This is a genomic window from Paenibacillus piscarius (assembly GCF_022234545.1).
Taxonomy (GTDB): domain Bacteria; phylum Bacillota; class Bacilli; order Paenibacillales; family Paenibacillaceae; genus Paenibacillus_AQ; species Paenibacillus_AQ piscarius.
In genome coordinates this window covers 1-115,343 of sequence record NZ_JAIEUI010000008.1, presented here as the reverse complement: position 1 = coordinate 115,343, position 115,343 = coordinate 1, and the positions used below count along the sequence as shown (strand labels likewise).

Below are 115,343 nucleotides of genomic sequence, written 5' to 3'. Positions count from 1 at the left end.
GCTGCATTAGTGTATAGCTTTTGTTGTGTTCGTCTGCTCTGGCAAAATGGGTGAACATCCCTTCAAGCTCCGCCTGCGCGATGCTCTGCGCTTCAGCGATGAATGCAGGTGCATCCTCCGGCGATAATCCCAGCCGTCCCATTCCGCTGTCAATCTTGATGTGCACCTTAAGCCGGTGCTCCGGGTGAACAGGAAGCGCTCGGACGGCCTCCAGTACCTCCGGTGTGAACAAGGTTACGGTGATGTTGTTCTCCCAGGCAGCGGCTATGCCTTCCGGTGAAGTATAGCCAAGCACCAGTACAGGAAGTAGTATTCCCGCCTGACGCAGCTCCAATGCCTCATCCAGAAAAGCAACGCTGACATAATCCGCTCCCAGCCGTTCCAGCTCCCGCGTGACTTCCACCGCTCCATGTCCGTACGCATTGGCTTTGACGCAGCCCATGAATCTCGTCTCCTGCGGCAATACCGAGCGGAAAGCCTCGTAATTGGCCCGCAGGTCATCCAGATGAATCTCGGCTGCGGTCGGGCGATAACTTGCTTGCACTTCAGGTCACCTTCTTACATTGTAGTAAAACATCTCTGCCTTATTTGTCGCACAGATCAGAAGTCTTACTGCAATGGTAATGCTCGCGAAGGCCGCTGTCAATGCGGGCAAAAGAGCAGAAAACGGACACTGCGGGTAGAGGAAAAAAATTCCTACCTTGCGCAGTATCCGCCCGCTGATTTCTATTTACCCGATTGTTCCTCCATAGAAGCGGCTATTTGCATCATTTCCGTAACTGGCAGATTCGAGCTTGTAATCCGGTACTCTACACCATCGCTCATCCAGGTCAGCGTCTGCTGTTCATCCCCGCTGAGCAGGCCGGCTGTGAATCCGAGATCAATCACTGTTCCGGGAGCCAGCGACACCGCATGGTCGAGCGGTCGGGACTCCATAATCGTGTACTGGTAGAGGCCGTCATACCGGATCAGCACGGCATGATCCTTGCTGCCTTCAATCTTGTTGGTATCCTTCAGCTTCACGCCGGCCGGGATGTAATCCGGCTCGATGATCCCGAAGTCACCCTGGTCAGCCGCTACCGGCTCGCCGGCCTGTTCGCCGCCCGCGGACACCACCGGGTTGCCGTTCTCATCCACTTCCGCCATGGTGTTCTCGGAAGGGCTGCCGGCGGCCATATTCTTCTGCATATCAAACGCATCGGCGGCAAATTCCGGATCGAATTGGAAGCTGTCAAAGGTTACATTCACGACCACCTTGGCTTCGGAATCCGATACCTGAACCTGCTTCGGTTCATAAGTCTTTTTGGCCAGCCAGATCTTCTGGCGGACCAGTGCGCTGCTCTGATAATTCGCAGCGACCTCGAACACATAATTATCCCCGTCCTCGACGAACTGCCGGTTATTATCGGAGACAATGCCCCTCAGCAGCGTCTGGTAGAGGTACACCTGCCCCTGGCTGTCCGGCCAGTCGCTCTGGAAGCGGAAGCTTTTGCCAAGGCTTGGGGTTAGTACGAATACGCCCTCATCATTGCGCAGTACAATCTGCTTCAGATCCTTCTGCACATTCGACAGACTGATCCGGTAATACGAAGGATTCTTGTACCATACCTCCACCTTGTATTCCTGCGGCTGCTCCCCGGTGTACAAGGTCATCGTGCCTGAGCCCTGATAAGCCCCCTGCTTGCTCTCCAGCTTGTCAGACACTTGATTCAGATCCTTGACCACAGAGGCGGCATCCTTCTTCCCGCACCCCGCCAATACTAAGGCCACGCTCATAATGATCGCGAGTACCCATGTTATCCGGCGCATGACATCATCCCCTTAACCTGTTTTGAATGCATTGATTAGTACATGTCTATGAGGGACTTGGCCTCAATATGCAGACGGGCATGACAAGCCGGAAGAAGAAGTATTAGACAGCCGGACCTCAGGTGATTATATAGACCAAGTGGAAACGGTTATGCCGTCCTTTTTAAGGATGGCACCCGTTTCAGCGAGAAATATAAGGATAAGTTATCGTGTGCAACATATAAATTCTTATATTTGCAGTAAAAAGCGCCAGCCGCTTCCCTCCGGGGCTGCGGTCTGACGCGTTCATGTTTATTTTACCAGTTGATCGACTCTGCGATCTTCAGAACCTCAGCCCGGTCAAGACCGCGGGTGCTGAGGCTGTACATCACGCCGTTTACTTCCCAGTCCAGACTTCTGTCACCAACCAGAACCGCATCCGTCCCCTTGAGCTTCACCCGCTCAACCTTGTCGTCCGTTGACATGGCATAAGCATTCTCTTCATTAGCCTGACGCAGCTGCATCCAGATCCGCTTGTCCTTATCCTTGCTTCCAAAGAACAGCTCCACAATCTGCCCGTTAATGTCTTTCCCATCTTTATAGAATTGTCCATGGTCAAAGGCAAACCCCTCCGGCAGGTACTCCGGCAGCTTCACCTTGAAGGCGGCATATTGATTAAGTTTGGCAGGCTCATTAACGGTGAAGATCTGCGCTGCCGCTTCTTTGTCGCGCTGCTCCTGCTCGCTCAGGGTAACCAGCTTATCCCCGTCCAAATTGACGATCGCCTCTCCGGCTTCATTGAAGATGGCCTTTGGCATGTGGTCAAAGGAAGTAACCGGGTTCCCCTCCTGATCAAAGATCCGGCCCTTCCACGCCTCCGGGAACACAGGTGGTACGCTTGAGTCGGTCTGGGCAACCTCAATGTGTCCCAGATTGACCGAATTCAGTATACGCTCCACCATCTCCTGTGCGAACGAGGGTCTGACAAAAGATACGCTTACCACCGCTGCCACCAGCAGGGATGCTGCAATCATCACCGGACGTCTGATCCGTTGTTTGTTCTTCATTCGATATGCCTCCTGTGTCTTCTGAATGGAGCGGCTTCTTGCCTTGCGGAGAACAGCCGCCGGATCGGACTGCCTGGAGAAGTCCTGGCGGCCAAGGTAGGCTCCCAGCTCCTGCAGCTCCTGCTCCTTAAAATCCGGCTGCATCACATTCTTCTTACTGTTCATAGCTCTTCCACACTCCCTATTTCAGATTTCAATTTTCTCATGCTGCGATAGAGAATGACTCCGACATTGCTCTCCGATATTCCGGTAATCTGGGCAATTTCGGTATTCTTCAGGTCCGCCCCATATTTCAGGGCGATCAGGTTGCGCTCCTTCGCGCTAAGTGTATCCAGCGCCTGCTGCAGCCTGCCGCTGCGCTCGATGTCCAGCATCCTGGCCTCCGGCTCTTTCCGTCCGGAGACCAGCTCCCGGAAGCTGTCCAGCGAGAAGAAGCGCTGCCTTGCCCGGCTGCGGTAATAATCATTCACTACATTGCGGGCAATGGAGAACAGCCATACTTCAAGCGGCGCCTTCCCTGGGGAGTAACTAGGAAGCCTGGACAGTGCCTTCTCGAACACCTGACTGGCTAAGTCCTCAGCGGTGTAACGGCAGTCCACCCGGTATGCGATATAGTTGAATATCCTTTTGTAATAAGCCTCAAAAACCGGAGCAAATTCCAGCTCTGTCTCTATATCCGGAGCGGTCTGATCATGAATCAAAGGCAGCAATGCGCGCTCTTGCATCCTTGTGGCCCTCCTTTCCAGGAAGAATATACTTGGCCAAGTATTGTTACGTGAGTTAATACGCTCTATGTATCGATTCCATTACATCGGCAGACGAAAAAAAGACAGAGAATATTACTTCTCTGTCATGAAATACACCAGCGTCAGCACCGGAAGCGCCAGCCCGATCAGGGTCGCCAGGCTCCAGCCGCCATACGCATAGGCCCAGCCGCCCAGTGAAGAGCCGACAGCACCGCCTACAAAAAAGATCGCCATAAACAGCCCGTTCAGCCGTCCCCGGGTCTCGTTGCCCAGTGAATAAATCGCCCGCTGCCCCAGCACCAGATTGCCGGACACGCTCATGTCGAGCAGAATGGCCGTGAGCACCAGCAGGCCCAGTGTAAGATTGGAGGAATCCCGCAGCAGATAGGCCAGGATGAATGAAACTGCCGCAAGAGCAATCCCTATTCCCGTTAATAGGCGGGTCCAGCCCTTGTCGGCCAGTCTTCCCGCAATCGGCGCGGCTACCGCTCCGCCCACGCCAGCGAGGGCAAACAGGGCGATCCCTTGCTGGGACAGATGGTACTCGCTGGACAAATGCAGAGGAACTGTCGTCCAGAACAAGCTGAATGCGCCGAATAGGCTGGCCTGATAGAGAGCCCGGCGCCGCAGCACCGGTGTATGCATAAGCAGTGTGCCCAGCGAGCGGATTAATTGTCCATAATTCAAGCCCGGGGCCGGCTGGCGGGCCGGCAGGATACGGGACAGGAGCACCGTCAGCAGCGCAGTTACGACAGCCGAGACGATGAAGATGGACTTCCAGCCCCAGAGTCCGGCCATGAAGCTGGCGACGGGACGGGCGAACATAATGCCCAGCAGCAGCCCGCTCATGACATTGCCGACGACACGGCCGCGTTCTTCTTCAGTAGCCAGATAGGAGGCATATGGCACCAGAACCTGCGCCGCTACTGAGCCCAGCCCGATCAGCAAGGAGGCGGTCAGGAACAGCGGTGCATTCGGTACCAGGACGGACAGCGCCAGGGCGGCCACTACCAGCATCAGCGACATCACTGTCAGCCGGCGGTTCTCGATAATATCACTGAGCGGGACGATGAACAGCAGCCCGGCGACATACCCGATTTGCGTCAGGGTAACGATCAGCCCCGTCGCTCCGGCCGACAGATGAATCGCCTGCCCGATGGGGCCGATCAGCGTCTGGGTATAATAGAGATTCGCTACGATCAGTCCGCAGGATACGGCCAGCAGGAATGTGATCCAGCCGGGGACAGCCTTTTGGGGAACAGAGGATTCGGTTTGTTGTTGCGTATGAATTCCAGCTTTCATTTGAAGCGCCACCTTCCACTTTTTAAATACTGAACGTTCAGTTCATTAATTGTCATGAGCAAATAATATACTAAACGTTCAGTATTGTAAATAGGCAGTTTTATGATATACTCCATTATAGTTGAGTTCGTTCTTATAGGAGGAATCATTATGGAGAGAAAAAGGGGACGTCCGCGTAATACCGAGGCCAAGAATGCCATTCTGAAGGCTTCATATGATCTATTGCTGGAGATGGGATTCGCTGCTGTTACGGTCGAGAAGATTGCCGAGCAGGCACAGGTCAGCAAAGCTACGATCTATAAATGGTGGCCGAATAAGGCCGCTGTCGTCATGGACGGCTATCTGTACGCCGCGAACGCCCGGCTGCCGGTCCCGGATACCGGGTCTGCCAAGGAGGATATTCTGATCCATGCGGGTACGCTCGCGCAGTTCCTCTCCAGCCGGGAAGGCAAAGTGATTACGGAGCTGATCGGTGAAGGACAATCGGATGCAGGACTGGCTGAGGCGTACCGGAGCAGATATTTCGGCCCGCGCCGCCAGGAAGCGTGGAAGCTTTTTGAGCAGGGAATCGACAAGGGGGAGCTGAAGCAGGAGCTGGATATCGGAAGCTGTATCGATCTCGTCTACGGCCCCATCTTCTACCGGCTGCTGCTGACCGGGGGTGAGCTGGGAGAGGAATCTGTCCGGGCGCTGGTGCTGCTGGCGTTTGAGGGGATTGAGGCTTAGAGAGAAACCGGTTGCCGCACACCTGTAACAGGCTTGACTTATCTTTGTTAACAGAACGTGACCCGCTGGCGGGGTTTTTCATTTATAATACAAGGGATTGGAATTTCCAGACTCCGGAGGTTATCTTATGAAAAAATTCATCGCCGCAACTGCCCTTGCCCTGCTCCTCGCTGGCGCTGCCGCGGCCTCACCTATAGATACAGCTCATTCTGCTTCTGCACCGCTATCTCTTGTGGTCGATGGACAAGCCGTTCTGTCCTATGCTGCGCCCTTTCATGCCGGCGGCATTCTTTATGTTCCGGCCCGCACGCTGCTGGAGTTCTACCCGATGCAATTACAATGGAACAACACCCTCAAGCAGCTTACGCTGTTCACGAGTTGGGACAAGACCATTCTTACACCCGGCAGCGCTTCCATGAAGGTCAGCTATACCCAGACAGACGGAGACTATAATGAGACGCTGGACGCGCCCGTACTGCTGAAGGCGGGGCGTGTATATATCGCAGCAGCTACGCTGGATTCCCTTACGGGAGCTGTCACGGAGCTCAAGCCTGGCGGAAGCCGGGTCACTGTTACTCCAGGCGATCTGAGCACCACCGTCAGAGTCCCGACAGAGCCTCTTGCCGTTGCGGGCAATAACAGCAAGGTGAAGCTGTACGCCGCGCTGAAGGACGGCAATAGCTACAAAGGCTTTATCCTTGAGGCTAACGGCAAGAAGCAGCGCTTCAACTGGACCGTACCCAGAGACTACTCGCACCCGCCTCAGCTATTCTATGCCGATGTAGACGGGGATGGTAAACCGGAGGCTACGGTTGTATTCACCGTGGGAACCGGAACTTCGCTGGTCGCGCAGGAGGTTCATGTGGTGAAGCCGGAGCAGGGGAAGGAGATCTCCGTCCCTGCTGCGGATGAGGCTGCCCGCGCAGCAGTCTCATCCAGTATTGTACTGGATCAGAAGGATGTGCTGCTGAAGCTGGAGCTTCAGGGACCCGTCCCCTCCAAGGTAACGCTGAGAATCCCGGACCGTGCTGAGGACGGCCTGACGTATTTCGGCAGCAAAGCGGCAATTGGCGCAGTGACCTACTACACCGTAGAGAATAACAAGCTGCTTGCGGACACCAGCCTGATGGTCGGCATGACCGAGAGCGTAGGAACCTTGAAGCTGGAATATAAGGCAGGCAAGACGGGGATGGAGCTGGGGGCTATTGCTTTTGAGCCGGAGGATACCGGTGAAGTCATCGTGGAGAAATAATCCGCTGCCGGAAGGAGAGCTCGCAGAATGATTGATGCCCATATTCATCTCGATCAATATGAAGACAAGGTGCTGGCGGGGCTGGAGGATCAGGGCATTGAGGGCCTGATCGCCGTATCCATGAACCTCGCCTCCAGCAAGCGTACCCGGGAGCTCGCAGCCGGATATCCCGGCCTGGTGAAGCCCGCTTACGGCTTCCATCCCGAGCAGCCGCTGCCTGCTGAGGAAGAGCTGGACGCGCTGCTGGAGTGGATTACCGTCCATGCGGAGAACATGGCAGCCGTCGGCGAGATCGGGCTGCCTTACTATGCCCGGGCGGAGGCAGCAGCGCGGGGCGAAGCCTGGAACCAGGAGCCTTACCTCCGGCTGCTGGACAGGCTGCTTGGCCTGGCGGCCCGGCTGGACAAACCGGTCGTACTGCATGCTGTCTATGACGATGCCTGGACCGTCTGCGATCTGCTGGAGCAGCACCGGATTACCCGCGCCCATTTTCATTGGTTCAAGGGGCCGGAGGCTGCCATTGAGCGGATGATCCGCCAAGGGTATTACATCTCCTTCACGCCCGACATCCTGTATGAGCCGGAGATTCAGGACCTGGCGCGCCGCTACCCGCCGGAGCTGGTTATGGCCGAAACTGACGGCCCCTGGCCGTTCGAGGGGCCTTTTGAGGGACGCCCCACTCATCCGGCGATGGTGCATGATGTTGCCGCCGCCTGGGCGGCGCTGCATGGCTATACGCTGGCTGATGCGAAGGCGAAGCTGACGGCGAATACGGTGCGATTTTATGGGTTATAGGGTTAGCCGTTCCAATACAACTATCCCTGAATGTTCGTTTCGAACCGAGCCTTTGAAGATGTTTCTATTGCAGAGCAAGAAGATGCTGTTAGACGCGGCCCATTTGTTGATGGATCATCGTTATTGATTATCCGTTTGCGGCCAGCTGATTACGATAAACTAAAGAGGCAGCCGATCTCGCGAGATCGGCTGCCTCTTTTCATTATACTGAACTATCTCTCCCCACTTATACCGGGGTCCCCTCGAAATCAATGCTTGATCGATTCGTCAGGATCGCGCTTGCGATAATACTAAAGAGATGGTTAGCTTTTGACGCGGACGACGGCTGGTTGCTGAGCCACGCAAGTGCAGCCGCCAGCGAGTACAAGTCATCACCATCCATATCCGGGCGAACCAGCCCCTCCGCTTGAGCACGAATGAGCAGTCTTGTCCCTGCCATACGCATCGTGACGCATGAAGCATGGAGCGCAGACTCCGGGTCTTCCTTGGCAACCATCATTACGTCCACAACCCCTTGATAGGTACCCGTAAAGTCAACGACTTCCCGTAACCATGAGACTAGTGCTTCATCCGCAGCACTCGCATTTTCAAGCATTTCTGCCTTTTTTGTAGATTCGTCGAAGCTTTCGCGGAGCAAAGCCTCAAGCAACGCCTCTCTCGTCGGAAAATGACGATAAAGCGTCCCAAGCCCAACATCAGCTTTGCGTGCGATGTCGCGCAGCGATGCATCCACGCCGTGCTCGGCTATAACGACTTTTGCGACTGCAAGTATGTGTTCATAGTTTTTCATTGCATCAGCCCGCATAATTCCCCTCCTTGACAAACGGAACACTGCTCCATATAATAATAAACGGAACGACGCTCCACTTAATCGGAGCACTGCTCTGGTAATTATAACTCATCTGCATGAAAGGAGAAAGTATAATGTCAGCATATACAATGAAGGCCATTCGCCAGCATGAGTTCGGCGGCCCTGAGGTACTACATTACGAGGAGGCTCCGATTCCTGAGCTGAAGACGGGTGAGGTGCTTGTCCGTGTTCATGCAGTCGGCATCAATCCACCTGACTGGTACCTGCGTGAGGGCTACAAGGATCTTCCTCCAGATTGGCAGCCAGTAGTGGAATTCCCCTTAATTTTAGGGTCGGATGTGTCTGGTGTAGTCGAGGCAGTAGCCGAAGATGTGCTAGGCTTTTCTATTGGGGATGAAGTATTCGGTATGGTCCGCTTTCCCAGCACGGGTGAAAGCATGGGTTATGCAGAGTACGTGGCTGCCCCGGCGTCCGATCTGGCTCTTAAACCGGCTGGCATAGATCATGTTCACGCAGCTGCCGTTCCCATGGCCGGTCTCACTGGATGGCAGTTCCTTATTGAACTGGGCCATACAGAAGCCAATCCTTTTCAGCCGGAAGCTCACCGCCCTGTTCCCTTACAAGGTAAGACGGTTCTAATCAATGGTGCAGCGGGTGGTGTAGGCCATATAGCGTTGCAGCTGGCCAAATGGCAAGGAGCGCATGTGATAGCGGTAGCATCAGGCAAACATGAATCGTTCCTGCGCATGCTCGGTGCTGACGAATTCATTGATTATACCAAGAATACTCCAGAGGATATCGTCAGTAACGTTGATCTTGTCCTCGATGCTGTAGGAGGTCCGGCTACCGGTCGTTTCTTACGTACACTCAAGCAAGGCGGTGCTTTGTTCCCGTTGTTCATGGGCTTCGCCGATGCCGATGAGGCCGCAAATTTAGGGATTTACGTCTCCAGTGCCCAAGTACGCTCCAATGGTCTCCAACTAGCTGAAATAGGCCGTTTGTTAGATGCCGGAACAGTTCGCGTTGCTATTGATAGCACATTCCCGCTGGCTGATGCCCGTATGGCACATGAAAGGTCCGCAGACGGTCACATTCAGGGTAAAATTGTGCTCAAGGTCGTATAAATGCAAACTTAATAGCAAAGGGCAGCCAACCACATTGGTCGGCTGCCCTTTAGCATATTTTCGTTAATTCCTTCTCTAAGTTAGGCTCTCCGTCACGATCTTAATATACTCACACTTACCACCTCGAACTCTACTTAGCTTAAATAGGCATCCGCCGGACCGATAATTCATCTTCTTTGAACTCCATGACATAGATATCCGGCTTGGTCGTCTGTAGTAAGAAGTCCAGACCGTAGCCCGGGACAAAATAGCCCATCATCAAGGACATCACCATACCGTGGGTGCCGATGGCCACTTTTTTCCCTTCATGGGTCCGCAGAATATCCTGCAGCGCCTTCACTGCCCGCGTCTGGCACTCCCGGTTTGATTCCCCGCCCGGCAGAGCGTAATCCGGATCGGTGTACATCTTCTGGAGTTCAAGGTACAGGTCTTCGTCGGAGAGTTGCTGTTCGCCCTCCATCCACACCTTTTCTCTCAGATCATCCACTAGAATGATTTCCTGCTCCAGCTTATCCGCCAAGTCCGCAATTGTATTGACTGCCCGGATATAGGGGCTGCTGTACATCACATCTATCCCTTCATCCTTCAGGCATTCGGTGACCCTCAGGGCATCCTCTTCCCCCTTGGGCGACAGGCCGCGCGTCCATTCATCCACCCCGGTCCGCAGCGAATCCCCGTGTCTCACCATATAGATATAAGTTGTCATAAGTCCTCCTATTCGTCTACTATTGCACCGCGCCCTGGACGGCGCTCTCTGCGGTCTTCCTTGCCGCCGGCCAGAGCTGGCGCTGAAGCAGCAGCCCCGCAGCCCCCAGAATCAACAGCAGCAAGCCGATGTTGACAAAAATCCGGGCCGGACCCGCATACTGCACCAGCACACCGCCCAGCAGAGGCGCTACAATCATTACCGCGCTGAGTACGGTATTCTGAATGCCGAAGATGCGGCCGGTCATGTGCGGCGGGGTCTCTTTTTGCAGGCAATAATTGAACGTAACCATAAACATGCCGTTGCCGGTCCCCAGCACAAACCCGAAGAGCAGCACCCACAGCATCGACGCCCCCGGCTGAAGCAGACCCAGCGCCGCAATCGACCCGCCAATCAGCACGTATCCCAAGCCCAGCTTCCAGCCGTAACCGCCTTCGGATTTCAGCTTGTTCAGAATCAGAATGATTATCACAGCCCCTGCTCCCGTGGCGGCCACCATCCAGCCCAGCAGTGACTCGCGCTCGGGGGCGAAGATCCGGAACAGACTGGTGAATTGAAAATCGACCACCTGAATCACCAGTGCTCCGGCCAGTCCGAAGAACATCGCCGTCAGCAGCAGCCGGCTGCGCAACAGGAAGCCCCAGCCTTCCCGCCACATTGTGAGCAGCGTCAGCTTGCCTGCCGGCGCTTCGGCTTCGGGCTGCCCGCTGTCTGCTTCACCTGTGCGGATATGCTTAATAGACAATAACAGCAGATAAGAGCAGCCGCGCAGCAAGGCATTCAGCAGGATACACCACTGTGGCGTAAGGAACGCGAGCGCCAGGCCACCAAGCAAGGGACCGGCGATCTTGGAGCCCTGATTGACCAGTCCGTTCAGTGACGAGGCCTGCATCAGCTGGTCCTCCCGGACCAGACTGCGGGTCAGGGACTGCTGGGCCGGCATATTCAGCGTGGACAGCGCGGAGCGAAGCGCCAGCAGCGGCAATAGCCAGAGCATATTCGGCGCGAACAGCACCAGCAGGGTCAGCAGCGCGGTCAGTAAGTCGCAGGTACGCATCAGCTTCAGCTTGTTCATCCGGTCGGCGGCTGCGCCGGCAACCGAGCCGAGCAGAATGCTTGGCAGTGCCAGCGCTACGGGTATGAGTGCCAGCATCAGCGGACTGGCATGCCAGCGGTAGCCGACCAGCACCTGAATGGCCAGTGCGTCGAACCAGTCGCCGAAGCTGGCGGTGGCGAACGCAGTGTAGACCCGCATGTACGTCTTGTTATGAAGCAGGCTTGTTCCCTGCTTGGTTGAATTCTCCATCTGACATTCCTCCAGGTTACCTGTAATCTTAGATGATCCATCTATGATTCATCTATGATCCTAAGATAACGGAGGATTGTCAGAGAAATATCAGGGGGCTTCCGGCAGTCCCAGCAGCAGATCCTCAAGCGTCTGCTCCAGCCGGGGCAGGCCGCAGGCTTCAAGCCCTGTAGTGAACAGCTCCTCGTATTTGCGGTCCAAGGTGCTTCCTGCCAGGAACATGCGGCAGAAATGATGAATCCGGTAGATCGAGTAGAGCCGCAGCGGAATGAAACCGGACATCTCCATCACCTGCAGTCCCTCCTGGAGCAGCTTGTCCCCATCCGCCCATTGTTCGCGCCGCAGCGCCCAGAGTCCTTTTACCACCTTATAACTGCCAATCTCGCGCAAAAACGGCTTATCCCGCAGGATCTTGCTGACCGCTTCATCCAGCCGTTCCAGCTCTTCATCTCCTGCACCCGCGGTAAGATGGATGAACAGCTCCGTAATCATCGTGACGGGTATGAAGTTCTCGAACCCGGGTCCGGCGATAACCTGATAGGTGCGCTTCAGGCGTTCCAGTGCTAGCTCCGGCTGCCCGGCAAGGGTGTATAAGTCCAGCATGGTCAGAATCTCCAGCTCCAGCTGATCTGTCGGATTCAGCAGCTTCCGCTCTATGAGACGCTCAGCGTACTCCACCTTCTTCTTGGGATTGCCAGTGAAGAAGTAGAACAGATTGAGGTAGAAGAGCCGCTCCTGCAGCGGAATCTCGTCCGTATGAATCAGCCACTCCAAATCTCCCTGCACGAAATGAACAACCATCGCATAATGCGGGTCCAGCTCATAGCCCAGGATGTCCTGCTGGCGGGCCAGCGTCAGTATCGACTTGCCCTGGCCGTACACATGGAATTTCGAGAAAACCTCGCGCATGGTCTCCCGCAGCTCAGAGTCATGCGTTGCCGGATTCACCGCCACGCCCGCAAGGCTGCCGGGAATCGTCAGACTGTAGCCGAAGCCGCGGATCGTCTTAATATCGATGCCGCCTAATGGCCGCAGCTTCTTGCGCAGCCGGTAGATGTGATCGTCCACCGTCCGCTCCACCGGATACTCCATCGGCCAGACTTTATCCAGCAGCTGCTCGCGGCTGAAGGTCCGCCCCCGGTTGCGGTACAGAAACTGCAGCAGCGCATACTCCTTGGGCAGCAGCTCCACCGTTAATCCTCCGGCGGATACCTTATATTCACTTCCGTTCAACTCCAGATGCATGGCGGTGCCTCTTTTCTTCTTCTGCTAAGATATCCATAAGTCAATTATATCAGCTAGAACTTACTTGCACGATAGCAGGCGGAGGATGTAACAACCTATACAGCCCGTCTACCGAAAAATCCCCCTGCAGTTGCCGCTGCAAGGGGACGCATGGGTACTCGCTCTAGGATGCTTTGAGCTGCTCTGAGCTGATTACCCGGCCATATTATTAAAAGAATCCTGTTCAGAAAATACAGAGATATGATTCACAGTGCCGGTGGATGTAGGAATGATGAACTTGAGCTGATACTGCTTGTCGGCCTGGTATATATAGATGTTGTCTTCACCGTTCACCGCGGTGGCATCCGGCTTGCCGAGTACCGCTTCAATCTGCTTCAGCGTAAGACTCTGCAGCTCCGGGGCGCTGGAGCGCACATCAAAAATCTTCATACCCTTGTTAAAACCAAATACCACATTCTTCTTCGAGTAGGTAGAATAGACTCCCTTGCCGGCCGACTCCTTCAGATCCGGTTCTCCCCAGGCAGCTTCCACCTCGTCGATCATCCCGCTATGCGCAGCATATTCCACACCGGGCACCTTACCCTGCTTGGCCAGCGCAAGCAGCTCATTCAGAAGCTTGCTGCGCTCTTCCGGCGTGACGGCGGCCACGGTATCCTCTGAAGCTCCGGCATCTCCTGTGACTGTAGTGGCTCCGTCTGCGGCTCCGCCATCGGTAGTGACCGGCTCTGCATTGGCCGCAGCGCCTTCATCACCGCCGCTCACATTGCCGGCCGCCGGCGCTTCCGTTGCAGCCGCCGGGGTTGAAGTGCTGTCAGCAGCAGCATCCGGCTTCTCCGAGCTGCAGGCGGTAAGGCTGAGCAGCACGCTTAATAACAATAGACTGGTTAATTTTTTGAATGATGCGATCATGATGCCATCTCCTTCGTATATGGGGAACGTCCTCCTGAAATTGTACCCCTATAACGCAGGGAACGACGCAAAGGTTGCACCCTGAAGGACGGGATCAAGCCCCTTGGCGTTCTGTCCGGCAGCTTAGGTCCACTACATAGGTATGACAAAAGGCAGGGCGATCAGCAGCAGCGCCGTCACGCTTAATCCCCGCGTCCATCCCGGGTTCAGCTTCAGGTTCTGCTCTGATCTGTACCAGCCTTTGAACTGCAAATGGTTCCGGTACATCACCGCGAACAACAGCACATTCCCCGGCACAGCCGTATAAAGAAACCCTTCCCGTCCATACAACATAGTGAACAGCCACTGCTCTGTGGCTCCCAGCAGAAGTAACGTAAGCACTAGCAACACAACCATACGCACCATCTCGATCAAAAAAACCGCCATTCTCCCCATACCTTCCCTCCGTTCTATTCTTTCATCTTCTTCCCGTTCCCCTGCGCCGCATAACTGGTGACATGCCGCAGGATCTCCCGGTTGTGGCGTACGATGATCCGCTTGGCGCGGTAAGGCTCTGTCAGCTCCAGAATCTCAGGAATGCTCTCCTTGCGGAAGCCGCGGTTCCATTCAAACAGCATCTTGCGCAGCCCCTTGAACGTCTGCTTATAGTTCCCCTGCTCCAGCCCAAGCCTGGTTCTGACGAACCTGCGGATAACCCGGGCATCCTGTATGTAAGCATTCGGGAGAATCAGAAAAATCAGATCCGCTTCCCGGAAGCTCTCCATGCCCCATTTGTGATGAACGCCTTCAATAATCCATGACTCCGACGCCACGGTCCGTGCGAGCTGTGCGTCCCTGGTCTCCGGGGTGTTGCGGATATTGTCTCCGCTCCGGTCCCAGACGAAGTTATCCGTCTCATAATACGGTATCCCGTATGTTCCAGCCAGTAACTTGGCGATATACGTCTTCCCGCTTCCGCAGCCGCCTATAATGCGTATACGAATATGCAAGTCCCTCCTATGTGCCGTTTGATTCTTATCATAACAAATTCTCCGCACATCCGGTTCATCCTGTCCTATGCTGCTAAAAGAAAAGGCCGGCGGGTCCATGACCCGCCGGCTACAGAATTGCCGTCTACAGCTTCACCGCTCCATCCTTCGCGTTCCAGGTGAACGGAACGCCGAGCACCGGCGTCAAGCTGCCGAGCGGGATATAGATTCGGCCGTCTACACGCTTGGAGGCGAGCATCTTGACGGCTTTGCCGTTCACTTGGGCCGACTCACTGAGCGGCTTATGAACGGCTCTATATTTGCCTACGGTGATGATCAGCGCTCCCGTTCCGGCCTCCTGCTCCAGGCTTCCACCCAGCACAGCCACTGTCTCCTTCAGCGGGATGTAGACCCGTGAATCCTCCAGCAGGAAGGAGTCCTTCACCTTGGTCTTCTCCCCGTTCTTAATGAACGAGCCGGCGATCATCTTGGACCCTAGCTGATAGCCGTTCTTCTCGGCGATGCTGGCCATGTCCAGCCCGGAGGTTGTGATGATGACCCGGGTATTCTTGGCGATCTTCGGATACAGCCAGTGGATATCGTCATTGTGCATCCGGATGCATCCGGCGCTGACATATTTTCCGATAGAGGATTCATTATTATTGCCGTGTATAGCGTAGGTTGTACCGTAGGTGCCGTTCACCTCAAGCCCCAGCCAGCGGTCGCCCAGCGGATTGGCCGGATCGCCTCCGGGAATCTTCTCTTTGTAGTAGGGCCGGTTCTTGATTTTGACGACGATCTTGAAGCTGCCTTCAGGGGTCAGGCTCTTCGTCTTGCCGGTACCTACCGGGAAGGTCTTCACCAGCTTGCCGTCACTGTAGTAGGCGAGTTTGTTCGTTTTTTTGTTGACGATGATCAGGTCTGAGGATGCTGACGCTGCTGCAGCGGATCCTGCAAAGCCTGCGGTCAGCAGCATCACGAACACTAGGGTGAGTGCGATACTTCTCGGCCAATACCTCCTTAGCCAGCTTGATTGTTCATGCAGATTCATGGTTGCCCACCTCCGGATTATGGGTGTTTCTGGAAAGTTCTTTTTACATAGACGTAAATGAGCCGCAATAGTTGCACAGCAGCCTGTACCTATTCCTATCAACCTGTCCCGCCGCCTTGAAGCAGGTGTTGCAGAATTGTAACCGTTCCGGCGGGACGCCTCCCCTGCAGACACGGAGCATGAATATTCGTTAACCCGATCAGAGATAATAAGCCCGCATGACCATAACACCCATATCAAGGAGGCAAAATACGTTGAATACCAACCCATCCGCACAGATCAGAGAATGCGAGCAAATCGTACAGCAGCTGATCGCACAGACCCAGCAGGGAACACAGAATTATCAGCAGCTGCTTCAGCAGGAGCAGCAGGACGCGGCCAAGCTGCAGGAGCTTAGCCAGCATAACAGCAAATCCATTCAGATGATCCAGCAGGCGCTGCAGGGACATCAGACAGCAATGCAGCAGCTGCAGCAGATCTCCCAATCTGTCAGATCGCTGGAGCAGTTCCCGCAGACCTCCGGCTTCAATACCGGTGATATTCATAGAATGAATCCCGAGCATCAGAGCTTCGGCACAGGCATTCAGGGCTTCAACTCCATGGGCCAGAATCACAGTATGGGGGGAATGAGCTCAGGCATGGGGTTCAACTCTTCGTTCAGCCCGTCCTTCTCGTCCGGCAGCCAGCCGGTGAACTCGCTGCACAGTCCGATTAACAGCGCGATCAACCATCAGCCGGTGCATTCACCAATGTCTACGGGTTCATCCTTCGGGTCCATGAACATGAACCAGGGACGCAGCTTCCAGTAACACCAGCAGGCAGCAGGCTCCTCTCCGGCTGAACGGCCTGAGCCTTTGCACCTTACACTGGCAAGGGGTTCCCGCAGAGCCGCATCGCATGTGCGGACATTACCGGGAACCCCTTGTCTGTATATCCGCTGCTCCGCAGTGCCTGCCGGTGCATGACTTAGACCACTAACCTTCCCCGCTTCTCCGCCAGACCCACCGTTGCCTCCACACCGGAATTGAATTCCAGATAGTCACTCTCCACACCATCACTGAAAATCACGCCATCCTCCGGCATCTGCGAGATGATCCGCAGCGGCTGTCTGCTGTTAATCCGCCCGAACACCAGCTCCGCCGAGGTCGTCCGGCTCGGAAACGGCTCCCGCACGGTGAAATACAGCTCCGGGTGATCCCAGGCCAGTGCCCTGCCGGCATTCACCAGACCGGTCTCGCGCTGGGCGGCAGCTGTCTGGCCAGCTTCCGTGTTCTGCAATTGCGCAGCCCGGCTGACAATACCAGCCGCTCCGGCGAGCACACTCTTCAGCCAGCCGGTGGAGCCCAGCCCGGTGGAGACAATGATGCCGCTGGAGGACTGCTGCTCCTGCTGCCCCTCCAGCTCCAGCTGGTAACGCGCGGAGACATGTGTCCGCCGGCCGATGAACAGGTCGTTCACGCCGTACAGGCTCTGTCCGTCATTCAGCTGCACCTTGGCCAGACTGACCTCGCGGACCTGGCGCTGTCCGCGCAGCACCTCTGTCACCAGCGTCCGCAGCTCCTTGACCCTGAAGGGCAGCAGCACACCATCCCAGCGCAGCGGATCGGGATTGACACCAATCAGCGGCTGCTCGTTCAGATACTTCAGCGTGTTAGCCACCAGGCCATCCTGCCCCAGGACCACTACCGTATCCTCAGGGCCAAAAATAAAGTTCGGCACATGATGCCGCTCCAGCACCTGCAGCCGGCCAACCGCGCTCAGCTCGGTGACTGCGGTCTCCACCGCCTTGCGGTACTGGAAATCCTCGCTCAGGTAATCGCTGAAGTCGGCGCCCAGCCGCTCAATATAGAACTGGGCCTGCTGGACGGTATTGTAGCGGACCACCAGCTCTTCCAGGCGTGTCTTGCGTTTGACCAGAATAATCTTGTTCTCCGAACCCCGGCTGCTCATCGTTCATTGCCCCCTTTGACTGCACCTGCACCGCTGCCTGACGAGCCGTTCATGATTCCCTGCAGAAGATCAGGCGTAATATTCAGCTGGCCAATCTTGCCGGCATTCTCCGCCAGCTCCTGGAACGCGATCGCGATCAGCTTATCCGGCTTCATGCCTACATTGGTCAGCGCCTGCAGCACATTAGGCGATACATCCTGCAGCGAATTCATCACAGCCGACAGCTCGTAAGCTTTGGCATCCGCTTCGGCCCGCTTGTTCGCTATGGCCAGTTCGATCAGCGCCTGCTTCTTCTCCTCCAGCTCGGTATCGAAGGCCAGCTGCTCTTCCTTCATCTCATTCTGCTTCTGCTTCGCTGCGCGGTCCGAGTCCAGCAGCGCCTCACGCATCTGCCGCTTCTTCGTCTGAACGGCAATCTCTGTATTCAGCTCATTCTCCTTCACCCGCCGCTCCTGCTCGATAGAAGCGTTACGCCGTTCATAGAGCGCATCATCAGCGCTGCGGAGAATCTCCTCTCTGGCTGTCGCCTCCAGAGCGCGCAGTGTCTCCTTATTAGGAACAATCGCCAGAATGGACAGGCCCATCAGTTCAATGCCCAGCTTCTCAATCTCTGTACTCTGTCCGATGTCCTGGGTAATCGCCTTGGCCAGACGTTCACTCGACTTAATGGCCTCCTTCAGCGGCAGCTGCCCGAGCTGCTTCTTGGTCAGCACCTTGGCGACATTGATTACCCGCTGGGACAGCTTGTGGGGGTCGTCGGAGAGATAGGTGTTCTTCTTGAGATTATAGGTGTAGTTCAGAATCTGTGTTGTCTTGCGGTAATCTGCGATCCGGTAGGTCAGCTGTCCCTGCACCGTCACCGTCTGGTAGTCTGCCGTAATCTCCTCGAACATGAACGGCACATCAATCGAGGAGACCGGCACGACCACCACCGATGTCGTCGGCGCATAATAACGAAAGGACAGGCCCACCCCTTCACGTACAACCTTGCCATTCTTCACCTTCATCACATACTCACTGGGTTGAAATTTCACAAACCGGAATCCGAACATGGTTATTACCTCCTGTAATTTGATTTTCATTCTTCATAGCTGGTTGTTATGAATTAAGTGTTATTATTAATTTGTTATTAACAACATCATAGCAGACCTTCGTGATATTATCAATATGTTATTAACAAATACCACAAAAATTTTCCGTTCTCTTTAGCTCCAGTTGCCCATTCCTTCCGGTTTAGCAATGAAAGTCACCATGTTCTATTACAAGCAGCAATGACCGGAAGCAACACTAGACCTGCGCCCAGGATTTTTCCCGCCTTTTGGAGAGTGTGTTATCCGGATGAAGCTTCTATACTGAAGAAGTTGAAATTTGGAAATCGGGAAAGGAATGGCCTGAATGATCAAACAAAGTATACAGGCATGGAAAATTCTCATGCTCTCCCTGCCCAAAGGCATCATTGCCTTCGTGATTGCCGTTACAGGACTGTGTGCCAGCCTGCCGCTGATTATCGTATGGGTGGGACTGCCCCTGCTGGCTCTGACCCTGGCCTGGTGCCGCAGCCTGCTGTCCAGTGAAGAGAGGATCGTGACAGCCTGGTCAGAAGGCCCCCGGGGAAACGCACAGTCCGCTGACATGGTGCATTCTCCTGCCTTCCGCTGGGAAGGGCTGCGGACCTTAGGGCAGCTGCTCCGCGATGGAGCGTCGTACCGGGGAATTCTGTACAGCCTCCTGCAGCTGCCTGCAGGGATTGCGGGCTTCACCCTGGCGCTTGTCCTGCCCTTAACAGCCTTCAGCGCTCTTCTGTCGCCGCTCGCCCAGGGCATCAGTTCATCGGTCTTCTCCTATGATCTGAACCTGCTGGACCCGGAGTTTTTCTTCTTCCTGTCCGGTGTCTCCCCGGATGAACGCGCCTGGATACTGTGCGGACTGGGCTTTGTACTGCTGCTGATATTGCCGTTGCTGCTTGTGGGCATTGGACGTGTATATGCGGCATGGATCAGCAAGGTCGCTGGAACACATCTGCATTCCGCCAGCGCCCCGCTAGAAGTCGTACATACTTAAGCCGCTACGCTAAGGACGACATCAACCTGCGGGTGAACGTAACATACTTACATTTGGCCTGCGCGCCGCTCCCGGCTCCGATGTGGTCGGTTTTTCGATTACATTTGGCCTGCGCGCTGTTTCCGGCTCCAATGTAGTCGGTTTTTCGATTACATTTGGCCTGCGCGCCGCTCCCGGCTCCAATGTAGTCGGTTTTTCGATTACATTTGGCCTGCGCGCCGCTCCCGGCTCCGATGTAGTCGGATTTTCTGTAAATGGACGACTCTACGCTGCTCATTATCATGCTAGTGTTTGCCGCAGAGTCTCTAGTTTTCTGATAAGCCCCAAAAAAAAGACTGTACCCGCCAGAAAAGGGGACAGCCTGCTATTAATCCAATGTATTTGTTGATCTACACCCTGCATATCTATTAAACAGTTCACTAGCCATGCTAAGGAGGCGGTTTCAGTGCTTATGATCCTGGTGTACGTGTTCGGTGTACTCGGTGTCTCATGCCTGCTGTCGGCTGCGGTGCTTCAGTACAGACTCTCCCGTTCCGGGAAGGCAGGCGGCGGCGAGGCTGCCCTTGCCCTCTCTGCCTTCAGCCTCAAGTTCCCCCAGCGGTTCATCACTCCTGACAAGTCCCATCTGATCGCTCTGGATGAAGACGGCCAGACGCTGGCGATCGGCCAGCTGCATCCCGGCCAGCCGGAACCGGCAACAGCTGCGGTGTACAGGTTCGATACGATCCTCGGCGCTGAGCTTGTCGAGAATGCCTTAACCCTCAGCAAAGTCAGCAAGACCAGCCGGATTATCACCAGCCCGCCAAGAATGCGCCAGAATACAGGCATGGCCCCTGCTTCCGCAGACGTTGTTCCGGTGAACGCAAACGCGGAGGAGGTCAGCGAGCTAACCCTCAAAATCTACCTTAACAGTGAAGAGACACCGGTTGTCTCCATTCCCTTCCTGCCCCGGGTACAGCCGGCCCGCAGGACGGATCTGCATTACTCCGCAGCGCTTATGGAGGCGCATCAGGTGCAAGAGCGAATCCGCAGTATCGTCTCGGCGTAAGCGTAAGGGATGACGGTGTGGCAGACTTCCTTTTACAGGACAGCACCGGCTGCAGGCGTGAAATCCTCCAGAGTCTGCCCCTGTCTCAGCTTGGCGATGATGGTCAGCAGGAAGCTCTCGGCGAGGCTGCCCTTGAGAATGGCCTCCTCGGCCTCATCCAGAGTGAACCAGGCGGCATGATCCAGTTCGTCACTTATCCCGCTAAGATCCTCTGTATCCGCCACACTGATGAAATTGAGCATAAGCGTATTGGACGGGGCAAAATATTCGCTGCGCATATATTCATAGGCAATAACCGCAAGCCCCGCTTCTTCCTTCACTTCACGGATAAGCGCAGCTTCGGCATTCTCCCCCTGATTCACATAACCGGCGAGCAGAATGTAATTCTTGCGTCCGTACTGCTGGATCAGCAGAATCCTGTCCAGTTCCCGGTTCAGCACTGCCGTACTCATCGCTGTACTGAACACGGGGAACCGGAAGGCGCCGCATGGTTCACAGTACGGTACATCCCCTTCCCCGCTGCATTCCTTAAGCACCAGCCGGCTTCCGCATTCCAGACAAAATTTCAATTCTATCGCATCCTTCTATATGTAATATGATTAATGTCTATTCTAAGCGATTGCTGCCTTGCACACCATGTTCAGGTCCCGGTACAGCCGGACCCGCCTCGGTTCCAGGACATGGTTTCTTGCAGGCATGTGGAATATACTATAGGAGGCCCGTCCATCACGGGCAGCAGCACATCACAGAGACGGAGGGAACGACTCTACATGAACATCATTAATTTTGCGCACCGCGGCGCATCCGCAGCCGCCCCGGAGAACACGATGGCGGCATTCCGCAAGGGCCTTGAGCTGGGGGCAACCGGCATTGAGACCGACGTACAGATGACGAGTGACGGAGCAGTGGTTGTCATACATGACGAGAGTCTGGACCGCACCACTACCGGCAGCGGTTACGTGAAGGATAAGACGCTTCGTGAGATTCTGGAGGTGGACGCCGGCTCCTGGTTCAGCCCTGAGTTCGCCGGAGAACGGATTCCAACGCTGGAGGAGCTGCTGGATCTGCTTCAGGGCCGCGACACCGTTCTGAATATCGAGCTGAAGAACGGGACCTTCTTCTACCCGGGTATGGAAGAGAAGGTGATCGCCGCTGTCCGGGAGCAGGGCATGAGCGAGCGGGTCGTCATCTCCAGCTTCAATCACTATTCCCTGGCCCACTGCAAGAAGCTCGCTCCAGAGATCCGTACAGGGATTCTATACGGGGAGGGCTTGTACCGCCCGTGGGATTATGCCGCCAGTCTGCAGGCGGAGGCGCTTCACGCTCATCACTCCTCGGCTCTGCCGGAGTTCGTGAGCGCAGCGGCAGCGCAGGGGGTTGTCTACCACCCCTGGACCGTGAATGATTCCTCGCGGATGCAGGAGCTGATCGAAGCCGGAGTCGCAGGCATCATTACCGATTATCCCGATGTCCTGGCCGGACTTCTATCCGCCAGAGGCCTCTAAGGACAGCAAGTGGAAACGGCTATGTCGTCCTTTTTAAGGACGGCACCCGGGTCAGCGAGAAATATAAGGATAAGTTATCGTGTGGAACATATAAATTATATATTTAAATAGAAACGGCGTTGCCATCCTTGATGAAGGAGGCAACGCCGTTTATGTATTTCTTATTGCGCCTTGGAGCTGCTAATCAGCCTTACGGGCGGTTTATAGCCCTCCTCTTTGTAGACGGCATACCGCCCGCTTCCAAGCTGCTTCGCCGTGTACATAGCGGAATCTGCCTCCTGGATCAGCCGCTTCGGGTCAATTCTGCCCTGGCTGATGGTGACCCCGATACTGGCTGAGACGAACAAGTCATGGCTCTCCAGCCTGTAGTTTCGGTTCAGACGCTCCAGCATGTTCAAGGCCAGCTGCTCTGCTTCCTTGCGGCTGCAGCGTTTGGCGATAATGACAAATTCATCCCCGCCTACCCGGTAAATATGCCGCTTGCCTTTGCGGGTAAACTGCTGCAGGCAGGTGCCCACAGCCTGAAGCAGCAGATCCCCGGTATGATGGCCAAGCGTATCATTGATCGATTTGAAGCGGTTCAGATCCAGATAGAAGACCGCCAGCGGCTCACTTGATTTGCAATGTCCCCAGAAATGATCCATCCCGTTCTTGTTCATCAGTCCGGTCAGCGTATCCCGGTAGGCCAGCTCCTTCAGCTGCTCGCGTTCGCCCAGCAGCAGGCGCACCCGCAGGAACAGATACAGGATCACCGCCATGGTCAGCATGTAGAGTGCCAGAGGAATCAGCTGGCTGCCCCGATCGTGTGCGAAGCCGGACTGTAATGTACTGGTACTGCCCAACAGATGCATTCCGCCAAGTCCGCTAAGGACCACCAGCCCCACCAGACTGGAGCGGACTGCACGGTTCTTCGGGGATTGTCTGGAGAAGCTCCGGGTCAGCCGGAGCATTGTGTATACCGTCAGGAATCCTATACCTAAGGATAGAATCGTCAATATATAATTACGGGCCTCTTCCATTATGCCTGTACCCTCCTGTGGCCTGTCATCTATTCATCGCGTTCAAGCGCTACTGTACATGTCCGGACTGAACATATTCTGAACAAAAGCTTATTTTATCATGTTAAACCTATAACTTCTAATAGCGTTAAACATATTATCGGCAGAAGCAGACTAATCGTGAGCTGGGATGTTCAGGAGAGTACTCATCCCATTGACGATTCATAACGCTAATTATATGATGGAACCTTGAGTTCCGCATTCTGGAGTCCATTCCAGATTCACCCTACACCGCAGTCATACTGCTATATTGCTAAAGGAGATTATGTGTATTATGAAAAAAGTGTTCACCCTCTTCACCGCCTTCTGCCTGCTGGCTGTACTGCTTCCCGCTCTGCACTCCAGCGCCGCTGCGGCGTCCAAGCCCAAGCTTGCCGTATACGTGGACAAGCAGAATCATTCCTTCATCCCGCTCCGGTTCCTGAACGGATTCGCCGGCATCCAGTCGGTGCTCTCCCCTTCCGGGGATCAGATCCAGATTACACGCGATGGGCAATCCGTTACATTCACTCCGGGCACTGCCGGGGCATCCGTCAACGGCAAGCCTGTGGCCACCAGTCTCCGGCCGTTCAGCGACAACGGGACCACCTATGTTCCATTATCGCTCGTAAGCCAGACGCTCGGAATACAGCTCCAGTGGAACAAAGAAGCCGGATCGCTGACGCTGACAGGCGGTGCAGATACAGCCACCCCGTATACAGCCACCCTGCCTGTGCAGAACGGCAGCCTGATCCAGAGCGGCTCGCCCGCTGTCGTCAGCGGCAAGCATACCTACAAGGTTGGCGGACGTTCTTTCAGTGTACAGACGGTTACAGTCTCGCTGCTCCATCCGTCCGTGAAGCTGGATGCCGTACTGGCAGGCAATACCGTCGGCCGGACGGAAGCGCTCGCCAGCATTGCCAAGCGCAGTAATGCGGTGGCCGCCATTAACGGCACGTTCTTCGCCGCCTATACGGACGGTGCCTTCAAGGCGCCCTACGGCTACATCATCAGCGGCGGCAAAATGCTGAAGAACAGCCCCGGAGACAACCGGGCCGTCTTCGCCTACGACCGCAACATGCTGGCCGAGCTGATCCCCGGCAGTGAATTCAAGTCCCGCTTCGATATCGGTACTATCGAAGGTGCCCTTCAGGCGGGCCCGCGGCTGCTGGTCAACGGGAAGGTCTCGCTGAATGTGGCGGCCGAAGGCTTCCGGGATCCCAAAATCCTGACCGGCGGAGGTGCCCGCAGCGCGCTGGGCCTCACCCGGGACCATAAGCTGATCCTGCTGACCACCGGCGGGGCAACCATCCCGCAGCTTGCCGAGATTATGAAGCAAGCAGGAGCGTATCAGGCCATGAACCTGGACGGTGGGGCCTCCAGCGGCCTGTACTATAACGGCAAATACCTGACCACTCCAGGACGCCTGATCAGCAACGCGCTGGTCGTTCAGACCCGTTAAGACCTTACAATGATCAAGCATTTCTCCTCAAGCTGACAGGCGGGAGAAATGCTTTTTTTTGCGGCTTCAGGCAGAATAAGGAATCCCTCTGCGGGGGATAATACATCCACAACATCCAGATTTCTGCAGAAAGGGGCCTTGATCATGCCTCATAACCGTAAGACGCGCCGCCAACCCTCCCAAGACCCCGTAGCAGCCTCCGTACCCGTATCCTTCCCGCTGCAGCCCTCGCTGGCGGCCAATCTGGAAGAGATCCGCCGCCGGGTCGGCGATAGCCCGGATATCGTTATCCGCCATCTGCGCAATGCATCCTCAGATTCTTCTGCTCTTGCCTTCATCTATATCGATGGCCTGGTCAACAGCGACATGGTCAACCAGACGGTACTTCAGCCGCTGATGGAGATGGAACTGCCGGACGGGGACGGACGTACCGCTGAAACAGTCTTCCGTCTGGCTAAGGATCACCTGCTCCCGGTCGGGAGCGTCAAGCAAAGTCCAACGCTGGAAGTCCTGCTGGCCCTGCTCTTCGACGGCTATACACTGATTCTGTTCGAAGGCCTTCAGGACGCTCTTGCCGCCGACACCTCCGGGTGGGAGAAACGGAGCATCAACGAGCCAACCTCCCAGGGCGTGATCCGCGGCCCCAAGGAAGGCTTCACGGAGAACCTCCGTACAGGCACCGCCATGCTGCGCCGCCGGCTCAAAACTCCTGACCTGCGGATGGAGGAATACCGGATCGGGCAGCGTACCGGGACCGGGATTGCCCTCATCTATCTGCAGGGCCTGGCCAGTGAGCAGGTGCTGGCGGAAATCCGCCGCCGGCTGGAGGCTATCAACACGGACGCTATTCTGGAGAGCAATTATATTGAAGAATTCATCCAGGACGGGGGACTCACCCCCTTTCCCACTATTCAGAATACCGAGCGGCCCGACGCGCTGGCCGGAGGCATCCTGGAGGGTCAAATCGGTATTATTATTGACGGTACGCCCTTTGCCCTGCTGGCTCCGTCAACCTTCTTCAATTTCTTTCAATCCAGCGAGGATTATTACCAGCGGTTCGATATCTCCTCTTTCCTGCGGCTGATCCGTTACAGCGCTTTTTTCGTATCCATGCTGCTGCCTGCCCTCTATATTGCCGTTACGACCTTCCATCAGGAGATGCTGCCGACCACGCTGCTGATCAGCCTGGCCGCCCAGCGTGAAGGGGTGCCGCTGCCTGCCTTCGCGGAGGCGCTGCTGATGGAGCTGACCTTCGATGTGCTGCGGGAAGCGGGCGTGCGGATGCCCCGCACCATTGGGCCGGCGATCTCCATTGTCGGCGCACTGGTGCTGGGGCAGGCGGCCGTATCGGCCGGGCTGGTCTCCGCGGCGATGGTCATCGTGGTCTCTTTTACCGCCATCTCGAACTTTGTCATTCCGTCGCTGGCCATCGCCAACTCGATCCGGCTGATCCGCTTCGTCATGATGATTATCGCGGCAACGCTTGGACTATTCGGCATCATGTCCTTCCTGATGGTACTGCTGATTCATATGGCGGGCCTGCGCTCCTTCGGGGTTCCCTATCTGACTCCGGTTGCGCCGATGGTCCCGCGTTATCTGAAGGACATCTTCATCCGCGTTCCGCTATGGAACATGAATATGCGGCCCAAGACGTATCTGGGCAAGGAGACCCGCAGACAATCACCGGACCAGAGGCCGCAGCCGTCGGAAGGAACAGACAGACCTTCACCGGCACAGCCTCAGCCGCAGGGGGAGGGCTCTGCTTGAACGGTAAAATCGGCACCACCCAAGCAGCCATGCTCGTCGTCAACACCATTTTGCCGACAGCCACAGTTGTGCTGCCTATTATTATAAGCACCTATGCTGAGCAAGATGCTCCGCTGGCGATTCTCCTGTCCACCGCCGCCGGCCTGCTCATTGCATGGATTATAGGGACTGTCATTCAGGAGAGCAACGGCGCACCTTTTCTGGAGTGGGTCGGGAAACGGAGCTCTCCTGCAGCCGCCTGCATCCTTGGTCTGCTGATGCTCCAATTCTATCTCGATACCTCAGCCACGATTCTGCGGGAATTCGTCAATTTCATCAAGGATAATGTGCTGATCAAGACTCCGGTCACCGTGCTGGTCATCCTGATTCTGCTCATTACGATCTATATGGTCAGACAAGGGATCGAAGCGATGGCCAGGGTCAACAGCCTCGTTATTCTGCTGTTCCTGTTCTTCATTCCGCTGTATCTCTTCGGACTGTACCCTGATCTGAATGTGCATCAGCTCTTGCCCATGTTCGACCATAATCTGTCCGAAATCACACTGGCCAGCCTGACACCAACCGCCTGGATGTCCGAAGTAGCAGTGCTGCTGTTCCTCGCTCCGTATCTGCAATATCCCAAGCGGGCGCGAATTATCGGCTGGACGGGACTGTTATTCGTAGCTGTGCTGATGATGTTCTCCCTGGTTACTGCCCTGATGGCTTTTGGCCCGGAATTCATCAAGATTAGCGCCTATCCAGGGTTCGCTACTGTCGGAATCCTCCGGATCGGGAAATTCATTGAGAAGCTGGATATCCTCTTCATCTCCTACTGGGTGCTGTCGATCTATCTGAAATTCGGAATCTTCCTGTTCGCAACCGTGGAATGCTTCAAGCAGACGTTCCGGGTAAGCAGCAGCCCCTTCACCGGCGCGCTTGGCCTGGTCATTGCCCTGGAATGCCTCTTCTCCTGGCAGAGCATGGACAGACTGAACAACTATAACCAGGAAGCACGGTTCGTCGTCTTCTTCCTGTTCAATGTACTGGTTCCGCTGGGGGCGCTCCTGCTGAACCGGGTACACCAGTCAAGAAGGAAACGGAAGGAGTGGGAGACATGAATAGAACGGGTCTGCTTCGCCTGATGCTCTGTCTTCCGCTGCTCACGCTTCTGCTCTCCGGCTGCTGGGATGACCGCGAGCTGAACGAGCTGGGCATTACCTCCGGCTCAGCTTATGACTGGGAGGATAACCAGTGGAAGGCAACCTACCAGGTGATCAATCCGTCCTCCGGCTCCAGCGGGATGGGCGGCAGCGGGGGCGGCAGCACCAGCTCTCCGCCCTTCCTCACCTTCACCGTCAAAGGCAAGACGATCATGGAGGCGGTTGAACGGACCAATCTGACCAGCACGCGCGAGATGTTCTTCTCCCACTCCAGAATCACCGTGATTGGCCGGAGCCTGGCCGAGCAGGGGATCAGTCAGCTCATTGATATGTTCCTGCGCAAGCAGGATGCGAGAGAGACGGTCTTTGTCTTTCTGTCCGAAGGGGATGCCGGGGAGATTCTGGATCAGCTGATGCAGATGACCAAGAATCAGGGCGCCGGCATCCAGCTGATGATTGAGCAGGAATCGAAGCTCTTGTCTTATTACCCGGGAATCCGCCTGTATCAGCTGGCGATGGCCCTCTCCTCGGAGTCAGGGAGCGCGGTATTGCCGGAGATTCTGCTGACCGGGCCCCAGACGATGGATGAGATCAGCGAGACCGGCGTGACCGATCTGCCTTCGCGCCTCGCGCTGGGCAGGCTGGGGGTCATTAAAGGGGATACATTTGCGGGGTGGCTCAGCCAGCAGCAGGCTTTTGGGCTGTCTTTTCTGACCGGTACGGTTGACTCTGCCACCATCGCCTTCGCCTCCCGCCCCTCCGTAAGCGATAAGCTGGATGCATCGTTCATCCTGCAGAATTCTGCGACCACGGTCCGGCCGGTCTGGGCCAAGGATCATTATGTGATGGATGTTAATGTCAAGGGTGCAGGCGTGCTTACCGAGCTGGGGAGCGTTATCGATCTTAATGACCGTAAGGCCATCCGGGAAATGGAAGAATCGCTGGAGCAGCGTGTGCTGGAGCTGATGAAGAATTCATGGGCAGAGGTGCAAAGGCTGGGCGCTGACATCACCGGATTCGCTGTGAGAATCCACCGGAGTGACCCGAAGCGCTGGAAGCAGATCAAGCAGGAGAAGAGCTGGGACCGGGTCTTCCAGGAGCTGGAGATCCGCCCCCGGGTCTCGCTGAAGATTGAGCGGACGGGCCTCAGCAACAAATCCTTCAAGTCTGTCCAGCAGGAGTAAAGGAGCTTACCTGTGAAAATAGCGATCATCCTTGTACTCTATGTCCTTGCTTATCTTTGGGGTTGTACCCGGCTGCGCGGGGAAGGCCGCGGACTGCACCGGCTGTGGCTGGGTGGTATCCTGGCCTATGCCGCCTATCTTCATCTCTGCGGCATTACAGAGACCCCGCATCTCTCGCTGGGCACCCTGTACACGGCGGTCTTCCAGCCTGCCGGCAGAGCGATAATCTATTGGTTAGGAGGCTGAGCAGCAGGATGCCAAGCAAAGAACAGGTCTCTTCCCTGCAGATTGCGTTCATGATTATGCTATTTGAAATCGGCAGCACGCCGCTCTTCCTGCTCGGTGGCACAGCGCAGCAGGATTCCTGGCTGGCGATGTGTGCAGGCTCAGCCGCCGGCTTCGTGCTGCTCCTGCTGCTGCTGTGGATTCAGCACCGCTCGGCAGGCACCGATCTGGTCGGGATGCTCAGGCTGCATTTCGGCAGGGTGCCCGGCGCCTTGATCGGCGGGGTCTACAGCCTGTATTTTGCCTATCAGTCCATGCGCAATGTCCGCGATCTCGGCGAACTGACAGCGATGACCATGCTGCCCCGGACCCCAATCTCGGTCACGATGCTGATCTTCGTGCTATTGGCCTTGTACGCCATCTGGAAGGGGGCCGAGGTCGTCTTCCGGCTGCCCGAGGTGCTGCTGCCGTTCATGCTGTTCTTCTATGCGCTGCTTGTTCTGATGCTGGCCATAATGGGTGCCATCGACTTCAGCCGTCTGCTCCCGGTCATGGAACAAGGACCGTTGCCGGTCCTTGAAGCTGCCCTGCCGGAGATCGTCTCATTCCCCTTCGGGCAGATGGTAGTATTCCTGATGCTGTGGACGTTATGGGAGAAGCCCGGTGTGCCTGTAAAAGCAACAGTGAACGCTTATCTGCTAATCAGCGCGTTCCTGATCTTCATGAACGCGCTCAACGTGGCGGTGCTCGGCCCGGTGATTGCGGGGATCAGCCAGCTGCCTTTTCTCAAAACGGTCCGGGTCCTGTCCAACCTCAAATTCGTGGAGCGGCTGGATATCCTGGTCACCATCCAGCTCTTCCTGGGGCTGCTGATCAAGATGATGCTCTTCTATTTCTGCTCGGTCAAAGCTATGGCAGAGCTGACGGGCAAGCCGGCCAAGTGGTGGGTATTTCCTGTCGGGGCGGTGATCTACGGTGCATCTTTCATTGAACGGGATTATACCCAGCATATTGCTATCGGCCTGGGGCCCAGCCTGAAGCTGGACCCGCTCTTCCAGGTTGCTGTTCCGCTGCTGCTGGCCTTATCGATATGGGTACGGGGCCGGCGTTCGGCATGAAGCTTAGTCCGCCGCCTGCTGGTTGAACTTCAGATTCTGCGGCTCCTCCGGCAGAAGCTCTGCCGCCTGTCCGCCGGTCTCCGGAACATCCTTGCCCACTTCCTCGAATTCACATTCCCCCAGCCATACCTGTCCGTTTCCGCTTAAGAGAATGCCGATATTGATCACATTGGCTTCAGGCGGAATATCGAGTACACAGGCATAATGGTTCCATTCCGTGGTCCCCCGGATGCTCCGGTTCTGCATGTTATCGAACGCCAGCAGATTCTCGCTTTTGTCATCAACCCTCATCCACAGTCCGCTCCAGCCGGCGACCTCCTCCGCTCTTATAAATCCGGAGAAGCGCATCCGTTTGCCCACATACCGGCTTGCCTGAAACTGCTGCATTAAGGTTCCGAATACACTCTCGTCCGGACCTGTGTCCTCAATGGACTGAAGATGCATCGAGGGGCTTGTCTTATAGCAGACCCGGGGATCGATCTCCACCTTGTACTTCTCGGGATGGGTCCCGGTTATTTTCCAGCCTGTAATCTCTGTCATTGTGTATACCTCTCTTTCCTGAATGAGTTGTCTCACCTGCGCTCTGTACTGGGCAGGCGGCAAAGCGTAGATTTCTTTGAAGGCTCTGGTGAAGGCCTCCTGGCTCTCGAAGCCGTATTGCAGGGCAATGTCCAATATCCGCTCCTCGGAATACAGCAGGAGATTGGCGGCTTGGCTGAGACGGCGGGCCCGGATATATTCGTGGACGTTCTTGTTCACGTATTTGCGGAACACCCGGTGAAAATGATATTTGGACAACCCCGCCGCCTTAGCCACCTTCTCAAGGTCCAATTCCTCTTCCAAATGCTGCTCAATGTACTCGATGCTCTTGTGGATCAGTTGGTAGTGCAATGTTCTCTCACCCCCCGGCAATTCAAAGTATATAACAGGCTCCGTGAACCCTTTTGATCAATCTTGCTGTCTTTTTGTTTCCCTAAGGAAACTTTATTGTTGCAAGGACAAATTCATTCTCTTATACTAATATTGTGGTAACCCGCAATAATCTGTGCCAGGCACAATTTACGGTACAAGTGCATATTTCATACTTAAGGATAATTATATAAGAACATTCAGATTTAACGAAAAGCGAAACGATATGAAAGCAGGTGATCTTATGGCTGGAGCCGTTATTCCATTATCCGAAGCTGCGAATGGCAGCACGCTGCGCATCAGCGGCATCGAGGTACAGGGTGTGCTGCGGAGAAGGCTGCTGGATCTCGGATTTGTCGCCGGGAACCGTGTAGAAGTGCTGCGGCGCAGTCCGCTTGGAGACCCTACCGCTTACCGGATCAGCAATACAACCATTGCCCTGCGCCGGGAAGAGAGTTCCCTGATCTATGGAGAGATCGTTGGAGGTGATGAAGGATGAGCCAGTATACTGTCGCTTTCGCAGGCAATCCCAATACCGGCAAAAGCACGCTGTTCAATCTGCTCACCGGCCTGCGCCAGCATACCGGCAACTGGGCGGGCAAGACCGTGGTCACCGCCGAGGGACGATTCACCCATAAAGAGCATACTTATGTGGCCGTTGACCTTCCCGGCACCTACTCACTCTATTCGAATTCCGCTGATGAAGAGGCTGCGCGGGACTACATTATCTTCGAGCAGCCGGATGTTACGCTGGTGGTTCTGGATGCAACGTCGCTGGAGCGCAATCTCAATCTTGCCCTGCAGGTGCTGGAGATTACCGGACGGGCCGTCGTCTGTATCAACCTGATTGATGAAGCCCGGCGGCTCGGCATTGATATTAATCTGAAAAGAATTGCGAAGCGGCTCGGGGTTCCGGTCACGGCCATCTCTGCCCGTAACCGGACCGGCATCGATGAGCTGCTCGACCAGATTGAGCGCGTCGCTACGGGAGCCTTCCAGGCTGAGCCGCTGAAGATTACCTACAGTAAGGAGATTGAGCAGGGCATCGCCGAGCTGATCCCGATGGTGGAGCAGACCATCGGCTCCCGTTACCCGGCGCGCTGGATCGCCCTGCGGCTGCTGGACGGCGACCACAGTCTGCTCAGTTCACTCAAATCCAGAATATCCCGCAAGGATATTCCCGTAAGCGGGGAGGTGGCCGGCCATGGAGTCACCGCATGCCATTAACGGCCACGACCGGATCGACTCCCTGTTCGCTGCCGCGAAGAAGCTGGCCGACCGGGGAGGGGTGCGCGACGAGATTGTCAGCGGAATCTACGGCGTGTCCGCCGGCATCTGCAGCGAGGCCGTCACCTATCAGGACAAGAAGAAGCTCAGCAGTACCTATAAGCTGGACAGTATCGTCACCTCCAGGCTGTGGGGGTTCCCGATTATGTTCGCCGGTCTCGGGCTGGTTTTCTGGATCACCATCGCCGGAGCGAACTATCCGTCAGGCTGGCTGGCCTCCCTCTTCAGCTGGATCGAAGGATATCTGACGGCCGGGTTCACGGCGCTCCATGCACCAGACTGGCTGCACGGCGTCCTGGTCCTCGGGCTCTACCGGGGCACCTCTTGGGTCATCAGCGTCATGCTGCCGCCTATGATGATTTTTTTCCCGGTGTTCGCGCTGCTGGAGAATTTCGGGTATCTGCCCCGGGTGGCTTTTAATATGGACCGCTTGTTCAAGAAGTCCGGCGGCCACGGCAAGCAGGCGCTCACGATGTCGATGGGCTTCGGGTGCAACGCCGCCGCCATTCTGTCCACCCGCATTATCGAATCGCCGCGCGAGCGGATGCTGGCTATTCTGACCAATAATTTCGTGCCCTGCAACGGACGCTGGCCGACACTGATACTGCTCTCCTCCATGTTCATGGTCGGGGCGGCCACGACCGGGGCACTGCGCACCTTCTCCACCGCGCTGGTCCTGATGGGCATTGTGCTGATCGGAATTATCGTTACGCTGAGCGTATCCTGGGTCATGTCCAGAACCGCGCTGCGCGGGGTGCCTACACACTACACGCTGGAGCTTCCGCCCTACCGGCGCCCGCAGATCTGGAAGACTATAGTACGCTCGTCCAAGGAAAAGTCGCTGAATGTCCTGACCCGGGCCATCATTGTGGCCGCTCCGGCGGGCATCATCACCTGGGTGCTCGGCAACATTATGGTCGGCGGGGAAAGTGTGCTGAACCATATGGCCGCCTTCTTCGATCCGTTCGCCCAGCTGCTCGGCCTCGACGGCTTCATCATCATGGCCTTCATCCTCGGGCTGCCGGCCAATGAAATCGTGCTGCCCATCCTGCTCATGGGCTATATGTCCTCCGGTGCCATGGTGGATATCGAAGGCCTCGGCAGCATCAAGGATATCTTCCTGAGCCACGGCTGGACCTGGCTGACCGCGCTGAACATGATGCTGTTCTCGCTGCTTCATTATCCCTGCGGCACCACGCTGGTGAACATCTACAAGGAGACCAAGAGCATGAAGTGGGCCGTACTCTCGGCCGTCATTCCGCTCGCCATCGCCATATCCGTAACCTTCGCAGTGGCAACGCTGGCCCGGCTGTTCGGCTGGGTGTGAGCGGGGCGGGACAGGATAACAGTAGGAGCACAGGCTTTAGGCAGACCGTTTTTCGCTCTAATGGGCGATTAACGGTCTGCTTTGCGCTGGGGCATTGTGATCTGTTTTTCGATTACATTCCGCCAACGCGCCTCCACCACGACAAATGTGATCGGTTTTTCGATTACATTTGGCCCACGCACCTCTACCATGCTCAATGTAGTCGGTTTTTCGATTACATTCCGCCCACGCACCTCTACCACGACAAATATGATCGGTTTTTCGATTACATTGGGTCCGCAGACCCCCGTGGTTACAGGAGTTAACGGGCAAATAGGGACACCTGTTCCTCTCTTATTTGACTCTCCCTCACCCTACATGTTAGGGTGATTTGGAAGCTATTATTTTCCGGGAGGGATTGTTCATGACAGCAGTGAAGCTCAGTATTGATTACGATGCATTTGAGGAAGGCAAACGGATGGAGACGGAGATTGAACGCTTAAGCAGCAGCCCAGAAGCGGCTACCCTGACCAGCCTGACGATTGGCGACTGGGGACAAGCTTACGAGCAGAGTTCGGAGGTTGCCGTCGAGGCTCTGGTGAAGCATAAAGCAAGCTTCCCGGCGCTGCGCAAGCTGTTCATCGGGGACATGAGCTATGAGGAATGTGAAATCTCGTGGATTAACCAGACCGATCTCTCGCCGCTGCTGCCCGCTTATCCTGAGCTGCAATCCCTGACTGCACAAGGCGGTACCGATCTGCGTCTGAGCCAGCTGCAGCATGACAAGCTCGAAGAGCTCATTATTATTACCGGCGGACTCAGCAAGGCCGTGCTGGCGGACATTGCCGCCTCCCGCCTGCCGAATCTGCGCAAGCTGGAACTATACCTAGGTGTGGACAATTACGGCTTCGACGGCGGGCTGGAGGATATTCTGCCGCTGATCGAGCCCGGGAAGTTCCCTAAGCTTACCTATCTCGGACTCAAAAACAGTGAAATCCAGGATGAGATCGCCGCTGCTCTGGCGGACGCTCCAATTCTCGATCAGCTCGATACGCTCGATATGTCGCTCGGGACGCTCAGTGATGAAGGCGCGGAGGCGATTCTGGCCAGTGAACGGGTGAAGGGCCTGAAGCATATTAACCTGAGCTATCACTATATGTCGGACGAAATGATGGACCGCCTGAAGAACAGCGGACTGCCGGTCGATGTCAGCGACCAGCAGGACAGCGCTGACGATGATGACTGGCGGTACCCGTCCATCACCGAATAATGCGGTCCGCAGCACCGCTGATTGTGTTCTGCCAGCCCGGCGACCGGCGCTCGGCGGGCATCCAGCAGGCTAGGGAGCGCCTGGGTCTGCCCCCGGCGCTCCTGATTCCCTACGCCGCGCTGCTGCAAGGCCAGCCGCTGGCTGAGCTGCTGTCCCCCGCCTTGCAGGCCGGGGGCCAGGCGCCGCAGCTGCGCCTGGAATCCCCGGGCGGCAGCTTCGCGCTGGAGCGGGCGCTGATCGCGCTCGGTGCGCCGGACGCGCCGGACGCCGACGACTCGCTGCACCCGTTCGGGCAGCAGCCGGACCTGCGGCCGCTAAGCTCCAAAGCGGCCGCCGCCCTGCAGGAGCTGCCAGGCGTGCTGCATCATCCGTCCCAGTGGTTCCGGGGCTACTGCCGCCTGCTGGCGCGGCTCCGGCGGGAGGCCGGGCAGCTCCTGCCCGGCTCGCGCTGGACCAATGATCCGGCGGAGATTGCCGCTATGACCGACAAGCGCCGCACCCAGCAGATCCTCGCAGAGGCTGGCGTTCCGGTGCCCCGGCCGCTATGCAGCAGCAGCGGGCAATCCCCCATGGACTATGCGTCCCTGCGCGAGCTGATGCATGAGCAGCGGATGCACCGCGTGTTCATCAAGCTGGCCAGCGGGTCCGCTGCCTCCGGGGTGATCGCGTATCAGCTCAATCCGGCGACCGGAGCCGAGCTGGCGGTGACCACCATCGGGGTTGAGAACTATATTACCCGGCCTCCGGTGTATTATAATTCCGGCAGGCTGCAGCGTTACACCGACTCCACCCGCCTGGCCGGAATCATCAACTGGCTGTACCGCCACGGCGCTTATGCCGAGCAGTGGATTCCCAAGCCCGGTAAGGACGGGCAGTCCTTCGACATCCGCCAGCTGGTGGTGGCCGGGGAAGCCTGCCATGCCGTAGCCCGGGTCAGTACGACGCCGATCACGAATCTGCATCTGCGCAGCCGCCGGATGTCTCCGGAGGAGGCCGGGCTGACGGAGGCGCAGGAGGCGGAGGTACGGCGGACAGCGGAGGCTTCGCTGGCCGCTTTTCCGCGCTGTTCTATCGCGGGGATTGATGTGCTGGTGGGCAGTGCGGGACGGATGTATACGGCGGATGTGAATCCTTTTGGCGACTTATTATATGATGTTGAATACCAGGGCTGCAGCACCTACGAATGGGAAATGAAGCAGCTCTCCGGGAGGAATCCGGCCCCATGACCGATATGAATGCCATCGTTGGCACCCACGATATCTTAATGATCACACTCGATACCTTGCGCTATGATGCAGCTGTGCTGGAGGAGGCGAACTGTCCGAATCTGTGCGGCAGCGGCTCCTGGGAGAAGCGGCATACCCCCGGGAGCTTCACGTATGCGGCCCATCACGCCTTCTTTGGCGGCTTCCTGCCCACTCCGGCTAACACAAATAAGGCTGAGCATGTGCGGCTGTTCCATTCGCGGAATACCGGACTGAAGACCCATCCTCACACTTGGCTGTTCGATACGCCCGATATGGTGTCGGGGCTGGCGGCGGCGGGGTATCAGACGGTGTGTATCGGGGGCGTCATCTTTTTCACCAAAAAAGTGCCCCTCGCCCGCGTCCTCCCCGGCTACTTCCAGCACAGCTACTGGCGGATGACCTTCGGGGTGACGAATCCGCGCTCCACCGAGCATCAGGTGAATCACGCGCTTAAGCTGCTCGGCAACACACCGCTGGACCAGCGGCTGTTCCTGTTCCTGAATGTCTCGGCGATCCACGGCCCGAACCATATGTTCCTGCCGGGGGCCCGCAAGGATTCAGTGGACAGCCAGCGCGCTGCGCTGCGTTATGCTGACGGGGAGCTGGGGCGTCTGTTCGATGCGTTCCGCGAGCGAGGTAACCCGGTCTTCTGCCTGGCCTTCTCCGACCACGGCACGGCGTACGGCGAAGACGGCTACCAGGGCCACCGGCTGGCTCATGAGACGGTCTGGAATGTGCCTTACCGCGAATTTTTCTTATAATCTATCACCTGCAAAAGAAAGGAGAACGTATGACGTCCATCCGGCAACCGCATCACACGAACCAAGACGGACCGCCTCCCTTCTCTTCAGGGGAGCTTCAGCAGTGGACGGAGCAGATTACGGCCCATCCTTACCGCAATTATCTCTATTCTTATCCGCACAAAACCGCTTACCGCAAGCTCGATCCGCCTCTTTCGCTCGAAGAGCTGTGGCGGGATGAGCCTGCGGAGAGCTTTTTTCTGTATATGCATATTCCCTTCTGCGGCGCACGCTGCGGCTTCTGCAACCTGTTCACGCTGCCCGACAAAAGAGCGAATGTCCACGCCGAATACGTGGATGCGCTGGAACGGCAGGCCCGGCAGTGGGCGGCCTTCACCGGACACAAGCCTTACGCGCGCTTCGCGGTCGGCGGCGGAACGCCAAGTCTGCTCGCGCCTGAGCAGCTTAGACGGTTATTCAGCATCGCTACGGACATTATGGGCGTGGACCTCAGCACGGTCTCCATTTCCGTCGAGACCTCACCGGAGACGCTGACCGAAGAAAAGCTGTCGATTCTGAAGGAGCATACCGTGGACCGGGTCAGCATGGGCATCCAGAGCTTCGTGGCCGCCGAGTCGGCCGCCATCTACCGGCCGCAGGACCCGGAGGTGGTGTACCGTGCGCTGGAGCTGCTGGGCAAGTATGATTTTCCCATTCTGAATCTGGATCTGATCTACGGGCTTCCCGGGCAGACGGTGGACTCCTGGCTTTATTCACTGAAGCAGGCGCTGGCGCATGATCCTGAGGAGATCTTCCTCTATCCGCTCTACACCCGGGAGCACACGATTGTGAAGCCGGGCGATCTGGCGGACCAGCTCGATATCCGTCATGAATGTTACGAAGCGGCACGTGAAGTGCTGGCACAGCATGGCTACCGCCAATACTCGATGCGCCGATTCGCCAAGGCGGATGCGGGCAGCGGTAAAGCCATTCTGGATTACAGCTGCCAGGAGGAAGGGATGGTCGGCCTCGGCTGCGGCGCACGCTCCTACACCCGGAATGTGCATTATGCCTCCCGCTACGGTGTCAGCCGCCGGGCGACGGAGAGCATTATCGCGGATTATGTGGCAGCGGAGCGTTATGACACCGCCGACTATGGCATTGTACTGAGCCTGGCAGAGCAGAAACGGCGGTTCATCCTCAAGGCTATCCTGCACAGTGAAGGACTGGCGATTTCAGACTACAACGAGCGGTTCGGGACTTCGCTGTGGGCGGATCATCCCGAGCTGGGCCTGCTGGTGCAGAGCGGCTTCGCCACGGATGATGAGGGCATCCTGCGGCTGAGCGCGGACGGTCTCGGCTACTCCGATTCCATCGGCGACTGGTTCATCTCCGGCGAGATCCGGGAGCAGATGAAGGAATTCGTCCTGCCATGAAGGCGGTTCTCTACTACCGCGGCTCCCTCTCTTCCTGCAATTATGACTGTCCTTACTGCCCTTTCGGCAAAACCAAAGACAGCGCCGCCACCCTCGCCAAGGACCGCGAACAGCTTGCCGCCTTCGTGGAGTGGGTCAAGGCGCAGGGGGAGGCAGGGCACCGGCTGTCCATTTTCTTCAACCCCTACGGTGAAGGGTTGATTCACCGCTGGTACCGGGAGACGATGGTCACCCTCTCCCATCTGGACCATGTGGACAAGGTCGCCATCCAGACCAATCTGTCGGCCCGTTTGGACTTCACCAGCAAGCTGAACCCGGCCAAAGCCGCCTTCTGGGCGACCTATCACCCGGGCCAGGTCAGCGAAGAGCGGTTTCTGGCCCAGTGTATGGAGGTGTACCGGCGAGGAATTCCTTTTAGCGTGGGGAGTGTGGGGATTCGCAGTGCTTTCCCGGCTATTGGCTCGCTGCGCGCGGCCTTGCCGGAGGAGGTCTACCTGTGGGTGAACGCCTTCAAGGACAGGCCGGATTATTACACTGCTGAAGATATCACCTTCCTTAGCGGCATTGATCCGCACTTCCAGATTAATGCGGTAGACTACGACAGTCTCGGCGCGCGCTGTAATGCCGGGAGCAGCGTCTTCTACGTGCAGGGCCCCGGCCTGGTGAAGCGCTGCTATAAGGACCGGGCGGTGATCGGCAACCTGTACCGCGACGGGCTGGAGGGCCTGGCCGCTGAGCGGAGCTGCCGCATGAAGGTCTGCGACTGCTACATCGGCTACATCCATATGCCGGAGCTGGGTCTGGAGCAGGTCTACGGCTCCGGTCTGCTGGAGCGGATACCTTATGGTGCGGGGAGGACAGCGCTATGAATGATCAGGTACAGGCACGTAACACCTCTGCCGGGTTAACGATATGGCTCACCGGTCTGTCCGGGGCGGGCAAATCCACGCTTGCCGCCTTACTTACGGACCGGCTCCGGGAGCAGGGGCAGGCGGTGGAATGGCTGGACGGCGATGTGCTGCGGCGCAATCTGGGCCGGGGACTCGGCTTCAGCCGCGAGGACCGGTTCGAGAACATCCGCCGGGCGGTCTACCTTGCCGGGATGCTGAACCGGCATGGCGTGATCACTATAGTCTCGGTGATCAGTCCTTATGCTGAGATGCGCAGCTATGCCCGGCAGGCGCTGCCGGGCTTCGTGGAGGTCTATGTCGACTGCCCGCTCCCCGTCTGCGAAGCGCGGGATGTCAAAGGGCTGTACGCCAAGGCCCGCTCCAGGGAGATTCCGGCCTTCACCGGAATCTCCGATCCCTATGAAGCTCCGGCTGACCCGGAGCTGACGCTTTATACGGCGGAACAGACACCGGAGGAATGCATAGAAGAGCTGATAAGCTGGCTGACGGAGCATCGGCTGTATCCGATGTGACAGTTTATCGCTCAGCGCGGGGGATTCCTCGCGAATGCGGCGTGGATGCGAGGCGAATACAATGTGAATGCGGTAGACAATTAGGAAGGGGGAGTTATAGCTGATCGCTATAACTCCCCCTTTTTTGATGCCGTGCGGCTCGCATGTGGAGGTCTGTTGGTTAGAAGCTGCCTATTAGCGCTGCACACGTATGCTGCATGTATTGGATTGGTTAGTTCTTTGTTTACATGGTGGCGAGATACAGTGGCTGATGCTCCCCACCGGACTGTAATGCGCTTATTCGGCTAAAAACCACCTTTTTCTCTCCTTTGCGGACTGGGAAGCCCTTATTCTCAGCCAAATCGGCCTCAGCAGCGGCTGAATCGGAACATAAGGTCCTGTGTGTCCGCGAGTGTCCAATAATCAGGTTATTTGGTCGAAATAAGCGCCCTGTAGTCCGGATAGACTTGCGATGGCGCCAATCCGCAACAATCAGCGCCAGCCGACCTCCGCCCGCCATCTCCGCATTATCTCCGCGAGCCGTTCGACCGCCGGCGCAGGAGAATCAGTGCGGCGGCTCCAAGAACTATGATTCCGGCTCCAGCTCCAGCGTATAGCAGCCAAGGTGCAGATGCGGTTTCAGGCTCGGTTGTTGGATTATTATCTGAGTCTGCCCCGTGATCATCCGCAGGGGCTGCCGTCCTATTGTCGCCGGCGATTCCGGGCGGCTCTGTGGGCGAGCCCACGGACATCCCGGCCCCCAGCTCATTCAGGTCTTCCTGTGCATTAGAGTACAAGGTCGTCCGGCTGCACAGGCTGACTGTGAGCTTAGCCTTTCCATCTGCCCCTTTTGTCCCCTCTGTGCCCCCTGCTCCGCCATCCGCTCCACCTGTTCCATTCGCTCCTTCTGCTCCGCCCCGGGCATAGACCAGGTAACGTTCCCCCTCGGTGAACTCAAAGCCGCAGCTTGCCGATGACTGCGCTGTACTCACCGTGATCTGCTCCCCCACTTCACCCTTCCAGTGCGCCCCCGTCAGAAAGGTGACATACACCGGGTCCCCGCTGGATTGCACAAGTTTAGACGACTTCTCCATTGAAGTTACTGTACCTTCAAACACCGCTGTACTCTTCTCCATTGCCTCAACCGGCGATGAAGGTACTGCACAGGAACAAGCGTAGGTTACCTGTGGGCGTACCGTCAGCAGAGTCATGAACACCACCAGCACACTGAGCATCAGAAGCAGCCCGCTTCGGACATTTTTTCTCTCAAGCATTGCAATCCCCTCCTTACACTCCAGACGGGATTGACAAAGAAAGGTTGCTCTGCCAGTGTTCAAACTAAGACCTTTCAGCAAACCATCCACGGATAACCTGCACACGCTAAGGTGAGCCAGCAAAATAATGCCTTACCTCTATCCACTCTAGCTGCCCTAGCATCCTCCAACAAATTACCCTCCCATTCTTCCGCTCCATCCCTCCGCCTCAATCTCCCTGGCAATGGTAATCATCCGCTGCATCCCCTCGCGCAGCAGCGCTTCACTCGCGAAGGAATAGCTGAGGCGCAGCCAGGACTTCATCGTCCCCTGCGGATCACAGAGTTCACCGGGGACGAAGGAGACCGACTGCTCCATGCAGCGGGCGAACAGTGTATCTACCGGGATACTGTCCGGCAGCTTCACCCACAGATTGAGCCCGCCCTGCGGCGTTGTCCACTCCCAGCCGGTAGCGGCAAGCGCCTCCTCCATCAGCTCTTTGTGTACCTGCAGGGCAATCCGCAGCTTGCCGAGATGCTGCTGCAGGCGCGGCGAGGTGTAGTAGTGCAGGAAGATCTTCTGATTCAGCAGCGGCGTCCCGTTGTCCGCCAGGGATTTGGCGGCGATCAGCCGGTCCATGAACGGATGCCGGCAGGCCACCGCACAGATCCGCAGGCCGGGTGCGACATATTTGCTGAAGCTGCTGATATAGATGACCCAGCCCTCTGTATCATAGCTGAAGATCGGCGGGGGCGGCTCCGCCCCGAAATACATGTCCCGGAACGGGTCATCCTCGACCAGCAGACAACGGTAGCGCTCCGCCAGCTCGACCAGCAGCTTGCGCTGCTCCACAGGCACCGTATATCCGGTCGGATTATGATTCGTAGGATTCAGATAGAACATCCTCGGCTTAACCTTACGCATCAGCTCCTCCACCGCCGCCAGATCATACCCCTGCGGGGTGATCTCTACCGCAACCAGCCGCGCACCAGCCCGGCGAAAAATATCCAGCGCCACACTATACGTAGGCCGCTCCACCAGCACTGCATCCATCGGTCCCAGCATGATCCCGGCAATGAGGTTGATGGCCTGCTGGGCACCCGAAGTAATCAGCAGCTCATGCGCAGATAACTGAAGCTGATATTTACCTTGGAAATGGCGGCTCAGCGTGCTGCGCAGCTCCTCATCCCCCTGAACGGTGGAATACGTACCCATGACCTTCGGGTAAAGGTCGAATACTTTTTTGACATAATCGGACAGAAACAGGTTCGGCAGCAGCCCCGGATCAATCAACGCCTGTGAGAACTGATACGTGACGGGCATCCGCTGGATGTCAGACATTGGGCTGGAGACCCTGTAACCTGGCACAGCCGCTTCTTCTTCATCCGTCTGCTCCAGCCTGCTGCCGGGCGCTACATAATAACCGGATTTGTCTCTGACATACAGCTTGCCGTTCTCGGTCAGTGCCCGGTACGCCTTGAACACCGTTAACCGGTGGACCCCCAGCTCCTCTGCCAGCCCCCGGACCGAAGGAAGCTTGTCGTGTGCCTTCCATTCACCGCGCGCCATCCGGTTCAGCATGAACTCACAGATCTGACGGAACAAAGGATTGCTTTGCCCGCTTCCGGCTATTTTACTCATCTATTCTACCCGCCTCTCCAGCTTCCCGAGCTAATCTGTTATGCAGCTATTGTACCGCATTCCGCCCGGTAACTGTTCTATGATCTGCAATCTGTTCTGTGCCTATGCAGCTATGATTAACAGACTACTTGTAAGGCAAACGCCACACAACTACCGCAAAGGGGAAACCAACCATGATTATGCTCGCTTATTCACTGGTCTGTCTGATCTTCGGCACCACCTTCCTGGCCATCAAAATCGGCGTAGACGCCGGAGCGCCGCCGTTCTTCTCTGCGGGCTTACGTTTTTTCCTGGCTGGAGCTGTCCTGTTCCTGTTCATGGTTCTGCGGGGCAAAGCCCGCTTCTCCCTGCTGCTGCGCAAGGAAATGCTGCTCACGGGAGCCGCGCTGACCTTCGGCACCTTCTCTGCGCTCTACTGGGCCGAACAATATGTATCCTCCGGGCTCGCCGCCGTCCTGTCCGCTACCGGGCCGATGATGATTTTGCTGATGCAGATGGCCTTCCTGCGGCAAAAAGCGCCCGCCTCCTCGCTGCTCGGCTGTATCATCGGCTTCACCGGCGTGCTTCTTCTGCTGCTGCCCAGCCTTACGGCTGCTGTTACTCCCCTCTGGCTGATCGGCTGCATCGTCGTACTGCTTGGAGAGCTATGTTATGCGGCCGGGGCGATCTATTCCAAAAAAGTAACCACCGCCTTCACCGGGGTCTCCCCCATTGCGTTGAATGCGGCCCAGATGATGTACGGCGGCGCGCTGCTGTTCCTGCTGTCCCTATTCTCGGAGCCGCTGCATCCTTCTTATCTGATGTCCTTCCAGGCCGCCGGCTCTCTGCTCTATCTGACCGTCATCGGGTCCATGGTGGGGCACACTCTGTTCTACTGGCTTGTTGCCAAGACGAACCCGGTCTTCCCGTCCACCTGGCTGTATATCTCTCCGCCGATTGCTGTCGGGGTAGGCTTCCTGTTCTATAACGAAGCCGTCACCTGGATGACCCTGCTTGGCGTAATCACGATTATCACGGGAACGGTTCTTGTGAATGCGAAGGCGTTGAAGCAGCTAATACGCAGGCCCAAACCGGCCATCCCCGTTCTGCAAAAAGCAAACATAGAAGCTCTGCCGCAGGAGTAACGGTCTCTGCGTCACACACAAAAACAGCCGGAAACCCGCATACGGGGGGTTCCGGCTGTTTTTATCGTATACACTATTAATTCTGCCCGCTGCATCAGGGGCTGCTCAACATTTCATTGCTAACTGCGGGCTATCTGCTTACCGCCCCTGCCGTCCCCGCATATCCTCAAGTCTGGCCGCGTTGCGGCGGCGTTCCTGCTCTTCCTCCGCATCGGTGAGCCTGCGGTCCGCGTTATGGTCCGGCACCCGGTCCATGCCGTGCCGCGAGCCGGAGTACACATCTCCGGTCATCCCCGGACGGTTCATATCCTCCGCCGCTCTCCGGTCCGGCAGATCATGCTCGGTAGCTGAATTCATCGTATCCAGCCCTGTATCATGTCGGCCTTCAAGACCCGAGCCGTTGAACGCGGCATCTACAGCGTCTGTGACCGGATTGCGGGGAGCCTCCGTAGTGTTATCCGCCGGCATAGAATCACTCATATAGCGGTCGGCATTTGCCGAGTTATGGTTGCGGAATACCGTGTACACATCATCTGCCCGCTTGTTATCTGCATCGACCATGACCAGAATACGGCCTTCGTCTACATAGTTGTCGTAACTCGCTGCCTCATCCTCCGGGATACCCAGCCCGATCAGACCGCCGACCAGACCGCCGGTTCCGGCCCCAACTGCAACGCCTGTTAAGGTGGCCGCAATCGGTCCCGCTGCGATAATCGGCCCGATGCCCGGAATCGCCAGTGCACCGATGCCTGCCAGCAGTCCGGTCACCCCTCCAAGAATCCCGCCGGTTGCCGCTCCTGAGGCCAGTCCTTCAGGTGCCTTCGTTCCTGTCTCCTCGGTAAGCGCTTCGGTATCCTGTCTATTTCTCGCTATCACTGAGATATCCTCTGTCAGAAACCCGCGTGCCTTCAAGTCTTCAATAGCCTGAGAGGCTTCATGCTCGGTATAGAATACACCTACAATTTTCTTGTTCATAACGATTCCCTCCTGGTAGCTGTTTTGTAGTTACGCTTTAACTTTCACACCCCTTACTTAACCACACAGCCCTCTGCGAAACTGCCTAATCCCCAACTTTATCGCGGTTCCGCAAATTAATTTCTGAAACAGGAAATTTGCGGTACAGACACATTTTGCTCACATTCAGAGATTGAAGGGCAGGTTAAATGACGCAGAATTCCCCGCGTGACGGCAGTTATTAAGCCTTTGGGAACAATGCGCCAGCCGCATTACCGCGCCGCCCAAAAGGAGCTATACTCCTCGTAAGACTGGTACACCATTCTAATTCAAATCAGGGGGAACCGCGATGAATATGCGTCTGAAGGTACTGAAGAAGCATCTGCTCTTCTGCTGCAGCGAGCACTGCAATAACCAGGAGGTAGAGGAGGTCATGCAGGAATTCAAGGAACAGATGGTCGAGCAGGGCATCAACAAGACAGTCAAAATCAACAAAACCAGCTGTCTCGGCTTATGCGGCAACGGGCCTTTTGTCATCGTGTATCCTGACGGGATCTGGTATTACAATGTAACAGTGGACGATGTAGCACGGATTGTGGAGGAGCATCTGGTGAACGGGCAGCCGGTAGAAGAGCTTGTGATGCTCAAAATGGAGGCCTGACCCTGACCCTAGGAATCCTTATCCGGCTTGCATTCAGCCTGCATACTCCTGGTCCCTCCCCTCCCCGGGCTGGGACTATTTGCGGTTAACCGGCCTTGCCCCTTCTGCGGTATAATGGAAGTATGTGCGTTCATTACGGAGTACCCTTATCCTTCAGGAAATGAGGCTGCAAGCATGACTGTATTCAAATACAACGCCCACCGCCCCCACCGGGCCAATCCTGACTTGTATCTGCATTACTGGGGCAAGGAGCAGTGTGTACCAGGCCATTCGTTCGGACCCGGGGTGCGAAGCCTGTACAAAATCCACTTCATTCATGCCGGAACCGGCCGGGTAACCGTCGGGGAAGCCACCCATACACTGGGCGCCGGACAAGCCTTCCTCACTTACCCTCATGTGGTGACACATTATGCCGCAGACCAGGATGACCCTTGGCTGTATTCCTGGATTGCTTTTACCGGGGAGGAGGCGGCCTATCTGTTATCACGGACTTCGCTTACCCCGGAGCAGCCGGTGTTCCCGATGGATCAGGAGCTGATGCCCTCGCTGTCTGCCAGGTTATCTGAAACGGGGAGCAGCGGGGAGCGGCTGGATCTGCCGCTGAAGGTGATGCTCTATGAGTTCTTCTCCCTCCTGCTGCACACGGTCCCGGCTGCCGGCAGCCCGGCTCCGCGCAGCAGAAGCGTCTATGTTGAGCAGTGCCTGCATTATCTTCAAGCCCATTACGCCGAGAATGTGACGATGGAGAGCCTGTCCGCATCCTTGAAGCTGGACCGCAAATATATGTCGGCGCTGTTCAAGCGGACGGTCGGTATGCCTCCGCAGCAATATCTGCTCCAATTCCGAATGTCCAAGGCCTGCGAGCTGCTGACCGAGACGGGCTGCACCATAGGGGAGATCTCGCAATCGGTGGGGTATCAGGATGCGCTGCTCTTTTCCCGGATGTTCAAGAAGGTGAAGGGCTGCTCCCCCAAAGAATACCGGCTACGCCATGCAGATACGGACATTGTGCTATAAAATTCATCCATGCTGACATACGATTGAAAGCGTTTATCCGCTACAATTAGGGAGGATTAAGTCTGCATAACTCAAACTTAGGAGGAATCCAGAATGTATATCGCTAACCCTGAACGCTATGACTCGATGAAATATAACCGCACCGGACGCAGCGGACTGCTGCTCCCGGCCATCTCCCTTGGGCTGTGGCATAACTTCGGCGGCAATGATGTGTATGAGAACGGCCGCGCCATGGTGCGCCGGGCCTTTGACCTGGGGATTACCCACTTCGACCTGGCCAATAACTACGGCCCGCCGGCAGGCTCTGCGGAAGAGAGCTTCGGCCGGATGCTGAAGACGGACCTCGCGCCTTACCGTGATGAGCTGATCATCTCCAGCAAGGCCGGATATTATATGTGGCCAGGACCTTACGGCGAATGGGGCTCCAGGAAGTATCTGGTCTCCAGTCTGGACCAGAGCCTGAAGCGGATGGGGCTGGATTATGTCGATATCTTCTACCATCACCGCCCGGACCCGAACACACCGCTGGAAGAGACGATGTCCGCCCTTGATTTCCTGGTCCGCCAGGGCAAGGCGCTGTATGTCGGCCTCTCGAACTACAAGCCGGAGGAAGCGCGTGAAGCAGCGCAGATTCTCCGCCGCCTGGGCACGCCATGCCTGATCCACCAGCCGAACTATTCGATGATGTCGCGCTGGATCGAGGACGGGCTGCAGGATGTGCTTGAAGAGGAAGGTATCGGCACCATTGCCTTCTCCCCGCTGCAGAAGGGTATCCTCACCGACCGTTACCTGAACGGCATCGCCTCCGATTCCCGTGCAGCCGGACCCAGCGTGTTCCTCTCCGAGAAGGAGCTTACGCCTGAGGTGCTGGCCAAGGTCGGCAAGCTGAACGAGATCGCGGCTGCGCGCGGTCAGAAGATGTCGCAGCTCGCCTTGTCCTGGGTGCTGCGCGGCGGCAAGGTCACCTCTGCCCTGATCGGCGCAAGCAAAGTCAGCCAGATCGAGGATGCGGTGGCTTCGCTGAATGCACCGGAGCTGAGCACCGAAGAGCTGGAGCAGATTGAGAGCATTCTGCGCGGCTAAATAGCCTAGTCCGGTCAGAGACCGACTCGACGATGACAGCAATTCTGCCCATCCCTTCTCAACTTGGAGGGTGGGCAGGATTGCTGTTTTTGCGTCCAGAGAGTCGGACTCTTCCGCTGCAAAGTGCCTCCGGACCAGCCGAATGCTATAATAGACACACTATTGTCACGAGAGGAGATTATCCGATGAAGACCAACCGTTTGGGATCATCCGATTTACATGTAAGTGCCATGGGCCTCGGCTGCATGTCGCTGGGAACCGAGGAAGCGCGGGCTGCTGCCATTATTCATGAGGCGCTGGAGCAGGGAATTAACTTCCTGGACACCGCCGATCTCTACGATGAAGGGCGTAATGAGGAGATCATCGGCAAGGCCATCCGGGACCGCCGGTCAGAGGTTATTCTGGCCACCAAGGTGGGCAACCGCAGAGTTCCCGGCCGGGAGGGCTGGGTGTGGGATGCGTCCAAGGCCTACATCCGCTCGGCGGTGAAGGAGAGTCTGCGCAGGCTGCAGACCGATTATATCGATCTGTATCAGCTGCACGGAGGAACACTGGAGGACAATATCGATGAGACCATAGAGGCCTTCGAGGAGCTGAAGCAGGAGGGGGTCATCCGGTATTACGGCATCTCTTCCATCCGGCCGAATGTAATCCGCGAATATGTACAGCGCTCCGGCATCGTCAGCGTGATGAGCCAGTATAGCATTCTAGACCGGCGCCCGGAGGAGACTGTACTTCCGCTGCTGGCCCGCGAAGGGATCAGCCTGATTGCCCGGGGGCCGCTGGCCAGCGGCATTCTGACCGATCATGGCCGCAGCAAGGCTCAGCGGGCTTCTTATCTGGACTATACGGAGGCCGAGCTCATGGCGCTCCATGAGCAGCTGATGAGCCAGCCCCCCCTCACCCGGACACTGACGCAGACGGCGCTGCAATATCCGCTGGCTGATCCGGCCGTTGCTGCCGTGATTCCGGGGGCGAGCAGCCTGGAGCAGTTGCGGCAGAATATAGCGGCAGCCGGCTCGCCGCCGCTCTCTGCGCAAGAGGCTGCCGCGGTACGGGCGAACAGCAAGGCCAACCGGTATACCCTGCACGTGTAGAGCCGCCTTACGGTTAACAGAAGAAGCTGTCTGGAAACTGTAGGCGTTACAGTCTCTGGACAGCTTCTTATTTTTGGCTTAGCTTCTTATGTTCTACCTGTGAGTGCGTTTCCTTGCTTTAACTACCCACGTAATCAATGCAGCCACAAATACCACTGCCGTAATGAACCAGGTCAGCAGGAACGCCATGCCCAGGCCGATATTGGCATCCAGCGCTTCCCTCTGGCTCTCCAGAATCAGCATCACCGCAAGCGGCGCTGAGCTTGCGATGAAGAGAACCGTCATGCTGTAGCGGGCGAAGGCCGTCCGCTTATGAATAGCAGCGTACAAGCAGAGGTATGAAGCAATTAATAAGACGAAGGATAATACAGCTTGCCATTCGAGTCTAACCATCCTGTCACCACTCCTTATCCTTATGGGGTCCATCCCACACCACACTATCCAATTATCCAAAAAACAATGTAATATACACCATCGCCAGCAGCCCGAAGATGAACGAATACGTCGAAGGCCGTTCATAGCCGTGTCCATGGCTCTCCGGGATCAGCTCCTTATACACAATGAAGAGCATCGCTCCGGCAGCGAAAGCCAGTCCGTATCCGACCACATTCTGCACATAGCTGGCGGTGAAATACCCGATGACGGCCGATACCATCTCCATCAGGCCGGTCAGGGCCGCGATGATCAGAGCTTTGCGCCGGGTGGCGCGGGCATTCATCAGGAAGACGGCCAGAATTAATCCCTCCGGCATATTCTGCGCGCCGATGGCAATCGCCACCATGGGGCCGAGGCTTGTCTGCTCACTGGCATAGCTGAAGCCTGTGCTGAGCCCTTCCGGTATGTTGTGGATGAACAGCGCAATCATGACAAGCAGCGCCTTGGAATCCAGATTGCTGAGGCCGGGCTTGTTCTCGACATCAATATGCGGAATATGGCTCTCAATCAGATCCAGCAGCAACACGCCGGTAACGAGCCCAAGGGTCAGCGCTATCATGCCCGACTCCCTGAGCGCCTGCGGCATCAGCCCGAAGGTACTGGCCGAGACCATGATTCCGGCGGTAAAAGCCACCAGTACATCCTTCCACAGCTCGGACAGCCGCTTGACGAACAGAATCGGAATTACACCCAGCACGGTGGCCATTGCAGAACAAAAACTGCCTAGAAGTGCAGCTGCCAAATCTTCAACCCCTTTTGTAGACAGGACTATAGATCAAGCATATGCACCCGGCAGCCTTAAATATGACCAAGCTTGTGTGGGTTCTACTCTCCAGCTCCGCGCTCAAGCCGCCGCAGATACCGTCCCAGCCCGCTGCGCTCAAGCTCACCCTCGGGGATAAACTGCAATGCAGCAGAATTAATCAGATGGTAGGGCTTCGCTTGGTCCGGGCCGTCATAGCTTACATACCCCAGATAGGCTCCGCTTAATCTGCTGCGCAGCACGGTGCGCACCTGCCCGCCGCCATAATCGGCCTCCCGCCGGACCAGCCCTTCCTCCACGGGCCGGGTGAAGCTGGGCCAGCCTGTACCGGAGTCGAACTTGTCCGCCGAGCTGAACAGCGGATCTCCGCTGATGATATCCGTGTAAATCCCAGCTTCGTAGTGGTCCCAATACGCATTCTGGAATGGAGGCTCCATGCCTTTGTTCTGAGTGACCTCATACTGCAGCTCCGTGAGCTGCTCCCGCAGCCGTTGCTGGTCCTTACGGCTGTTCCAGTGGAGCGCCGTGAAATCGTCCCGGCCCGAGCCTTTCTGGTACAGCTTGTAATCCAGCGGATGCGTCCGGTAATAGTGCTGATGCTCCGTCTCCGCCGGGTAGAACAGTGCTGCCGGCAGAATCTCGGTCACAATCGGCGCTTTGAACCGTTTGCTGGCCTTCAGCTTCTCCTTCGACTGCTCGGCCTCTCTCCGCTGCCCATCATTATGAACATAAATCGCCGGCGAGTAAGAATGCCCCCGGTCCATGAATTGCCCGCCGTTATCGGTTGGATCAATGAGCTGCCAATAGATGTCGAGCAGCCGCTCATAGGGGAACAGCTCCGGGTTATAGACGATCTGCACTGCCTCGCGGTGCCCGGTGGTTTCCGTCCCTACCTCGGCATAGGTCGGATGCTCTGTATGTCCGCCTGTATACCCCGAAACCACGGATTCAATGCCGGGCAGCTCATCGAACGGCTTCACCATACACCAGAAGCAGCCCCCGGCGAAGGTCGCCAGCGCAAGCTTTGATTCTTCAGCCAACTTTTAGCCGCCTCCCCGCACACTTTTATCCTATTATATATGAAGTTCTGCATTCTCCAAAATCACGAGCGCAGCGCTCACACAGGCGGCAATCCAGACGGCAGGGATCAGCACCGCCCGCACATAGTCCCCCGCACCCGACAGGAGAATTACCTGTGAATGCTCTACATAGAGCCCTGAGAAGGTGAGAATCTGCGTCATCAGAGAATGCCCGGAGATGGTGCGCAGGAGCGCAGAAGAGGAATCCTTGAGATAGCCGGAGAGCAGCAGGTTGCCGAATATGAAGAAAAAGGCGGCTACCGCCGCCGCAAACGGCTTGCGGAGCAGGAACCCCAGCATCATCACAGCCGCACAGTAAGCGGCAAGATAGAGCAGATTCAAGCCAAGTGCGGTCATGCCGGCCGCCAGATCGGCGCCGAAGCTGCCAGGACCTGCCGGCGCTCCGGTAACCAGCGCTGCCCCAAGATAGAACAGCCAGAACAATCCATAGAACTCCAGCAGCCAGACCAGAACGGTAAGCAGCTCAAGTACATATTTTCCGGTGAAATATTGCTTCCGGCTGAGGCCGGCAGCAATGATATTCTGCACCGACCCCTGCTCGAATCCCTCCACGGCGAAGAAGCAGGCATGAAGCGGAACCACCAGATAGAACAGGATGGAGAACGTAGCGGCTGACTTCAGCGGCCCGGCGTAGCTGCTAATATCATAGCTACCTCCGCCGCTCCCGATGATAAGGACAAGCACGAGACTGGCGAGCGCGAACACGGCTGTGACACTCCAGAACGCCCGGTCTTTGCGCAAGAAATAGATCTCCGCCTGCATAAAGCTCTTCATCTTCCTCTGCCCCCGATCAGCTTCATATAATATTGCTCCAGATTGGGTGCAGTCAGATTCAAGCCTTCCACCGGGATTCCCCGCTGGACCAGCAGCTTCATCAGCTGCTCCAGGTTCACTGCATCCCGCGGAAGCTCGATCTCTCCGGCTCCATTGATGCGGATATCCCCGCAGTGCAGCTCCTGCTTCAGCATTTCCGCTGCCGCTGCCGGATCAGATGTCTTAATACAGATTGCAGTCCGCGCAGACTGCTGCAGCTCAGCAGCCGTAATCTCTTGAATCAGCCTACCTTGATGGAGGAAGCCGTATTTCCCGGCCAATAATTGCAGTTCACTTAGAATATGGCTGGAGATGAGCATCGTTACCCCCTGCTCCTGAGCCAGATGCTCCAGGATGCGCCTGATCTCGACAATTCCCGTCGGGTCCAGCCCGTTCACCGGCTCGTCCAGCACCAGGAAATCGGGCCGGTTCAGCAGAGCGACGGCTATCCCCAGCCGCTGCCTCATGCCGAGTGAATATTGCTCGATCTTCTTGGGTCCGGCATCCTCAAGTCCTACGATCCGCAGAACTTCAGCCTCCCTGCCCTGCTTCCTGATCCCGAAGACCCGGCTGTAGAAGCCCAGGTTCTCCATTGCATTCATATGCGGGTAGAGGGAAGGCCGTTCAATCAGGAAGCCGATCCGGCGTCTGGCTGCAATCCATCCCTCCCTGTGCTGCGCTCCGAATAATTCCATGATCCCGGCGGTCGGATGCACGACGCCTCCGATGATTCGCATCAGCGTTGTTTTGCCTGCCCCGTTCTCCCCTACGAACCCGTATACATCCCCTGCTTCAATCCTCATACTGAGCCGGTCCAGGGCATACCCTGAAGAGTACTTCTTGGTTAATCCCTGAGCTTCAAATACCGTTGCCGTCAACCTAAGCACACTCCTTCTTTTGTTCAAATCCGTCCTGACGGCCTAACGGTAACACACCTTGCCGCAGCCGCTGCCGCAGATGTCATAATTACGGGAGATTATGTCGTTTTCAGGATAGCCCCTGTATAATATAGGGATAACTGCAAAACTGGAGGAAGCGATGATTCGTATTGCTGTATGCGAGGATGAACCCCGTACAGCCGGGGAGGCAGAAAGCCTTCTTCTGGAAACGGGAAAACACTTAAACGAGCCTGTAGATGTCTCGCTCTATTATTCGGGAGAACGCTTCGCCCGCGCCCTTCAGGACGGAGAGCGCTTCGATATTATTCTGATGGATATTGAGCTGGGCGGTCTGGACGGCATTGCAGCAGGGCATCTGCTGCGGGCGGATGACGCCAACGATCCGGCACAGCTGATCTTCATATCCAGTCACGAGGAATACCATCTGCAGCTGTTCGATCTGCGTCCGTCCGGGTTCATCAAGAAGCCTGTAGCTCCGGAGGACTTCACGCGGAAGTTAACGGGAGCAATTCATAAGACGATCCGCACCAGACAGCAGGGGCAGACCGGCTTTCTTCCGGTGCAGCTGAAGAGCGGAGAACTGCGGATTTCCTACCGGGACATCCATTACTTGGAGAGCAGCATCCGGCGGATCACACTGGTGACGCGGGAAGAACGGCTGCAATATTACGGGAAGCTGGCTGAGGAGGCGCGGAAGCTGCCGGACAGCCATTTTGTAAGGATTCATCAGTCCTATATTGTAAACTTCTATTCCATCAGAGCCATCAGCGCCAAAAGGATTCTCCTCATCACCGGCTGTGAGCTGCCCGTCAGCGCCAAGTATAGCCAGGCTGTCCGTCAGGCGTATCTGCGCTTCAGGGGGGAGCTGGCGTGAATCCTGTACTTCTGGATGAGATCATCTATCTGGCCGCACTTCCGCTGCTGCCTGTTATCCTGCATCTGTGCTTCGGCTGCTTCTTCTGCTTCCGCACAGACTCCCGGCTGGAGCTGATGACGCTCTATCTTCTGTATATGGCCTCCCAGGTCCTGCTGCATTACAGCTCATTGCCCGGACTGGTCCTGATGGCCGGCAATGTCGGGCTGATCCTGGGACTGTCACTGTTCTACCACGGCAGTCTGAAGTGGCGGCTATATACGGCCTTGTTCATCTCAACAGTGATTGTCCTGAGTGATGCCGCAATTCCGCTGCGCTACACAGAGACCGGGTACAGGCTCGGTCTGGTGCTCTCCAAAATGCTGATGCTTTTACTGGTCCTTTTGCTGCGCCGGATCGCCAAGGGAGAGGGCCGCGGGCAGCTCAGCGGATGGCTGTGGCCGGTGCTCTTCCTCTGTCCTGTTCTCAGCATTGCTGTGCTGCTTGAGTTATCCGGCCATCTCTTCTTTCAGCACTATCCGCAGCTGTTCCCTGTCGTCCCTGCTCTCCTGCTGGCCATTAATGTGCTGGTCCTGCTTCTCATGGACCGGGCAATGAGCGCCAAGGCTGAACGCAGCCAGCGGCTGCTGCTGGAGCAGCAGAACAGCTATTATATGAACCAGTATCACCGGAACCGGGAATTTCAGGAGGAGGCTCTCCGGTTCCGTCATGATTTCAACCATATCCTGCTTGGTCTGCGTGCCCGGATCCTCAGCGGAGAAGAAGCGGCCTCCGCCGCAGAGCTGGACGCTCTGCTGAACTGGAGCGGGCCCTCCAGAGCTTACTGCAATACCGGAAATCCGGTGATCGATACCATCCTGGATTACAAGCAGCGGGAAGCGGCTGCCGCAGGAATTGCCATGCGCCTTACGCTGAAGCTTCCGCCCGGACTGAGGCTGGATACGGCTGTCATCAGCGTAGTTCTGGGCAATGCTCTGGATAATGCGCTGGAAGCCGTAAGCCGGCGGCCGGAGGAGGGAGAAGCGGAACGGTACATTGCGGTACATATGCATTACCTGAATGACAGCTTGTTCATTCGGATTCAGAACCCTTACTCCGGGCCCCTTCATCAAGGCCGGCGCGGCGGGCTACTAACCACCAAGGACGATAAGCGTAACCACGGTATCGGACTGCAGAATATCCGCCAGACTATTCAGCGCGCGGGCGGATTGTTTGATTTTTCATACAGCGGCGGTCTGTTTGAGCTGGAGCTGGTGCTTTTTCATGTAGACAGAGATTACGGGGTGTTGCTGCCGGGCGGCTGATGTTACGGGGATACAGGGACGGCGGCCTGTTCAGGCTATTCGAGCTTCTCCCGCTCTGTCTTGGGCTTGCTCCTCCGGTTGGCATCCCATAATTCCTTGTGCATCCAGCCCGCGCACACCAGCACCACAAGCGTCAGCACCAGGACATATTCACGCAGAATATTGGACAAGCTCCCTTCGGTATTGTAGCCGAGGACGATATTCAGCCTGCCCCATAACAGATTGAGGCACAGCAGCGCAACAGCGCCGTAGGTCACCCACACGCTCCGTAGGTACAGATTATAGGTGCGCAGGGGGCCACGGCCCATGAAATACTTGGCATAACGGATCACATACGCGGTAAAAGCAATCAGGGCAATCAGCTCCAGTGTGATCAGAACCAGATCAATAATGTCCATGCAGATCATCTCCCCTTCTACCTAAACCGGTGCGGTGCAGATCAATAAGTTTCTCAAGATCATTGGATTCATACGCTTCCTGAATCTTGCCCAAGGTCTCTATTTCCCGTTTGACCCGGCTGGGCTTCAGCTCGTGTTTTCGGAAGATATCGAGGAGCTTCACTTGTTGACGACCTCCTCATCATTTGGTTTTCTGTCCGCCGTACCTCTCTCGATCAGCAGCTTCACGAGCGTACGATTATATTCGCTAAGCTGCTTCTCATTCTCCTCATCCCGTTTCTGGTAATTCTGAATGACCTTCTCCTTATTCGCGATTTGCTTGACACTCCATATTAAGGCAGTAGATAACAGAACATTCAGCACGACTGAACCGTTATTGTCAACGAAGAGGCCAGTCAATGCACTGAAATCCATCTGTATCCCCCCATTTCATCATGTAATCGGAACGGTTCCACGCCTTCACCCCTGTCCACATTTTGGGTACCTCTGCTCCACCCTTCAGAAGCACCCTCATGCTAATCTACTCTAGCAATTGGAATTCTGATTGGGTAGCGCAGCAAAAAACCCCGGAAGACCCGTAATCCGGGTCTCCTGGGGTAGCTGAAGCAGAGATTAATTAACTTTAAATCTAATGAAAATTCAATTCAGCTCACTAAACCTTTCGAGCATCGTGGCAACCTCCGCTCGGGTTGCAAGACCAGAAGGATTTATAGTCAAATCCGTGTTGCCCTTCATGATGCCCTTAGACACAGCCCAAGTAATGGACTCTTTGGCATAGCCTGAAATTCGATTTGCATCTTTGAAGCTCAGGCTTGCATTTTTAGCTTGGAGGCCATACCCTTTAAGCTTTGCGTATCGATGCAGCATAACAGCAATTTGCTCACGGGTGATGGCATCATTGGGAGCAAATCTCCCCTTATCATACCCGTTAACAATGCTCTTTTGATTGGCCCACATCACCGGATCTGAATACCAGCGGCCACTTTGAACATCTGAGAATGCACTCACAAATGTAACCTTCGGTTTATTCTCCATGCGATAGAGTACAGTGGCCAGCATGGCACGGCTCATTTTCCCGGAGGGTGAGAATTCCGTCTCAGAGGTTCCCGTGAACAGTCCCTTGTTGTACACATACCTTACAGAAGAATAGAACCAATCGGCATGGGCTATATCTGTAAAAGGAGGTTTTGTCGCAAAGGTAACCACCACGATGGTGTCACGGCTAACCTCTGGAATGGTGTAAATGTCATGGCCTATAAATTTCTCACCGTTGACAAAGATATATTCGGTTTCATACCCTTCATCCGCAATCATTCGGATGGTGGCAGAGGTTGTGGCGCGAATGGTCTGAGCCTCAAAGCCCTCGGCAATTTTGCCATTTCCGCCTTTCACAGAAGCTTTAACGGAATAATATAGATCCACTGCAGCCTTATCGGCTGTGCTGTCTCCAGCCTGGGCAGCCCAACGTTTCGGACCGGTAATTTTGGAGTTCCCGAAATCGGAAACGCCAATGCTAAGCTTTTCGATGGCTTCAGAGATTTCAGCAGCCAGCGCATCTTTTTTATCAAAAACAGCCTCAGCCTCAGCAATCACAGCTCTCAATTTTTGCGCGGACTTTGCCTCATACCAATAATCCGGATAATAGATATTTTGGGGATTATCCGCAATAGTAACTGAAGCTAGTAGAGCTTTTGCAGCAACAATGTTTTCATATAACAGAGATTTCGAGGCATCCTTTACTCCATCGCCCACAATGATTTGCACAGCTTCAACCGGTTCAATATACCGGTGTGTCGCATCTTTGTTCGTTAGAATGAAGCTGCTTGAGGAAATGCTGAACGTGCCGCTGTTTTTAGCCTGAAATACAGCCGTTCCAATATTGTTCAGTATGGAATCCGCTGTTCCCTTGGCGGTCATATCCAGATAGACATAGTTGATGGCACCATCGGAATACTTCATTGAAATATCCTTTTCCATATTCACACCGGTATTTTCCAGGACATAAGAATCAAACAGCAGCTTTCCTTGAAAGCCATATACCGGTGCCCTTCCGGCACCCGTATAGGCAAGACTAAGCTTAACAAATATTTTTTCTCCTACCTTAAAGGACGATTTCAAGGTACCCGAGCTGTCCGTTACGGTGATACCTACACGATAACTAAGGTCTGCAGCATCATTTGCGCCGTAGGCATAGGATGGCAGAACAGCCCCTAGAAGCATGATGCACAAAATGACTTTTACGTATTTGATCATCTTTTCAGTGCCTCCATTAGGGTGAGCTGCGCATCTACAATGTCAACCACGCCGTCGCCGTTTGTATCTGCTCTCATCCAATTTTCTACAGAACCAAAACCGTTGTAAACATTGTCTAAAATAGCCTTCAAGGTTGCCAAAACATCGACTTTATCAATAGCACCACTGCCATCGGTGTCTCCCCGCAGAAGAACAGGAGATTTCACCGTTGGTTCAAAACCAAGCTTGGCTGTCAATTGCTCACCTGTGACAAGCTCCTTTGAAGCACCGATATAGGCTTTCTTGAGATTGTCATATAACAGAGTTTGCTTGTTGCCTCCAATTACAACCGTTGTCTTGCCCATGCTCATTTCAGTATATATGGTGTACAACGAGAACCCTTGGGTCTGACGAATTTCATAACGGTAACCATAATCTTTTACCTTAATTTTGATAACGTCTGACAGCTCTTTATAGACCGTCTTCCCGTTCTGGCCTTCAAAAGCAGACAGTCTGTAGCTAACCTTGATGGCCGTTTCGCCTGGAGCCAATGCTTCAATGGTCCCGTCTTGTGAAAGTCTGATGATGTTCTGATTATACAGAACGTCCCACACAACGTCTTCTGCTTTTAGAACGGTGCCGTTAACTGTGCGGAGAGCTTTCACAGACAGCGCCGTTGTCCCGCCTATGCCAAGCTCGATCGAATCAGGCTGATCCTCGGAGCCTTCCAGGTCAGAGATGAGTTTGATGCTTTCAAACTCCGACAGAACGCGATTCACCAGATACACTGGAACCACCGTTTCGTTACCGGCATCATCAACCGCTTTAAGCATCAGAGTCTGGTTTGGCTCCTCACTTGAGGCCTTCCGATTGACCACGAAGGTTCCGTCAGAATTGATAACAATTCCGTCTGAACTGCCGTCTAACGTTAAGGCTGCGGATGGTTCTGTTAGGCCATGGAAGCTGTAACTTAGGTCCGCGCCCACAAAAACAACCTGATTGCTGACCGTGTTATCCACGTTTTCCTTATCCAGACTGGTTTTAACCTCTTCATCAAGGAGTAATACAGGCGCTTTTGTATCCACAGTAAATCCTAGGGCTCCTGATGAGCGGCTGCCTTGGAGGGTGTCACGGTTCTCGGCAACCGCTGTAAAGTCAGCCAGGTGCTGGCCGTCTTCAAGCTTTTCTTCAAAGGACCACACCTTCTTAAATTCCTGAGGCGTGTTTTTATCCTCGGTGTTAAGGTTTAAGGTCATTTTAACAGGTCTGTCGAAGGTGTACGTCGCCTTGAATTGGTCAGTGTTTAAGTAATAGAGCTCCTTTGATCTGTCAATGTTTGTCTCAAGGCTTACAAGCTTAGGCTTATCCGTTGCAGGCATAACAAAGCTTGGCGATGAGGCAAATTCGGTTGAACGATAATATTCCGCCTGTTTAAGGGCAGACTCCACAATTCTAACCGCCTGCACTTTAACCGAATAAGTCTTGCCTTCCTGTAATAGAGGCCGGTTGGTCTGGTTTTCTAACGGTTTGAGAATGATGTCACTGCCCACTTTAAATTGACCAAAGGAATTCTCGACCTCATCCCCATCTTCGTCTTGGATCGCCACAAAATAATGTGTTGCAGTATCGTCGCTGCCCGTTATGCCAACCTTCACATAGCCGTCACCGCTGTAGGCCGCAGACACAGATTTCGGGTTCTGAGGGAGCAATGGATTGGTGAAAGTAAATGTTGAAGCCGTGATTTTCTTGCTCATTCCGCCTTGATGGTTCACAAGCATTGCCACCACATGATATTTCCCTTCAGGGAAGGACTCAGGAAGCGTGAATCCATGAGAACCTGATTTAATTTCATCTAACTCCAGGTTGCCAATACTAATTAGTGATGAAGTATCTTGAATGTTAGAGGATTCAATGGTTTTCATGACGGACGGGTCCTTCGTAACATAGACATTAAGTGCACCCGAATATTTGCCCTGCTTGTCCGTTGTCCAGGAAACGTTAATATCACGGCTTGTATTTGAGCTGGTAGAAGCACTGATTCCTGTAAGCTCTGGCATATAGTCAACACTGTTTACTGCAAAGTCGTCTATATAAACGTCAGGTGTTGAAACTGAAACGGACCAGTTCCCCCCAACAATCAGAGAGGGATCAGTGACTGAAATGTACAAATAATTGGTGCCGTCTAAAGATTGAACAAGATAGTTTCCGTTGCCCTTGTTGTCGTCTTCAACCATGGTCAATTTTTTTCCATTTGGATTGGTGACAATGATGTCTGATGCAGAAGGCTTGATTAAACCGCGAAGCGGAATTTCAAAGAGAAGGGCATCCTTTGATGCCGGGTTAATCTCTTTGGTAACCCCATTGCCGGCCCTTGTCTTAGCGACGGCCTCCGTACTCAGTCTTCTCATATTCGTTCCATAGATCATGGTGGTTGGCACAAGGTTGCCGCTCTCGTCCAGCGCTTCCGACTTCACATAATGCACGGCGTTTCCTCTTGAAGATAAGTCGATGGACCCGCCAAAGCTGAGATCCCCGTTCCAATAATAGATGAAGCCAAGCTTAATCCCAATGACTTTAAAGTTTGCGCCAACAAAGTCAGAGGAGACGGCTGCCTCAACTCCTTGCAGCTCCTTGCCCCCCACTAGCGGGATGGAGTCTGGAATGAACAGCCCTGCGTACACATAACCATAGAAATAATCTTCCGTGATTTTTATCGTGATCCCGCCGCGAATGGCTCCGGCATGAATACTGATGTTGCCGAAGGCATTAAGCTGAAACGGCGAGATCCATTGAACATTCATCCCCGCCCCAATATTAAGCAGCCTTCCCTCTTCGTCTTTCTCCAGGTGGCCGCTGCCTTCTATGGCAAGACCGGATAGCTTCGCATCCAGCTTAAAATCACCCACAATAATGGCATTAATCAATAGCCTCGTCTGAAGATGGATGGTAAGGGGCGGAAGCTCGCCTGCCGGTTCTCCGGCAACGGTGTCTGCAAGGTTCGAAATGCCTCCGCCAAGGCCTGTGATAAATACATAAGGTGCAACCACAGGAACCTTCATTGTGGATGGCGCTAAAAAGAAGGTGAGCTTGTCCAGCATCATCTTGGGAACGGAGTTAATAGGAACCTTTTTGAGGGCCAATGACCCTTCTACTTCGAGCATGGTAACAGATACACCGGCATCAATACTATAAATATCTTCAATGGTGTTAATGGTGATATCCGCTTTAACACCGGCTTCGTTTCCTACTAACGGGCCTAATATATCTTTGGGCAGAGCTACTGAGAGTGTTGTGTTAATGCCAACAAAACCAATCTCGCTGTCTTTACTTCCATAGAGAACATCTTGAACGTCCGCTGTGAGCGAGCCTTTATAATCATAATGCTCCTCACCCTTGGATGAGTCAGCAGCTTTTAAAGGCATTGAAATTCTTCCGCCAAAGCTAATTCCGAAATCATCGTCGTCCCGGGTCATAACACCGTATTTAATATTGATCAAAAAACCTGCAATATTTTGCAGCATATAACCGGCATCGCCGAGCTGAAGTTCAAAGGCCTCAGCATTCTTCCCGGCAACAGCCTCCCGGTTTAGCGTATATTTGGTTCCATTGCTGGCTTCAAAATGCCACTTATTATGCCAAATATTAATCGAGTTGATCACTTTGACGGTACCGTCGCCTTCCAGCCTGGCCCCCTTGCTGTCAACGGTCATCTTCAAGGCTTCGGTGCTGTCATAGGTCAAGATGCTGTTGATGGTAATGTCGCCGTCGGCCGGGCTGGCAGAGTAATATTTTTCTGTCCCCGTATCCATAAGTCTGATTTTTCCGCGAAGGGTCAACAGAATTTCTGTTTCGTCTTCTTTAAAGGCAATTCCTTTGTGAAGAATGCCGTCTTTGCCCACACCGCCGGCTATGAATTTCTTCATGACATCTTCGTTTGTAAAACTGATATAGTCATATAACTGTCTGTGGTTCGCAGCGTCTGTGAACCGGACTAGCGAAACAATACCGTAGCTTGCACTTTTATCTGCTAAATTATCGGTAACGTCCACTGAAGCTGCTGCTTTAATTTTGGTACCGAAGGCGTCGATCAGCTGTTGATTGGTAAATCTGAATTCAATGTCATACTTCCCGACGGCCAACGTCTGATTCGTTGAGAACGCAAGTGTTTGGCCTTCATCAATAAAGCTTATTTTTCTTTTGTCAATCAGAGCAGCCTCGCCGCTTGTTGATGAAACAAGGTACAGACTCCATCCGTCACTTCCCGAGAGGGCCCCTGACAACACCTTCATATCGCCGGAAACGGTAAGGTTTTTGTCGCCTTCATAATAAACGGCCGCCGGGAAAACATGCTTCATTGAAACCTCCGGGAGCTTTCCTTCCACTGCAGGAATCAAAATGTTTGTGTTGGCACTGTAGTCAACCACTTTATTGGTATTAGCATCAATAATTTCTGTGGCGTTTAGTGAAACGACCAGCCGTTTTGACGTAATCATAGACTGTGTCTCGGCAATAATGTCAACATCCGGAATATTGAATACCGTTCCAATGTTAAGGCCGCCCGAAATCTTCACCGTGTATTCCCGTGTCTTCGTGGCTGCAAACACAAGCCCCTCTTCGAGGCTAAGCTTCACAATGGGTTCTATAAGTTCTCTTGCTCCTGAGACACTGTTGTCAATGGTGACATTTGCTTTAAATACACCGTTGTTTTCATACCCTTTTTTGTCGTTAGCCAGTACTACATTTTCGGTTTGGATTCCTATGGACACATGCTCCTTTTGGGTTTGTTCAGCAAAGCTGCCGATCCCATAGAGCATTTCAGAAATTCTGACTTGACCCGGCTCAATGGGTTTTTCATTCCAATAGTAGGCCGTTGCCGTGTCAGGAACCAAGTATTGGTTGGAATAATTAGTAAAGTCAACACTAGGGTTTGGCGTATACTCGTATCTGGTGTTTGCAAGATTAATCCAGTGTCCGACAATCACCTTGTCAACGTTCACATCCTTGTTGCCGCTCCAGCCGGACAAGAGGGCATAAGCCGTCTTGCTCGAAGCGGATAGAGAATCAACATATCTGATTTGCTGCGGAAGATTGTCACCGCTATATTCGGTTTCAACGATGGTCGGCTGCGACGGGTCAACCAGCACATAAGGTGCGTCAATCTCTGAACCCAGCGCGTTGTCCAGAAGAAGCCGAATCCCCACCGTTCCGGCTGTGGCATTGTTATTTTTCACATCATATGAAATACCAATGTTGCCAGTCCTTGAATTGTTAGGGTCGATCGAGATGGACACCTTTTGTGTGATGGTATAGCCCTTAATGTCCCATGCAATGGTTAACAGCCTGTTTTGCTCTGAAACGACAGGTTCATGAAGCTTGGTATCCATTCCAAACCAGCCATAGTCCTGACCGAAGATAAAATCCTTTCCGTCGATACGAATGGTAGTGAACGATGTTCCGTTGCTCCTTGCCGCATCTTCCTTATACAGAAGCGGAAGGTTGTTATCAAACGCTTTTTGCGGATGACCGTCAATGGTTTCTATAGAGAAACCTCCCGTTTTTGAATTGATTGAATATTTCATATATTCGTTCGCAATGGAATAATCCGCACTACTGGCGTCAGCATGAACAGGGAAACTTGCAAAGGTGAAAAGCATGGATAGAATAATAGCTGCAGCTATGCTGCGTTTCATTGTTCTATAGAACGTCATTGCCTATTTCCCTCCTTGATTCGAGACATATACATGAATGTTGAAATAGTCGCGTTTATCCGTCTGGATGTATACGGTGTACCAACCGCTCGTAACATTATCGAGGGTATACACACCGCTTTTCTCCCGAAGGACCGTTCCTTTGGTTTTCATCTGACCTTGGGTTAAGATACCTTTTTCATAACGTGCATACGAGATCCCGGAGAAGTTCTTCAATGAAATTTCAACCTTGTTTCCAAGAACGGACGCAGCATTTGAACTGTCTGGCATCACGCCGTTCACAAGGGCTATGGTGTCATAAAGACCCACAAGGCGAACGGTCCGGCGAATGGTGGTCTGATTCCCTGCATCATCTCTTACGGTATAGTCGATATAGTACGGGTTCGAGCGGACAAATTCATTGGCTGAGATGTTGTCCGGGTTAAACACCCGCCCGCCGGCCCCATAGCTTATAGTGACCCGGTTCGTCAGGTCAATCTTTTTACCCGCAACCATATCCCATGCCTCGAAGTCCAGAAGCTTGGACTTGTCATAGGCAATGGAGGCATCTTTTTTCGGCGTCATGCCTTCGATGAAGATGAGCTCCTCACCATTTTTAAGTTTTAGCACAGGGGGTGTTTTGTCGATCAGACCAATGTCAACACCATACGAGGTATAGGTCCCTGTTCTTCCTTCCAGATTGAAATTGTAAAGTCCATTTTCTCTATAGTTCATTGACTTCTCTTGTTCCCAAGGATCGTTTCCGCCCACGAGCTTAGCATCCTTATCCGTGATTACCGTGACATTCACATTCTGGTTCGTTGCCGGGTTCTTGTCGATCCCCACAACATATCCTTCTTCTTTTCCAGAGGTGTCAACACCAACCACAATCTTGTTTTGGTGATCCTTTTCCACCCACTCGCCGCTTTGGTTCTTTTCGAGATATTTGTATGTCCAGCGAACCTCTTTTACCCTTGGGCCGCCCACTTCAATGCCTTCAACCGTTACAAGTATTTTTTGCGTGATGCCTGTTTGGTCCCTAACTTGAAAGACGTGCTCTCCGTTCGTTTTAACGTTGATCACTGCCTCTTTATAGGACAGAACATCGCCGGCTTCGTCCTTCACTTCAGTCAGAAGTGCATGTTCATAGCCGCGATAAGAAACGGTAAGGTCTGTCAGTTTTCTAAGAATATCCAGCGGAACGCCGTCACTGTCACGGATCTGGTCAAAGGTCACATTTACGCTCAGCTTATCTTCAGCTAATGTGGCAGTGGCTTTGATTTGCGGCGGTGTGGACACGATATTGGATACGGTAATCACTTCCTGGCCTTCATTGCCATAGTCGTCAACAAAGAACATGGACACTGTACCATTTTTTCTAAAGCGGACAGCTTTTGTGCCGGGGATATGGACAATATCGCCCGCAGTTAGGCTTCCGGCAGGCTCTACACCGGTGACTGTAATCGTCTTGAGCTCCTTGCTGAACTGTGTCAGCTCCACATTCACGCTTTGCGCAGTAATGGTGGCGGGAGGCGTGCTGTACGTTTTTGCAATTGCAGTTGGCACTACTTTGTTAATGTTTGAGACGGTGATCGGTGTCGTCCAACGGTTTCCGGCGTAGTCATAGGCTGTCACATTGTAAATTCCTGAGCTGTCCAGTTCAACGACATATTCATTCTCAAGCGGCTCCCCTTTGAAGGGATAGACCACATCGCCCTTCTTCACCTCTGCAAATGCAATTTCACCTGAATCATCTGTTAAAGTGATCGTTGCAAAGACATTTTGGTTGGTCTTGGCCGTATTGGATAACACATAGGAGGTTTGTCCAATGGTGTTGTCAAACTGGTTATAGCTAACCGTTTGAGAACCTGTGTTGCCTGATTGATCCCTAAACTCAAACGTGAATGTGTGATTATCCTCCGTTAGAGTCCTTGAGAAGGCTGCGTTGTTGTTGGTCATAGCAAGAGTTTTTCCGCCTCCGGTAAACTTGAGCGTGGCCATAACCCTTCTATAGGCTTTTCCTTCTTGGATTGGAACCCAGTTCCCAAGATAGTTCTCATAGCTGTATTCCACCGTGTAGTGCTTGTCTTGTGTAATTGGCGTTTTATCAATATTCGAGACTGTGACCGGCAGTACCGTTGCTATTCCGGCTTTGTTTGTCACTTTGAAGTATACCGTCGCATTCTGCTCGAAGGTTTCGATATGCGAAACAACAGAGTCAATCGGGCTGAAGCTTATGCCGTCATACGAACGTTCAAGTTTTAGAATTCCGCTTTCCGGGTCATATACAGAAAGTGTTGCGGTAACATTTTGGTTGGTTGGCTCCGTGGTCGAATAGTTCACCTTTGCAGCTGGTGCAGTTTCGTCAACCGATGCAATGGCAACATATTCCGCTTCCATCCGGTCAGCTTCCATACCTTCTGCCGTATAGGTCTCAAAATAAGCTGATTTTGTTGTTTTGCCGTCTCTTAGCGCTTCAAATACAAGCTTAGAATAAGCTGTTCTTCCTTCAACTTCTGTAAACGAAGGGTCAGGGACACTTAGCTCTGTACTCAGTTCTAATCCGGATAACACGGCATTTTCAACAAAGAAATATTGTCCGGAATACTTTGGATTCGGAACCACAATATAATACAGCTTGTCGCCCTGGTTATAGGATATGAACCCGCCGTTTTGGATCGTTTGACCATTTCTCTCTACATGACCGGAAATATCATATCCTGTAACGAAATTAACATCAGGCGTGAATTCCAGAACGCTATCTCTTCCAACCTCGTCCTGAACATAGAGGCTGATTTTATTATTGTTTTGAATAACGACCTCATAGTCCATTACATAGTTAGCGGAGGTTGTTAAAAGTCCTGTATACAGAAGGTTCGACCTGGCCATATCACCCACAACATCACCCTCTACAGGTGCGTTTGGCATTACGGTTACTGGAACGTTAAAATAAACGCTAACCGTTGCGGTGGTTTTTGTGGTAGCAGGGTTTGCGCTGACCCTTACAATGGATGCCTCCGCGTCAACCAGGTCCAGTTTTGCGTCAAAGAACACTTTTTCAGTCACATTTCCTGCGGTGTCGACGGCTTTGACCCCGATGGCATAGCTTCCGCTAAGCCCCTTCAAGTCAATGGTGTAGGTTCTCTGTTTGTTGCCTTCGCCATTAATGATGACCGGACTGCTCTGCATTTCCACGGATGGGCTTGATTGAAACAACGCATAGTCCGCTTCGGTTAGAATATGGTTTGCTGCCGGGTCTTGAATAAGGGCGAATGAGACGGTTGTGTCATTCTTGTCTGAGACATCAACGGTAATCACACCATCCTGTCTTGCTCCTGAGGTCACGATGTCACTTGAAGCAAGCGCAGATGGAGCTGCCCGGTCAATGTTAGATACGGAAATAGGAACCAGAACACGATTTCCAAGCTCGTCAGAGAGGATCAGTTTTGTGGTTATATTCTCGCTTACCGTTACTGTGAACGCACCGTCTGTATATGGAGAAACCGTGATTTTGTCAGCGTCCTCGGGTGCAACGGTCAGCTTGCTGATCCCTGTGCCGGCATCATTTGCGACGATTGTTGCGGTCACGGATGCGTTGGTTGGCTGAATGGTGTTATAGTCCGGCAATTCAAAGGTTGGTGCCTGGCTGTCATACAGAATGGTGAGCGGTCTTGATTCTGTTAAAAACTCAGGTTTGTCGTCAGCAGGAGCATTGATGAGTCCAAACTGGAGATATATGGTATTGACCCCTTCTTGAAGCGGAACCGGTGTGTCGAGTGTAAATGCGTATTCCCCGCCCGAATAGTTGCTCGCCGTAAACTCAGGAACTAAAGCGCCGTTATCTGTTGGCATACCGTCCGTTGTTGCATAATATACCGGGTTTTGATATTTCGTTGGGCTGTCAGAAGTCCATGAGGCATGGCGCTCCCTCAAAACAGCATAGACACCATAGGTTCCATCCGTTGTTGTACTCATTTCGTTTAAAATTTTGGACCCGGTAAAGTTTAAGCTTTCAATTACCGCAGGCTCTGACCTCATCCCAAAGTATGGGGAAACCTTTTTGCTTTCTCGGCCATGCAGGTCTTGTGCCACAACAACAATGCTGTACGCACCTGATGGAAGTCCGGTCAGGGTCAAGGTTTGATTAACCTGCGCTATGTTCTCACTGTCAAGTGTCAGTATCAGCGGATAGTTCGGCATATCTTCGGTTCTGATCTCTGAGTCCGGCTGGGATATATAGTAATATGCACTTGCAATTCCACTGCGGTCTGTCACTTTCACGTTAAACTGATGGGATGATTTGAAATAATCGTGCTGACTTAATGCGGTAAATTTAATCTCCGGAGGATTGGCGTCATACGTGTATACTTGTGAGAATTCGGCAGTGTTACCAGACTGTTTATTTTTCACACGATATTCAAGGATATATTTTCCGTCCATCAGCACCTTGGTTCCGCTAAGATTCGTTTTTTCAGCTGCACCAACAGCATCGCTTGATTCGTACACTTTATATTTTTGTGTAAAGCTTTGGTCATTGCCAGGATCAGAAATCCACCGGTAACTCGTTTCCAGGTTTGGATTGCTGACGTCAAAGCTAATGTCAAAATGCGGCTTGGGAAGACTGGAATCCTCCGTAATCAGTGTGTCAGCAACATTTCCATTGAAAATACTCACAGGTTTTTTATAGTATCTGGAGGCTTGCTCGTTTCTAGAATCATTGCCAAGTGAGTCTACTGTGAAATAATAGAGCGTTCCTTCAAAGTTGTCCCCTTTGGGAATGGATAGAATGGCAGTTGTGCTGTCACCTTCTGAGTCTACAAATGCCCACACCCCTTGAGTTGAAGCAATTTCTGCAGAGGCAGGTTTAATTTGATTGATTGGCGTGTCAGGCGGCGCCGTAATTCCGCTAATAAAGGTATAATAAGTCCTTGACCAGCCGTTATTGCTTTGCTGAAGGTCATTCATTTCAAAGCTATAGTCATTTCTTTTGCGATGTTGTGCATCTTGCGGATGTACCGTCTCGTTTACGGTCACCCGCGGAGCCTGATTATCGATTTGAATATTTTCAATTTCTGCATATCCGGCATCTCCGCCAAGCGGATTGTCGGCTTGATCCCATCCGTACAGCCGAAGCTTAAATTCACCTTCAGTAGGGTCGATTGGACTTAGTTTGATGCTAACGCCATTGATAACCTGCGTGTTAATAGGTGCGGTAACTCTTGTTCTGTTTCCTGTACCGTCAAAGTTTGTGATTCGGGTCATGGCCGGTTCATAGGAATCACCGGTTTTCTTGTACAGCTCATAATTAAAATAGTTTTGATTCGACTCGTTGTGGGCGACATTTCCGTCTGGATAGAGTGTTTCGCTGGCAACCATATAAAATTCATGCAGCTTTTTGATGTTGCCTTGAATGGAATTTGCCCCCGCCAGGTCATTACCATTCTGGTCGGTCACTCTTACCGTTGGGGTTTTGGTGTCCACTTTATGAGTTGAGAAATAAAAGCTTTGTGATGCCGGTGATTCTGGAGTTGGATTCTCTAAATAATAGGCCTGAGCCCGGCCTTTCTTCGTCAGATGGGTAGATACGTTGTCAAGCTGAAGCCTTATGCCCTCGCTTTCTACTGCGCTAACATCCAGCGGGACTTGTCCAGTGAACTGAAGCTTGCCGTTTGGTTTGCCGTCATTGCCCGCAAGTTTGGTCATGGTCAGGTTGGCAAGCGGTGTTGTCGTGTTGTTCCCAATATATAACGAAGGCGTGGCTTTGAAGTTGGTAATCAGCTCCGTTTTAATTTCTTGCGTCATGTTTTTTTTGTGAATGGACACCGCTTCAACCGTGATATTAACATCTGTGAATTTACGGTTGAGATACAGATTGTCCCGGCTCGGTGAATAGGTAACCGTGTGAGTGATATCGGGGTTGCCGAGGTTATAGATGCTACGATAGAACGTATACGTTACATCTTTATAATAGTAATCCGCTTGCCCTATCTTTGTTGTTAGATAGGTTTTCACTTCCGGATCTCCTGAGCTTGTATGGGCAAAGGTTCCCCCGAGGCTCTCAGGATTGGTAGACTGGGCAAGGAGCGCCACTCTATAGGTTAGAGAAATCTCTGCTTTGTCCTTGGCAACCATCTGATCGTGAAGCTTTTTGCGGTCAATATCCAGTTGGAAGGCTTGCGTGGCTGTGGGTTCCTGAAAGTTCAACCAATCATTGCCTACGGCGTCGTCCGAAACGGTATAGCTGAACACAGGAGCATCCTCATATTTCATAATGTCATAGTAACCGTATTGATCTCTGACGTATTTGTTCCACTCTGCATGTTCAGAGCCTGATGAATTCGCATCCAGATAGAACTCTCCGCCGAGCTCATCAACATAACCTATATCGGTGAATTTTCTTTTGGTTACATCCGAAATGTCACGATACAGTCTGCCCTGGTCTTTTGTCCATGAATCGATTCTAATAGTCTTTACCTTAGTCGGATTGGTATTCCCCTCAAGATAGGGAAGATACAAATCCACATATTCACCGTACCAGTCATCACTGCCCACCAGCCAAAAAACAAGCTCGTTCATTCTCCACGGTGGAATATTTTCCATTTTAAATGTATGTTGTGTATTAGACCAAGCGGGAGCACCGCCAAAATTTGCCACATGATCAGAGTTTATTCCAGATTCATAGGTGCTTACTCCCATATGAATATCATCACCTGTTCCGCCGTTCTCGTTGCCTCCTGTTTTCACACCAAACACATAAGTGTACTCTGTTGCTACATTCGCATACACAGGCGCTACTGATAGTAAGAGCGAAATTACCAGCATCAAACTTATAATCTTCTTCATAACATGCCTCCTCGTTAGAAAATAGTTTCTATATACTTTGCGCTTAGACCGATAGCTTGCAGTTCTTCTTTCATTTCATGTGTGCGTGCGATTTTTCTGCTAGGGACATATAAAGCCACGCCGTTGCGATTTTTGTAACCTGCTGAATTTCTTACTTCAAAGGCAAGTGCTTGGGCGGCGGCAGTGACTTCTGATGATTGGCCCATAAGCTCTATCAGATCATATTGATCGAATATCCCGTCGTTTTTGCCTAATAGCTCTGAGCGGTTTGCAAGGTCGGTCAGGGAGCGATCAAACTCTGCCTGTTCTATGGCCTTAACCAGTGATTCCGCCTGAGACAGCTTCATCATGGACATGGTTGTTTGCATTTGAGATTCAATCCCCGAATGAAGGGTAAAGGAATCTAAAATTAAACGCCCTATCCTTTCAGTGCTAATCTGCGGGTTTCGCTCGATCGCACCTATCCATGTGGTATAGTACAAGCCTGCTGCGGGGGTTGAATCTTCAGAGGCTATGAGATATTTGCCTTGATCTCTAAGCGCATAGGCAGTTTCAACGGTGCCCATAAGACAGGCATCAAAGACGATTAAGTCGAAATACATACCTGATGAATCGATTGCTTTGGAAAGCTCCGAGACCTTCATCGTTTTTCGTTCGTTCAGCTCGTCTGCACCAAATCCGCCCATTGTACCGTACCCATGGTCCCACAGAACCAGGATATAACGCTCACTTGGTGCAACGGTTTTGCCCCATACAAGAAAATCCCTTAGTGTTTCAGGGTCTGATGCGGCGGTTTGGATACGGCTATCGTGCTTTTGCAGTTGTCCATTGCTGACTTCAAAGCGTTCGGATGCTCCATCGGTCATATATTTGTTGTGATACTTGAGCGTTCCGCCTGTTTGCAGCAGGATTTTCGTATTCTGGTTTGGCTGACCGCGCAAAATTTCTTCCAGGTCATCGGTTAGCCGGCCTTGCTGTGATTCAAGGTCAGAACCCACTGCATAGATTAAAATCGTCGTTCCATTCAGCTTTTTATCCTGCTCCCAAAGTGACCTTGCCTCGTTTAAAGCTTGCGTGGTGAACACATTTGTTGCGCTAAGGGTTTGACCTAACGTTGCAAGCTGATTCTTGGGTCTTGTGTCTAGAACATAACTGCTTATTGTTGCAAGAGTCCCCCGGTTGAATTCGCGTTCTTTGGTAAGGTCTACTCCCAGAACTGTTGAGGCGAAAGAAACTGCGGTTGTATAGGTAAAGTCACCCTTTATTTCTGAATATCCGAGCACCCTTAACACCATTGAACAATATTGGTTAAGCGAGACGGGCCGGTTACCGCCAAAACGAAACTCATCCATTCCATTAACTACACTCTTGGTATAGGCATACGACACGTAGCGGCTTTCCCACCCTGTATCCGTAAATGGACTTTGGTAGTTGCTTTTCAGGACCTCCTTCTCCTTCCCCCACAGACGCAGCATCATTACAAGGGCTTCTGCTCTGGTAGGCACCCGCGACAGCTCAACTCCATTCTCCGTTCCACTGAACAATCCCAAATGGTTAAGCCCTTCTGCATAGCTGGAGCTTTGTGCTGCTGTTGCTGATGGAGTGGTTGCAAGGAAAAAGGCTAAAAAAATGATAAAACCTCGGATTTTTGTCATCAAATTCCGGCTTTTCAATTGGAAATCCCCTTCTTTGCTCCAAAATTCGCTAATTAACCTTATCAAGCTACTCTAACATGACAGTTTAACCCCTGTGTGAAAGTTAAAGAAATCTTTAAGTTCGCACTTGCCGCTCCCTTCTGGCCAACAGCAAAAAGAGCCTGATCTTTAGGAGAACAGACTTTAGAGGATACCTAATTGATTCACAGCACCTAACAAAATGTGTTAGTCTATGTATGATGGGTAAAAGATTTAGCTATAAATTATATCGTTTTTATATGTTGCAACAGGAGAAGATAATATGAGTAACGAACCAAATTTTTGGCTGGATTTACCGAAACCGTTTTTTATATTAGCTCCAATGGAACACGTCACGGATATTGTATTTCGTCACGTCATTAGTGAAGCTGCACAACCTGACGTATTTTTCACAGAATTCACAAGTGCTGAAAATTATTGTCACCCTGTTGGAAAAGAAAATGTAGGTGGCCGGTTAATGTTTACAGCTGATGAGCAACCGATTGTCGCTCATATTTGGGGCAATAAACCTGCACTTTTTGAACAGATGAGTATTGATATGAAAAAACTTGGTTTTCGTGGTATCGATATAAACATGGGATGCCCGGCACAAAACGCCGCAGCCAGTGGAAAAGGGGCTGGATTAATACTTCATCCTGAAGTTGCAGCAGAAATTATTCAAGCAGCAAAAGCAGGTGGATTGCCGGTTAGTGTTAAAACAAGATTAGGTTACTCCAAAATTGATGAGTGGCGCGATTGGTTAGGACATATATTGAAACAAGATATTGCGAATCTGTCCATTCACCTTCGTACTAAAAAAGAGAAGAGTAAAGTAGCTGCACACTGGGAACTCATTCCTGAAATAAAAAAATTGCGCGATGAAATTGCCCCAAATACGTTGTTAACCATTAATGGAGATATTCCGGACCGCGCAACAGGATTAAAAATAGTTGAACAATACGGCGTTGATGGTATCATGATTGGCCGCGGCATTTTCACTAATCCATTTGCTTTTGAGAAAGACTCTAAAGAACATAGCGCGAAGGATTTTCTCAATTTACTTCTTTTACAGTTGGATCTTCACGATAAATATTCGACAGAAGCCTTGCCGCGTTCATTTAGACCCCTTCTTCGCTATTTCAAAATCTATGTTCGTGGATTTAGAGGCGCAGACGAACTAATCGACCAATTAATGGACACCACTTCAACAGACGAAGTGCGTCGTTTAGTAAAACCTCTGTTAGATCAAGAATTAGATTGAAGAATATTAAAGTCTAAAGCCATGAAAAAGAGACTTCCCACAAGTTCAATGAACTCGTAGGAAGCCTCTTATTTTTGCATCAAGGGGTTGTAACCCTTATTACATCATGCCGCCCATGATTTTGGGCCGTTTTTTGCTGTTCACCTTGTCCAGAGTGTCCGGCTTACAAGGAATTCCCGTCATATGTCTCCGTTAAATCCTGCTACTTCTGATCCGTTTGTGGGGAAACGTGTGGGGAAGTTGTAGTTCTGTTTGACCTAGATTTAGTATATTCATTTTCCGGAGTTATCCTTCTCCAAATGCTTATTAAACACAATTTCGGTTCTTTCTATCAGTTTGTTGACTATGGTTTTTCTTTGATCATCAGTGCATAACCATAAGTCCCAGTATTGCTTGAAAAAAGCATTGTAAAGTTCTTTATCATCTTCCGTAGCTTCAATTTCTAATATCTCGGACATTATCTTCTTATCACGAATTGCCTTCATGAGATCATTATAGATCCTAGACAACCTTTCATTGGCTAATTTTGAAGTCGTTTCTTGTGTAAATGGCAGACTTGGTATTACGTTTGTAATTTTGAAGGGTTTAGACTTGTTCTTCTTTCTAGGTGGATCCGCGTCAACCTCCTTCTTTTCTATTTTGATTTTAATCATATCTGGTGCCTCTAGCTGCTCACCTTGTATAGAAGCATCAATTATTTGCAGTTCATTATTACAAAATGCTTGATCTATTCTATTTATCTGGAAACCTAATAAGTTATAAATCTTATCTTTCCTAGAGTCGTTTCGTTCCCATTTTTTCAATGGAACATCAACTAAATCCATACGAGGATCATTTAGCAAATCAACATGGAAGCTAATAGCTATCTTGTAGTGTAGCTCCTTTTCAAATTGGTTAATGTCTGGTAGCACGACATTAATTACTTTATCAGCAAGTTCATAATCAAATAATCCAGCTCTCAAGATGTATTCCAATATACTCACTCCTTTCCGACATTTACTATTCCTTACCCTCCAGCCAATCAATAAATCCTGGCTTAGGCACAAGTATTCTGTTGCCGATATGGATATAGTGAAACTCTCCGCTCTTTGCCAGAGCATAAGCTTGCATATTACCTATTCCTAAAATAGTTTGAATGTCCTTGACCCTTAATACATCTGGGATATGCTCCCACGAATTTAGCTTTACTTTCCTCGGTTCTCTTTGTAACGGAACTTCTTTCATTACTTCTAGTTCCCTCAAATGTTGCAGTTGGCTTAGTAGTGAATCCATCTCATCGTTCATGAATCGCTGTAATTTCTTAACTTGCTGTTCAATCAGATTAATCTGTACTACAAGTATTCCTTCACGCTCTTTGACTCTACTCACTTTCATTCTCATCACTATCCCTTCATATGAAAAAAAGTATGTACTATAAGGAATAGCCGTTTAAACGGACTTCTCCTTAAAGCACATACTTTTTAATTTCAACCTTGTCTAGAGCATATCACGAGTCAATAGCCACTTCAATTAAAATTGAGCACCTCTGAATTTCAATTGACAAAATAGTCCGTTTGATATATGTAAATAAGAAAACTGCCCCCCCCTCATATATGAAATAATCATACGCCGAAAACGAAACTGGCAGCCCGGTCCCCACTCGTCTTGTTCCCAAGCTCCAAGGGAGGGGGGAGAGAACTTCAAAAAATTCTCTCTTTCTCATACCTAAAGCTAATTTCAATATTCCAGTGATCCATTACATAAAAGCGCTCAGATGATCCGGGTGATAAGTTCACCTTCAAACCACATGAGCGCACACATCTATTGATCGGGTTATCCTATATGACGATCAGATCATAAGTTCCACTGACATATCCATCATGTTCTGCTGTATGCTCTATCAGAGACACTGCCAGATCCCTAACTGTTTGATCATTGATCTTAGGTAAAGAGGCTATCTGTGCCGTCAACCATGGATCTACAGCGTACTCTGCACGGGATAGGCTCCAGATCAAACCATTTTCATTTGATTCCATTAGGATTGGCTGAAACTCCTCCCAGCAGCTGACTCTACCCAGCAGGTACCGCCCGTCCTTGCCCTTGCCGCCGAAATGAAATGTAAGCTCCAATGACTCCTTCGGGATGCCTAATTCGATATTCCTCAGCAACGACTTACTAAAGATATCCGTTACATCTTCTACAGTTGATCTCGCGCTTATCAACACACTATTATCCATAATGAGTTCTTCTGCCAATCCTTGAAATTCATTGTTTCCTATGGGCAGATATATTCCTGAGTAGCCCACAATAACCTGGTCATTCAATTGATGAAGCTTCCTAACATCGTCTATATGGATGCCGGTACTGAGTTGGACTCTACGCCGATCAGCAACGGCAACAGCAAAATCTTTCGTGGAGAACACAGCAACCAATGTCATCAGTAGCTCCCGCCTCCTCTGGAAGTAACGAAGAGCTGGGTAACTACATTAGCTACGATACGTCCAAGTGTGTCCGGGGTAATCTTGATTTCGTGGAATGAACCACGGTTTACCCGTCCGCTAGTGTCTTTGCTCAAATAAGGGATGATATCAATGTCTGCTCCGCTTGTTTCCGTATAAGGTACCAGATTCCCGTCCACCTCAATCTTCAAGCTGCTGGGCGTTGGACCCTCATATATCCCATACTTAATATCATGCGTATGTGCTGGGATCTGGTGCGTATGCTCCATGCTATGTGTATGACTCATATCGTGGGTGTGCTCCATATTATGAGTGTGGTTCATATCATGCGTATGATCCATATCATGGGTGTGATCCATGTCGTGAGTATGGTTCATGTCATGCTCATGACTCGACAGTGTTATTGGATGACTGTGATTACCTGAAGGAACCCACGTTCTAGCCACACCATTGACGTCCTTAAATACTGTTCCTGCTGGCCATCCGTGATTATGCCCTCCTTCCCCAAAATAGGTCCCTTCCGTTTGAGTTGCTCCAGATATATTCCTCGGACCTGTAGTATTAATACTACTCGGACCTGAGGTGTCGCGGGTGCTAGGGCCAGCAGTATCCCTGCTGCTAGGGCCAGATGTTTCCCTACTGCTTGGTCCAGCTGTATCCCTGCTACTTGGGCCGGCTGTGTTCCTGGTGCTGGCTCCTGCTGTCTGTGTGCTACTTGGACCTGATGAAACAGCAGGCGAAGATTCTATCGCTTTTGAATAACAATGCCATTTATCGATCATATTATCCCCCTCTTATCAAAACCTGGCTTCGTAAAATGGAAGAGGTCGCCCGGTCTCCAAGTGAAAAGAGTCCAAGGAATTACCTCCCCCTCCAGAAAACACTTAATTGATCCCCATTCGTTCGTCTTGTTCCATACAGATCCTTACAACGCTAAGCTGCTTATTAAGTTCTATCAGTTCAGCTTCTGTCCGCATTATTAACTCCTGCCGCTTTTGAAGTTCATAGCTTCCATTACCATTAGGTCCAGCAGCAAGTACGCTTTGGTACATCTCCAGAACTCCAACTGGAGCATTTTTGAAGACCGCCTTCATAAACATTTCACTTATGCGCCGTTGCTGCATAATTGTCCGTCCGATACCTATCATTTACACTCCTCCTGACTGTTTTACATACTGCTGAATGAGTAACGTATTCATATACTGAGAAGCGATAGTATGGTGCAGGTCTTCGACAGAAACTCTCTTGTCAACAGTCAATTGATCGTTATAATCTCGGATATTCCCTTCAAGTCCGATTACGTTTTTGCGCAATTCATTTAGCTTTGCCAGACCCTTAATCAATGAAGCATGATGCGGCTGCAGCTCGTTATACAGTTCTTCTGCTTGAGTAATCAGCTTGTTCCTCTCTGTCGCCCAAGCATTTACAGCTTCAGAAATGGTTTGTTGCATAGCAGGGTTCCCCTTGACTGAGAGAGCTTCAATCACAATACTACGGTCATGAATGCGCTGTGAGATCCCCTTCAATTGCTCATTCAGTGCATCAATGGATGTCGTATCACCGGAAGTCACAGCCGCGAGGTATTTCTGCTTTAATTCGGCCATGCTCTCCTTGTCTTGCCGATTTAATTCCTGTTGCTCAGCCAGCTTATCTGCAGCTTTCAATTGGTTATCCCGGATAATCACTTCTAATCCACTCCGTGTGATATTATTCATTCTCTGCCTCCCAGGCCTTTAAATTTTTGAACGTTTCGCTTGAATTCTGCTATATCCTTCGATAAGGCTTCAGTTTCTTCAGCCATCCATTGTTCATAATCAAATCTCGAACGTTCACTAGGCAAAATCAGAGCTTCCGGTATAGGTGAGGTGTTATCCCAACTAAGACCCTTTAGTCTTGAATCCTGCACGTTCGTAGTACAAAATGTCAGCTCATTAGCTGGTCCATTCGTAAGACAAATCTCATGAACGACGATCTTCTTCAGATCGTAGACAGTTACCTCATCGGTATATCCCGCAGAACGAAAGATTTCAGTACAAACCTTCTCCTCAAAAGCATTCTGTTCACTTAGTATTTTCCGGAATGAAATACTACAGTGCCTAAGTGCTGCTCGCTTAACCTTCTTATAAACACTCCAACCTAACGGACTATTTGGAATGAGTTTGAAGAATACACCGCCTTCGGTTGTCTGAACCTGTAATCCGTCTACAGTTGTTCCAATTACCTGAGTATAGTCATGACCCAATGTAATTCCGATTTTGCTATCAAAGAATACACCTTTGCGGTGTGTCCGCTCTACAGAATATGTGTTATTCTCCAGATTAGGCTCTGCATAGAAGTCGTTAAACGGCATTGCCATACCATAAATGGCTCTTTCCATTGAATACTCCCTTCCCTTGACGTTCATTTCACTATGTGTCTCACCTCAAATGATGTTGGAGGGGGGGCGCGTTCTGTTGCACTGATCTTCAACAAACTTATTCCCCCTTGCAATATATGGGCACATTTCAATAGTTGCATCCTATAAGTGAAATGCGGTATAATAGTTTCATTGGGAAACAATTACATAACTGATTGATTGAACGTCTCCGGTGTTGACGCACTGGAGGCGTTTTTCATTTCTACTTCCCTGCTCCTCCGGATCTCTTCAACGAAATTCTCAAGCTCTGTAGTGTCACAGCCCCTTTTTTTCAGGACTTTGATAAGATCATCAACTTCAAACGTCTTCTTCTCCAACTTGCTTCCCTCCCTTCTTGCCTCCAGCAGATCAGTTGCCTTGCCTGGGAAAATATGATCAGCTGACGCACCGTAAAATATGCAAAGTCGTGTCAGGGCAAACAATTCAGCTCTGCCGCAGTTTTCTTCCCATTTCCTTAATGTTCTTACTGTGATACCCGCAGCATCAGCAGCTTCCTTAATTGACCGCATTGCGTTCTCTCTGGCTTCCTGCAACGTAATCATGTGCCGGCCATTAGATACAGCGCATTGGGCAAGATACTTGGAACGATCTGCCCGCGCTGAATTCCGATCCGATGTAATAATATTCTTCATGGCTTATTCCCTCCGCTATATGAGTTTGTTTTGCCTGTTACGGAAGTAAATATTTAAGTCGAGCCGAAGTAAGAGCCCTACCTTCTGCCGCTCTCCCGCTGATGGGCCGTCTCACTTAATGAGGTCACTCAGCTTCGCTGCCAATTTAGTGAGCGCCCTCAGCCGATACTTCTTATACGTACCGGAGCTCAATCCTAGTTCTTTATAGACTGCCTGGTGGCGAGTATACTCGGCTTCACGGGACAAATATTTACGAGCGATAACTTCCGCCTCAAGTGGTTCCAGCTTTTTCATTGCCTGCTGTAGTTCAACCTGGCCTTCTCGCTCCAAATCCAGCGTTATATAGATTCCAGATTCATATAAAAAACTTACAAGTGCTTCATTATCGTCTACTGATAGGAAATTCTCATTTAGCATACGCTCTTGTCTCCAGTCTTTTTGTATAATTGATGCCGTCATAGTCTTTGTTAATCCCAAGACAAGAGCAATCTTAAATAATCCTCTCAAGCGAACTTTACCGTATAACCCATGTGAAATTTCCATATCCTTGTAAATCATCTGATGGCGGGTATATTCTGAATCACGATGAAGGTATTTTCTCGTAATGATATCCTTTTCCAGATCCGGCATCTTATTAACAACAGAGACGATTAATCTGGCTTTAGTGTCCTCTTTCTCAAGAAATAAGAGAAGGCGAATCTGATTTAGGTGTCGAATTACCTCTTTTTCAACTTCTTTGCTGAGCATTCCACTTCATCCTCGTAATTGACTTATTCTAGTTATCTAATCCTGTGTACGGAATCTCAAAACGCCTCATGAATGATGGTATGAAGGCAAGGATGCTGCCGTTATTCTTCTTAGCCAGGGTTTCAAAGTGATCTCTCACCTGTTCCCTGAATTCCCCTGCCGTTATCTCCCATTCCTGAAGGAGCTCCATATGATGAATGATGTGAAGAAGCTGCTCCTCTGTGATCTGGGGATGATCCTTTTTCAATGCTCTTCTGAATTCAGAACTATAAATGCTTAGAAAAACATGATCGTCGATTGGAAAATCGATGTATCTGTTAATATCTTTTTCTTTTTCATTCGTTAGTTCTTTATCATTAGTTAATAGCGTTGGATTTTCCACAACTGGAAAACCCGATTCTGGTTTCTCGTAGATATCCATCTCCCAGGACTGGATTTTCCCCTTTGCTTTCACGGAATATCGTTTGATGTAGCCGCATTGTTCAAGCTCTTTTAATCCGGCGCGCACGCTATCCTTACCGTCAGTGCCATGTTTCACCAGCTCATCAATATGAAATTTGAATGTGTCCGGTTTTGAGAGCATATAAGCGAGCAGCCCCCGAGCCTTGAAGCTAAGGCGATTGTCCTGAAGTGATTCGTTGACAATCCGGGTGAACGGCGGGGCCTTAGCGCCCTTCTTATTTACTCTTCGAGTCGTCACATATCTTCACCACCGCCCTGTTCCCAGCCATCAGGCCCAGCAACTCAAGCAGGCGCAGGCTCATTGATCGTTGCCTCGCCCTACTCATTGCGCCTCCTTCTGCTTGCCATCCAACCATTCAAAAAAGGAATCTCTATAAACGAGCTTCCGGCCATTCAACTGCAGCAATGGGAATCCTGGACTGGCGAAAAGTTCGTAGGTAGTTGATTTTGCCACGCCAAGGATCTGTGTAACATGCTTCGCTTGAAGGACAATAGGATAATCATTGCGTTCCATGTTGCTCACCTTCCTAATATGAGTTATGAGTGCTATTTTGTAACTTCTTGATTACGTTTTTGATGCAAACCCTTCATCCGGGAACTAATAGCCCCCCGCTGTTCTTCCGTGAGAGTCGATGTTCTCCCCATTACAAAACTGACCTGCTTGCCGCTAAGCCGAAACTTCGCCGCCGTCACTTTGCCATCAGTCGTTTCCTCCCAATGAGGGGCAATGATCTTGCGTAGCTTAGACATGTGACGCGGGACGCAACTGTAAACCTCCCAGCTATTGCTCACATAATCGAAAACGGCCGTGGTCTCCTTTTCCTCGTTTGAATACATCTCAGTTTCTCCTTTTAGTCCAGTGTCGTATGTTCTTATATACAAATCAGTAGTTGACGAGCATTGAGTGAATAATTGCTTAGCTCAACAAGAGAACAGCGAATTCTTAATTAAAACGTAACCGTAACGCCTCAATAACGAGCAGCTTATTGAAATCGTCCAGATAGTCCATATCTGAGAGGTTCACCTTTGCTAGCCGCTCATTGAACAGATGCAGCGCTAGGTTGAGCATGAACTTCTCCGATTGGGACCACGGCCGCGACAGCCGCTTGAGCGCTGCGGCATCAACTGTGCCTTCTTCCATGTCAAAGTATTGAGTGGTCAGGTACCGCTGCAGCAGGCTGTGCTGCGTGAACAGGTGATTCAATGCGCGCCAGTAGCAATCTGTAAGCATGAGCTGCGGGATCTGGACTACGGCGGGTTTAGCTATTGTTTTCATGATCTCTTATCTCCTTCTTAAAACTGTATTTACCTAAAATCTAAGCAGGTTTTAGCGGCTGGGAGCCTCCGGGGGTATGCTTATACTCGGGTGATGCGGGGAAAGCTATAATGTGTGGCGGTGGGGGTTACTTGGCTGCTTGCTGTGGTGTTTTGACGATCTCGAAAATATCGTCAAATTTCACTTCTAAAGTGTCACATATACGTTTTGCAATTCGCGGGCTCGGTTTTCGATCCCCATTGCATATTTGCAATGCTGTAACCTGACCAATCTCAGCAGCTTCTGCAAATGCTTTTTTGGATAACCCTTTACGAATAAGCATCTCTTCAAAGCCGATTGCATCCTTTAGCTTAATTTTCATACCATCCCTCCTCAATGTTACCACGGTAAACTTTTATGTTACTGGTTACATTAAAGCATATAAATGTTCCTGTGGCAAGTATTTATGTACAAACAATGTTACTGCAGCGAATTTTAGTGTATTATATGTTTATGAAGGGACGTGAAAAGAATTGGAGCTATTAGAGTTCGGTAAATATTTAAAAAAATTACGAAATGAAAGAGGGCTTACTTTAGCACAACTTGCTGAGGCATCAAAAGTGTCTCACTCGTATTTGTCACAGATCGAAAATGGTAAAAAGAAAAACTTCCCCTCAAGTGAAGTGTTGATAAATCTTTCAGGACCACTTGGTGTTTACTATGGAGAGCTTCTAAGAGAGGCTGGCTACCTTGTGAACGTTGACATTGATGATTACAACGAAGAGTTAGAAGAGGAGCGATATCGTAGAGAACAGAGTATGGATCTTGAAGAATTTGATGATGAAGAGCCCTATTGGACAGAATTGAATAACCTTCTAACCAAGGAACCACATATCACATACCGTGATATTCTCATCACAAACGAAGAAAGAAAATTAATAATAGCTTATTTAGATGGTCTTTTTGCTAAGAAGAAATCCTAGCTAGATAAAAGGAGCTGTCCATATGAGGAAAGAGAAGCATTTCAACATCCGAGAGATCAATGGCACTCTCTCAATTGAGCCCTGGCTGAACGTGGAATTGAAGAATTAGCAAAACGAGATTATTGCCTGAATATCACAGTAAAGGTTACTAAACTCATTAAGGATCGTTCTGTTGCCCGGCAGCATTGGATTACCCCTTATGAAACTTCTAAAGTGGCACGCTGATCTGACCCACATACCTCTTCAGAGGCTTTATATGTCCCATACAGCCACATCCCGTACAATGCCAAGAAAAGATTCACATAAACCGCCGCTCTCGTTTTCACCAATCAAACATCATGAATTTAATTAAGGAGTGCTCAACATGGATACAGCACAAGTTCAGAGTAAAGTCGAAATTTCAAATGATGAAGATTTTATTAGTTTCCAATTTACAGGAATTCACAGTGAAATTACTGCACTTATTCCAAAAAGTGAAGAACGGAAAGCCTATGAAAAGAGGATGGCAATATTCAAGAAAATCGAAGATGCTAAATCGCCACCTATAAACACTGACTTGGCATATGTAATTGAACTGTGTGATGTGAATTACGAAGGCATTCGATTAGCGGAAGGGGAGAAGCAGAAATTGCTATACCTCTTAAAAGAAATGTTCAAAGACCAACTACCAATACAATAAGTGTGGGAGGGATAAGGTTGGTGAAGAAACGTTTCAAAATCGAATTCATCAGTGTTGCTATGCCTGATCAGTCAGAAGCTATCGTTAAGCAACTCGTACGATTAGAAATGCATAAGCTAATGCACCAGCATGGAGTAATTTCAACCAATCTTGATGAAGTAATGGACAAGTACATCACCACGGTGCTGGCCGATGAGCAGTGAACTTGATAGCAATTCACCCGCAACTGATCTGCTATTCTCTGCTCTCAAGGAGCTAAAGGAAATGAAGATAGAGGTAACGGTGAATATCCGATCTCCTGGAGATCCCATCGCAACTATCACCAACCCTCTCCCATTAGCGTGCCCGCAGCTGTTGAATATTACTAGAACTGAGAAACTTCTACCGCCTGTCCTCTCCCCAACTGACATTCGGAACTTTCTAGGAATCGGGCAGCGCCAGGTATACGAGTTACTGAACTCCAAAGTATTCCACCTTACAAGGGTTGGGCGGCGTATGTTTGTGTCACGAGCGATGTTCATTGAATGGCTGGAAGGGTGATCCGAAGACAAGGAGGTAAAGCGAAGGAAATAGAGGGCCCAAAAGTTGGAACGAGAAATTAAAAACAGGAAATTCTAATTGAACACTTCAAATGCGTTTCTCATTTTATTCGAACATAGAAAAAGCACCGGTTAGGGTGCTGAGAATGAAGGGCCGCTGAGTAGCACAACGTCCAATCTATTAAATATATCTTCTTCACTTTTACCATATGTAAGGAGCAACAACTGGGAAAAGATTCTCTTCAATTCGAAGTAATCGTCATAGACACTTGATTTGTTTAGAAGCTTAACTAGCGCTGCAATTTCACCATGAGTAGCTTTGCTGCGTAAGTTATACATCTTTTTGACAAGGTCCATAATACCAATTCTTTGCTCGTAGGAATCAGCTAACATGAGGGCCGCATTGAGAGAAACCTTATACTGGAGGTTACCTTCACCTGTTACCAATAATGCTTCTAAACCTGTAATAAGAGCTTGGTTACTACTTTCTAATGTGGTAGAGAGGCACGCTCCGGTGTATTGATCAAGAGCGTAACTCCATCTTGTTTCTTTCCATTCAGAAGCAAACCGTTTTTCCCTTGAAGCTTTACTAAACGCTATGTAAATTTCAAAAAACTTAATTATATTCTGTATATCTTGTTCTGTAATACTTGCAGAAGAGTTATCTTCTTCAATATTGTCGTTAACAGCTGAAGAATATTTAAATAATGGAGTATTCCACTTCCCTACTATTCCATAAGCAATTCGACCATATGGCCTAGGTGGCTCCGAGATGCGAATGTTTAGTTTTGGAAGCCCTAATTGAAGTGCATGATAGAACAAGTATCCATTAGATTCATAGGTTACAGAACCAGGTTCAGTTTTACTTATACTCACCAGGACTTTTTTATCATCAACTGCTGATAGTGATATGTATTCATTAATAAAGTATTCAGGCTTGTCTAATTCAACCCTTTCAATTACGTAAGCATCAATAATATCTTGCATTTTCATCCCCTCCATATAGGTAGTATTCGATGTTTGAAAGCCATCCCCTGCACAAATAAGGAGCTGAAGAACATAAAAAAGGATTGAAACCCCGCCTGCGTATGCATGCAAGAAAGCAACCGGCTAAAGATATGGAATGAGTTTTCGGCGCTAGGCGTTGAAAATTCAATGAAGTGAGTTTTTGCCGCCGTGTGGCAAAAAACTCAAGCACATGTCAGAAGTACTTATTGAGGAGTTATTGACGATCTCCGTCAAAAAACGGCAAGCTACTTTTTACTGCCGGGCGGTGAAAACTATTGCCACTCAGAAAGCTCTCTGAATAGTTCTGTTCACGCATTGAACAAAACAGGAGTTTCGTACGGAGGTCGTACAAAATAACCTAGCCAGCGGAAAGAGTTTCCGTCATGCGGTGACGGAAAGCATTGGCCTTATTTTGATAATATTTTTCACCAACAGTTGGTAAAAAGGTTTTGTCCGCCCGGCGTACGAAACTCCCTTTTTGGTCGTCGGGCGACTGAAATTTAGTTTTCACCGAGCTTCGGTGAATAGTCAGATTGGGGTATCTGATGTTTTTGCCGAAGCTCGGCAGAACGTAATGTATTTCCTTCACTGCGTGAAGAAAAAGAATTTCTCACATGAGCGTCGAAAACTATTTTTATGTGGCGCTCGCACAAAACTGATGTAACATAGTTATGCGTACCCTGCACGCGAAAGTTCATTTTACCCGCCGTATAAATGCCTCTGCAAAAAAGATTCACCGCTATTATCTTCCATAATCCATTAAGGAGTTGAATTATTATGACCAACAAACCAACCAACGAACACGAAACCCCATTTGAACAAGCAAGGCAGGAAGATGAGAACGGCAACGAATACTGGACCGGCCGTGTTCTCGCTCGTATTCTAGACTATACTGACTTCCGTAACTTTGAAAAGGCAGTCAAGAAAGCCAAGACTGCCTGTGTTAATAGCGAACAACCTGTAGAGGACCATTTTGTTGAGTCCAACGAAATGGTCGAAATCGGCTCTAGTGCTCGTCGTTCCATTCGTGATTACCGTTTATCCCGCTACGCATGCTACCTAATCATTCAGAACGCTGATCCTACCAAGGAGATTGTCGCCCTGGGCCAAACTTACTTTGCTGTCCAGACCCGGAAACAGGAAGTCTTCGAGCAGGCCACAGAAGAGCAGCGGCGTGTCATGTTGCGGGAGGAACTGCGTAAGCATAACACCCAACTGGCAGATGCAGCGTATCAGGCTGGCGTGCTCACTACAGTGGATTTTGCAGTGTTCCAGAATCACGGTTACAAAGGGTTGTACGGCGGACTGGACGCAAAGGCCATCCATAGCCACAAGGGTCTGAAGAAGTCACAGAAGATCCTCGATCACATGGGCAGCACCGAGTTGGCAGCCAACCTTTTCCGGGCAACCCAGGCCGAAGAGAAAATACGCCGAGAGGATATCCAGGGTAAGGACAACGCCAACCGTGCTCATTATGATGTTGGGGCCAAAGTACGGCAGACCATTAAAGAATTGGGTGGCACAATGCCGGAGAATCTGCCGGTACACGAAGATGTTAAAAAGGTTGAGCGGAAGCTTCAGAAGGAAAACAAGCTTCTTCCTGAAGGCGAATAGAGACAGCATGCGTGTTTGCGACACACTCTTGAGTGATAGTTTCCCCCAAACACGCATTTTAAGCCGTAATTCGTGACGTTATAGTCAGGAATTAAAACCTGACTACGCAGAGAGGTACAAATACACCCCTCAACTACAAACGTTCTGAAATGTACAGTTCTATCGCTCAATACGAAACGATCACAAGGAGGCTCATAAATGGCAGGCTACTACAGAAAGCGCGGCTGTAAATGCGAAGAAGGAAAGAAATGCACCTGCGGAGCTACCTGGTCCTTCACACTGGACATTGGCCGCGATCCTGTCACCAACAAGCGAAAGCAAAAAGAAGTCGGCGGCTTCAAAACCAAGCGGGAGGCAATCAAGGCCTGTGCGGAGCTCATGACCGAATATGAGCGCGGAAGCTATGTTGCTGAGAAGAATACTCTGTTCAAGGATTTCGTAAAGACCTGGCTAGAGATCTACGGCCCTACCGTGAAAGTCAGCTCGCTCCGGGTGCGTAAGCATGAGTCAGACAAGCTGATTAAATATTTCGGCAATCTCAAACTGAAGGACATCACGAAGAAGAAGTACCAAGCGGCCTTGAACGCATTAAAAAAAGAGGGGCTGGGGGATAACACCGTCTCCGGCGTACACACCACCGGCCGGATGATCTTCACCAAGGCTATGGAATTGGATGAAGTCAAGACAAACCCGACCTTATATGCCCGGGTACCACGTGTCCGGAAGACTCTGGTGGAAGTCGAACAAGAGGAGGCCACAGTCAAATACCTGGAAAAAGAGCAGCTTGCCAAATTCCTACAGACAGCAAAGGAGCAGGGCTTAGAGCAGGATTACCCGATCTTCTTGACACTGGCCTACAGCGGGATGCGCGCCGGAGAATTATGTGCGCTGCGCTGGCCGGATCTGAATGAGAAGGAACAGAGCATCAGCATCGCTAGGACCTATTACAACCCTACGAATAGGACCAGGGAGTATCAGTTGCTTACACCGAAGACCAAAAGCTCAAAGCGGACCATTGATGTGGATAAGCTTGTAATTGATGAATTAAAGAAGCATCGCGCGAAGCAGAATGCCATTAAGATGGAATACCGCAAGATCTACCACGATGGAGATTTCATATTCGCCAAGACTGATGCCTTGAATGTCGGCTATCCAGAGTTCATCAAAACCATTGAGAATCGCATGAGGCGGCTGCTTAAGCTGGCCGGCTTAAATGAGAAGCTAACCCCCCACTCCCTGCGCCACACCCACACTTCCCTAATGGCAGAGGCTGGCGTAGGGCTGACTGAGATCATGGAGCGGCTGGGCCACAAGGATGACGACACTACCCGAAGCGTATACCTGCACGTAACCAAGACCATGAAAAAAGAAGCTTCCCAGAAGTTCAGTGAACTCATGAGAAGCCTCTAATTATGTTACCCCGTGTGGGGAAAATGTGGGGAATCGAGCTCCCCTAACAGCTAAACCCTTGTTACAGCAAGGGTTTTTCGCTGTCTTACATCATGCCGCCCATACCGCCCATGCCGCCCATATCCGGCATAGCGCCGGCTTTCTCAGGCTCAGGCTTGTCAGCGATAACCGCTTCAGTAGTCAGGAACATTGCAGCAACGGAAGCTGCGTTCTGCAGCGCGGAGCGAGTTACCTTCGCAGGGTCAACGATTCCGGCTTCAAACATGTTCACCCATTCGCCGGTTGCAGCGTTGTAGCCGATGCCTACAGCTTCTTTCTTCAGGCGGTCCACGATGACAGAGCCTTCTTCACCGGCATTTGCTGCGATGGTGCGGATTGGCTCTTCCAGGGCGCGGAGAACAATGTTCACTCCGGTTCTTTCGTCGCCGGATACTTCTACGCCAGCAACAGCGTTATATACGTTCACAAGGGCTGTACCCCCACCGGATACGATACCTTCTTCAACCGCAGCGCGGGTTGCGTTCAGGGCATCTTCGATGCGGAGCTTGCGTTCTTTGAGTTCTGTTTCAGTAGCAGCACCGACTTTGACAACGGCTACGCCGCCAGCCAGTTTAGCCAGACGCTCCTGCAGTTTTTCTTTGTCGAATTCGGAAGTCGTTTCTTCCAGCTGGGAACGGATTTGGCTTACACGTGCGTTGATGTCCGCTTTGTCGCCGCTGCCGTCTACGATGGTAGTGTTCTCTTTGGTTACGCGCACTTGACGGGCGTTACCCAGTTGCTCGATGGAAGTGCTCTTCAGATCAAGTCCAAGCTTCTCAGTGATCACTTGGCCGCCTGTCAGGGCAGCGATATCCTGCAGCATGGCTTCACGGCGGTCGCCGAAGCCAGGAGCCTTAACGGCTACAGCATTGAAGGTTCCGCGCAGCTTGTTCACGATCAGCATTGCCTGAGCTTCGCCTTCGATGTCTTCAGCGATGATTACCAGCGGACGCGCCTGTTGAACGATCTTCTCCAAGAGCGGAAGAATTTCCTGAGTGCTGCTGATCTTCTTGTCAGTGATCAGGATGTACGGGTTCTCCAGTACAGCTTCCATTTTGTCGGTATCTGTGATCATGTAAGGGGAGATATAACCACGGTCGAACTGCATACCTTCAACCACTTCAAGCTCGGTCAGGAAGCCGCGGGATTCTTCAACAGTGATGACACCGTCTTTGCCCACCTTTTCCATAGCTTCAGCGATCAGTTGGCCCACTTCATCGTCAGCAGCGGAGATTGCCGCAACCTGTGCAATGGACTGGGAATCTTCGATTGGCTTAGCAATCTTCTGCAGTTCAGCAACAGCTGTCTTCACCGCTTTGTCGATCCCTTTACGGATAACCATCGGGTTAGCGCCGGCAGTTACGTTCTTCAGACCTTCACGGATCATAGCCTGAGCCAGAACTGTAGCAGTTGTAGTACCGTCACCGGCTACATCATTAGTCTTGGTAGCTACTTCCTTCACGAGCTGTGCGCCCATGTTCTCGAAGGCATCTTCGAGTTCGATTTCCTTGGCGATCGTTACACCGTCATTGGTGATCAGCGGGCTGCCGAATTTCTTCTCCAGCACCACGTTGCGGCCTTTTGGACCCAGTGTTACTTTAACCGCATTTGCCAAAGCATCAACCCCGCGGAGCATCGAGCGGCGGGCATCTTCACTGAACTTAATTTCTTTTGCCATTGTGTATTAACCTCCTAAAAGTGTGGTTATCGCAATTATCATCGTAAGTAATTGGTATTCTGGCTTATGAGCGGCTGATCTCAATTAGTCAAGAATCGCGTGGATGTCGCTTTCCTTCATAATCAGATATTCTTTGCCTTCGTATTTGATTTCAGTGCCGGCATATTTCGAGAAAAGCACACGGTCGCCTTCTTTAACTTCCAGCGCTACACGGACTCCGTCTTTCAGTGCTCCGCTGCCTACAGCGATCACAGTGCCTTCCTGCGGTTTCTCTTTGGAAGAGTCCGGAAGCACGATCCCGAAAGAAGTGGTTTCCTGCTGCTCGCTTGGTTGTACCAAAACGCGTTCACCCAGTGGTTTAATCATGAAAAAATAGCCTCCTTTGAAATTATGTTGTTTGCCTTAAAAACATAGATGAGCTGCGGGAAAACGGCGCGGCAAAACGGCATTGCTGCCGGTTGTCTCCTTGAAGGAGAACTTCCGCTCATTTTCCTTTTTTTGTGCAGCGTTAGCACTCAACCCTCTGTAGTGCTAACAACAATGTTTATGATACTCAACTTGAAGGCGGATTTCAAGTCCTTTTACGTAAAAATCATCGATGTCCGGGGAATTTTATCATTCTGTCCATGAAGGGGCAATTTATGCCCCCGCCTTTACTCTACTTTAACATATCGCGCTTCCCGTTTGGCGTCCTCGGCCAGTTGCCTGCGGTACACGAATGAGGATAGAAAGACACTGAATTCATACAACACCAGCAGCGGAATGGTCACCAGGAAGTCCGAGATGAAATCCGGCGGCGTAATGACCACTGCAATGAATACGAGCGCAAAATAAGCATACCGCCGCATCTTGCGCAAGCGCAGCGGGTTCAGCACTCTAAGCTTGGTCAGGAACATCACAAGCAGCGGCAGCTCGAAGAGCAGCGCCAGCGGAATGACCAGACTGAACAGGAAGCTGAAATATTCGGCGATCCCGTAGGTCTCCTCCAGCCCCATATTACGCGTAATCGAGATCGTGAAGGACAAGGCCATCGGAAAAACTATGTAATAGGCAAAAGCGATCCCGACAATAAACAAAACGAACACGTACGGCACATAACGCAGTGCAGCACTCCGTTCCTCCGGACGCAAGCCGGGGCTGATGAACGCCCATAGCTGATAGGCAATGAACGGTACGGAGAAGATCAGGGAGACCGCCATGGCGATCTTCATATACATGCCTATACCGTCCCAGAAGGAGAAGGCGTGCAGGATAAAGCCTTGCGCATGATCAGCACTGATCAGGTACAGGTAGATCGGTTTGGCCACGAATAACCCCAGTACCAGCCCGGCCACGAACATGACAAGCACATAGATGACCCGCCTGCGCAGCTCGGTCAGATGATCGACCAGGGACATTTCCTCAGCTTCTTGCGCATCAAGAGACATGACTGACACCACCTCTACAATTTAAAAGGGCGCCGTCCCGGTCTGTATAACTGGGAAGGACGCCCCTGCATAGGTCAAAAAATAATTACTCCGGCAGACGGCGGTCCTGCGGAAGCTCTGCGGCTGCGGCCTTCGGAGCCGCCGCAGACGGCGCTTCGCTCCGCTTGGCCGGTTCCGGCTCATTGATAATCTCACGCGCACCGTCCTTGAATTCACGGAAGGTGCGTCCGACAGCCCGCCCAAGCTCAGGAAGCTTATTGGGACCAAAGAGCAGCAGTGCCAAGATAACCAGCAATATAATTCCCGGTGCGCCAATACCATTTAACATTCCGGTTTCCTCCCATCCTTATGTCCGTTCATGATAACGTCATCAATGTATCAATAATACCATAACTTATATCACACATCCATTATCTATCCTGAACGATTAACGCACAAGTGATGGGATTGTCCCGATTACTGGCGGTATTGCCCCGTAACCATCAGCAGGGCCTCCGGCAACTGGTCCATTATAGCCGCCAGATTCTCATGTACTCCCTTCGGGGTACCGGGCAGATTGACAATCAGCGTCCGGCCGCGGATGCCGCTGATCCCCCGGAACAGCATCGCTGCCCGGTTCTTCTGCATGACTGTACTGCGCATGGCCTCGGAGAGTCCAGGCACCTCGCGTTCAATGACCCGCCGCGTCGCCTCAGGCGTTACATCACGGATGGCCAGATCGGTTCCGCCGGTGGTCAGCACCAGGTCCGCCTGGAAATAATCCGTTAGCTCAATCAGTGCGGCAATAATCTCATCCTGCTCATCGGGCACGATCCGGTATTCAATAATCTCCCCGCCAAGCTCCTCCTCCACCAGCTCCCGAATCACCTGGGCGCTCGTGTCTTCCCGCTCGCCTCTGGACCCTTTGTCGCTGGCTGTCAGGATCGCTGTTTTCCACGCCATCGGTTTGTCCCTCCCTCTCTATGTATTATGTATATCTTCCGGCTGCTTCAGCAGCGGCCGGTACGCAGGGGCACGGTCTCCAGACTGCTATCCTATTCAGCTTCCAGCGCGTAATCCCCATTCTTGCCGCCGCTCTTGGACACCAGCATCGTAGGTCCGATGATCATGTCCTTCTGCAGCGCCTTACACATGTCATATACGGTCAGGGCTGCGGCGGATACCGCCGTCAGCGCCTCCATCTCCACCCCGGTCTTACCGGTGATGCTGACGGTTGCTTCTATATATAGTTCATCTTTGTTGTTATCCGTGAAGCCGATATCCACTCCGGTCAGCGGCAGCGGATGGCACATCGGAATCCAGCTTGAGGTCTGCTTGGCCGCCATAATCCCGGCTACCTGGGCGACCGCAAGGACATCCCCTTTGCGGATCTGGCCGGACTTGATTGCCGTCAGCGTCTCCGGATTCATCCGCACCAGACTTCTGGCCGCAGCCGTCCGCTTGGTGACAGCCTTGTCGCTGACATCCACCATCCGGGCTCTGCCCTGCTCATTGAAATGAGTTAATTCCATGTAACCTCTCCTTCCGGCAATCCCAGATGCCGTTCTCCGTAATCAGCAGATCCATCAGGGCATCATGCTCTTCAAGCGGGACCTCAGGAACAAGCTGCACTCCAAAAGCCAGACCGACCCATAAGGGTCTGCGGTTATTCCCGGAAGGAGTCTGCTCCCAGCCGGCCCTAAGGCGGTCATAATAACCGCGCCCGTAGCCCAGGCGCCCGCCCCGCAGATCAAAGGCCAAGCCAGGCACGAATACCGCATCCGGCAGATTCCCTCCTGTGCCTGTCTCTGCTCCGGCAAGCGTTATGCTTCCGGCGGCAGGCTCCGGTATTCCAAAGGCTCCCGGAACCAGCTCTTCCCAGGCGCCTACGGAATGGAGGCTCAGGGTTCCGCTCTCCCGGTCCACCCGGGGAAGCCACACATCATGGCCGCCCGCCCATGCCTCCCTCAGCAGGGGGAGGCAGTCCAGCTCGGAGCGGAAAGGGGCGTAGGCGAGCAGGGATACAGCACCGGCCTGCGTGAACCAGCTCCAGGCATGATGGCAGACCCGGGCTGATAACTGCTCTCTCTGCACCAGGGACAGGCTATCCCTCTCAGCGGCCTTCCCGGCCCGCAGCTCCCGCTTCCGCGCGGCAAGTTCCATGCTGCGCTCGGGCATAGGCAGCCTCCTCCTTTATCGTGTTGTTCAATAGCTTATCATAGTTTGTAAGCTCAGTTTACCACTCTTCCTACCGGTTCGCCAAGGTTGTATCATTCCCCTTGTTAGGAGAATGAACCTCGCACGGTACAGCTTTTTCATGTAAACTGGAGAATAAGATCAGGATATTGCCCGGACGCAAGCCGCCGGGCCAAATTGCAAGGGCGGAGGTTTCATCAGAATGCTTCTTCAAGCGACAGGAATTACGAAATCATATGGAATACAGAACATATTGGACGGCATCAGCCTGATGGTGAATGAGAAGGAGCGGGTCGGGCTTGTCGGCGTCAACGGAGCCGGCAAATCGACCTTCCTGCAGATTCTCGCCGGGGAGCTGTCCTACGACAGCGGGCAGATTCACAAGGCCAAAGAGACAACCATCGGCTATCTGGCCCAGAATAGCGGCCTGCAGTCGGATAAGACTATTCAGGAGGAGATGCTGGCCGTATTCGCGCCGCTGCTGGAGGCCGAAGCGGAGCTGCGCCAGCTGGAGACGGATATCGCCGATCCGGCGCTTGCGGATGATCCGAAGCGCTACGAGGAGCTGCTCGAACGCTATGCCAGACGTTCCGACTGGTTCAGGGATCACGGCGGCTATGAGATGAATACGCGCATCCGCAGCGTCCTGCACGGGATGGGCTTCGGGGACTTCTCCCCCGATACACCGATCGCCACCTTAAGCGGAGGCCAGAAGACGCGCCTGGCCCTGGCCCGCATCCTGCTGCAGGCCCCGGACCTGCTCATGCTCGATGAGCCGACCAACCATCTGGACATCGAGACGCTCACTTGGCTGGAGGATTATCTGCGCGGGTATGCCGGCGGCATTCTGGTCGTGTCCCATGACCGGTATTTCCTCGACCGGCTGGTAACAACCATCGTGGAGATTGAGCGGCACCAGTCCCGCCGGTATACGGGCAACTACAGCCGTTACATGGAGCTGAAGGCGGCGGAATATGAGATCCGCATGAAGCAATATGAGAAGCAGCAGGAGGAAATCTCGCGGATGGAGGATTTCGTACAGCGCAACATCGTGCGGGCCTCCACCACCAAGCGGGCCCAGAGCCGGCGCAAGGCGCTGGATAAGATGGAGCGCATTGACAAGCCGCTGGGCGATCTGAAGAAGGCCAGCTTCTCCTTCGAGCCGGATTTCATGTCCGGCAAGGAGGTGCTGCAGCTCCGCGAGGTGGCTGTAGCGTTCAGTGAAGGGGCGAAACCGCTGTTCCAGAAGGCGTCCTTCGAGCTTAGACGCGGGGAGACCGCCGCGCTGATCGGGCCGAACGGGATCGGCAAATCCACACTGCTGCAATGTCTGACCGGTACCCGTCAGCCCTCCGCCGGAACGGTGAACTGGGGCACTAAGGTGAAGATCGCCTACTACGACCAGGAGCAGACGAGATTGAATCCGAACAACACCGTGCTGGAAGAGCTGTGGAGCGAGTATCCGATGCTGGAGGAAGCCAGAATCCGGACCATTCTCGGCAATTTCCTGTTCAGCGGCGAGGATGTGCTCAAGAAGGTGGCCGCACTGAGCGGTGGCGAGAAGGCCCGGGTCGCGTTATCCAAGCTGATGCTGCGCGGAGCCAACATGCTGATTCTCGATGAGCCGACCAACCACCTCGATCTGGTCAGCCGCGAGGTGCTGGAGGCGGCGCTGATGGATTTTGAAGGGACACTGTTGTTCATTTCCCATGACCGTTACTTCCTGAATAAGATGGCAGAACGTGTGCTGGAGCTGCACCCGGACGGAATTGATCAGTATTTGGGTAATTATGACGATTATATTGCGAAGAAGCAGGAGCTTGAAGCGATTGCGGCAGAGGAAGCGGAGCTTGCTGCGGCCAGACTCTCGCGCAGTGCAGTCAGCGAAGCTCCGGCAGCAGAGAAGGGAACTGCCCTCTCCTATGAAGCGGACAAGCAGGCCAAGCGTGAGGAACGCAACCGTCAGCGGCGGATTACAGAGCTGGAGGAGAAAATCTCCGCGCTGGAGGAAGCCATCGCAGACATTGAGCATGAGATGACTAGGCCTGAGGTATTCCAGGATTACATGGCGCTTCAGGAGCATGAGGGCAAGCTGAAGGATCATAAGGAGCAGCTGACAGATTTATTTAGCGAATGGGAGATACTGGCTGCAGAATAATGTAAAAGCTGCCCAAAATAAATTTTAACAGTTTCCATTTTGTTCAAATCCGGTTATCCACAGACTCATCCACAGTTTCCGTGTATAACTGATGCCCCGAATTAGCCCTTCGGGGCTTTTTTTAGGCTTAAAATAGCTAGTTTCGTTGTCAAGGACTTTTTATCCACCGAATTATCCACATTATCCACAATTCCCACAAAAATGTTTCATTGTATAAGTGCCGGTTTATGCTATTTAAAAAATAGGCGTTATTACTCATTTTACACGCTTTTTACACAACTCGCGCGGAATATGTGGATAACGTTGTCCACAACTTGACAAAAGCCGCAGGGGGCAAAAATATGGTCGGTTTTGGGTAGGCGGATGTCTGCTTGCCGCCATCCGGCACATATGTCAGCCGCTCATTTAGCCGACGCGCCCACGCAGAACCGGGTAGCTTACGCAACGCCGATTGGTCCACGCGCCCACCCGGCGCCGAATGTGGTCGGTTTTTCGATTACATTGGGCTCACAACCATTCGGCACACGCGCCGTCGCACCAGCCATGACAGCAAAAACGCCTCTGCCGATGTCGGTGACTTGGCAGAGGCGTTCAGTCCTTGCATTGTACTAAACCTGCGGGGCAGCATCATTCTGGTCTTTCGTTACTAACCTCTACCTTCTAGCTGTTTACCGCCGCATCTTGGGTGTCCGCCGCCTGATCCGACAGCAGCGCCGCATTGCACGCGGCGATATAAGCGATGCCCGCTGCCATCACGATATCGTGATGGATGGCGGTGCCGCGGAATTTTGCGCCCTTCCATTCCACCATCACCGCAGCCTCCGCCTGGGCATTGCCGCCGCTGCCCAGCGAATGCAGCTCCAGCCCGTCGAAGCGGATCTCCTCGGCAATCCCTTGCCCGATCGCGGCAATGATGGCCTCCAGCGGACCGTCTCCGGTGCTGGTATGCGTGGCTTCGGCGCCGCTCTGCAGATGGCGCACCGTCACAGCGGCCACCCGGCGCGGCGCGCTGCCGGCCAATACCTGGACCTCGCCGAGCGCGTAGACCTGCGCCTGCTGTCCTGTCGTGCTGCTGACCATCCGCAGCAGCTCATCATCGCTGACCGCCTTCTGGCGGTCAGCGGTCTCCTTGAACGATTCGTAGAGCGCGTCCAGCTCTGCCGAATCCAGGGCAATCCCGTATTTCGCTGCCCGGTCCTTCAGCGCGTGTCTGCCCGAATGCTTGCCGAGGATAATCATGCTGCGCGGAATGCCCAGCCGTTCCGGGTCCATAATCTCGTACGTGCTGCGGTCCTTCAGCAGGCCGTCCTGGTGGATGCCGGATTCATGCTGGAAGGCATTCCGTCCGACCACCGGCTTGTTGAAGGCGATCGGGAAATGCATCGCCCCGCTAATCATCCGCGAGGTATCGTACAGCTTATCCAGCACAATGCCGGTCTCTGCGCCAATAGCATCACCACGCGTCTCCAGCGCCATAACCAGCTCCTCCAGTGCACAGTTCCCGGTGCGCTCGCCGACGCCGTTGACGGTCACCTCGATCTGGGTAGCCCCGCCTTCAATGGCTGCCAGGCTGTTCGCTACCGCCAGGCCCAGATCGTTATGGCAATGGGCACTGTAGATAACCTTATCGCCGCCTCTCGCCCCGAGCCGCACCCGCCGGAACATCTCGCCGTATTCCTGCGGCAGCGCATACCCCACGGTGTCGGGCAGATTGATAATCGACGCCCCCTCTTCGATCACCGCCTCCACCATTTCGATCAGGTCGTCGATTCCTGTGCGCGCGGCATCCATGGCGGTGAACTCGACCACGTCGCAGAACTGGCGGGCATAGGCTGTCATTTCGCGCGCGACGGCCACTACTTCCGGACGGCTCATGCGCAGCTGATGGCGCAGATGAATGTCAGAGGAGGAGATGAAGATATGAATCCGCCGCCGCGCAGCATCCCGGGTGGCCCGGACTGCGGCATCAATATCTCCCTTGACTGCTCGGGCAAATCCGCAGATCTCCACCCCCTGAATCTTCCGCGAGATCGTCTCCACCGCAGCGAAATCGCCCGGACTGGATACCGGGAACCCCGGCTCCATCACATCGACCCCCAGCTCGGCCAGCTTGCCGGCCAGAATGATTTTCTGCTCAGGGGTCAGACTGGCCCCCGGGGCTTGCTCCCCGTCCCGCAGCGTCGTGTCAAAAATCTGAATTCGTTTCTTTACCGGAATAATCATCATGTACTCCTCCTCAATTTAGGTTCATAATGTGCCTTGCCCAACTCCAGAAAAACACAAAAAACCGCCGTCTCATAAGAGACGGCGGGTCACCCCTCCGCGGTACCACTCTTGTTGACGCATACAGGCTTCCTGTCTTGGCAAGCCCAAGCTGCGTCCAGCTCAGCTTCATACTTCCCCTTCCGTTATCCAAAACGGGAATATGAATCGTCCGGTAACGGGGACATCCGTAGCAGCGTACCTGTAGCCCTTTCCGCCGCTCCGCTCACGGGCGAGATTCGCCGGCCTCCGGTGACTGCGTCGCACCACCCCGCAGCTCTCTGTTCACCTTAGCCGTCTACTGCTCCCGATCATAGCGTATTGTATCTTATGGATGCCTGTATTAGCGCACCAAAAAGCCTGCCGTCTCATTCAAGAGACGACAGGCTGATTACCCTCGCGGTACCACTCTTGTTGATACCCGGATCAGCTACCTATCAGCCAATCACGTGATATCCACTCCATAACCTGATCACGGAGGTTATCCGTAGTCGGTGTACTCTTCAGGGCCCCGGCTATGCTGCACCGGCCTGTACTCCCTGCTTCCACCGCTCCGCTCCCGGACGAGTTCAGGTCTCCTTCGACTGCGTCGCACCTACCCGCAGCTCTCTTATCCCGGAGTCACCTTACTGCTTCCCTTCATCGCGTTTGTTCAAATATAAGATGTTATGAATTGAACTGATTATACCCGCCTGCCCCGGCAAAAGTCAATAGGCAGATACCGACCACTTCTCCAGCGGCAGGCCGGGATCAGCAACCATGTCCAGCGGAATGCCGCCGTCATGTCTCCATTTGACATAAGCGGCTGCACCGATCATCGCCGCATTATCTGTACAATAGACCGGCGGCGGAACGATCAGCTCGATTCCCTCTGCTGCGCAGCGCCGGGTCAAGGCTTCACGCAGTCCCTTGTTCGCCGCCACCCCGCCGGAGAGCAGAAGCTGCTCTGCACGGTACTCCCGGACTGCACGGACCGCCTTCTCCACAAGCACCTCCACAACAGATTCCTGGAAGCCGCGGGCAATGCCGGCTGTATCCGGTTCAAGTCCCTTCATCTTGCTCTGGTTCACTGCGTTCAGCACAGCAGACTTCAGGCCGCTGAAGCTGAAATCGTATGAGCCCGGCTCCAGCCAGACCCGGGGCAGCGGATAAGCCTCCTCCGCTTCATGCGCCAGCCGGTCCACATACGGACCACCCGGGTAAGGGAAGCCCAGCGCCCGGGCTACCTTGTCATACGCCTCCCCGACCGCATCGTCCCGGGTACGGCCAATGATCCGGAACGCGCCTTCCCGTTCCATATGAACCAGCTCGGTATGTCCGCCGGAGACAACCAGCGTCATATTGGGGTACTTCAGCTCCTTCACCAGCCGGTTGGCATAGATATGGCCGGCGATATGATGGGTGCCGATGAGCGGCTTGTTCCAGGCCAGCGCAAGGCTTTTGGCAGCGACGACGCCGACCAGCAGCGCCCCCACCAGCCCGGGACCCTGGGTGACCGCCACCGCACTCAGCTCCTGCGGACGGACGCCCGCTGCGCTTAGCGCTTCTTCAATCACCAGCGTAATAACCTCGACATGCTTGCGCGAGGCGACCTCCGGCACGACTCCCCCGAAGGCCCGGTGCGTCTCAATCTGGCTGGAAATAATATTGGACAGCACCTTGCAGCCGTCTTGCACAACAGCCACCGAGGTCTCGTCACAACTGGTTTCAATCGCAAGTATAAGTATAGGCTCTGCAGCACCCGTGTCTGTCTTCATTTCAAATCCACGCTTCCTTCCGTTGCAGCTTGCTCCCCGTACTCCGGCAGAGTGGCCCACATAATGAGCGCATCCTCGCGGTTGTCCGAATAATAACCCTTGCGGGTGCCGGCGGGGCGGAAGCCTTTTTTGCGGTACAGATTCTGGGCCACCTCATTGGAGACCCGCACCTCCAGCGTAATCGACTGCATCCCGAGATAAGCCGCCGTCTTCATCAGCTCGTCCAGCAGCCGCTCGCCCCATTTGCGCCCCCGGTACGCCTCCAGCAGCGCGATGTTGGTCACATGCGCCTCATCGACAATCGCCCACATTCCCGCATAGCCGATAATATGTCCTTCCAGCTCCATCACCATATATTTGGCGAAGTGGTTATGGGTCAGCTCGTTACGGAAGGCATCCTCGGTCCACGGCATGGTGAAGGCTTCCCGTTCAATGACAAGAATGTCGGGGATATCCTCCAGCCGCATCAGCCGAAAAACAAGCTCATCCTCCTGAACCCTTCCTGCTTCCGGTTCTATCATCTTGTATTCAGGCTCCCTTCGCTGCTCCGCCGCAAATTGGCCTCTGCTTCCGAGAGCTGCGTATAGTTGGGGATCAGCGCATGGAGCTCTTCGTCCGCCTCATAGACCCCCGCTTCCGCCAGGAAGCCGGTCCAGCGGCCTTCCAGCTCATAAGGCACCGTATGAACATTGCCTGCACCGGTGAGCGGAGCAAGCGATTCCGCTGTCCCGTGCAGTCCCGTCTCCCCTACAAACCACAGGCTGCCCGGCATGCTGCCTTCACGTTCAGCTTCCTTAAGCCGCTCCGCCAGCTCCTGCACCCAGTCCGCCATCAGCCGGATAGCGTCCCCGGCAAGCCGCCGGGGAGGCTTGTCCCCGTCCGCCGCAAATACAGCGGTGTACGCCTGCCCCCGCCGGGCATCAATCAGCGGGATAATCCAGTCCGGTCCACCGGTTCCGGGCGCAGATTCCAGCCCAGCCTCCACAGCATTCCCCCGTTGCTCAGATGCAGCATGATACCCGCCCCAGGCCAGCGCATGGAGACTCGACACGCCGGTTACCGGCACATTCCAGGCCCAGGCCAGCGTCTTGGCGGCAGTGACCGCAATCCGCGTTCCCGTATAGGAGCCCGGACCGATGCCGACCGCGATTCCGCCGATCTTATCCGCAGTTGCCGCAGACGCCTGCAGCGCTTGTTCAATAATAGGCAGCAGATGAACCGAGTGGTTCCGCTCGCCCGAAGCATTGATCTCATGCAGCAGCTCGCTGCCGGCGGTTACGGCTACGCCGAGAACAGCCGTTGATGTATCCAGCGACAAAAGCCGCTTGCGCGGCTCATTATTCAAATTACTCATCTCTTTTACCCCACTTCTGGATCAGCCCGCGGCACACTTCGCCGTAAGGTTCTCCGATTCCGGTCACCGTAATCTCCCGTTCCTCCGGGCCGGTCGTTTTCAGCCCGATGTGCAGATGCCGCGGCGGCAACAGGTCCGTAATGACACTGCTCCATTCCACCAGACTCACACCCTGGCCGTAGAAATATTCCTCCAGCCCCAGCTCATCCGCTTCCTGCACCGAGATCCGGTAGACATCCATATGGTACAGCGGCAGACGGCCCTGATATTCCTTGATAATTGTAAAAGTAGGACTGTTCACAATCCCCTCTACCCCCAGATGCCGGGCATATCCCTGCGAGAATGCTGTTTTGCCTGCACCCAGATCACCGTCCAGGCCGATGACCATCCCCGGGAATGACTCTGCAGCAATAGCAGCGGCCAGCGCGTCTGTATCCTGAAGGCTATAAGAACGGCAGGTAAACACCGTTTCTGTCATATTGTCCAAAGCTGCAACCACCTTTTATATAACCTTACCGGTTAACAATACTTTTAATTATATCGGTATGCTACATGTACCGCAACAGGCGTCCGTTCAGGCGGCAGCACTGGGAGCACGGACCTCCTCCGGGTGTCTGGAGAACAGGCTGTGCAGCACCATTCCGCCAATAATGACCGCAATTCCTATCCATGACAGCAGCGAAGGCAGCGGGGAATGCAGCAGCAGGATCTCCCCGATCAGGGCGAAGAGAACCTCCAGCGACTGGGTGGCCTCCACGGCAGCCAGGCCGCTCATGCTGTCCCGTACCAGATCTGTAGCCCGGAAAAAGAGCACCGTCGCCACAATCCCCGAACTGAGTGCAACGATGACAGACTGGCCCACCTGCGGGGAAGACGGCAGGCCAGCATCCGCCAGCCCGTACAGGGCAAGCAGCAGCCAGAAGGGCAGGCTGGCCAGCGTCATGCCGAGAATCCGCTGAAAGACATCCAGCTTGTCTCCGCAGAGCGCCATCATTTTGCGGTTACCCAGCGGATAGGCGAAGGAGGCAATCAGCACCGGAAGGATGCCGAGCAGCACCTGTGACGGGGCTATACTGCGCGCATGATCGGCTTGCAGCAGGGCAACACCGGCCAGAATAATCAGGGATAGGAGCAGCCCGCGCAGCGGAATTCTGCCTTTTATGTATACCGGGCCTGAGGGGCAGCTGATCCACTGCCCGAAGAATGGGGCCAGCAGCGAACCGGAGATAATTGTAATCTGCCACGTCCCCGCTGTCAGCCAGCCCGGCGCATACGCTGCTGCGAAGCAGATGGGCGCATAGAACAGGCCGAAGCCGACCGTTCCCCACAGCAGCCAAGCGCCCGGACGTTCTCGCATGGCCTGAAGCAACGGCTTGAGCCGTCCCCGTCCTGCCACGACCGCCACCAGTAGCGGCAGGGTAAACAAGTAACGCAGCGAGGCGCTCCAGGCCCAGCTTCCCCCGGCCAGCTCCATCCTACGGTTCAGCACAAAAGTCACCGCAAAAAACAGCGCCGAGCAGATCCCCAGCAATATCGGGCGCATGTCCATCATCTCTTTTCCTCCAAATTCTCCCCCCAATATAGGGGTTCGCCCCTTCCTGCGTCAACCCTTGTGTCAGCTATTATTATGGGACCGTAGCGGGTTGGAGTACGTGGTGAGGTTGCTGGCCGAGGTGGCGGGGATGAAGGGGCAGGTGTGTGGTGCGGATGAGCGGTATGGACGATGTCTAAGGTGGCGGGCGAGTATGAGGGCAAGGCGGGTGCGTGAGGTGGAGCGAGTGTAGCTGGCAAGTGCGTGAGGTGACCGAAGGCAGACTGGCAAGTGCGTGAGGTGACCGGTGGGTGTGGATGCGGAAGTGCGTGGTGATGTGTGTAAGGTGATATGTGAGCGTGTTGCGGATGAGTGGAGCACTGGGAGGTAAGCGGACACAGAAGCCGCTATTTGGCTTAAAACCTCATTTTGCTGCATGTTGCGGACTGTGAGGCCGTTAACCTCAACTTTTAAGCCAAATGTTACCCCGAACATGTTACTTAACGACATCTGAGTCCGCTGGGGTCCACAAAACGAGAAGTTTCATCCAAATAAGAGCACTCCAGTACGCCCCCGCCTTCTCCCCAACTCTCCCATCCCCTTACGCCGCCACATGCCCACTTCCCTCATATTCAAGTGCACTTTTGCACCTCATCCCGACTCCACGCCTACTTTCCTCATATTCAAGTGCACTTCTGCACCTCATTCCCGCCCCACGCCCCTCCTCCGCCACGCCCACTTCCCAACGCACCAAAAAAGCAGGACCCCCGGCGGTGATAACACCGCCAATAAGACCCTGCTCCAATAATGAATTACTGGTTACTTTTACACCCTGCTCCTTCTACACTTCGCCTAATCCTGCTACTTCTACGCCTACTCCTACGCTACTCCCACACCACACCTACTTCCCCTGCTCCTCCAGCCGCTCCACGCCAACAGTGTGAGTATTCGTCGGCCGCGAGCCGACCTGAACGGTAGCCATACCGTTGTCGGTATCGACATGCTCAATCCAGACCGGCTCTCCGTCAAGATGCACCGCAATAGTGTCCTTTGAGGCATAAATAGCCTTTGCCCGTGCTATATCCATTCTGCCCATCCTCCTTAGTCCTCTTCATCTTCATCAGCCGGAAGATCGCCAATCGTGGCTTCGGCATCCAGCAGTCCCGGTTCGGCATCCAGCTCCTCATCCTCCGGGCCCGCAATAATATTGTCCCAGTTGACAGCCTCCGCCGGAATATCCTGCTCCGACAGAGCATCGCTCCAGTGATACTGCTCGTTATCCATAACAGCCTCCTTCGTTACACATGGCTCCGCCGAACGGAAGCAGGTTTATTTTTTCCCACCGCTCTCAAATAATGCATCCTTCCTCAAGCATGGCTAGAATCAGCCCGCCCGCCTCATACTAAGCCATAACACTAATTATCAGGAGGCGATAACCGTGCATACCGTTTGGAAAGGAGCCATCAGCTTCGGCCTGGTACATGTTCCCGTCAAAATGTTCTCCGCTACGGAAGACAAGGACATCTCCCTGCGCTACATCCACAAAGAATGCGGCAGCCCGCTGTCCTATGTGCGTAAATGCCCGGTCTGTGACAAGGAAGTAGCGTGGGAGGAGATCGGCAAGGGCTACGAATATGAGAAAGGCAAGTTCGTGCTGTTCGACAAAGAGGAGCTGGATCAGCTGACGGAGGAGAGCAGCAAGAGCATCACCATCCTGGATTTCGTGGATCTGACAGAGATTGACCCGATCTATTTCCAGAAGACCTATTACCTCTCCCCCGATCAGGCAGGTGCTAATGCTTACCGTCTGCTGATGGAGGCTATGCGTCAGACCGGCAAGATCGGTATCGCCAAAATCTCCATCCGCTCCAAAAGCAGCCTGGCCGCGATTCGTGTGCTGCAGGACTGTATCGCGATTGAGACGTTTTTTTATCCCGATGAGGTCCGTCCGGTATCGCAGGTCCCGGGCCTGCCGGAGCCGGGCCAGGTGAACGACAAGGAGCTGGACATGGCCAAGCTGCTGATCTCCCAGCTGTCCACCCCGTTCGAGCCCGCCAAATATACCGACGATTACCGCCAGCGGATGCTGGATCTGATTACGCATAAAATTGCCGGAGAAGAGTTCCACATTGCTCCTGCACGCCAGGAGACCAATGTCATCGATCTGATGGCGGCTCTGCAGGCCAGTATCGAAGCGGTCCAGCATATCCCGTCCGATCCCGGACCGGCCAAGACTGGAGCAGGCGCGAAGCCGCGGACAGCCGCCGGGACCAAGAAGCGTCCAGCCAAGGCCAAAGCCGCTTCTGCCGGGGCTCAGGCTGATGCCCCGGCAACCCCGGTTGTAGATGAAGCCACCGGACCGATTCCGGTGATTGCTCCAAAGCCGAAGCGCCGGAGCGCCAAGAGCAAGGATGCCTAGCGGCCGCTTAGCTGTATCCGGGGCAAGGCCGGCTGCCGGTTCCGGAAAGCTGCAGCCGCCCACCCCGTTTGAGCCGGTGCTGGCAGCCGTTCCTCCGGCCGGAAGCCAGTGGATCGCCCAGATTAAATGGGACGGGGTGCGGATGCTCTCGCTGTTCGATGGAAGCCAGGCTGAGCTGATCAACCGCCGGGGCAACAGGCGCACCCTGCAATACCCCGAGCTGGCGAAGCCGGAGGCCTATTGCCGGGCGGGCTCTTTTATACTCGATGGCGAGATCATTGCACTGAGCGGCGGCAAGCCCTCCTTCCATGAGGTGATGCGGCGGGACAGCCTGAAGAACGAGGCGGCAATCCGGGCAGTGCAGCCGCAGGTGCCGGTGCTGTACATGGTATTCGACATCCTGTACTGCAACGGCTTGTGGCTGCTGGACATGCCCTTGTCCCGGCGGCAGGAGATGCTAAGCGAAATGTTGCTGCCCCATCCGCATGTGCAGCAGGTGCCCAGCTACCCTGACGCCGCACAACTGCTGGCTGCGGCAAGGCAGGGCAGTCTGGAGGGGATTGTCTGCAAGGATCTGAACAGCACCTATGCCCCCGGCGGCAAGGACAAGCGCTGGCAGAAGCTCAAGATCATCTCCGATGTCACCGCTGTCGCGGGCGGTGTCACCTTCCGGGACGGAATCGTCAACGCGCTGCTTTTCGGCCTGTATGATGATGCCGGGAAGCTGCACTATATCGGCCATGCCGGGGCAGGCAAAATGACCGTTCAGGACTGGCGGACGCTAACGGCACGAATCCCCGGGCTGGTTACGGAGCAGATGCCGTTTGCCGGGCTTCCGCAGCGCAGCAAAGGCTCCGTCTGGATTAGACCGGAGCTGGTGTTCAAGCTGAATTTCCTGGAGTGGAATCCCTCCGGCACCTTTCGCCAGCCGGTTATACAGGCCCAGGTGGACCTGCCGCCCCGGTCATGTTCGTTGAGCCAGAGGGATATATAGAATTTATTGGGCTGACAGGCTGCCTGCCATTTTCAGCAGCTCCGCCTTGCTCTGTACTGTGTTCCGGGTATCCGTCAATGTATATTCGGTATTGCCGTCCAGGCTGGTCCACTGTAATTGCGATTTCAGTTTACCGTGATGCGGACCGAAGGAGGTGAACATCATCTGCTGCCCGTTAACCTGCACCTGCGTATCCTTGTCTCCCGGCAATAAGGCTAGGGTAACTCCAGCCGGAAGCTCACTGGCAGGCTCGGCGCGCAGGCTCAGTACCTCTCCCTTACGGGTATAGGTCAGGGTAGTCACATGGCCGCTCCATGGGAGCATCTCGGCGATGACCTTTTTGCCGGCGGCTTTGGTTTGCCCCTTGAGCTCATCCCTGAGCTGGATGTATCTTGCTTCATAAGACAAAGGAATATCCGGGCTGATGGTTGCCTCCTTCAGCACATACTCCTTCGGCAGCGAAGCCGGAGCCATCAATACACCTCCGCCCATCGACGATAATTTCTGCGCGGCTTGGCTTACAGTAGTATAGCTGAAAGGCACATAACTGATATTCAGGTTATCCAGCGTGTTCATTTTGGCATCATTGACGTACACCACCCGGATTTCCCCTGCTTTCAGGGGAACCGCGTTCGCCTGGGCCAGCAAAGCGTCCAGCGGAGACGGCGCAGCCGGCTTGGCGATTTCTGTAGCCAGGATGCCGTTGCTTTTATTCTTTAATTTGTCGGGCAGCGTGCCCTTAGCTCCGGCCGTAGCACCAGCCCCGCTTAGCAGCATAGACAAGCACATTACGGCAGCTGCCGCTTTTTTATAATGAAACATCGTTCAATCCCTTCCTTCCGGTTGATTGGTTGTTGCCTCACTGCTGCACCATCCCGGCGGCAATACTCTCCCATTGTTCCCGGGTCAGCCGCTTATCAGGCGGGTCGGTCATCACAGCAAGCCCGCCGTAGGCGCTGTCATACCAATACAATCTGCTTACTGAACCCCCGTTGTTCACGGCACCTACCCCGGGAATATATAGCAGCTCCTTATCTTCATAGGACCACATTTCGGCAGTTTCGCCGGCGGACAGAATGATTTGAACCGGGCCGGTTGTTGCTGCATTATTCCAGAATAACCGAAGCTGGAGCTGCTGGCTGCCGTCCTGATAGGCCACCTCGACCTCTGCAATTCTCTTCACGGGCCATATGGTTACAGCCAGCGGGTTCCCGTCCGGCTCACCTTCGGCTTCGGCCTTCAGCTCCTTCAGGACCTGCCCGTACTCCGGCTCAAAGGAAGAGGGGACTTTCGCGATCAGCCGGCCCCCAGTAAACTGGAATCCGTCTATTCTCTCGGGCGGCAGCGTGAAGCTCCACTTCCCCATCTGCTCACGGGCTGCCGACAACTGCGCGTAATTGGTATACGTAACCGTTCTGCTGGTGAAAAAAAGCGGAGCTCCATACCCCAGCCCGTTCATCAATGCAATGAGTTCACTGTCATTGACATAATAAGCTGCTGTCTCTCCCGGCTGCAGGCCGGCTTGCGCCTGCCTTTCATATTGTTCTTTTAACTTAAAGAAACGTTCCCGGGCAGAGCTTGAGCCAATGTAGGGCGTGTACACCTTCGATTCAGCGTTCTTAAGCTGCGCCACAACTCTGCCGCTGCTGTCCTTCAAGGCCAGAGGCTGCCCCTCCGTCTGCCGGATCACCGCAAAGTCCAGGCGCTGCGCCTTACCCATAGTTCCCTGATCCAGCACATTACGCACAACGCCAAAGCCTGCCGCCCCAAGCAGCACCATAGCACACAGTCCGGCAGCCAGCCTCCGGCCCCGCAATGGCGCAGGGCGCTGCGAAGGCATCTGCTGCCTGGTCATCACAGGAGCCGCTTGCGCATCCATTCCAGGCACCGGCTGTCCGGGCGAAGCCAACGTCTCATGCTCCGGAGCATTCTGCTGCGCATGGATGGCCCGGACCCGCTCCATAACAGAGGACTTGACATCAATACTGCCCAAGGCTTCAGCGGAGCCCATTCGTTTTATCCTTTTTTCTTCAGCAGCGAAGCGCTTGTCCATTGTGGTTCCTCCTCCTCTCTGTGGGCTTGCAGCAGGTTAGCGAGCTTAACGATGGTGCGCTGGTATCTCTTCTTGACCGCCTCTGTATTCTTGCCCAAGATCTCAGCAATGTCCGCAAAGCTCTGCTCCTCAAAAATCCGCAGCACCAGCAGATTCCTCTCCTCCGCCTTCAGCCGGGAGAGCGCTACTGCGAGCGGTTCATCGAACAGGTAGCGGTCCATCTGCTGCTCCGGGCTCTCCGCGTATGTCTGCGGCCGCAGCAGCATCAGCAGACGGTACTGCCGCTGCCGCTGGCGGATGACCCCCAGGCAATGATGATAGGCGATTTTATAGAGCCATGAAGAGAAGCTTACCCGCGGACGATATTGGCCTATATTCTGATAAGCTTTTACCAGAATCTCCTGCACGGCATCCTCCGCCTCTGCCCTGCTGCTGAGCAGACGGCAGCAATAACGGTATATCGGCTGCTGAACAGCCTCGACGATCTGTCCGTACAGCTCCACATCGCCCTTTTGTACCCGGACAACGAGATGTTCCATCTCCTCTACAATCTGAACCACCCCCCTTCACTTGTTCCTTACACCCCGTATAAGCACCGGATGGGGCCAAACGGGACATTTGGCAGAACATAACTCCTGCGGCATCGCTATGTGGTCGGTTTTCCGGCCACATCCGGCTCAAGTGTCTACGAGCACAACTTATCCGCCCGGAATTCGGACTGAAAACCGGCCATACAGCAAATAATAGTCAGACCTGGACGACCCTAAGGAGTGATACTGTATGCCGCAGAAGGTTAAAGGCACCATTACCGCTGACGGTCATGAGATCGTTATTACGAACCCGGACAAGCCGCTCTGGCCGGAGCAGGGCATCACCAAGCAGATCTACCTGCAAAAGCTGGCTATCCTCTCCCCTTATCTGCTGCGTTATTGCAGGGACCGGCTGCTCACGGTGATCCGCTATCCCCACGGAGTGCCCGGGATGTCCTTCTACCAGAAGAACGCCCCCGAGCCGCTGCCGGAATTCGTCCGCACGGCGGAGCAGGACGGTATCCATTACATTGTCCTGCAGGGTCTGCCGGAGCTGCTCTGGCTCGGCAATCTCGCTGCGCTCGAATTCCACCCTTCGCTGCATGTTGTCGGCAGCCCTCTTCCCTGCGAATGGATGATTGATCTGGACCCCTCCCGCGAGGTGGAGCCGCGGATTATGGAAGCAGCTTTCCTGGTGGGAGAGGTGCTGAGGTCGCTTGGGCTGCAATCCGTCCCCAAAACCTCCGGAGCCACCGGCGTGCAAATTATCGTTCCCATCCAGCCGGGCGTCACCTTCGACGGGCTGCGCCGGGCCGGTCATTTCGTCGGCCGTTATGTGACCGAGAAGCGGCCGGATCTGTTCACGCTGGAGCGTCTTAAGAAGCACCGGGGGGACAAAATCTATTTCGATTATCTCCAGCACTATGGCGGCAAGACGCTCGCTGCTCCCTACACGCCGCGCGCCCGGCCGCTGGCAACCGTCTCAACCCCCCTGCTGTGGGAGGAGGTGCAGCAGGATGTCAAGCCTGCCGATTACCACCTGCTGAATATCGGAGGGCGGCTGGAGCAGCTGGGTGATCTGATCGCCAAGGTGCCCCCGCAGCCGGTTGCAGACATTATTGCCAGGCTGCCTTGACGGAGCAAGGACCGTAAGACAGCAATAAGCCCGCAGACACCTGAATTCAGGCTGCGGGCTTAGGTGGCGTCCAGATCTGGACGGAAGGTAAAACTATATGATAATACGGCACAGCAAGTCAGTTCCGCCGTATTGAGTACTCTGACGTTCGTAAATATACCTTCCTTCGGAAGCATTCCAGCCGTGGCGGGCCAATGCTGTGCTAATGAATGGCTTTCTTTTTGAAGCGGCCGCCCTTGACATCATGGATATTGCCGATCGCGATGAATGCGTCAGAATCCCAATCCTCCACAATCGACTTCAGCTTAGCCTCCTCAAGCCGGGTAATGACGACAAAAATCACTTTCTTGTCATCGCCGGAGAATCCGCCTTCACCATCCAGGTAGGTGACTCCGCGTCCCAGACGCTCCGTTAAGGCTTCGCCGATATCACGAAACTTATCGCTGATAATCCACACCGATTTCGACTGATCCAGACCTTCGAGCGTAATATCAATCAGCTTAAAGGCAATATAGTAGGCAATGAGCGAGAACATCGCATTATTCCAGCCGAACACAAACCCTGCACCGGACAAAATGAATACGTTGAAGAACATCACAACTTCCCCTACAGAGAACGGAAGCCGCTTGGCTACAAGGATAGCCACAATCTCGGTGCCGTCCAGCGAACCGCCGTAACGGACAACCAGTCCGACCCCGACGCCGAGGATAACCCCGCCGAAGACAGCGGCCAGCAGCGGCTCCACCGTAATGGGATGCACCGGATGCAGCAGTTGGGTTCCAATGGACATTACAACTACAGCAAAAAGTGTAGATAAGGCAAAGGTCTTCCCGATCTGCTTATAGCCGATGATCAGGAAGGGCAGGTTAAGCAGGGTCAACAGAATACCCAGCGGTATATTGAAAATATGGGACAACATAATGGAAATGCCGGTTATTCCGCCATCAATCAACTTATTGGGAACGAGAAAAATTTCAAGCGCAACAGACATCATAGCCGCTCCGACAACAATCATGATAATGCGCTGAGCCAGCCTTGCCGTCTTGATCGCCCCGGACTTCTGCGGCTTCTTCTGCTCCTCACCCGTAAAGACATGTTGGCTTACAGTCATAGAACTCCCCCTGTTCATCTTATATTTCCATTATATCATAAAAGAAGGTCAAATAACGCATGGAAATTGATATAACCTTCGATAAACGATGCTTCCATCAACTTTTCTGTCATAATAGCGGAGATAAGAGCTTACACAGACTTTCTAACCGTTTGACATTCTTCGGTCTCTCCCGGAAGCTCTGCGGATCAATCACCTCGCTGTGCGTAAGGTCCCGGCTGAAGTCTTCCGCCAGCTCTGCAATCCGTTCCGGCGCAAGCAGAACCGCTGTCAGCTCAAAATTGGAATAGAAGCTGCGCATGTCCAGATTGGCACTGCCGACCGAGGCCAGCAGATGATCGACAATCATCACTTTGGCATGCATGAACCCTTTGGTGTAACGGTAAAATTTCACGCCGGCATCCTGCAGATCCTCCAGGTAAGACAGCGTTGCATAATAGACGACCCGGTTATCGGGCTTCGCCGGGATAATCATCCGTACATCCACTCCGCTCAGCACAGCATGCTTCAGCGCCCGCTGTATGGCAGGGTCCGGGATGAAATACGGCGAGGTCATCCAGATCCGCTGCTTCGCCGCACAGATGGATGCAAAGAACAGCTCTTGCATAGCGTCTATGGACCCGTCCGGACCGCCGGCAACAATCTGCACCGCCTCCCGGCCAGGACAGCTGTGGCGCGGAAAAAAACGTGGATGGCTCATGGTCTCACCTGCTGCCAGCCTCCAGTCGCGGAGAAATACATATTGCAGATGATAGACCGAATCGCCTTCCAGGCGCAGATGAGTATCCCGCCAGAAGCCCATCTTCGGGTCTTGGCCGAGATAATCGTCGCCTATATTCATTCCTCCGGTGAAGCCGGTCCGGCCGTCGACCACGAGGATTTTGCGGTGATTGCGGTAGTTGAAGCGGCGGTCCAGGAGCGAGGTCAGCGGAGGCAGAAAAAAATAGACCTGGACGCCCGCAGCCTCCAGCTCCCTCAGAAATCTCCGGCCAAGCTTATGGCTGCCCAGCCCGTCGCATAACAGCCGGACCCTAACTCCCTGGCGCGCCTTGCGGATCATTACCTCCTGGAACTGCCGCCCGATTCCGTCTTCCCGGAAGATATAGAATTCCATATGGATATTCTCCTCCGCCTGCTCCATCGCCTCCAGCATCGCTTCATATGCTTCGCGGGTCCCGGAGAATACCTGACAGTCATTATGCTGCGTAAGAGGACTCCCGGCCAGCCCCGAGAGCAGATGCAGCAGCTCCGGCCGCCCGGCGAAGGCGCGGTTTCCCGTATCCGCCGCCTCTTTGACCTTATGAATCTTGCCGGCCACATGGGCACGGATCTCCCGCTGCAGGGACACGCATCTCCGGCCGAGCCGGCGGCTCTGGCGGTAATCCCGCCCCAGGGCATAATAGAACAGCAGCCCGAGCGGCGGACAGCAGAAGGTAATGCAGATCCAGGCCAGGGCCCGCTGGGGGCGCCGGAACTCCAGAATGAAGATCACAGCCAGCTGCACAATAAAAATACATAAAATCAAGGCGAAAATTCTCATATCCATCCTCCTGGACAAAGAAATAAACGAGTACTAGGTTTACAGCGGATGCTGTGCACTACTACAGGTCTTGCCTTAACTCGTATTCTTTATTCAAGCAAACCGTTGTCATGTTCAACCTGATTATGGAATACATAGAGTAGTAGGACGAACCGGATAAGCCCTTACACCAGGAACAGACCGGAACAGACAGTCAATATCCCGCGGCGGTTCCAGGCCGCAGGAAGGAGTAGTTATGAAACGTCAGCGAGGTAAACCGATTAAGCTGCTTGTTATTCGTGAAGCCGGACAGCCTGTGAAGCAACTCCAGATCTCCAAGCCGCTCGCGCTGGCCTTGCCCGCCGCTGCTGCATTGTCCCTCTCCAGTCTGGTCACCTCCATGCACATCCATGCCTCCCGGTCCATCGCCGAACTGGAGGCTGAAGCAGCTCAATTGTCACTGACCAACATCCGTATGGAGATGAAGGTCGCCGACAAAGAAGAAGCGCTGCAGCAATTACGCGGCCAGGTGTCCGAGCTCTCCGAGGAAGCGGAGAACATCAAGGACAAGCTGAAGAGCGTAACGGAGCTGGAGCAGCAGCTGCAGTCACTGATTGGACAGGAGGAGAAGGCCGCCTCCACCGGCTCCGGCTCCGGCAAGGAGTCTGGTAAGACGAGCAGCGAGGCAACGTCCGCCACAGCTGAAGAGACGGCAAGCGCGGCGTCCATCGCAGAAGCCACCCGTACGGAACCGGCCGGAACCTATGGCAAAGTCAGCCGGCTAAGCGCGGGACCGTTCATCCAAGAGCAGCCCACAACCCGTCTGGCTGCCCGCCCGGCAGCCGTTTCGCCTGCCGCCCAATTCCGGGTGAAGCTGGCCGCCGCCCTCCTGCCCGCTGCCGGGCAACCCCAGGTCGGCGGTGAATATATCGCCGTCTACGAGAATGATCCGCAGGGGCTGATTCAGGAGACGAGAGACGACTTCCAGGAGATTCACAGCATCATGGATGAGATGATTGACAGCATCTCCTCCACGATTACAGAAGCACGGAAGGTGAACACCCGGCGGGCGAATCTTCAGGCCCAGCAGGCCCAGGAGGCCAAAGCCCGGCTGGCCCGGACGGTAATGTGGCCCACCGGCTCGAAGGTCATTACATCAAGCTTCGGCTACCGCACCGACCCGTTCAAGGGCGTCTCGGCTTATCATTCCGGCATTGATATTGCCGGGAGCATCGGCGATCCCGTCTATGCAGCGCTCGGCGGTGAAGTAATCGCCGCGGAACGGCTGGGAGCCAGAGGCAAATACATTGCGGTCCGGCATGACAACGGGCTGGAGACCTTGTACATGCATTTGGACCAGATGCTGGTCTCGCCCGGAGATCAGATTGTCAAGGGGCAGCAGATCGGGAAGCTGGGCAATACCGGACGCAGTACAGGCCCCCATCTCCACTTCCAGGTGGTGAAGCAGAACCAGCCGGTGAATCCGCTTAACTATGTCAAGCCTTAAGCCTGGCTGTCAGTACCGAATAGATCATACAAGGAGGAATGAGCATGTGGAAGAGACGTACACCTGCCGCGGTCTACAAGTCAACGGACTCGCTGATCGGACATGGAGGCACGCTTGAAGGGAAGGTGCATTGTGACACCAATCTGCGGATTGAAGGAAATTTCAGCGGGGAGATTCTGTGTGAAGGCACAGTGACCGTAGGAGAACAAGGACAGGTCCACTCCAGCATCGAGGCGAAGGAGATTATAATTGCCGGTACGGTCTATGGCAATGTAACGGCCCAGGGGAAGCTGATCCTTACAGAGACTGGACAGCTTCACGGCAATATTGCCGCAGGCGCGCTGAGCATCACCGAAGGCAGCTTGCTTAACGGGGCAGTGGCCATGACAGAACAGCCCGCCGCCGAGAAGGCCGGGGGGCTGCATCCTGTTGCTGCCAAGAAGAAGCAAGGCAAACGCAGAGAGGGCCAGCAGAGCAGTCTGGAAGGCGCGTAGACGAATTGTTGCCGTTCGCCTTTCTTTCGGCTGTCTGCTCCCCGTATCAACACAGAAAATGTTACGCAGCTACATCTCTTTTACTGAATACAAGCCATGAAGCTGCCATGATAATCACATAATATACTGCCAGGACAGAGACCGCGAACCACAGAGTAGCTCCACCCGGTCCGGTATCTGACAGCAGATAGCCGCTCAGGTTCATGTGGGCAAAGATCAGGTAGTTCGCCCATTCATACCGCTCCGGGCTGAAGATCGCAATGAAGATATCTTTGGTGAACATAATTGACAGGGACAGCACAATCGCCAGGCCGCTCGAACGGAAGACGCTGGAGATCATGAAGGCAATCGCTGCCGTCAGGAACAGCTCAATATAGCTGCACAGAATCAGCATGAACACATATTCCCCATCGCTCCAGCCCATCGCCTGCCCGCCCGTAGAAGCCGAGGATGAGAAGATCAGGGCGGAGCCGTAGCCGAATGCAATTAAAACCGCTGTGCTGACCAGGCTGAAGCAGATCATGGATAAATATTTGGAGAGCAGGATCTTGGAACGGCTCCATGGGCGGATCAGCAGCAGCTTGATCGTTCCCCAGGTGAATTCGCCCGCCACGGAGTCAGCTGCCACCAGAGCGGTAAAGATCGTGTTCAGGAAAAAGGCAATCGTCATCGTGGTCCGGAAGCTGCCCCATAGTCCCATAGCATCGCCGCCGCTGGTCGTGAAATAAATCAGCGCCGGAAACAGCGCGCTCATCAGTGCCAGAATGAACAGCATGATCCAGGTCCGCAGACGCCGGAATATTTTGATGTTCTCATTATGTATGAGAGCAATGAACTCAGCCAATGCCTTCACCTCCTGTAATTTCCAAGAATTGATCCTCCAGCGAACGCGACAGCGCCTTAATGCTGTACACTTTAACCCCGCCGCCCACCAGCTTCGCATTCAGCTCGGCAATCTCCTCCCGGGATGCCTGGACAGCGACTCCGCCTTCCTTCATCAGACCGCCTGCGATTAGCGCCAGTGCAGCCTCAGGATTATCGACCTCGAAGAAGGTCTCACCGGCCGGGATTATCATATCGCCGACGGCCTTGAGCTGCTTCACATCGATCAGACGGCCGTTCTGGATAATCGCCACACTGTCGCACATCAGCTCCATCTCGGACAACAGATGGCTGGAGACGAATACCGTGGTTCCTTCCGTCCGGCACAGCTGGCGGAGATAATCACGCAGCTCGCGGATTCCCTGCGGGTCGAGCCCGTTGGTCGGCTCGTCCAGGATGAGCAGCTTCGGACGGTGCAGAAGGGCCTGGGCTACGCCGAGCCGTTGACGCATCCCCAGGGAGTACGATTTGACCTTGTCATGGATGCGCTGGCTCAGCCCCACCAGCTCCACGACCTCTTGTATCCGGGCTTTGGTTACGCCTGGCACCATGCGCGCATACTGGCGCAGGTTCTGATAGCCGGTGAGGAACTTGTACATCTCCGGGTTCTCCACGATCGCTCCGACCTGGGCGATGGCCTCTTCGTAATGGTCTTTGATGCTGTGCCCGCAGATCATGATATCCCCGCGGCTTATAGAGATTAATCCCACCATCATTCGGATGGTGGTCGTCTTACCTGCCCCGTTCGGTCCCAGGAACCCGAAGATCTGCCCGGGTGGAATATCAAGCGTCAGATCGCTGACCAGCGTTTTGGAGCCTATCTTCTTGGTGACGCCCTTCAGACTGGCTACAGGCATCACCGCTTCTGCCGGATTCGGCATGACTTCACTTCCTTTCGTCGGTTTGGTGTGAAAAGGGTTTGCGCTTTCGGATAAGGCGGACTCATAGCAGAACGAAAGAGACCCCAATCTAGATGTTAGCCGTAACTGCGGTGAACATTTGGACTTCCAGCCGCTGTTGTCATCAGATTTCCTGATTTAATCCGCTCTTCGGCGGTTGAAATCGGCTGACAAAGCATTCCTGTATCCCCTTAAATTTGGGCTTTGAAATTTAACGAGCACCTCCTTATGATAA

112 protein-coding genes, 1 pseudogene and 2 other annotated features (1 of these 115 running past the window's edge) are annotated in these 115,343 nt (G+C 53.3%); of the genes and pseudogenes, 43 read left to right on the top strand and 70 right to left on the bottom strand.

The window, feature by feature from the left end:
- The 5 genes from alr to K1558_RS15020 all read right to left on the bottom strand — a co-directional run.
- Window positions 1–544, bottom strand: the 5' portion of a protein-coding gene (gene alr, locus K1558_RS15040) for an alanine racemase (protein ID WP_238652424.1). The gene continues 638 nt to the left of window position 1, outside the view; 544 of the gene's 1,182 nt are visible here — the first part of the coding sequence; the start codon lies at window positions 542–544; its stop codon lies beyond the left edge, outside the window.
- 182 nt (window positions 545–726) lie between these two features.
- Window positions 727–1,809: an outer membrane lipoprotein-sorting protein gene (locus K1558_RS15035; protein WP_238652423.1), complete on the bottom strand. Its 1,083-nt coding sequence runs from the start codon at window positions 1,807–1,809 to the stop codon at window positions 727–729.
- Between the two features lie 296 nt (window positions 1,810–2,105).
- On the bottom strand, window positions 2,106–3,020 hold the full coding sequence (locus K1558_RS15030; protein ID WP_238652421.1) for a DUF4367 domain-containing protein: 915 nt from the start codon (window positions 3,018–3,020) through the stop codon (window positions 2,106–2,108).
- Complete coding sequence (locus tag K1558_RS15025) at window positions 3,017–3,580, bottom strand: sigma-70 family RNA polymerase sigma factor (protein ID WP_238652420.1); 564 nt, start codon at window positions 3,578–3,580, stop codon at window positions 3,017–3,019. Before K1558_RS15025 ends, K1558_RS15030 begins: the two co-directional genes overlap by 4 nt.
- Window positions 3,581–3,694: 114 nt before the next feature.
- The gene (locus K1558_RS15020; protein WP_238652419.1) at window positions 3,695–4,903 is read right to left on the bottom strand and encodes an MFS transporter; all 1,209 of its coding nucleotides are present in this window, start codon (window positions 4,901–4,903) and stop codon (window positions 3,695–3,697) included.
- A 150-nt stretch (window positions 4,904–5,053) separates the two neighbouring features.
- On the opposite strand from K1558_RS15020, the gene K1558_RS15015 reads away from it, so the two are divergent.
- From K1558_RS15015 to K1558_RS15005, 3 genes are all read left to right on the top strand, one after another.
- Complete coding sequence (locus tag K1558_RS15015) at window positions 5,054–5,629, top strand: TetR/AcrR family transcriptional regulator (RefSeq protein ID WP_238652418.1); 576 nt, start codon at window positions 5,054–5,056, stop codon at window positions 5,627–5,629.
- A gap of 127 nt (window positions 5,630–5,756) precedes the next feature.
- Window positions 5,757–6,881, top strand: a complete 1,125-nt coding sequence (locus K1558_RS15010; protein ID WP_238652417.1) for a stalk domain-containing protein — start codon at window positions 5,757–5,759, stop codon at window positions 6,879–6,881.
- 27 nt (window positions 6,882–6,908) lie between these two features.
- A complete protein-coding gene (locus tag K1558_RS15005; RefSeq protein WP_238652416.1) occupies window positions 6,909–7,676 on the top strand; it encodes a TatD family hydrolase in 768 nt (255 codons plus the stop codon).
- Window positions 7,677–7,902: 226 nt separating this feature from the next.
- Here K1558_RS15005 and K1558_RS15000 read toward each other — a convergent pair whose 3' ends face one another.
- Complete coding sequence (locus tag K1558_RS15000) at window positions 7,903–8,481, bottom strand: TetR/AcrR family transcriptional regulator (protein WP_238652415.1); 579 nt, start codon at window positions 8,479–8,481, stop codon at window positions 7,903–7,905.
- A gap of 119 nt (window positions 8,482–8,600) precedes the next feature.
- Between K1558_RS15000 and K1558_RS14995 the strand changes: the two genes are divergently transcribed.
- The gene (locus K1558_RS14995) at window positions 8,601–9,611 is read left to right on the top strand and encodes an NADP-dependent oxidoreductase (RefSeq protein WP_238652414.1); all 1,011 of its coding nucleotides are present in this window, start codon (window positions 8,601–8,603) and stop codon (window positions 9,609–9,611) included.
- A gap of 139 nt (window positions 9,612–9,750) precedes the next feature.
- On the opposite strand, the gene K1558_RS14990 is transcribed toward K1558_RS14995, so the two are convergent.
- The 7 genes from K1558_RS14990 to K1558_RS14960 form a co-directional block, all read right to left on the bottom strand.
- Window positions 9,751–10,317 carry a histidine phosphatase family protein gene (locus tag K1558_RS14990; RefSeq protein WP_238652413.1) on the bottom strand — a complete coding sequence of 189 codons (567 nt, stop codon included), beginning with the start codon at window positions 10,315–10,317 and terminating at the stop codon, window positions 9,751–9,753.
- 19 nt (window positions 10,318–10,336) lie between these two features.
- Window positions 10,337–11,623 (bottom strand): MFS transporter, encoded by a 1,287-nt coding sequence (locus tag K1558_RS14985; protein WP_238652412.1) that lies wholly within the window; start codon window positions 11,621–11,623, stop codon window positions 10,337–10,339.
- Between the two features lie 90 nt (window positions 11,624–11,713).
- A complete protein-coding gene (locus K1558_RS32795; RefSeq protein ID WP_274528590.1) occupies window positions 11,714–12,868 on the bottom strand; it encodes a winged helix-turn-helix domain-containing protein in 1,155 nt (384 codons plus the stop codon).
- 192 nt (window positions 12,869–13,060) lie between these two features.
- On the bottom strand, window positions 13,061–13,777 hold the full coding sequence (locus K1558_RS14975) for a YjgB family protein (RefSeq protein ID WP_238652411.1): 717 nt from the start codon (window positions 13,775–13,777) through the stop codon (window positions 13,061–13,063).
- A 132-nt stretch (window positions 13,778–13,909) separates the two neighbouring features.
- Window positions 13,910–14,212, bottom strand: a complete 303-nt coding sequence (locus tag K1558_RS14970; protein WP_238652410.1) for a hypothetical protein — start codon at window positions 14,210–14,212, stop codon at window positions 13,910–13,912.
- A 14-nt stretch (window positions 14,213–14,226) separates the two neighbouring features.
- Complete coding sequence (locus tag K1558_RS14965) at window positions 14,227–14,766, bottom strand: P-loop NTPase family protein (protein WP_238652409.1); 540 nt, start codon at window positions 14,764–14,766, stop codon at window positions 14,227–14,229.
- A gap of 124 nt (window positions 14,767–14,890) precedes the next feature.
- Window positions 14,891–15,796, bottom strand: a complete 906-nt coding sequence (locus K1558_RS14960) for a L,D-transpeptidase family protein (protein WP_238652408.1) — start codon at window positions 15,794–15,796, stop codon at window positions 14,891–14,893.
- Window positions 15,797–16,050: 254 nt separating this feature from the next.
- Between K1558_RS14960 and K1558_RS33050 the strand changes: the two genes are divergently transcribed.
- Window positions 16,051–16,605 (top strand): hypothetical protein, encoded by a 555-nt coding sequence (locus K1558_RS33050; RefSeq protein WP_338019700.1) that lies wholly within the window; start codon window positions 16,051–16,053, stop codon window positions 16,603–16,605.
- Between the two features lie 157 nt (window positions 16,606–16,762).
- On the opposite strand, the gene K1558_RS14950 is transcribed toward K1558_RS33050, so the two are convergent.
- Window positions 16,763–17,746: a diacylglycerol kinase catalytic domain-containing protein gene (locus K1558_RS14950; RefSeq protein ID WP_238652407.1), complete on the bottom strand. Its 984-nt coding sequence runs from the start codon at window positions 17,744–17,746 to the stop codon at window positions 16,763–16,765.
- Window positions 17,743–18,798 (bottom strand): SPFH domain-containing protein, encoded by a 1,056-nt coding sequence (locus K1558_RS14945; protein WP_238652406.1) that lies wholly within the window; start codon window positions 18,796–18,798, stop codon window positions 17,743–17,745. Before K1558_RS14945 ends, K1558_RS14950 begins: the two co-directional genes overlap by 4 nt.
- A gap of 343 nt (window positions 18,799–19,141) precedes the next feature.
- Here K1558_RS14945 and K1558_RS14940 point away from each other — a divergent pair, with 343 nt between their 5' ends.
- Together K1558_RS14940 and K1558_RS14935 are read left to right on the top strand one after the other, a co-directional pair.
- Window positions 19,142–19,807, top strand: a complete 666-nt coding sequence (locus tag K1558_RS14940) for a sensor domain-containing protein (RefSeq protein ID WP_238652405.1) — start codon at window positions 19,142–19,144, stop codon at window positions 19,805–19,807.
- 445 nt (window positions 19,808–20,252) lie between these two features.
- Window positions 20,253–20,855: a hypothetical protein gene (locus K1558_RS14935; RefSeq protein ID WP_238652404.1), complete on the top strand. Its 603-nt coding sequence runs from the start codon at window positions 20,253–20,255 to the stop codon at window positions 20,853–20,855.
- 32 nt (window positions 20,856–20,887) lie between these two features.
- On the opposite strand, the gene K1558_RS14930 is transcribed toward K1558_RS14935, so the two are convergent.
- On the bottom strand, window positions 20,888–21,424 hold the full coding sequence (locus tag K1558_RS14930; RefSeq protein WP_238652403.1) for an NAD(+) diphosphatase: 537 nt from the start codon (window positions 21,422–21,424) through the stop codon (window positions 20,888–20,890).
- Between the two features lie 201 nt (window positions 21,425–21,625).
- Here K1558_RS14930 and K1558_RS14925 point away from each other — a divergent pair, with 201 nt between their 5' ends.
- Window positions 21,626–22,360 (top strand): glycerophosphodiester phosphodiesterase, encoded by a 735-nt coding sequence (locus K1558_RS14925; protein ID WP_238652402.1) that lies wholly within the window; start codon window positions 21,626–21,628, stop codon window positions 22,358–22,360.
- 161 nt (window positions 22,361–22,521) lie between these two features.
- On the opposite strand, the gene K1558_RS14920 is transcribed toward K1558_RS14925, so the two are convergent.
- A complete protein-coding gene (locus K1558_RS14920) occupies window positions 22,522–23,379 on the bottom strand; it encodes a GGDEF domain-containing protein (protein ID WP_238652401.1) in 858 nt (285 codons plus the stop codon).
- 313 nt (window positions 23,380–23,692) lie between these two features.
- Here K1558_RS14920 and K1558_RS14915 point away from each other — a divergent pair, with 313 nt between their 5' ends.
- The 6 genes from K1558_RS14915 to K1558_RS14890 all read left to right on the top strand — a co-directional run bounded on the left by K1558_RS14915 (window position 23,693) and on the right by K1558_RS14890 (window position 30,292).
- Window positions 23,693–24,859, top strand: coding sequence for a phosphodiester glycosidase family protein (locus K1558_RS14915; protein WP_238652400.1), 1,167 nt, complete (start codon window positions 23,693–23,695; stop codon window positions 24,857–24,859).
- Between the two features lie 144 nt (window positions 24,860–25,003).
- Entirely contained in the window at window positions 25,004–26,626 is a 1,623-nt protein-coding gene (locus K1558_RS14910) for a spore germination protein (protein WP_238652399.1), read from the top strand.
- The gene (locus K1558_RS14905; RefSeq protein ID WP_238652398.1) at window positions 26,623–27,723 is read left to right on the top strand and encodes a GerAB/ArcD/ProY family transporter; all 1,101 of its coding nucleotides are present in this window, start codon (window positions 26,623–26,625) and stop codon (window positions 27,721–27,723) included. The genes K1558_RS14910 and K1558_RS14905 overlap by 4 nt, the downstream gene beginning before the upstream one ends.
- Window positions 27,720–28,949: a Ger(x)C family spore germination protein gene (locus tag K1558_RS14900; protein ID WP_238652397.1), complete on the top strand. Its 1,230-nt coding sequence runs from the start codon at window positions 27,720–27,722 to the stop codon at window positions 28,947–28,949. Before K1558_RS14905 ends, K1558_RS14900 begins: the two co-directional genes overlap by 4 nt.
- Window positions 28,950–28,961: 12 nt before the next feature.
- Window positions 28,962–29,195 (top strand): hypothetical protein, encoded by a 234-nt coding sequence (locus K1558_RS14895; RefSeq protein WP_238652396.1) that lies wholly within the window; start codon window positions 28,962–28,964, stop codon window positions 29,193–29,195.
- 8 nt (window positions 29,196–29,203) lie between these two features.
- A complete protein-coding gene (locus K1558_RS14890) occupies window positions 29,204–30,292 on the top strand; it encodes a GerAB/ArcD/ProY family transporter (protein WP_238652395.1) in 1,089 nt (362 codons plus the stop codon).
- A gap of 3 nt (window positions 30,293–30,295) precedes the next feature.
- On the opposite strand, the gene K1558_RS14885 is transcribed toward K1558_RS14890, so the two are convergent.
- Entirely contained in the window at window positions 30,296–31,183 is an 888-nt protein-coding gene (locus tag K1558_RS14885) for a helix-turn-helix transcriptional regulator (RefSeq protein ID WP_238652394.1), read from the bottom strand.
- Between the two features lie 262 nt (window positions 31,184–31,445).
- On the opposite strand from K1558_RS14885, the gene K1558_RS14880 reads away from it, so the two are divergent.
- The 9 genes from K1558_RS14880 to cysC all read left to right on the top strand — a co-directional run bounded on the left by K1558_RS14880 (window position 31,446) and on the right by cysC (window position 39,910).
- Entirely contained in the window at window positions 31,446–31,700 is a 255-nt protein-coding gene (locus K1558_RS14880; protein ID WP_238652393.1) for a FeoA family protein, read from the top strand.
- Window positions 31,697–32,428: a FeoB small GTPase domain-containing protein gene (locus K1558_RS14875; protein ID WP_238652392.1), complete on the top strand. Its 732-nt coding sequence runs from the start codon at window positions 31,697–31,699 to the stop codon at window positions 32,426–32,428. The genes K1558_RS14880 and K1558_RS14875 overlap by 4 nt, the downstream gene beginning before the upstream one ends.
- A complete protein-coding gene (locus K1558_RS14870) occupies window positions 32,406–33,815 on the top strand; it encodes a nucleoside recognition domain-containing protein (protein WP_238652391.1) in 1,410 nt (469 codons plus the stop codon). The genes K1558_RS14875 and K1558_RS14870 overlap by 23 nt, the downstream gene beginning before the upstream one ends.
- 403 nt (window positions 33,816–34,218) lie before the next feature.
- Window positions 34,219–35,064, top strand: coding sequence for an STM4015 family protein (locus K1558_RS14865; RefSeq protein ID WP_238652390.1), 846 nt, complete (start codon window positions 34,219–34,221; stop codon window positions 35,062–35,064).
- Entirely contained in the window at window positions 35,064–36,290 is a 1,227-nt protein-coding gene (locus K1558_RS14860) for an STM4014 family protein (protein ID WP_238652389.1), read from the top strand. The genes K1558_RS14865 and K1558_RS14860 overlap by 1 nt, the downstream gene beginning before the upstream one ends.
- Window positions 36,287–37,072, top strand: coding sequence for an STM4013/SEN3800 family hydrolase (locus tag K1558_RS14855; RefSeq protein ID WP_238652388.1), 786 nt, complete (start codon window positions 36,287–36,289; stop codon window positions 37,070–37,072). The genes K1558_RS14860 and K1558_RS14855 overlap by 4 nt, the downstream gene beginning before the upstream one ends.
- Window positions 37,073–37,101: 29 nt before the next feature.
- Window positions 37,102–38,487, top strand: a complete 1,386-nt coding sequence (locus K1558_RS14850) for an STM4012 family radical SAM protein (RefSeq protein WP_238652387.1) — start codon at window positions 37,102–37,104, stop codon at window positions 38,485–38,487.
- Window positions 38,484–39,356 carry an STM4011 family radical SAM protein gene (locus K1558_RS14845; RefSeq protein ID WP_238652386.1) on the top strand — a complete coding sequence of 291 codons (873 nt, stop codon included), beginning with the start codon at window positions 38,484–38,486 and terminating at the stop codon, window positions 39,354–39,356. Before K1558_RS14850 ends, K1558_RS14845 begins: the two co-directional genes overlap by 4 nt.
- Window positions 39,353–39,910, top strand: a complete 558-nt coding sequence (cysC, locus tag K1558_RS14840; protein ID WP_238652385.1) for an adenylyl-sulfate kinase — start codon at window positions 39,353–39,355, stop codon at window positions 39,908–39,910. The genes K1558_RS14845 and cysC overlap by 4 nt, the downstream gene beginning before the upstream one ends.
- A gap of 506 nt (window positions 39,911–40,416) precedes the next feature.
- On the opposite strand, the gene K1558_RS14835 is transcribed toward cysC, so the two are convergent.
- Window positions 40,417–41,163, bottom strand: a complete 747-nt coding sequence (locus tag K1558_RS14835; protein WP_238652384.1) for a hypothetical protein — start codon at window positions 41,161–41,163, stop codon at window positions 40,417–40,419.
- Between the two features lie 174 nt (window positions 41,164–41,337).
- Window positions 41,338–42,783 carry an aminotransferase-like domain-containing protein gene (locus K1558_RS14830; RefSeq protein WP_238652382.1) on the bottom strand — a complete coding sequence of 482 codons (1,446 nt, stop codon included), beginning with the start codon at window positions 42,781–42,783 and terminating at the stop codon, window positions 41,338–41,340.
- 173 nt (window positions 42,784–42,956) lie between these two features.
- Between K1558_RS14830 and K1558_RS14825 the strand changes: the two genes are divergently transcribed.
- Window positions 42,957–43,907 carry a DMT family transporter gene (locus tag K1558_RS14825; protein WP_238652380.1) on the top strand — a complete coding sequence of 317 codons (951 nt, stop codon included), beginning with the start codon at window positions 42,957–42,959 and terminating at the stop codon, window positions 43,905–43,907.
- Between the two features lie 447 nt (window positions 43,908–44,354).
- On the opposite strand, the pseudogene K1558_RS33045 reads toward K1558_RS14825, so the two are convergent.
- Window positions 44,355–44,882, bottom strand: a pseudogene (locus K1558_RS33045) (general stress protein); the annotation flags it as partial.
- Window positions 44,883–45,210: 328 nt separating this feature from the next.
- Here K1558_RS33045 and K1558_RS14815 point away from each other — a divergent pair.
- From K1558_RS14815 to K1558_RS14800, 4 genes are all read left to right on the top strand, one after another.
- Entirely contained in the window at window positions 45,211–45,522 is a 312-nt protein-coding gene (locus K1558_RS14815) for a (2Fe-2S) ferredoxin domain-containing protein (protein WP_238652378.1), read from the top strand.
- A 174-nt stretch (window positions 45,523–45,696) separates the two neighbouring features.
- Window positions 45,697–46,539: an AraC family transcriptional regulator gene (locus tag K1558_RS14810; RefSeq protein WP_238652376.1), complete on the top strand. Its 843-nt coding sequence runs from the start codon at window positions 45,697–45,699 to the stop codon at window positions 46,537–46,539.
- Between the two features lie 93 nt (window positions 46,540–46,632).
- Entirely contained in the window at window positions 46,633–47,622 is a 990-nt protein-coding gene (locus K1558_RS14805) for an aldo/keto reductase (RefSeq protein ID WP_238652373.1), read from the top strand.
- 185 nt (window positions 47,623–47,807) lie between these two features.
- The gene (locus tag K1558_RS14800; protein ID WP_238652372.1) at window positions 47,808–48,719 is read left to right on the top strand and encodes an aldo/keto reductase; all 912 of its coding nucleotides are present in this window, start codon (window positions 47,808–47,810) and stop codon (window positions 48,717–48,719) included.
- 93 nt (window positions 48,720–48,812) lie between these two features.
- On the opposite strand, the gene K1558_RS14795 is transcribed toward K1558_RS14800, so the two are convergent.
- From K1558_RS14795 to K1558_RS14775, 5 genes are all read right to left on the bottom strand, one after another.
- Window positions 48,813–49,112 (bottom strand): hypothetical protein, encoded by a 300-nt coding sequence (locus K1558_RS14795; RefSeq protein WP_238652370.1) that lies wholly within the window; start codon window positions 49,110–49,112, stop codon window positions 48,813–48,815.
- Between the two features lie 52 nt (window positions 49,113–49,164).
- Window positions 49,165–49,896, bottom strand: coding sequence for a ZIP family metal transporter (locus K1558_RS14790; RefSeq protein WP_238652369.1), 732 nt, complete (start codon window positions 49,894–49,896; stop codon window positions 49,165–49,167).
- An 83-nt stretch (window positions 49,897–49,979) separates the two neighbouring features.
- On the bottom strand, window positions 49,980–50,957 hold the full coding sequence (msrA, locus tag K1558_RS14785) for a peptide-methionine (S)-S-oxide reductase MsrA (RefSeq protein WP_274528589.1): 978 nt from the start codon (window positions 50,955–50,957) through the stop codon (window positions 49,980–49,982).
- A gap of 33 nt (window positions 50,958–50,990) precedes the next feature.
- Window positions 50,991–51,791, bottom strand: coding sequence for a hypothetical protein (locus K1558_RS14780; protein ID WP_238652367.1), 801 nt, complete (start codon window positions 51,789–51,791; stop codon window positions 50,991–50,993).
- Entirely contained in the window at window positions 51,788–52,708 is a 921-nt protein-coding gene (locus K1558_RS14775; protein ID WP_238652365.1) for an ABC transporter ATP-binding protein, read from the bottom strand. Before K1558_RS14775 ends, K1558_RS14780 begins: the two co-directional genes overlap by 4 nt.
- 160 nt (window positions 52,709–52,868) lie before the next feature.
- On the opposite strand from K1558_RS14775, the gene K1558_RS14770 reads away from it, so the two are divergent.
- Together K1558_RS14770 and K1558_RS33040 are read left to right on the top strand one after the other, a co-directional pair.
- On the top strand, window positions 52,869–53,603 hold the full coding sequence (locus K1558_RS14770; protein WP_238652363.1) for a LytR/AlgR family response regulator transcription factor: 735 nt from the start codon (window positions 52,869–52,871) through the stop codon (window positions 53,601–53,603).
- Entirely contained in the window at window positions 53,600–54,907 is a 1,308-nt protein-coding gene (locus tag K1558_RS33040) for an ATP-binding protein (RefSeq protein WP_238652361.1), read from the top strand. The genes K1558_RS14770 and K1558_RS33040 overlap by 4 nt, the downstream gene beginning before the upstream one ends.
- Before the next feature lie 35 nt (window positions 54,908–54,942).
- On the opposite strand, the gene K1558_RS14760 is transcribed toward K1558_RS33040, so the two are convergent.
- The 7 genes from K1558_RS14760 to K1558_RS14730 form a co-directional block, all read right to left on the bottom strand.
- Window positions 54,943–55,305 carry a hypothetical protein gene (locus tag K1558_RS14760; protein ID WP_238652360.1) on the bottom strand — a complete coding sequence of 121 codons (363 nt, stop codon included), beginning with the start codon at window positions 55,303–55,305 and terminating at the stop codon, window positions 54,943–54,945.
- Window positions 55,292–55,468, bottom strand: coding sequence for a hypothetical protein (locus tag K1558_RS14755; RefSeq protein ID WP_238652358.1), 177 nt, complete (start codon window positions 55,466–55,468; stop codon window positions 55,292–55,294). The genes K1558_RS14760 and K1558_RS14755 overlap by 14 nt, the downstream gene beginning before the upstream one ends.
- Window positions 55,465–55,719, bottom strand: coding sequence for a hypothetical protein (locus K1558_RS14750; RefSeq protein WP_238652357.1), 255 nt, complete (start codon window positions 55,717–55,719; stop codon window positions 55,465–55,467). Before K1558_RS14750 ends, K1558_RS14755 begins: the two co-directional genes overlap by 4 nt.
- Window positions 55,720–55,944: 225 nt before the next feature.
- Window positions 55,945–57,558: an S-layer homology domain-containing protein gene (locus K1558_RS14745; RefSeq protein WP_238652356.1), complete on the bottom strand. Its 1,614-nt coding sequence runs from the start codon at window positions 57,556–57,558 to the stop codon at window positions 55,945–55,947.
- Window positions 57,555–63,245 carry a dockerin type I repeat-containing protein gene (locus tag K1558_RS14740; protein ID WP_238652354.1) on the bottom strand — a complete coding sequence of 1,897 codons (5,691 nt, stop codon included), beginning with the start codon at window positions 63,243–63,245 and terminating at the stop codon, window positions 57,555–57,557. Before K1558_RS14740 ends, K1558_RS14745 begins: the two co-directional genes overlap by 4 nt.
- A 3-nt stretch (window positions 63,246–63,248) precedes the next feature.
- The gene (locus K1558_RS14735) at window positions 63,249–70,067 is read right to left on the bottom strand and encodes a hypothetical protein (RefSeq protein ID WP_238652353.1); all 6,819 of its coding nucleotides are present in this window, start codon (window positions 70,065–70,067) and stop codon (window positions 63,249–63,251) included.
- Between the two features lie 14 nt (window positions 70,068–70,081).
- Window positions 70,082–71,740 (bottom strand): clostripain-related cysteine peptidase, encoded by a 1,659-nt coding sequence (locus tag K1558_RS14730; protein WP_238652352.1) that lies wholly within the window; start codon window positions 71,738–71,740, stop codon window positions 70,082–70,084.
- 283 nt (window positions 71,741–72,023) lie between these two features.
- On the opposite strand from K1558_RS14730, the gene K1558_RS14725 reads away from it, so the two are divergent.
- Complete coding sequence (locus tag K1558_RS14725) at window positions 72,024–73,001, top strand: tRNA dihydrouridine synthase (RefSeq protein WP_238652351.1); 978 nt, start codon at window positions 72,024–72,026, stop codon at window positions 72,999–73,001.
- Window positions 73,002–73,273: 272 nt separating this feature from the next.
- Here the strand turns inward: K1558_RS14725 and K1558_RS14720 are convergent, their stop codons facing one another.
- The 14 genes from K1558_RS14720 to K1558_RS14655 all read right to left on the bottom strand — a co-directional run bounded on the left by K1558_RS14720 (window position 73,274) and on the right by K1558_RS14655 (window position 81,333).
- The gene (locus K1558_RS14720; RefSeq protein WP_238652350.1) at window positions 73,274–73,975 is read right to left on the bottom strand and encodes a hypothetical protein; all 702 of its coding nucleotides are present in this window, start codon (window positions 73,973–73,975) and stop codon (window positions 73,274–73,276) included.
- A 25-nt stretch (window positions 73,976–74,000) separates the two neighbouring features.
- The gene (locus tag K1558_RS33035; protein ID WP_338019699.1) at window positions 74,001–74,381 is read right to left on the bottom strand and encodes a helix-turn-helix domain-containing protein; all 381 of its coding nucleotides are present in this window, start codon (window positions 74,379–74,381) and stop codon (window positions 74,001–74,003) included.
- Between the two features lie 437 nt (window positions 74,382–74,818).
- Entirely contained in the window at window positions 74,819–75,418 is a 600-nt protein-coding gene (locus tag K1558_RS14710) for an Ntn hydrolase family protein (RefSeq protein ID WP_238652349.1), read from the bottom strand.
- Entirely contained in the window at window positions 75,418–75,726 is a 309-nt protein-coding gene (locus K1558_RS14705; protein ID WP_238652348.1) for a hypothetical protein, read from the bottom strand. Before K1558_RS14705 ends, K1558_RS14710 begins: the two co-directional genes overlap by 1 nt.
- 597 nt (window positions 75,727–76,323) lie before the next feature.
- Window positions 76,324–76,587, bottom strand: a complete 264-nt coding sequence (locus K1558_RS14700) for a hypothetical protein (RefSeq protein ID WP_238652347.1) — start codon at window positions 76,585–76,587, stop codon at window positions 76,324–76,326.
- Window positions 76,588–77,154: a hypothetical protein gene (locus K1558_RS14695; protein ID WP_238652346.1), complete on the bottom strand. Its 567-nt coding sequence runs from the start codon at window positions 77,152–77,154 to the stop codon at window positions 76,588–76,590.
- Window positions 77,151–77,816: an HK97 family phage prohead protease gene (locus K1558_RS14690; protein ID WP_238652345.1), complete on the bottom strand. Its 666-nt coding sequence runs from the start codon at window positions 77,814–77,816 to the stop codon at window positions 77,151–77,153. Before K1558_RS14690 ends, K1558_RS14695 begins: the two co-directional genes overlap by 4 nt.
- Before the next feature lie 182 nt (window positions 77,817–77,998).
- Window positions 77,999–78,487: a helix-turn-helix domain-containing protein gene (locus K1558_RS14685; RefSeq protein WP_238652344.1), complete on the bottom strand. Its 489-nt coding sequence runs from the start codon at window positions 78,485–78,487 to the stop codon at window positions 77,999–78,001.
- Between the two features lie 111 nt (window positions 78,488–78,598).
- Window positions 78,599–79,234: a hypothetical protein gene (locus K1558_RS14680; RefSeq protein ID WP_238652343.1), complete on the bottom strand. Its 636-nt coding sequence runs from the start codon at window positions 79,232–79,234 to the stop codon at window positions 78,599–78,601.
- 28 nt (window positions 79,235–79,262) lie between these two features.
- Window positions 79,263–79,934: a helix-turn-helix domain-containing protein gene (locus tag K1558_RS14675; RefSeq protein WP_238652342.1), complete on the bottom strand. Its 672-nt coding sequence runs from the start codon at window positions 79,932–79,934 to the stop codon at window positions 79,263–79,265.
- An 84-nt stretch (window positions 79,935–80,018) separates the two neighbouring features.
- The gene (locus tag K1558_RS14670) at window positions 80,019–80,210 is read right to left on the bottom strand and encodes a DNA-binding protein (protein ID WP_238652341.1); all 192 of its coding nucleotides are present in this window, start codon (window positions 80,208–80,210) and stop codon (window positions 80,019–80,021) included.
- A gap of 32 nt (window positions 80,211–80,242) precedes the next feature.
- Window positions 80,243–80,533 (bottom strand): hypothetical protein, encoded by a 291-nt coding sequence (locus K1558_RS14665; RefSeq protein WP_238652340.1) that lies wholly within the window; start codon window positions 80,531–80,533, stop codon window positions 80,243–80,245.
- A 106-nt stretch (window positions 80,534–80,639) separates the two neighbouring features.
- Window positions 80,640–80,972 carry a hypothetical protein gene (locus K1558_RS14660; protein ID WP_238652339.1) on the bottom strand — a complete coding sequence of 111 codons (333 nt, stop codon included), beginning with the start codon at window positions 80,970–80,972 and terminating at the stop codon, window positions 80,640–80,642.
- Between the two features lie 127 nt (window positions 80,973–81,099).
- Window positions 81,100–81,333 (bottom strand): helix-turn-helix transcriptional regulator, encoded by a 234-nt coding sequence (locus K1558_RS14655; protein WP_238652338.1) that lies wholly within the window; start codon window positions 81,331–81,333, stop codon window positions 81,100–81,102.
- 151 nt (window positions 81,334–81,484) lie between these two features.
- Here K1558_RS14655 and K1558_RS14650 point away from each other — a divergent pair, with 151 nt between their 5' ends.
- The 4 genes from K1558_RS14650 to K1558_RS14635 all read left to right on the top strand — a co-directional run bounded on the left by K1558_RS14650 (window position 81,485) and on the right by K1558_RS14635 (window position 83,153).
- Window positions 81,485–81,934 (top strand): helix-turn-helix domain-containing protein, encoded by a 450-nt coding sequence (locus tag K1558_RS14650; protein WP_238652337.1) that lies wholly within the window; start codon window positions 81,485–81,487, stop codon window positions 81,932–81,934.
- 364 nt (window positions 81,935–82,298) lie between these two features.
- A complete protein-coding gene (locus tag K1558_RS14645; RefSeq protein ID WP_238652336.1) occupies window positions 82,299–82,613 on the top strand; it encodes a hypothetical protein in 315 nt (104 codons plus the stop codon).
- A gap of 17 nt (window positions 82,614–82,630) precedes the next feature.
- Window positions 82,631–82,816: a hypothetical protein gene (locus tag K1558_RS14640; protein ID WP_238652335.1), complete on the top strand. Its 186-nt coding sequence runs from the start codon at window positions 82,631–82,633 to the stop codon at window positions 82,814–82,816.
- Window positions 82,806–83,153 (top strand): helix-turn-helix domain-containing protein, encoded by a 348-nt coding sequence (locus K1558_RS14635; protein ID WP_338019697.1) that lies wholly within the window; start codon window positions 82,806–82,808, stop codon window positions 83,151–83,153. The genes K1558_RS14640 and K1558_RS14635 overlap by 11 nt, the downstream gene beginning before the upstream one ends.
- Window positions 83,154–83,284: 131 nt before the next feature.
- Here the strand turns inward: K1558_RS14635 and K1558_RS14630 are convergent, their stop codons facing one another.
- The gene (locus K1558_RS14630) at window positions 83,285–84,139 is read right to left on the bottom strand and encodes a HEPN domain-containing protein (protein ID WP_238652333.1); all 855 of its coding nucleotides are present in this window, start codon (window positions 84,137–84,139) and stop codon (window positions 83,285–83,287) included.
- A 798-nt stretch (window positions 84,140–84,937) separates the two neighbouring features.
- On the opposite strand from K1558_RS14630, the gene dinD reads away from it, so the two are divergent.
- Together dinD and K1558_RS14620 are read left to right on the top strand one after the other, a co-directional pair.
- Window positions 84,938–85,774 carry a DNA damage-inducible protein D gene (dinD, locus tag K1558_RS14625; protein WP_238652332.1) on the top strand — a complete coding sequence of 279 codons (837 nt, stop codon included), beginning with the start codon at window positions 84,938–84,940 and terminating at the stop codon, window positions 85,772–85,774.
- A 198-nt stretch (window positions 85,775–85,972) separates the two neighbouring features.
- Window positions 85,973–87,184 (top strand): site-specific integrase, encoded by a 1,212-nt coding sequence (locus K1558_RS14620; protein ID WP_238652331.1) that lies wholly within the window; start codon window positions 85,973–85,975, stop codon window positions 87,182–87,184.
- Between the two features lie 85 nt (window positions 87,185–87,269).
- On the opposite strand, the gene groL is transcribed toward K1558_RS14620, so the two are convergent.
- The 7 genes from groL to K1558_RS14585 all read right to left on the bottom strand — a co-directional run bounded on the left by groL (window position 87,270) and on the right by K1558_RS14585 (window position 92,485).
- Window positions 87,270–88,901: a chaperonin GroEL gene (gene groL / locus K1558_RS14615; RefSeq protein ID WP_238652330.1), complete on the bottom strand. Its 1,632-nt coding sequence runs from the start codon at window positions 88,899–88,901 to the stop codon at window positions 87,270–87,272.
- Between the two features lie 84 nt (window positions 88,902–88,985).
- Complete coding sequence (gene groES, locus K1558_RS14610; RefSeq protein WP_238652329.1) at window positions 88,986–89,267, bottom strand: co-chaperone GroES; 282 nt, start codon at window positions 89,265–89,267, stop codon at window positions 88,986–88,988.
- Between the two features lie 287 nt (window positions 89,268–89,554).
- Complete coding sequence (tatC, locus tag K1558_RS14605; RefSeq protein ID WP_238652328.1) at window positions 89,555–90,328, bottom strand: twin-arginine translocase subunit TatC; 774 nt, start codon at window positions 90,326–90,328, stop codon at window positions 89,555–89,557.
- Window positions 90,329–90,413: 85 nt separating this feature from the next.
- A complete protein-coding gene (gene tatA / locus K1558_RS14600) occupies window positions 90,414–90,656 on the bottom strand; it encodes a twin-arginine translocase TatA/TatE family subunit (RefSeq protein ID WP_238652327.1) in 243 nt (80 codons plus the stop codon).
- Between the two features lie 128 nt (window positions 90,657–90,784).
- On the bottom strand, window positions 90,785–91,270 hold the full coding sequence (locus tag K1558_RS14595; protein WP_238652326.1) for a MogA/MoaB family molybdenum cofactor biosynthesis protein: 486 nt from the start codon (window positions 91,268–91,270) through the stop codon (window positions 90,785–90,787).
- Window positions 91,271–91,362: 92 nt separating this feature from the next.
- Complete coding sequence (gene moaC / locus K1558_RS14590; protein ID WP_238652325.1) at window positions 91,363–91,839, bottom strand: cyclic pyranopterin monophosphate synthase MoaC; 477 nt, start codon at window positions 91,837–91,839, stop codon at window positions 91,363–91,365.
- Complete coding sequence (locus K1558_RS14585; RefSeq protein ID WP_238652324.1) at window positions 91,817–92,485, bottom strand: 5-formyltetrahydrofolate cyclo-ligase; 669 nt, start codon at window positions 92,483–92,485, stop codon at window positions 91,817–91,819. The genes moaC and K1558_RS14585 overlap by 23 nt, the downstream gene beginning before the upstream one ends.
- 220 nt (window positions 92,486–92,705) lie before the next feature.
- Between K1558_RS14585 and abc-f the strand changes: the two genes are divergently transcribed.
- Window positions 92,706–94,661 (top strand): ribosomal protection-like ABC-F family protein, encoded by a 1,956-nt coding sequence (abc-f, locus tag K1558_RS14580; RefSeq protein WP_238652323.1) that lies wholly within the window; start codon window positions 92,706–92,708, stop codon window positions 94,659–94,661.
- A gap of 660 nt (window positions 94,662–95,321) precedes the next feature.
- On the opposite strand, the gene K1558_RS14575 is transcribed toward abc-f, so the two are convergent.
- The 8 genes from K1558_RS14575 to K1558_RS14540 form a co-directional block, all read right to left on the bottom strand.
- Window positions 95,322–96,884, bottom strand: a complete 1,563-nt coding sequence (locus K1558_RS14575) for a 2-isopropylmalate synthase (protein WP_238652562.1) — start codon at window positions 96,882–96,884, stop codon at window positions 95,322–95,324.
- A gap of 74 nt (window positions 96,885–96,958) precedes the next feature.
- Window positions 96,959–97,247 (bottom strand) — a binding site (T-box leader).
- A gap of 48 nt (window positions 97,248–97,295) precedes the next feature.
- Window positions 97,296–97,575 (bottom strand) — a binding site (T-box leader).
- Between the two features lie 55 nt (window positions 97,576–97,630).
- Window positions 97,631–98,680 carry a tRNA (adenosine(37)-N6)-threonylcarbamoyltransferase complex transferase subunit TsaD gene (gene tsaD, locus K1558_RS14570; RefSeq protein WP_238652322.1) on the bottom strand — a complete coding sequence of 350 codons (1,050 nt, stop codon included), beginning with the start codon at window positions 98,678–98,680 and terminating at the stop codon, window positions 97,631–97,633.
- Window positions 98,677–99,201 carry a ribosomal protein S18-alanine N-acetyltransferase gene (gene rimI / locus K1558_RS14565; RefSeq protein ID WP_238652321.1) on the bottom strand — a complete coding sequence of 175 codons (525 nt, stop codon included), beginning with the start codon at window positions 99,199–99,201 and terminating at the stop codon, window positions 98,677–98,679. The genes tsaD and rimI overlap by 4 nt, the downstream gene beginning before the upstream one ends.
- Window positions 99,198–100,034 (bottom strand): tRNA (adenosine(37)-N6)-threonylcarbamoyltransferase complex dimerization subunit type 1 TsaB, encoded by an 837-nt coding sequence (tsaB, locus tag K1558_RS14560; RefSeq protein WP_238652320.1) that lies wholly within the window; start codon window positions 100,032–100,034, stop codon window positions 99,198–99,200. Before tsaB ends, rimI begins: the two co-directional genes overlap by 4 nt.
- Complete coding sequence (gene tsaE, locus K1558_RS14555; protein WP_238652561.1) at window positions 100,027–100,512, bottom strand: tRNA (adenosine(37)-N6)-threonylcarbamoyltransferase complex ATPase subunit type 1 TsaE; 486 nt, start codon at window positions 100,510–100,512, stop codon at window positions 100,027–100,029. The genes tsaB and tsaE overlap by 8 nt, the downstream gene beginning before the upstream one ends.
- Before the next feature lie 96 nt (window positions 100,513–100,608).
- Window positions 100,609–101,577, bottom strand: coding sequence for a DMT family transporter (locus K1558_RS14550; protein ID WP_238652560.1), 969 nt, complete (start codon window positions 101,575–101,577; stop codon window positions 100,609–100,611).
- Window positions 101,578–102,466: 889 nt separating this feature from the next.
- Entirely contained in the window at window positions 102,467–102,652 is a 186-nt protein-coding gene (locus K1558_RS14545; protein WP_238652319.1) for an H-type small acid-soluble spore protein, read from the bottom strand.
- A gap of 14 nt (window positions 102,653–102,666) precedes the next feature.
- Window positions 102,667–102,849 carry a hypothetical protein gene (locus K1558_RS14540; protein WP_238652318.1) on the bottom strand — a complete coding sequence of 61 codons (183 nt, stop codon included), beginning with the start codon at window positions 102,847–102,849 and terminating at the stop codon, window positions 102,667–102,669.
- 154 nt (window positions 102,850–103,003) lie between these two features.
- Here K1558_RS14540 and ku point away from each other — a divergent pair, with 154 nt between their 5' ends.
- Both ku and K1558_RS14530 read left to right on the top strand, forming a co-directional pair.
- A complete protein-coding gene (gene ku, locus K1558_RS14535; RefSeq protein WP_238652317.1) occupies window positions 103,004–103,984 on the top strand; it encodes a non-homologous end joining protein Ku in 981 nt (326 codons plus the stop codon).
- Window positions 103,977–104,978, top strand: a complete 1,002-nt coding sequence (locus K1558_RS14530; protein WP_238652316.1) for an ATP-dependent DNA ligase — start codon at window positions 103,977–103,979, stop codon at window positions 104,976–104,978. The genes ku and K1558_RS14530 overlap by 8 nt, the downstream gene beginning before the upstream one ends.
- Before the next feature lie 3 nt (window positions 104,979–104,981).
- On the opposite strand, the gene K1558_RS14525 is transcribed toward K1558_RS14530, so the two are convergent.
- The 3 genes from K1558_RS14525 to K1558_RS14515 are packed head-to-tail and all read right to left on the bottom strand — an operon-like array spanning window position 104,982 to window position 107,591.
- On the bottom strand, window positions 104,982–105,800 hold the full coding sequence (locus tag K1558_RS14525) for a hypothetical protein (protein ID WP_238652315.1): 819 nt from the start codon (window positions 105,798–105,800) through the stop codon (window positions 104,982–104,984).
- 37 nt (window positions 105,801–105,837) lie between these two features.
- Window positions 105,838–107,031 carry a hypothetical protein gene (locus tag K1558_RS14520; RefSeq protein ID WP_238652314.1) on the bottom strand — a complete coding sequence of 398 codons (1,194 nt, stop codon included), beginning with the start codon at window positions 107,029–107,031 and terminating at the stop codon, window positions 105,838–105,840.
- The gene (locus K1558_RS14515) at window positions 106,995–107,591 is read right to left on the bottom strand and encodes an RNA polymerase sigma factor (protein WP_238652313.1); all 597 of its coding nucleotides are present in this window, start codon (window positions 107,589–107,591) and stop codon (window positions 106,995–106,997) included. Before K1558_RS14515 ends, K1558_RS14520 begins: the two co-directional genes overlap by 37 nt.
- Window positions 107,592–107,811: 220 nt before the next feature.
- On the opposite strand from K1558_RS14515, the gene ligD reads away from it, so the two are divergent.
- A complete protein-coding gene (gene ligD / locus K1558_RS14510; RefSeq protein WP_238652312.1) occupies window positions 107,812–108,696 on the top strand; it encodes a non-homologous end-joining DNA ligase in 885 nt (294 codons plus the stop codon).
- Between the two features lie 202 nt (window positions 108,697–108,898).
- Here ligD and K1558_RS14505 read toward each other — a convergent pair whose 3' ends face one another.
- Window positions 108,899–109,807, bottom strand: a complete 909-nt coding sequence (locus K1558_RS14505; RefSeq protein WP_238652311.1) for a YitT family protein — start codon at window positions 109,805–109,807, stop codon at window positions 108,899–108,901.
- Window positions 109,808–109,916: 109 nt separating this feature from the next.
- The gene (cls, locus tag K1558_RS14500; protein WP_238652310.1) at window positions 109,917–111,347 is read right to left on the bottom strand and encodes a cardiolipin synthase; all 1,431 of its coding nucleotides are present in this window, start codon (window positions 111,345–111,347) and stop codon (window positions 109,917–109,919) included.
- 235 nt (window positions 111,348–111,582) lie between these two features.
- Between cls and K1558_RS14495 the strand changes: the two genes are divergently transcribed.
- Both K1558_RS14495 and K1558_RS14490 read left to right on the top strand, forming a co-directional pair.
- On the top strand, window positions 111,583–112,833 hold the full coding sequence (locus K1558_RS14495) for a M23 family metallopeptidase (RefSeq protein WP_238652309.1): 1,251 nt from the start codon (window positions 111,583–111,585) through the stop codon (window positions 112,831–112,833).
- 44 nt (window positions 112,834–112,877) lie between these two features.
- Window positions 112,878–113,327: a bactofilin family protein gene (locus tag K1558_RS14490; RefSeq protein WP_238652308.1), complete on the top strand. Its 450-nt coding sequence runs from the start codon at window positions 112,878–112,880 to the stop codon at window positions 113,325–113,327.
- Between the two features lie 61 nt (window positions 113,328–113,388).
- On the opposite strand, the gene K1558_RS14485 is transcribed toward K1558_RS14490, so the two are convergent.
- Together K1558_RS14485 and K1558_RS14480 are read right to left on the bottom strand one after the other, a co-directional pair.
- Complete coding sequence (locus K1558_RS14485) at window positions 113,389–114,171, bottom strand: ABC transporter permease (protein WP_238652307.1); 783 nt, start codon at window positions 114,169–114,171, stop codon at window positions 113,389–113,391.
- Window positions 114,164–115,090: an ABC transporter ATP-binding protein gene (locus tag K1558_RS14480; protein ID WP_238652306.1), complete on the bottom strand. Its 927-nt coding sequence runs from the start codon at window positions 115,088–115,090 to the stop codon at window positions 114,164–114,166. The genes K1558_RS14485 and K1558_RS14480 overlap by 8 nt, the downstream gene beginning before the upstream one ends.
- Window positions 115,091–115,343 lie beyond the last annotated feature (253 nt).

Coding starts and splice junctions, on each gene's coding strand:
- K1558_RS15035 (WP_238652423.1), bottom strand. CDS start 1,809: ATGCGCCGGATAACATGGGTACTCGCGATCATTATGAGCGTGGCCTTA.
- K1558_RS15030 (WP_238652421.1), bottom strand. CDS start 3,020: ATGAACAGTAAGAAGAATGTGATGCAGCCGGATTTTAAGGAGCAGGAG.
- K1558_RS15025 (WP_238652420.1), bottom strand. CDS start 3,580: ATGCAAGAGCGCGCATTGCTGCCTTTGATTCATGATCAGACCGCTCCG.
- K1558_RS15020 (WP_238652419.1), bottom strand. CDS start 4,903: ATGAAAGCTGGAATTCATACGCAACAACAAACCGAATCCTCTGTTCCC.
- K1558_RS15015 (WP_238652418.1), top strand. CDS start 5,054: ATGGAGAGAAAAAGGGGACGTCCGCGTAATACCGAGGCCAAGAATGCC.
- K1558_RS15010 (WP_238652417.1), top strand. CDS start 5,757: ATGAAAAAATTCATCGCCGCAACTGCCCTTGCCCTGCTCCTCGCTGGC.
- K1558_RS15005 (WP_238652416.1), top strand. CDS start 6,909: ATGATTGATGCCCATATTCATCTCGATCAATATGAAGACAAGGTGCTG.
- K1558_RS15000 (WP_238652415.1), bottom strand. CDS start 8,481: ATGCGGGCTGATGCAATGAAAAACTATGAACACATACTTGCAGTCGCA.
- K1558_RS14995 (WP_238652414.1), top strand. CDS start 8,601: ATGTCAGCATATACAATGAAGGCCATTCGCCAGCATGAGTTCGGCGGC.
- K1558_RS14990 (WP_238652413.1), bottom strand. CDS start 10,317: ATGACAACTTATATCTATATGGTGAGACACGGGGATTCGCTGCGGACC.
- K1558_RS14985 (WP_238652412.1), bottom strand. CDS start 11,623: ATGGAGAATTCAACCAAGCAGGGAACAAGCCTGCTTCATAACAAGACG.
- K1558_RS32795 (WP_274528590.1), bottom strand. CDS start 12,868: ATGCATCTGGAGTTGAACGGAAGTGAATATAAGGTATCCGCCGGAGGA.
- K1558_RS14975 (WP_238652411.1), bottom strand. CDS start 13,777: ATGATCGCATCATTCAAAAAATTAACCAGTCTATTGTTATTAAGCGTG.
- K1558_RS14970 (WP_238652410.1), bottom strand. CDS start 14,212: ATGGGGAGAATGGCGGTTTTTTTGATCGAGATGGTGCGTATGGTTGTG.
- K1558_RS14960 (WP_238652408.1), bottom strand. CDS start 15,796: ATGAATCTGCATGAACAATCAAGCTGGCTAAGGAGGTATTGGCCGAGA.
- K1558_RS14950 (WP_238652407.1), bottom strand. CDS start 17,746: ATGAGCAGCCGGGGTTCGGAGAACAAGATTATTCTGGTCAAACGCAAG.
- K1558_RS14945 (WP_238652406.1), bottom strand. CDS start 18,798: ATGTTCGGATTCCGGTTTGTGAAATTTCAACCCAGTGAGTATGTGATG.
- K1558_RS14940 (WP_238652405.1), top strand. CDS start 19,142: ATGATCAAACAAAGTATACAGGCATGGAAAATTCTCATGCTCTCCCTG.
- K1558_RS14925 (WP_238652402.1), top strand. CDS start 21,626: ATGAACATCATTAATTTTGCGCACCGCGGCGCATCCGCAGCCGCCCCG.
- K1558_RS14920 (WP_238652401.1), bottom strand. CDS start 23,379: ATGGAAGAGGCCCGTAATTATATATTGACGATTCTATCCTTAGGTATA.
- K1558_RS14915 (WP_238652400.1), top strand. CDS start 23,693: ATGAAAAAAGTGTTCACCCTCTTCACCGCCTTCTGCCTGCTGGCTGTA.
- K1558_RS14910 (WP_238652399.1), top strand. CDS start 25,004: ATGCCTCATAACCGTAAGACGCGCCGCCAACCCTCCCAAGACCCCGTA.
- K1558_RS14900 (WP_238652397.1), top strand. CDS start 27,720: ATGAATAGAACGGGTCTGCTTCGCCTGATGCTCTGTCTTCCGCTGCTC.
- K1558_RS14890 (WP_238652395.1), top strand. CDS start 29,204: ATGCCAAGCAAAGAACAGGTCTCTTCCCTGCAGATTGCGTTCATGATT.
- K1558_RS14880 (WP_238652393.1), top strand. CDS start 31,446: ATGGCTGGAGCCGTTATTCCATTATCCGAAGCTGCGAATGGCAGCACG.
- K1558_RS14875 (WP_238652392.1), top strand. CDS start 31,697: ATGAGCCAGTATACTGTCGCTTTCGCAGGCAATCCCAATACCGGCAAA.
- K1558_RS14870 (WP_238652391.1), top strand. CDS start 32,406: ATGGAGTCACCGCATGCCATTAACGGCCACGACCGGATCGACTCCCTG.
- K1558_RS14865 (WP_238652390.1), top strand. CDS start 34,219: ATGACAGCAGTGAAGCTCAGTATTGATTACGATGCATTTGAGGAAGGC.
- K1558_RS14860 (WP_238652389.1), top strand. CDS start 35,064: ATGCGGTCCGCAGCACCGCTGATTGTGTTCTGCCAGCCCGGCGACCGG.
- K1558_RS14855 (WP_238652388.1), top strand. CDS start 36,287: ATGACCGATATGAATGCCATCGTTGGCACCCACGATATCTTAATGATC.
- K1558_RS14850 (WP_238652387.1), top strand. CDS start 37,102: ATGACGTCCATCCGGCAACCGCATCACACGAACCAAGACGGACCGCCT.
- K1558_RS14845 (WP_238652386.1), top strand. CDS start 38,484: ATGAAGGCGGTTCTCTACTACCGCGGCTCCCTCTCTTCCTGCAATTAT.
- cysC (WP_238652385.1), top strand. CDS start 39,353: ATGAATGATCAGGTACAGGCACGTAACACCTCTGCCGGGTTAACGATA.
- K1558_RS14835 (WP_238652384.1), bottom strand. CDS start 41,163: ATGCTTGAGAGAAAAAATGTCCGAAGCGGGCTGCTTCTGATGCTCAGT.
- K1558_RS14830 (WP_238652382.1), bottom strand. CDS start 42,783: ATGAGTAAAATAGCCGGAAGCGGGCAAAGCAATCCTTTGTTCCGTCAG.
- K1558_RS14825 (WP_238652380.1), top strand. CDS start 42,957: ATGATTATGCTCGCTTATTCACTGGTCTGTCTGATCTTCGGCACCACC.
- K1558_RS14815 (WP_238652378.1), top strand. CDS start 45,211: ATGAATATGCGTCTGAAGGTACTGAAGAAGCATCTGCTCTTCTGCTGC.
- K1558_RS14810 (WP_238652376.1), top strand. CDS start 45,697: ATGACTGTATTCAAATACAACGCCCACCGCCCCCACCGGGCCAATCCT.
- K1558_RS14805 (WP_238652373.1), top strand. CDS start 46,633: ATGTATATCGCTAACCCTGAACGCTATGACTCGATGAAATATAACCGC.
- K1558_RS14800 (WP_238652372.1), top strand. CDS start 47,808: ATGAAGACCAACCGTTTGGGATCATCCGATTTACATGTAAGTGCCATG.
- K1558_RS14795 (WP_238652370.1), bottom strand. CDS start 49,112: ATGGTTAGACTCGAATGGCAAGCTGTATTATCCTTCGTCTTATTAATT.
- K1558_RS14780 (WP_238652367.1), bottom strand. CDS start 51,791: ATGAAGAGCTTTATGCAGGCGGAGATCTATTTCTTGCGCAAAGACCGG.
- K1558_RS14770 (WP_238652363.1), top strand. CDS start 52,869: ATGATTCGTATTGCTGTATGCGAGGATGAACCCCGTACAGCCGGGGAG.
- K1558_RS14760 (WP_238652360.1), bottom strand. CDS start 55,305: ATGGACATTATTGATCTGGTTCTGATCACACTGGAGCTGATTGCCCTG.
- K1558_RS14750 (WP_238652357.1), bottom strand. CDS start 55,719: ATGGATTTCAGTGCATTGACTGGCCTCTTCGTTGACAATAACGGTTCA.
- K1558_RS14745 (WP_238652356.1), bottom strand. CDS start 57,558: ATGATCAAATACGTAAAAGTCATTTTGTGCATCATGCTTCTAGGGGCT.
- K1558_RS14740 (WP_238652354.1), bottom strand. CDS start 63,245: ATGACGTTCTATAGAACAATGAAACGCAGCATAGCTGCAGCTATTATT.
- K1558_RS14735 (WP_238652353.1), bottom strand. CDS start 70,067: ATGAAGAAGATTATAAGTTTGATGCTGGTAATTTCGCTCTTACTATCA.
- K1558_RS14725 (WP_238652351.1), top strand. CDS start 72,024: ATGAGTAACGAACCAAATTTTTGGCTGGATTTACCGAAACCGTTTTTT.
- K1558_RS33035 (WP_338019699.1), bottom strand. CDS start 74,381: ATGAGAATGAAAGTGAGTAGAGTCAAAGAGCGTGAAGGAATACTTGTA.
- K1558_RS14710 (WP_238652349.1), bottom strand. CDS start 75,418: ATGACATTGGTTGCTGTGTTCTCCACGAAAGATTTTGCTGTTGCCGTT.
- K1558_RS14705 (WP_238652348.1), bottom strand. CDS start 75,726: ATGAGTCATACACATAGCATGGAGCATACGCACCAGATCCCAGCACAT.
- K1558_RS14700 (WP_238652347.1), bottom strand. CDS start 76,587: ATGATAGGTATCGGACGGACAATTATGCAGCAACGGCGCATAAGTGAA.
- K1558_RS14695 (WP_238652346.1), bottom strand. CDS start 77,154: ATGAATAATATCACACGGAGTGGATTAGAAGTGATTATCCGGGATAAC.
- K1558_RS14690 (WP_238652345.1), bottom strand. CDS start 77,816: ATGGAAAGAGCCATTTATGGTATGGCAATGCCGTTTAACGACTTCTAT.
- K1558_RS14685 (WP_238652344.1), bottom strand. CDS start 78,487: ATGAAGAATATTATTACATCGGATCGGAATTCAGCGCGGGCAGATCGT.
- K1558_RS14680 (WP_238652343.1), bottom strand. CDS start 79,234: ATGCTCAGCAAAGAAGTTGAAAAAGAGGTAATTCGACACCTAAATCAG.
- K1558_RS14670 (WP_238652341.1), bottom strand. CDS start 80,210: ATGGAACGCAATGATTATCCTATTGTCCTTCAAGCGAAGCATGTTACA.
- K1558_RS14665 (WP_238652340.1), bottom strand. CDS start 80,533: ATGTATTCAAACGAGGAAAAGGAGACCACGGCCGTTTTCGATTATGTG.
- K1558_RS14660 (WP_238652339.1), bottom strand. CDS start 80,972: ATGAAAACAATAGCTAAACCCGCCGTAGTCCAGATCCCGCAGCTCATG.
- K1558_RS14655 (WP_238652338.1), bottom strand. CDS start 81,333: ATGAAAATTAAGCTAAAGGATGCAATCGGCTTTGAAGAGATGCTTATT.
- K1558_RS14645 (WP_238652336.1), top strand. CDS start 82,299: ATGGATACAGCACAAGTTCAGAGTAAAGTCGAAATTTCAAATGATGAA.
- K1558_RS14635 (WP_338019697.1), top strand. CDS start 82,806: ATGAGCAGTGAACTTGATAGCAATTCACCCGCAACTGATCTGCTATTC.
- K1558_RS14630 (WP_238652333.1), bottom strand. CDS start 84,139: ATGCAAGATATTATTGATGCTTACGTAATTGAAAGGGTTGAATTAGAC.
- dinD (WP_238652332.1), top strand. CDS start 84,938: ATGACCAACAAACCAACCAACGAACACGAAACCCCATTTGAACAAGCA.
- K1558_RS14620 (WP_238652331.1), top strand. CDS start 85,973: ATGGCAGGCTACTACAGAAAGCGCGGCTGTAAATGCGAAGAAGGAAAG.
- groL (WP_238652330.1), bottom strand. CDS start 88,901: ATGGCAAAAGAAATTAAGTTCAGTGAAGATGCCCGCCGCTCGATGCTC.
- groES (WP_238652329.1), bottom strand. CDS start 89,267: ATGATTAAACCACTGGGTGAACGCGTTTTGGTACAACCAAGCGAGCAG.
- tatC (WP_238652328.1), bottom strand. CDS start 90,328: ATGTCTCTTGATGCGCAAGAAGCTGAGGAAATGTCCCTGGTCGATCAT.
- tatA (WP_238652327.1), bottom strand. CDS start 90,656: ATGTTAAATGGTATTGGCGCACCGGGAATTATATTGCTGGTTATCTTG.
- K1558_RS14595 (WP_238652326.1), bottom strand. CDS start 91,270: ATGGCGTGGAAAACAGCGATCCTGACAGCCAGCGACAAAGGGTCCAGA.
- moaC (WP_238652325.1), bottom strand. CDS start 91,839: ATGGAATTAACTCATTTCAATGAGCAGGGCAGAGCCCGGATGGTGGAT.
- K1558_RS14585 (WP_238652324.1), bottom strand. CDS start 92,485: ATGCCCGAGCGCAGCATGGAACTTGCCGCGCGGAAGCGGGAGCTGCGG.
- abc-f (WP_238652323.1), top strand. CDS start 92,706: ATGCTTCTTCAAGCGACAGGAATTACGAAATCATATGGAATACAGAAC.
- K1558_RS14575 (WP_238652562.1), bottom strand. CDS start 96,884: ATGATTATTCCGGTAAAGAAACGAATTCAGATTTTTGACACGACGCTG.
- tsaD (WP_238652322.1), bottom strand. CDS start 98,680: ATGAAGACAGACACGGGTGCTGCAGAGCCTATACTTATACTTGCGATT.
- rimI (WP_238652321.1), bottom strand. CDS start 99,201: ATGATAGAACCGGAAGCAGGAAGGGTTCAGGAGGATGAGCTTGTTTTT.
- tsaB (WP_238652320.1), bottom strand. CDS start 100,034: ATGAGTAATTTGAATAATGAGCCGCGCAAGCGGCTTTTGTCGCTGGAT.
- tsaE (WP_238652561.1), bottom strand. CDS start 100,512: ATGACAGAAACGGTGTTTACCTGCCGTTCTTATAGCCTTCAGGATACA.
- K1558_RS14550 (WP_238652560.1), bottom strand. CDS start 101,577: ATGCGCCCGATATTGCTGGGGATCTGCTCGGCGCTGTTTTTTGCGGTG.
- K1558_RS14545 (WP_238652319.1), bottom strand. CDS start 102,652: ATGGATATAGCACGGGCAAAGGCTATTTATGCCTCAAAGGACACTATT.
- K1558_RS14540 (WP_238652318.1), bottom strand. CDS start 102,849: ATGGATAACGAGCAGTATCACTGGAGCGATGCTCTGTCGGAGCAGGAT.
- K1558_RS14530 (WP_238652316.1), top strand. CDS start 103,977: ATGCCTAGCGGCCGCTTAGCTGTATCCGGGGCAAGGCCGGCTGCCGGT.
- K1558_RS14525 (WP_238652315.1), bottom strand. CDS start 105,800: ATGTTTCATTATAAAAAAGCGGCAGCTGCCGTAATGTGCTTGTCTATG.
- K1558_RS14520 (WP_238652314.1), bottom strand. CDS start 107,031: ATGGACAAGCGCTTCGCTGCTGAAGAAAAAAGGATAAAACGAATGGGC.
- ligD (WP_238652312.1), top strand. CDS start 107,812: ATGCCGCAGAAGGTTAAAGGCACCATTACCGCTGACGGTCATGAGATC.
- K1558_RS14505 (WP_238652311.1), bottom strand. CDS start 109,807: ATGACTGTAAGCCAACATGTCTTTACGGGTGAGGAGCAGAAGAAGCCG.
- cls (WP_238652310.1), bottom strand. CDS start 111,347: ATGAGAATTTTCGCCTTGATTTTATGTATTTTTATTGTGCAGCTGGCT.
- K1558_RS14495 (WP_238652309.1), top strand. CDS start 111,583: ATGAAACGTCAGCGAGGTAAACCGATTAAGCTGCTTGTTATTCGTGAA.
- K1558_RS14490 (WP_238652308.1), top strand. CDS start 112,878: ATGTGGAAGAGACGTACACCTGCCGCGGTCTACAAGTCAACGGACTCG.
- K1558_RS14480 (WP_238652306.1), bottom strand. CDS start 115,090: ATGCCGAATCCGGCAGAAGCGGTGATGCCTGTAGCCAGTCTGAAGGGC.